The sequence below is a fragment of the Mesorhizobium sp. WSM4832 genome, assembly GCF_055811115.1.
In genome coordinates this window covers 223326-336987 of record NZ_JBVVQH010000003.1, presented here as the reverse complement: position 1 = coordinate 336987, position 113662 = coordinate 223326, and the positions used below count along the sequence as shown (strand labels likewise).

Annotated in this window: 105 protein-coding genes and 2 tRNA genes (1 of these 107 running past the window's edge); 55 read left to right on the top strand and 52 right to left on the bottom strand. The window is 63.1% G+C overall.

What is annotated here, in order from left to right; all coding sequences use genetic code 11:
* From metG to AC0L2L_RS06845, 5 genes are all read right to left on the bottom strand, one after another.
* On the bottom strand, nucleotides 1-611 hold the 5' portion of the coding sequence (metG, locus tag AC0L2L_RS06865; protein WP_473577056.1) for a methionine--tRNA ligase. 934 nt of this gene lie to the left of the window's left edge; only the first 611 of its 1545 coding nucleotides appear in the window; its start codon is at nucleotides 609-611; its stop codon lies beyond the left edge, outside the window.
* Between the two features lie 81 nt (nucleotides 612-692).
* Nucleotides 693-1748, bottom strand: coding sequence for a DNA polymerase III subunit delta' (locus AC0L2L_RS06860; protein ID WP_473577054.1), 1056 nt, complete (start codon nucleotides 1746-1748; stop codon nucleotides 693-695).
* Nucleotides 1745-2419 carry a dTMP kinase gene (gene tmk / locus AC0L2L_RS06855; RefSeq protein ID WP_473577052.1) on the bottom strand — a complete coding sequence of 225 codons (675 nt, stop codon included), beginning with the start codon at nucleotides 2417-2419 and terminating at the stop codon, nucleotides 1745-1747. Before tmk ends, AC0L2L_RS06860 begins: the two co-directional genes overlap by 4 nt.
* Before the next feature lie 72 nt (nucleotides 2420-2491).
* Nucleotides 2492-3670: a D-alanyl-D-alanine carboxypeptidase family protein gene (locus AC0L2L_RS06850; RefSeq protein ID WP_473577050.1), complete on the bottom strand. Its 1179-nt coding sequence runs from the start codon at nucleotides 3668-3670 to the stop codon at nucleotides 2492-2494.
* A gap of 130 nt (nucleotides 3671-3800) precedes the next feature.
* Nucleotides 3801-5063: a septal ring lytic transglycosylase RlpA family protein gene (locus tag AC0L2L_RS06845; protein WP_473577049.1), complete on the bottom strand. Its 1263-nt coding sequence runs from the start codon at nucleotides 5061-5063 to the stop codon at nucleotides 3801-3803.
* Nucleotides 5064-5688: 625 nt separating this feature from the next.
* On the opposite strand from AC0L2L_RS06845, the gene AC0L2L_RS06840 reads away from it, so the two are divergent.
* The 5 genes from AC0L2L_RS06840 to rimO all read left to right on the top strand — a co-directional run bounded on the left by AC0L2L_RS06840 (nucleotide 5689) and on the right by rimO (nucleotide 10142).
* Nucleotides 5689-5776, top strand: a tRNA-Ser gene (locus AC0L2L_RS06840).
* A 959-nt stretch (nucleotides 5777-6735) separates the two neighbouring features.
* Nucleotides 6736-7086: a hypothetical protein gene (locus AC0L2L_RS06835; RefSeq protein ID WP_473577048.1), complete on the top strand. Its 351-nt coding sequence runs from the start codon at nucleotides 6736-6738 to the stop codon at nucleotides 7084-7086.
* Nucleotides 7087-7280: 194 nt separating this feature from the next.
* On the top strand, nucleotides 7281-7688 hold the full coding sequence (locus AC0L2L_RS06830; protein WP_473577047.1) for a DUF930 domain-containing protein: 408 nt from the start codon (nucleotides 7281-7283) through the stop codon (nucleotides 7686-7688).
* A 269-nt stretch (nucleotides 7689-7957) separates the two neighbouring features.
* On the top strand, nucleotides 7958-8644 hold the full coding sequence (locus tag AC0L2L_RS06825) for a TerC family protein (RefSeq protein WP_473577046.1): 687 nt from the start codon (nucleotides 7958-7960) through the stop codon (nucleotides 8642-8644).
* 184 nt (nucleotides 8645-8828) lie between these two features.
* Nucleotides 8829-10142 (top strand): 30S ribosomal protein S12 methylthiotransferase RimO, encoded by a 1314-nt coding sequence (gene rimO / locus AC0L2L_RS06820; protein ID WP_473577044.1) that lies wholly within the window; start codon nucleotides 8829-8831, stop codon nucleotides 10140-10142.
* An 82-nt stretch (nucleotides 10143-10224) separates the two neighbouring features.
* Here the strand turns inward: rimO and AC0L2L_RS06815 are convergent, their stop codons facing one another.
* From AC0L2L_RS06815 to AC0L2L_RS06780, 8 genes are all read right to left on the bottom strand, one after another.
* Complete coding sequence (locus AC0L2L_RS06815) at nucleotides 10225-11292, bottom strand: BMP family ABC transporter substrate-binding protein (protein WP_473577042.1); 1068 nt, start codon at nucleotides 11290-11292, stop codon at nucleotides 10225-10227.
* A gap of 51 nt (nucleotides 11293-11343) precedes the next feature.
* On the bottom strand, nucleotides 11344-12264 hold the full coding sequence (locus AC0L2L_RS06810; protein WP_473577040.1) for an ABC transporter permease: 921 nt from the start codon (nucleotides 12262-12264) through the stop codon (nucleotides 11344-11346).
* Nucleotides 12264-13394, bottom strand: coding sequence for an ABC transporter permease (locus AC0L2L_RS06805; RefSeq protein ID WP_473577039.1), 1131 nt, complete (start codon nucleotides 13392-13394; stop codon nucleotides 12264-12266). The genes AC0L2L_RS06810 and AC0L2L_RS06805 overlap by 1 nt, the downstream gene beginning before the upstream one ends.
* Nucleotides 13391-14968: an ABC transporter ATP-binding protein gene (locus AC0L2L_RS06800; protein ID WP_473577038.1), complete on the bottom strand. Its 1578-nt coding sequence runs from the start codon at nucleotides 14966-14968 to the stop codon at nucleotides 13391-13393. Before AC0L2L_RS06800 ends, AC0L2L_RS06805 begins: the two co-directional genes overlap by 4 nt.
* Before the next feature lie 264 nt (nucleotides 14969-15232).
* Nucleotides 15233-16210, bottom strand: a complete 978-nt coding sequence (locus tag AC0L2L_RS06795; protein WP_473577036.1) for a quinone oxidoreductase family protein — start codon at nucleotides 16208-16210, stop codon at nucleotides 15233-15235.
* A 138-nt stretch (nucleotides 16211-16348) separates the two neighbouring features.
* A complete protein-coding gene (pcsA, locus tag AC0L2L_RS06790) occupies nucleotides 16349-17116 on the bottom strand; it encodes a phosphatidylcholine synthase (protein WP_473577114.1) in 768 nt (255 codons plus the stop codon).
* Between the two features lie 59 nt (nucleotides 17117-17175).
* A complete protein-coding gene (locus AC0L2L_RS06785) occupies nucleotides 17176-17790 on the bottom strand; it encodes a DUF1326 domain-containing protein (RefSeq protein ID WP_473577034.1) in 615 nt (204 codons plus the stop codon).
* A 24-nt stretch (nucleotides 17791-17814) separates the two neighbouring features.
* Nucleotides 17815-18780: a DUF2182 domain-containing protein gene (locus tag AC0L2L_RS06780; RefSeq protein ID WP_473577032.1), complete on the bottom strand. Its 966-nt coding sequence runs from the start codon at nucleotides 18778-18780 to the stop codon at nucleotides 17815-17817.
* Between the two features lie 14 nt (nucleotides 18781-18794).
* On the opposite strand from AC0L2L_RS06780, the gene AC0L2L_RS06775 reads away from it, so the two are divergent.
* Nucleotides 18795-20006: a UbiH/UbiF family hydroxylase gene (locus tag AC0L2L_RS06775; protein ID WP_473577031.1), complete on the top strand. Its 1212-nt coding sequence runs from the start codon at nucleotides 18795-18797 to the stop codon at nucleotides 20004-20006.
* Between the two features lie 211 nt (nucleotides 20007-20217).
* Complete coding sequence (gene hspQ / locus AC0L2L_RS06770) at nucleotides 20218-20541, top strand: heat shock protein HspQ (RefSeq protein WP_027169387.1); 324 nt, start codon at nucleotides 20218-20220, stop codon at nucleotides 20539-20541.
* A gap of 92 nt (nucleotides 20542-20633) precedes the next feature.
* Here the strand turns inward: hspQ and AC0L2L_RS06765 are convergent, their stop codons facing one another.
* On the bottom strand, nucleotides 20634-21254 hold the full coding sequence (locus AC0L2L_RS06765) for an invasion associated locus B family protein (RefSeq protein ID WP_473577030.1): 621 nt from the start codon (nucleotides 21252-21254) through the stop codon (nucleotides 20634-20636).
* A 292-nt stretch (nucleotides 21255-21546) separates the two neighbouring features.
* Here AC0L2L_RS06765 and AC0L2L_RS06760 point away from each other — a divergent pair, with 292 nt between their 5' ends.
* From AC0L2L_RS06760 to mgtE, 5 genes are all read left to right on the top strand, one after another.
* Nucleotides 21547-23367, top strand: coding sequence for an extracellular solute-binding protein (locus tag AC0L2L_RS06760; RefSeq protein WP_473577028.1), 1821 nt, complete (start codon nucleotides 21547-21549; stop codon nucleotides 23365-23367).
* Between the two features lie 100 nt (nucleotides 23368-23467).
* Nucleotides 23468-24145 carry a DsbA family oxidoreductase gene (locus AC0L2L_RS06755; protein WP_473577027.1) on the top strand — a complete coding sequence of 226 codons (678 nt, stop codon included), beginning with the start codon at nucleotides 23468-23470 and terminating at the stop codon, nucleotides 24143-24145.
* Nucleotides 24146-24528: 383 nt separating this feature from the next.
* On the top strand, nucleotides 24529-24930 hold the full coding sequence (locus AC0L2L_RS06750; RefSeq protein WP_473577025.1) for a DUF6252 domain-containing protein: 402 nt from the start codon (nucleotides 24529-24531) through the stop codon (nucleotides 24928-24930).
* 357 nt (nucleotides 24931-25287) lie between these two features.
* Complete coding sequence (locus AC0L2L_RS06745) at nucleotides 25288-27180, top strand: ABC transporter ATP-binding protein/permease (protein ID WP_473577024.1); 1893 nt, start codon at nucleotides 25288-25290, stop codon at nucleotides 27178-27180.
* Between the two features lie 280 nt (nucleotides 27181-27460).
* Entirely contained in the window at nucleotides 27461-28825 is a 1365-nt protein-coding gene (gene mgtE / locus AC0L2L_RS06740; RefSeq protein WP_473577022.1) for a magnesium transporter, read from the top strand.
* Between the two features lie 153 nt (nucleotides 28826-28978).
* Here the strand turns inward: mgtE and gor are convergent, their stop codons facing one another.
* The 3 genes from gor to rpiA all read right to left on the bottom strand — a co-directional run bounded on the left by gor (nucleotide 28979) and on the right by rpiA (nucleotide 31802).
* Complete coding sequence (gor, locus tag AC0L2L_RS06735) at nucleotides 28979-30367, bottom strand: glutathione-disulfide reductase (RefSeq protein ID WP_473577020.1); 1389 nt, start codon at nucleotides 30365-30367, stop codon at nucleotides 28979-28981.
* Between the two features lie 118 nt (nucleotides 30368-30485).
* A complete protein-coding gene (locus AC0L2L_RS06730; RefSeq protein ID WP_473577019.1) occupies nucleotides 30486-31085 on the bottom strand; it encodes a DUF2059 domain-containing protein in 600 nt (199 codons plus the stop codon).
* A gap of 21 nt (nucleotides 31086-31106) precedes the next feature.
* Nucleotides 31107-31802, bottom strand: coding sequence for a ribose-5-phosphate isomerase RpiA (gene rpiA / locus AC0L2L_RS06725; protein WP_473577018.1), 696 nt, complete (start codon nucleotides 31800-31802; stop codon nucleotides 31107-31109).
* A 262-nt stretch (nucleotides 31803-32064) separates the two neighbouring features.
* Between rpiA and AC0L2L_RS06720 the strand changes: the two genes are divergently transcribed.
* The gene (locus AC0L2L_RS06720; protein ID WP_473577016.1) at nucleotides 32065-32745 is read left to right on the top strand and encodes a phosphoglycolate phosphatase; all 681 of its coding nucleotides are present in this window, start codon (nucleotides 32065-32067) and stop codon (nucleotides 32743-32745) included.
* A gap of 66 nt (nucleotides 32746-32811) precedes the next feature.
* Here AC0L2L_RS06720 and AC0L2L_RS06715 read toward each other — a convergent pair.
* From AC0L2L_RS06715 to AC0L2L_RS06700, 4 genes are all read right to left on the bottom strand, one after another.
* A tRNA-Val gene (locus AC0L2L_RS06715) sits at nucleotides 32812-32886 on the bottom strand.
* A 110-nt stretch (nucleotides 32887-32996) separates the two neighbouring features.
* Nucleotides 32997-33167 (bottom strand): hypothetical protein, encoded by a 171-nt coding sequence (locus tag AC0L2L_RS06710; RefSeq protein WP_473577014.1) that lies wholly within the window; start codon nucleotides 33165-33167, stop codon nucleotides 32997-32999.
* Nucleotides 33168-33267: 100 nt separating this feature from the next.
* Nucleotides 33268-34722 (bottom strand): MBL fold metallo-hydrolase, encoded by a 1455-nt coding sequence (locus AC0L2L_RS06705; protein ID WP_473577013.1) that lies wholly within the window; start codon nucleotides 34720-34722, stop codon nucleotides 33268-33270.
* 61 nt (nucleotides 34723-34783) lie between these two features.
* Nucleotides 34784-38452 carry a S8 family serine peptidase gene (locus AC0L2L_RS06700; RefSeq protein WP_473577012.1) on the bottom strand — a complete coding sequence of 1223 codons (3669 nt, stop codon included), beginning with the start codon at nucleotides 38450-38452 and terminating at the stop codon, nucleotides 34784-34786.
* A gap of 467 nt (nucleotides 38453-38919) precedes the next feature.
* Here AC0L2L_RS06700 and AC0L2L_RS06695 point away from each other — a divergent pair, with 467 nt between their 5' ends.
* Nucleotides 38920-39603, top strand: coding sequence for a Crp/Fnr family transcriptional regulator (locus AC0L2L_RS06695; protein ID WP_473577112.1), 684 nt, complete (start codon nucleotides 38920-38922; stop codon nucleotides 39601-39603).
* An 18-nt stretch (nucleotides 39604-39621) separates the two neighbouring features.
* Here AC0L2L_RS06695 and AC0L2L_RS06690 read toward each other — a convergent pair whose 3' ends face one another.
* The gene (locus AC0L2L_RS06690) at nucleotides 39622-43926 is read right to left on the bottom strand and encodes a cytochrome P450 (RefSeq protein WP_473577011.1); all 4305 of its coding nucleotides are present in this window, start codon (nucleotides 43924-43926) and stop codon (nucleotides 39622-39624) included.
* A 119-nt stretch (nucleotides 43927-44045) separates the two neighbouring features.
* Complete coding sequence (locus AC0L2L_RS06685; RefSeq protein WP_473577010.1) at nucleotides 44046-45827, bottom strand: adenylate/guanylate cyclase domain-containing protein; 1782 nt, start codon at nucleotides 45825-45827, stop codon at nucleotides 44046-44048.
* A gap of 415 nt (nucleotides 45828-46242) precedes the next feature.
* On the opposite strand from AC0L2L_RS06685, the gene AC0L2L_RS06680 reads away from it, so the two are divergent.
* Together AC0L2L_RS06680 and AC0L2L_RS06675 are read left to right on the top strand one after the other, a co-directional pair.
* Entirely contained in the window at nucleotides 46243-46500 is a 258-nt protein-coding gene (locus tag AC0L2L_RS06680; protein ID WP_027169371.1) for a PepSY domain-containing protein, read from the top strand.
* Between the two features lie 121 nt (nucleotides 46501-46621).
* Nucleotides 46622-47104 carry a hypothetical protein gene (locus AC0L2L_RS06675; RefSeq protein ID WP_473577009.1) on the top strand — a complete coding sequence of 161 codons (483 nt, stop codon included), beginning with the start codon at nucleotides 46622-46624 and terminating at the stop codon, nucleotides 47102-47104.
* A gap of 35 nt (nucleotides 47105-47139) precedes the next feature.
* On the opposite strand, the gene AC0L2L_RS06670 is transcribed toward AC0L2L_RS06675, so the two are convergent.
* Nucleotides 47140-49035: a L,D-transpeptidase family protein gene (locus AC0L2L_RS06670; protein WP_473577008.1), complete on the bottom strand. Its 1896-nt coding sequence runs from the start codon at nucleotides 49033-49035 to the stop codon at nucleotides 47140-47142.
* A gap of 217 nt (nucleotides 49036-49252) precedes the next feature.
* Nucleotides 49253-49999 carry a 3-oxoacyl-ACP reductase family protein gene (locus AC0L2L_RS06665; RefSeq protein WP_473577006.1) on the bottom strand — a complete coding sequence of 249 codons (747 nt, stop codon included), beginning with the start codon at nucleotides 49997-49999 and terminating at the stop codon, nucleotides 49253-49255.
* Between the two features lie 113 nt (nucleotides 50000-50112).
* On the opposite strand from AC0L2L_RS06665, the gene AC0L2L_RS06660 reads away from it, so the two are divergent.
* The 3 genes from AC0L2L_RS06660 (at nucleotide 50113) to plsY (ending at nucleotide 51894) form a co-directional block, all read left to right on the top strand.
* Nucleotides 50113-50724, top strand: a complete 612-nt coding sequence (locus AC0L2L_RS06660) for a TetR/AcrR family transcriptional regulator (protein WP_473577005.1) — start codon at nucleotides 50113-50115, stop codon at nucleotides 50722-50724.
* A 69-nt stretch (nucleotides 50725-50793) separates the two neighbouring features.
* A complete protein-coding gene (locus AC0L2L_RS06655; protein WP_473577004.1) occupies nucleotides 50794-51195 on the top strand; it encodes a rhodanese-like domain-containing protein in 402 nt (133 codons plus the stop codon).
* A gap of 36 nt (nucleotides 51196-51231) precedes the next feature.
* Nucleotides 51232-51894: a glycerol-3-phosphate 1-O-acyltransferase PlsY gene (gene plsY / locus AC0L2L_RS06650; protein WP_473577003.1), complete on the top strand. Its 663-nt coding sequence runs from the start codon at nucleotides 51232-51234 to the stop codon at nucleotides 51892-51894.
* A gap of 3 nt (nucleotides 51895-51897) precedes the next feature.
* Here plsY and AC0L2L_RS06645 read toward each other — a convergent pair whose 3' ends face one another.
* Nucleotides 51898-52806 (bottom strand): alpha/beta hydrolase, encoded by a 909-nt coding sequence (locus AC0L2L_RS06645; protein WP_473577002.1) that lies wholly within the window; start codon nucleotides 52804-52806, stop codon nucleotides 51898-51900.
* A gap of 47 nt (nucleotides 52807-52853) precedes the next feature.
* On the opposite strand from AC0L2L_RS06645, the gene AC0L2L_RS06640 reads away from it, so the two are divergent.
* A complete protein-coding gene (locus AC0L2L_RS06640) occupies nucleotides 52854-53306 on the top strand; it encodes a MarR family winged helix-turn-helix transcriptional regulator (protein WP_473577001.1) in 453 nt (150 codons plus the stop codon).
* 12 nt (nucleotides 53307-53318) lie between these two features.
* On the opposite strand, the gene AC0L2L_RS06635 is transcribed toward AC0L2L_RS06640, so the two are convergent.
* Nucleotides 53319-53930, bottom strand: a complete 612-nt coding sequence (locus AC0L2L_RS06635; RefSeq protein ID WP_473577000.1) for a pyridoxamine 5'-phosphate oxidase family protein — start codon at nucleotides 53928-53930, stop codon at nucleotides 53319-53321.
* Nucleotides 53931-54023: 93 nt separating this feature from the next.
* Entirely contained in the window at nucleotides 54024-54377 is a 354-nt protein-coding gene (locus AC0L2L_RS06630; RefSeq protein ID WP_473576998.1) for a gamma-butyrobetaine hydroxylase family protein, read from the bottom strand.
* Between the two features lie 198 nt (nucleotides 54378-54575).
* On the opposite strand from AC0L2L_RS06630, the gene moaA reads away from it, so the two are divergent.
* The 12 genes from moaA (at nucleotide 54576) to AC0L2L_RS06570 (ending at nucleotide 63665) form a co-directional block, all read left to right on the top strand.
* Nucleotides 54576-55571, top strand: a complete 996-nt coding sequence (gene moaA, locus AC0L2L_RS06625) for a GTP 3',8-cyclase MoaA (RefSeq protein WP_473576996.1) — start codon at nucleotides 54576-54578, stop codon at nucleotides 55569-55571.
* A 53-nt stretch (nucleotides 55572-55624) separates the two neighbouring features.
* Nucleotides 55625-56116, top strand: a complete 492-nt coding sequence (locus tag AC0L2L_RS06620; protein WP_473576995.1) for a hypothetical protein — start codon at nucleotides 55625-55627, stop codon at nucleotides 56114-56116.
* A 115-nt stretch (nucleotides 56117-56231) separates the two neighbouring features.
* Nucleotides 56232-56588, top strand: a complete 357-nt coding sequence (locus tag AC0L2L_RS06615) for a hypothetical protein (protein WP_473576994.1) — start codon at nucleotides 56232-56234, stop codon at nucleotides 56586-56588.
* A 115-nt stretch (nucleotides 56589-56703) separates the two neighbouring features.
* The gene (locus tag AC0L2L_RS06610) at nucleotides 56704-57624 is read left to right on the top strand and encodes a DMT family transporter (protein ID WP_473576992.1); all 921 of its coding nucleotides are present in this window, start codon (nucleotides 56704-56706) and stop codon (nucleotides 57622-57624) included.
* 5 nt (nucleotides 57625-57629) lie between these two features.
* Nucleotides 57630-58262 carry a molybdenum cofactor guanylyltransferase MobA gene (gene mobA / locus AC0L2L_RS06605; RefSeq protein ID WP_473576991.1) on the top strand — a complete coding sequence of 211 codons (633 nt, stop codon included), beginning with the start codon at nucleotides 57630-57632 and terminating at the stop codon, nucleotides 58260-58262.
* Nucleotides 58259-58774 (top strand): molybdopterin-guanine dinucleotide biosynthesis protein B, encoded by a 516-nt coding sequence (gene mobB, locus AC0L2L_RS06600; protein ID WP_473576990.1) that lies wholly within the window; start codon nucleotides 58259-58261, stop codon nucleotides 58772-58774. The genes mobA and mobB overlap by 4 nt, the downstream gene beginning before the upstream one ends.
* A 152-nt stretch (nucleotides 58775-58926) precedes the next feature.
* Complete coding sequence (locus AC0L2L_RS06595; RefSeq protein ID WP_473576989.1) at nucleotides 58927-59712, top strand: ABC transporter substrate-binding protein; 786 nt, start codon at nucleotides 58927-58929, stop codon at nucleotides 59710-59712.
* 77 nt (nucleotides 59713-59789) lie between these two features.
* Entirely contained in the window at nucleotides 59790-60506 is a 717-nt protein-coding gene (locus AC0L2L_RS06590; protein WP_473576986.1) for an ABC transporter permease, read from the top strand.
* The gene (locus tag AC0L2L_RS06585; protein ID WP_473576985.1) at nucleotides 60503-61327 is read left to right on the top strand and encodes an ABC transporter permease; all 825 of its coding nucleotides are present in this window, start codon (nucleotides 60503-60505) and stop codon (nucleotides 61325-61327) included. The genes AC0L2L_RS06590 and AC0L2L_RS06585 overlap by 4 nt, the downstream gene beginning before the upstream one ends.
* Nucleotides 61328-61544: 217 nt before the next feature.
* Nucleotides 61545-62414 carry an NAD(P)-dependent oxidoreductase gene (locus tag AC0L2L_RS06580; RefSeq protein ID WP_473576984.1) on the top strand — a complete coding sequence of 290 codons (870 nt, stop codon included), beginning with the start codon at nucleotides 61545-61547 and terminating at the stop codon, nucleotides 62412-62414.
* Between the two features lie 8 nt (nucleotides 62415-62422).
* Entirely contained in the window at nucleotides 62423-63127 is a 705-nt protein-coding gene (locus AC0L2L_RS06575) for a DNA alkylation repair protein (protein WP_473576983.1), read from the top strand.
* Nucleotides 63087-63665 carry a GNAT family N-acetyltransferase gene (locus AC0L2L_RS06570; protein WP_473576982.1) on the top strand — a complete coding sequence of 193 codons (579 nt, stop codon included), beginning with the start codon at nucleotides 63087-63089 and terminating at the stop codon, nucleotides 63663-63665. The genes AC0L2L_RS06575 and AC0L2L_RS06570 overlap by 41 nt, the downstream gene beginning before the upstream one ends.
* A 42-nt stretch (nucleotides 63666-63707) precedes the next feature.
* Here the strand turns inward: AC0L2L_RS06570 and AC0L2L_RS06565 are convergent, their stop codons facing one another.
* Nucleotides 63708-64085, bottom strand: coding sequence for a hypothetical protein (locus AC0L2L_RS06565; RefSeq protein ID WP_473576981.1), 378 nt, complete (start codon nucleotides 64083-64085; stop codon nucleotides 63708-63710).
* Nucleotides 64082-65056, bottom strand: coding sequence for a DUF7986 domain-containing protein (locus AC0L2L_RS06560; protein WP_473576980.1), 975 nt, complete (start codon nucleotides 65054-65056; stop codon nucleotides 64082-64084). The genes AC0L2L_RS06565 and AC0L2L_RS06560 overlap by 4 nt, the downstream gene beginning before the upstream one ends.
* A gap of 241 nt (nucleotides 65057-65297) precedes the next feature.
* On the opposite strand from AC0L2L_RS06560, the gene AC0L2L_RS06555 reads away from it, so the two are divergent.
* Nucleotides 65298-65873 (top strand): DUF3299 domain-containing protein, encoded by a 576-nt coding sequence (locus AC0L2L_RS06555; protein WP_473576979.1) that lies wholly within the window; start codon nucleotides 65298-65300, stop codon nucleotides 65871-65873.
* Between the two features lie 76 nt (nucleotides 65874-65949).
* On the opposite strand, the gene AC0L2L_RS06550 is transcribed toward AC0L2L_RS06555, so the two are convergent.
* From AC0L2L_RS06550 to AC0L2L_RS06535, 4 genes are all read right to left on the bottom strand, one after another.
* Nucleotides 65950-66441, bottom strand: a complete 492-nt coding sequence (locus AC0L2L_RS06550) for an Lrp/AsnC family transcriptional regulator (RefSeq protein WP_027169345.1) — start codon at nucleotides 66439-66441, stop codon at nucleotides 65950-65952.
* A gap of 108 nt (nucleotides 66442-66549) precedes the next feature.
* Nucleotides 66550-67167 (bottom strand): uracil-DNA glycosylase family protein, encoded by a 618-nt coding sequence (locus tag AC0L2L_RS06545; protein WP_473576978.1) that lies wholly within the window; start codon nucleotides 67165-67167, stop codon nucleotides 66550-66552.
* A gap of 28 nt (nucleotides 67168-67195) precedes the next feature.
* Nucleotides 67196-67807 carry a glutathione S-transferase gene (locus AC0L2L_RS06540; RefSeq protein ID WP_473576976.1) on the bottom strand — a complete coding sequence of 204 codons (612 nt, stop codon included), beginning with the start codon at nucleotides 67805-67807 and terminating at the stop codon, nucleotides 67196-67198.
* Between the two features lie 62 nt (nucleotides 67808-67869).
* Nucleotides 67870-68493, bottom strand: a complete 624-nt coding sequence (locus tag AC0L2L_RS06535) for a thermonuclease family protein (protein WP_473576975.1) — start codon at nucleotides 68491-68493, stop codon at nucleotides 67870-67872.
* 76 nt (nucleotides 68494-68569) lie between these two features.
* Between AC0L2L_RS06535 and AC0L2L_RS06530 the strand changes: the two genes are divergently transcribed.
* Nucleotides 68570-70093 carry a sensor histidine kinase gene (locus tag AC0L2L_RS06530; protein ID WP_473576973.1) on the top strand — a complete coding sequence of 508 codons (1524 nt, stop codon included), beginning with the start codon at nucleotides 68570-68572 and terminating at the stop codon, nucleotides 70091-70093.
* 17 nt (nucleotides 70094-70110) lie between these two features.
* Here AC0L2L_RS06530 and AC0L2L_RS06525 read toward each other — a convergent pair whose 3' ends face one another.
* Nucleotides 70111-71106: a nicotinate-nucleotide--dimethylbenzimidazole phosphoribosyltransferase gene (locus tag AC0L2L_RS06525; RefSeq protein ID WP_473576971.1), complete on the bottom strand. Its 996-nt coding sequence runs from the start codon at nucleotides 71104-71106 to the stop codon at nucleotides 70111-70113.
* A 164-nt stretch (nucleotides 71107-71270) separates the two neighbouring features.
* Here AC0L2L_RS06525 and AC0L2L_RS06520 point away from each other — a divergent pair, with 164 nt between their 5' ends.
* On the top strand, nucleotides 71271-71501 hold the full coding sequence (locus AC0L2L_RS06520) for a DUF1289 domain-containing protein (RefSeq protein WP_473576969.1): 231 nt from the start codon (nucleotides 71271-71273) through the stop codon (nucleotides 71499-71501).
* Between the two features lie 10 nt (nucleotides 71502-71511).
* On the top strand, nucleotides 71512-72216 hold the full coding sequence (locus AC0L2L_RS06515; protein ID WP_473576968.1) for a TIGR02281 family clan AA aspartic protease: 705 nt from the start codon (nucleotides 71512-71514) through the stop codon (nucleotides 72214-72216).
* A 31-nt stretch (nucleotides 72217-72247) separates the two neighbouring features.
* On the opposite strand, the gene dusA is transcribed toward AC0L2L_RS06515, so the two are convergent.
* On the bottom strand, nucleotides 72248-73261 hold the full coding sequence (gene dusA / locus AC0L2L_RS06510) for a tRNA dihydrouridine(20/20a) synthase DusA (RefSeq protein ID WP_473576967.1): 1014 nt from the start codon (nucleotides 73259-73261) through the stop codon (nucleotides 72248-72250).
* A gap of 222 nt (nucleotides 73262-73483) precedes the next feature.
* Between dusA and AC0L2L_RS06505 the strand changes: the two genes are divergently transcribed.
* The 10 genes from AC0L2L_RS06505 (at nucleotide 73484) to AC0L2L_RS06460 (ending at nucleotide 83506) form a co-directional block, all read left to right on the top strand.
* Nucleotides 73484-74209, top strand: a complete 726-nt coding sequence (locus tag AC0L2L_RS06505) for a class II aldolase/adducin family protein (RefSeq protein ID WP_473576966.1) — start codon at nucleotides 73484-73486, stop codon at nucleotides 74207-74209.
* Nucleotides 74210-74212: 3 nt separating this feature from the next.
* A complete protein-coding gene (locus AC0L2L_RS06500) occupies nucleotides 74213-75157 on the top strand; it encodes an NAD(P)-dependent oxidoreductase (protein WP_473576964.1) in 945 nt (314 codons plus the stop codon).
* Nucleotides 75099-75887: a GntR family transcriptional regulator gene (locus tag AC0L2L_RS06495; RefSeq protein WP_473576962.1), complete on the top strand. Its 789-nt coding sequence runs from the start codon at nucleotides 75099-75101 to the stop codon at nucleotides 75885-75887. Before AC0L2L_RS06500 ends, AC0L2L_RS06495 begins: the two co-directional genes overlap by 59 nt.
* Complete coding sequence (locus AC0L2L_RS06490; protein WP_473576960.1) at nucleotides 75884-77134, top strand: LacI family DNA-binding transcriptional regulator; 1251 nt, start codon at nucleotides 75884-75886, stop codon at nucleotides 77132-77134. Before AC0L2L_RS06495 ends, AC0L2L_RS06490 begins: the two co-directional genes overlap by 4 nt.
* 33 nt (nucleotides 77135-77167) lie before the next feature.
* Nucleotides 77168-78268, top strand: coding sequence for an ABC transporter substrate-binding protein (locus AC0L2L_RS06485; RefSeq protein ID WP_473576958.1), 1101 nt, complete (start codon nucleotides 77168-77170; stop codon nucleotides 78266-78268).
* A 46-nt stretch (nucleotides 78269-78314) separates the two neighbouring features.
* Nucleotides 78315-79154, top strand: coding sequence for an ABC transporter permease (locus AC0L2L_RS06480; RefSeq protein ID WP_473576957.1), 840 nt, complete (start codon nucleotides 78315-78317; stop codon nucleotides 79152-79154).
* Nucleotides 79151-79960, top strand: a complete 810-nt coding sequence (locus AC0L2L_RS06475; protein ID WP_473576955.1) for an ABC transporter permease — start codon at nucleotides 79151-79153, stop codon at nucleotides 79958-79960. Before AC0L2L_RS06480 ends, AC0L2L_RS06475 begins: the two co-directional genes overlap by 4 nt.
* A gap of 39 nt (nucleotides 79961-79999) precedes the next feature.
* Complete coding sequence (locus AC0L2L_RS06470; RefSeq protein WP_473576953.1) at nucleotides 80000-81019, top strand: dimethylarginine dimethylaminohydrolase family protein; 1020 nt, start codon at nucleotides 80000-80002, stop codon at nucleotides 81017-81019.
* Nucleotides 81020-82078 carry an ABC transporter ATP-binding protein gene (locus tag AC0L2L_RS06465; RefSeq protein WP_473576952.1) on the top strand — a complete coding sequence of 353 codons (1059 nt, stop codon included), beginning with the start codon at nucleotides 81020-81022 and terminating at the stop codon, nucleotides 82076-82078.
* A gap of 66 nt (nucleotides 82079-82144) precedes the next feature.
* Nucleotides 82145-83506, top strand: a complete 1362-nt coding sequence (locus tag AC0L2L_RS06460) for a Xaa-Pro aminopeptidase (RefSeq protein WP_473576951.1) — start codon at nucleotides 82145-82147, stop codon at nucleotides 83504-83506.
* An 82-nt stretch (nucleotides 83507-83588) separates the two neighbouring features.
* Here AC0L2L_RS06460 and AC0L2L_RS06455 read toward each other — a convergent pair whose 3' ends face one another.
* Nucleotides 83589-83891, bottom strand: coding sequence for a DUF982 domain-containing protein (locus AC0L2L_RS06455; RefSeq protein ID WP_473576950.1), 303 nt, complete (start codon nucleotides 83889-83891; stop codon nucleotides 83589-83591).
* 308 nt (nucleotides 83892-84199) lie between these two features.
* On the opposite strand from AC0L2L_RS06455, the gene AC0L2L_RS06450 reads away from it, so the two are divergent.
* Complete coding sequence (locus tag AC0L2L_RS06450; RefSeq protein ID WP_473576949.1) at nucleotides 84200-85657, top strand: NCS1 family nucleobase:cation symporter-1; 1458 nt, start codon at nucleotides 84200-84202, stop codon at nucleotides 85655-85657.
* A 45-nt stretch (nucleotides 85658-85702) separates the two neighbouring features.
* Here the strand turns inward: AC0L2L_RS06450 and AC0L2L_RS06445 are convergent, their stop codons facing one another.
* The 5 genes from AC0L2L_RS06445 to tpiA all read right to left on the bottom strand — a co-directional run bounded on the left by AC0L2L_RS06445 (nucleotide 85703) and on the right by tpiA (nucleotide 90814).
* Entirely contained in the window at nucleotides 85703-86248 is a 546-nt protein-coding gene (locus tag AC0L2L_RS06445) for a DUF1697 domain-containing protein (protein WP_473576947.1), read from the bottom strand.
* Nucleotides 86248-87885 (bottom strand): CTP synthase, encoded by a 1638-nt coding sequence (locus AC0L2L_RS06440; protein WP_156913442.1) that lies wholly within the window; start codon nucleotides 87883-87885, stop codon nucleotides 86248-86250. Before AC0L2L_RS06440 ends, AC0L2L_RS06445 begins: the two co-directional genes overlap by 1 nt.
* A gap of 167 nt (nucleotides 87886-88052) precedes the next feature.
* On the bottom strand, nucleotides 88053-89183 hold the full coding sequence (locus AC0L2L_RS06435; protein ID WP_473576946.1) for a L,D-transpeptidase: 1131 nt from the start codon (nucleotides 89181-89183) through the stop codon (nucleotides 88053-88055).
* A 212-nt stretch (nucleotides 89184-89395) separates the two neighbouring features.
* Nucleotides 89396-89899 (bottom strand): preprotein translocase subunit SecG, encoded by a 504-nt coding sequence (gene secG, locus AC0L2L_RS06430; protein ID WP_027166210.1) that lies wholly within the window; start codon nucleotides 89897-89899, stop codon nucleotides 89396-89398.
* A 147-nt stretch (nucleotides 89900-90046) separates the two neighbouring features.
* The gene (gene tpiA, locus AC0L2L_RS06425; RefSeq protein WP_473576945.1) at nucleotides 90047-90814 is read right to left on the bottom strand and encodes a triose-phosphate isomerase; all 768 of its coding nucleotides are present in this window, start codon (nucleotides 90812-90814) and stop codon (nucleotides 90047-90049) included.
* Between the two features lie 143 nt (nucleotides 90815-90957).
* On the opposite strand from tpiA, the gene AC0L2L_RS06420 reads away from it, so the two are divergent.
* The 5 genes from AC0L2L_RS06420 to AC0L2L_RS06400 are packed head-to-tail and all read left to right on the top strand — an operon-like array spanning nucleotide 90958 to nucleotide 96361.
* Entirely contained in the window at nucleotides 90958-92853 is a 1896-nt protein-coding gene (locus tag AC0L2L_RS06420; RefSeq protein ID WP_473576944.1) for a peptidyl-prolyl cis-trans isomerase, read from the top strand.
* Nucleotides 92850-93860 carry an anthranilate phosphoribosyltransferase gene (gene trpD / locus AC0L2L_RS06415; RefSeq protein ID WP_473576943.1) on the top strand — a complete coding sequence of 337 codons (1011 nt, stop codon included), beginning with the start codon at nucleotides 92850-92852 and terminating at the stop codon, nucleotides 93858-93860. Before AC0L2L_RS06420 ends, trpD begins: the two co-directional genes overlap by 4 nt.
* A gap of 4 nt (nucleotides 93861-93864) precedes the next feature.
* Nucleotides 93865-94677, top strand: a complete 813-nt coding sequence (trpC, locus tag AC0L2L_RS06410; protein WP_473576942.1) for an indole-3-glycerol phosphate synthase TrpC — start codon at nucleotides 93865-93867, stop codon at nucleotides 94675-94677.
* Nucleotides 94674-95156, top strand: coding sequence for a cyclic pyranopterin monophosphate synthase MoaC (gene moaC / locus AC0L2L_RS06405; protein WP_473577111.1), 483 nt, complete (start codon nucleotides 94674-94676; stop codon nucleotides 95154-95156). The genes trpC and moaC overlap by 4 nt, the downstream gene beginning before the upstream one ends.
* Nucleotides 95156-96361, top strand: a complete 1206-nt coding sequence (locus AC0L2L_RS06400; protein ID WP_473576941.1) for a molybdopterin molybdotransferase MoeA — start codon at nucleotides 95156-95158, stop codon at nucleotides 96359-96361. The genes moaC and AC0L2L_RS06400 overlap by 1 nt, the downstream gene beginning before the upstream one ends.
* Nucleotides 96362-96430: 69 nt before the next feature.
* Here the strand turns inward: AC0L2L_RS06400 and AC0L2L_RS06395 are convergent, their stop codons facing one another.
* Nucleotides 96431-97261, bottom strand: a complete 831-nt coding sequence (locus AC0L2L_RS06395; protein WP_473576939.1) for an alpha/beta hydrolase — start codon at nucleotides 97259-97261, stop codon at nucleotides 96431-96433.
* Between the two features lie 60 nt (nucleotides 97262-97321).
* On the bottom strand, nucleotides 97322-98569 hold the full coding sequence (kynU, locus tag AC0L2L_RS06390) for a kynureninase (protein ID WP_473576938.1): 1248 nt from the start codon (nucleotides 98567-98569) through the stop codon (nucleotides 97322-97324).
* Between the two features lie 452 nt (nucleotides 98570-99021).
* On the opposite strand from kynU, the gene lexA reads away from it, so the two are divergent.
* On the top strand, nucleotides 99022-99756 hold the full coding sequence (gene lexA, locus AC0L2L_RS06385) for a transcriptional repressor LexA (RefSeq protein ID WP_473576937.1): 735 nt from the start codon (nucleotides 99022-99024) through the stop codon (nucleotides 99754-99756).
* A gap of 3 nt (nucleotides 99757-99759) precedes the next feature.
* Here the strand turns inward: lexA and AC0L2L_RS06380 are convergent, their stop codons facing one another.
* Nucleotides 99760-102234, bottom strand: a complete 2475-nt coding sequence (locus AC0L2L_RS06380; RefSeq protein ID WP_473576936.1) for a ComEC/Rec2 family competence protein — start codon at nucleotides 102232-102234, stop codon at nucleotides 99760-99762.
* 101 nt (nucleotides 102235-102335) lie between these two features.
* Here AC0L2L_RS06380 and gltX point away from each other — a divergent pair, with 101 nt between their 5' ends.
* Nucleotides 102336-103760, top strand: a complete 1425-nt coding sequence (gene gltX / locus AC0L2L_RS06375) for a glutamate--tRNA ligase (protein ID WP_473576934.1) — start codon at nucleotides 102336-102338, stop codon at nucleotides 103758-103760.
* 182 nt (nucleotides 103761-103942) lie between these two features.
* On the top strand, nucleotides 103943-105271 hold the full coding sequence (gltA, locus tag AC0L2L_RS06370) for a citrate synthase (protein ID WP_036258282.1): 1329 nt from the start codon (nucleotides 103943-103945) through the stop codon (nucleotides 105269-105271).
* Nucleotides 105272-105321: 50 nt separating this feature from the next.
* Here the strand turns inward: gltA and lpxB are convergent, their stop codons facing one another.
* The 7 genes from lpxB to rseP form a co-directional block, all read right to left on the bottom strand.
* On the bottom strand, nucleotides 105322-106506 hold the full coding sequence (gene lpxB, locus AC0L2L_RS06365) for a lipid-A-disaccharide synthase (RefSeq protein WP_473576933.1): 1185 nt from the start codon (nucleotides 106504-106506) through the stop codon (nucleotides 105322-105324).
* Nucleotides 106496-107413, bottom strand: coding sequence for an LpxI family protein (locus AC0L2L_RS06360; RefSeq protein ID WP_473576931.1), 918 nt, complete (start codon nucleotides 107411-107413; stop codon nucleotides 106496-106498). The genes lpxB and AC0L2L_RS06360 overlap by 11 nt, the downstream gene beginning before the upstream one ends.
* Nucleotides 107400-108236: an acyl-ACP--UDP-N-acetylglucosamine O-acyltransferase gene (lpxA, locus tag AC0L2L_RS06355; protein ID WP_473576930.1), complete on the bottom strand. Its 837-nt coding sequence runs from the start codon at nucleotides 108234-108236 to the stop codon at nucleotides 107400-107402. Before lpxA ends, AC0L2L_RS06360 begins: the two co-directional genes overlap by 14 nt.
* Before the next feature lie 19 nt (nucleotides 108237-108255).
* Entirely contained in the window at nucleotides 108256-108717 is a 462-nt protein-coding gene (gene fabZ, locus AC0L2L_RS06350) for a 3-hydroxyacyl-ACP dehydratase FabZ (RefSeq protein WP_027166226.1), read from the bottom strand.
* The gene (gene lpxD, locus AC0L2L_RS06345) at nucleotides 108710-109765 is read right to left on the bottom strand and encodes a UDP-3-O-(3-hydroxymyristoyl)glucosamine N-acyltransferase (RefSeq protein ID WP_473576929.1); all 1056 of its coding nucleotides are present in this window, start codon (nucleotides 109763-109765) and stop codon (nucleotides 108710-108712) included. The genes fabZ and lpxD overlap by 8 nt, the downstream gene beginning before the upstream one ends.
* A 79-nt stretch (nucleotides 109766-109844) precedes the next feature.
* Nucleotides 109845-112208, bottom strand: a complete 2364-nt coding sequence (gene bamA / locus AC0L2L_RS06340) for an outer membrane protein assembly factor BamA (RefSeq protein ID WP_473576928.1) — start codon at nucleotides 112206-112208, stop codon at nucleotides 109845-109847.
* Between the two features lie 217 nt (nucleotides 112209-112425).
* Nucleotides 112426-113568: an RIP metalloprotease RseP gene (rseP, locus tag AC0L2L_RS06335; RefSeq protein ID WP_473576927.1), complete on the bottom strand. Its 1143-nt coding sequence runs from the start codon at nucleotides 113566-113568 to the stop codon at nucleotides 112426-112428.
* Nucleotides 113569-113662 lie beyond the last annotated feature (94 nt).

Genomic DNA, 113662 nt, shown 5'->3' with positions numbered 1-113662 from the left:
TTCAGCCCCGATTTAACGAACCTCATCACTTCGTTGCGGCGCTCGGCCGGACCGATGAAATCGGGCTGGCCTTCGTAGAGCGCAATCAGCCTGTCCTGATAGGCCGATAGCCGGAAGAAATAGCTTTCCTCCTCGACCCATTCGACAGGCGTTCCCTGCGGCCCATAGCGCACATTGTCGGCGCGGACCTCGGTCTCTTCCTCGCCGTAATAGGCCTCGTCGCGCACCGAATACCAGCCGGCATAGCCGCCCTTGTAGATGTCGCCATTGGCGGCCATCGCCTTCCAGATCGCCTGCGAGGACGCGTAATGCCGCTCCTCGGTGGTGCGGATGAAATCGTCGTTGGAAGTGTTGAGCGCGGCGGCCATGCGCCTGAACTGGGCCGAGTTGCGGTCGGCGAGCTCGCGCGCCGTAATGCCTTCCTTGCGCGCCGTCTGCAGCATCTTGATGCCGTGCTCGTCGGTGCCGGTCAGGAAGAACACCTGCTTGCCGTCGAGTCGCTGGAAGCGGGCAAGCGCGTCGGTGGCGATCAGCTCATAGGCATGGCCTATATGCGGCTTGCCGTTCGGATACGAAATCGCTGTCGTGATGTAGAATGTGTCGCGTGACATGAATGAACCGTCATGAATGTCTGAATGAGTTGCGGCGGTGGATATCCTATCGGCATGGCGATTGCCATCCCGCAGGGGCCGTCACATTCGCATCACAGAATTCAGGCGGTCGATCATGGTCAGGGCGTGCTGCTTCTTGTCGAGATTGTAGGTTTCGGCCTCAGATATCGTGTTTAGCGCCTCGTGCCAAGCCTCCGACAGGGTTTTGGCCCTGGCGATGTCGCCGGCCAGCGCTGCTTCGCAGGCGGCGGCCGAAAGCAGGTCGAGCGCGCGACGGTTGAAGATATCGAACTGGATCGCCTGGTCGCGTCCCGCCACGGCCTCGGCAAGGCGGTGGGCGCCGGCAATGTCCGGTTTCCTGGCCGCCACCAGCGTGTCGAGCGCGCCGGCGATCTCCAGCCCGCCATATTGGGTGAGCAGGATCGCGTTGCGGGCGCTGCCCCCTGCCCGCTCGGCAAGCGCTGCGCGCGCGGCCGGATCGTCCGGCGGCGGCGGCTCGACATTTTCCAGCACCGCCATCAACTCGTCGGCGGCCAAAGGCGCCAGCCGCACCATCTGGCAGCGAGAGCGGATCGTCGGCAAGAGGCTGCCCGGCGCGTGCACGATCAGGATGAACAGGGTGCGCGCCGGCGGCTCTTCGAGATTCTTGAGCAAGGCATTGGCGGCATTGGTGTTCATGTCGTCGGCCGGATCGACGATGACGACGCGGTAGCTGCCGTCATGCGAGGTCATCGACAGGAAGCGGCTGACCTTGCGGATCTCGTCGACGGTCAGCACCGTCTTGAAGCTCTTGGTCTTGTCGTTGGCCGGACGGGTGAGGTGCAGCACCGAAGGATGCGCGCCTGTGGCAATCTGGCGAGACAGCGAGGAAGCCGGATCGGGAACGGCGAGCTTATCGGGCGCCATCTTGAAATCCGGATTCTTCAGAAGATGGTGCGCCAGATGGAACGCAAGCGTCGCCTTGCCGATGCCGTGCGGCCCTGCAAAAATCAACGCATGCGGCAGCTTGCCTGAGCGATAGGCCGCGGCGAGCATGTTTGCCGTCTGGGCATGACCGATGAGCCGCGGCGTTTCGGAGGGCTCCGGCACGCCGTCCAGCGTGTCGTGCTGTTCTGGGGCGATGCGTTCGAAGATCATGCCGGCGCCGTCTGTTTCCTCGGCGCCGGCATCCGCTCTTCCAGCGCCGTGAAGACGGCGGCGGTGACGACATTCTCCACCGTATCGGGATCGGCGGAAGCGTCGATGACGATGCACCGTTCCGGTTCCGCCTCGGCAATGGCAAGGAAAGCCTCGCGCCGGCGCCGGTGGATGTCCAAGGTCTCCTTCTCGAAACGGTCGGCGGCATCACCGGCGCCGCGCCGCGCGGCGGCCCGCTTCAGGCCTTCAACGGGATCGATGTCGAAGATCAGCGTGATGTCCGGCATCATGCCGTTGATGGCCACCGCTTCCAGCGCCTTCATGAAATCGGCATCGAGACCGCCGGTGACGCCCTGGTAGACACGCGAGGAATCGATGAAACGGTCGCACAGCACGATCGAGCCGTGCTCTACCGCCGGCCGGATAACCTGCTCGACATGGTCCGAGCGCGCGGCGGCGAACAGGATCGCCTCCATCTTCGGGCCGAACGGCTCGGCCGCGCCGGACAGAAGCACATGCCTTACGGCCTCGGCGCCGGGCGACCCACCTGGCTCACGGGTGACCAGGACCTCGTATTTCTTGGCGCGCATGCGCCGCGCCAGCCGCTCGATCTGCGTCGACTTGCCTGCTCCTTCGCCGCCTTCGAAGGTGATGAAAAATCCGCTCGCCAATCGAGACTGCCTCTGCCCGTGCTGGCCGCTGTCATAGCTCCCGTCCGACAAAAGGTCCACGAACTTGCCCGATCACAAATGTTTCTGGCGCAGCCAGCCGACAGCGAGTTCCTTGACTGCGTCGAGCGCACGCTGCGGCAGCGTGCCCACTTTCACCGACTCGGCGGCATAAAGCGGGGTCTTCTGGCTGAGCGTGTCGCCTATCCAAACGCGCAGTTCCCCGACTGGTTGCCCCTCCTCGACCGGTGCCGCCACCGGACCCTGATAGACGATCCTGGCGGTCAGCTTGTCGCGATTGGCTATCGGCAGGAATATGTCCACCGGACCTTTTGCTTTCAAGGCCAGGCCGGACTTGGCGCCGCCGAAGACCTGCGCCTCGCCGACCACCTCGTCCTTGGCGAAGATCTCGGTCTTCTGGAACGAGCGCGAGCCCCAGTCGAGCAGCTTGCGCGCCTCCTCGGAGCGTTCGCGGTCGTTCGCCAGGCCGGCGAGCGCGGCGATCACGCGCGTGCCGTTGTGGCTGACGGTGCCGACCAGGCCGAAGCCCGCCTGCTCGCTGGCGCCGGCGACGAAACCGTCGGCTTCGATGCCCATCGCGATCAGCGGATTGCGATTCCTTTGCGCGATCTTGTTCCAGGTGAAGTCCGGCTGGCCGTAATAGTGGAAGAACTCGGGATAGTCGCGCCACAGATGCAGCGCCAGCATGGTCAGCTCCCGCACCGTCGTCTGCTGGCCGCCGGCCGGCAGGCCGGTCGAATTGACGAAGGTCGATTTCTGAAGGCCGAGCTGGCGGGCGCGATCCGTCATCTGCGCGGCGAAATTCGCCTCCGAGCCCGCCATGCCCTCGGCAAGCACGATACAGCCGTCATTGGCGGCCTGCACGGTGACGCCCTGGATCAGATCCTCGACGCGGACCGCGGATTTGAGCTTGGCGAACATGGTCGAGGTCCCGGACGGCGCACCGCCGGTGCGCCAGGCGTTCTCGCTGACGACAAAAGTGTCGTCGAGCGTCATGCGCTTCGACTTGATGGCGTTGAAGACCATTTCCATCGTCATCAGCTTGGCCATCGATGCCGGCGGGATCGGCTTGTCGGGGTCCTTGGCGAAGAGCACGGTGCCGGTATCGGCATCGATCATGAACGCCTGCGTCGCCTTGGTCTCGAAAAGCTGCGCGCTCGCCGGAACGGCGCAAAACAGTATCAGCGCCAATCCCAGAAGGCTGGCGAAAGGCGGGAAAATGCGCAATTGCATGAAATCTCGACCCAATCTGAGCAACACCGGAAAGTGCCGAGCGGCTTTCCGCCCCGGAGTTGCGCATGACTACCCCGCGGCTAAGCTATCAGGGTTTTTTCGGCCGGATCAACGGGCAGCGCGAATTTGATCAGTTACGCACAGCCAGCGCGTCCGGCGCGCCATGCGACCAGGCCGCCTGGAGCAGGTCGTCGATGCTGCCATGGCCGTCCGGATAGACATTGACCGCGTACCAGTCGTTGCCGTCGAGCTCGGTGCGCTGGATCTCGGTCCGGCCGAACGGCTCGAGCGCCGCGGCCACGCGCTTTGCCTCGGTTGCTTGTTCGAAGGAACCGGCAGCGACGTAGTCGGATCCGGGTGCCTGTTCCTGGCGGTTGGATTTCTTCCACGACTGCAGGATATCGGCCGGCGACATGCCGCCGGTATCGAGCGCGGCAAAGACATCGGCGCGCCGCACCCGTTCATCGGCATAGGACAGCGAAGCCATTGCGAACGGCGAGTTCGGCGGCAGGCCGACGTCCGGCCGTTCCGGCACGATCGGTCCGAAATCAGGCAGCACGACATCGCTGGCGCCCTGCACCGAGAATGCCGCCGGTTGCACGGTCGGCTGATCCGACAGGCCCGGCTGTGCGGCAAAGGCTTGCCCCGAATCGGTCAACTGGCCGGGAAACGGCACGGCAGCCGACGCCGCGCCGACCGGTATGCTCGGCGACGGGCCGTTCATGGCCACCATCACGCCGGTCGGCAGGCCGTCCGACGGATCCGGCCGGTTGTTGCCGGGGTGGTAGGAGGCCACCAGATACTGGTCGTCATCGCCGTCGAGCGGCGCGCGGCCGACATATTCGACTTTGACCTTGGCCGTGCCGACCTTGTCATAGTCGAGCATCTGCGCGGCGCGTTCGGAGACGTCGATGATGCGGCCTTCATGGTAGGGACCGCGGTCGTTGACGCGCACGATCACCGAGCTGCCGGTCTCCAGGTTGGTGACGCGGGCATAGCTCGGCAGAGGCATCGTCGGATGCGCCGCCGTCAGATGCGTCATGTCGTAGACTTCGCCATTGGCGGTCAGACGGCCGTGGAAGGCATCGCCATACCAGGAAGCCAGGCCGACCTTGGCGTAGTTCCTGTCTTCCTTGGGGTAATACCACCTGCCGCGCACCTGGTAGGGCTTGCCGAGCTGGTCGCGGCCGCCGCCACGCCGCATGAAGTCAACGCGCGGGCTCGCCTTCACGCCATATTCGGTTTCGGCGAAATATTCCTTGGAGCGGGCCTTCTTGTGGACCATGCCCTTCGGCTCGGGCTGCGAAGCGCAAGCAGCCAAAAGCAGGCCCGAAAGGGCGCACAAGGCGAAGGCAGAAGCGCGACGAAGACGCGGGCGCGCCGAAGTCTTCATGTTTTCGATTGTCCCCTACCGTGCCGCCGCCTGACGGAGCCAAGCGTCCGTCAAATGCCGACAACACCTTGATCCCCAATCCCTTTTGCACAGGAATTGCTTATCACGATGTTAATCGATTATGGCCGCAACAGGGCGAGATTATGGCGAGAGGCGCCGAAGCTGGGAGGTGCCCACACGAAGTTGGCATTAGCGGCTGGTTTCGACACCATGCGCCGCGAGCCATCGAGGCTCCGTGAGAGGCTCAAGCCTCCAGCTTGTTATTGCGGCACCAGCACCGGCGATGCGGTGGCCACAACGTGCGAAAGCTTCTGGCGCTTCGTCAAAACCGGCTTCTCGTAGATTTTCTTCATAATTTCCCCCTTTGGAACATTGGCAAGTCAAGATTGGCAGGGTCTCGGCGACATTGTCAATGCATCGGACCGGCTTTCTGCCGCTGTCCCGGCTGTCGCAAACAATGATTGAGCCATTCCTTGCGATTGACAGATCTTTGCGCATCGCACTAGAGCATGGGCGCTCTCGATCCTGTCGGCACGGCCTTTGGGCAAACGGGACGGAGCGCCTCGTGAAGGATCACGATGGAGGGATGGCCGAGCGGTTTAAGGCACCGGTCTTGAAAGCTTACGGAAGGGTGGCAGAGTGGTCGATTGCAGCGGTCTTGAAAACCGCCGATGTGCAAGCATCCGTGGGTTCGAATCCCACCCCTTCCGCCAATAAATACAGCCACTTAACCACAGTTCATATATAGGCATTTCTAAATTTGCGGCTAGCGAAGATCAATCTCCTCCACGTGCGCTCTGCGGCGCCGTTGGCCGGTCAGACCGGGTCGCCGGCTTGAAAAGCCACGATAATCTCGTATAGGCCATGAATGAGTGCTTGCTGTAGCCGGCCCAAGGGGAAGCGCGGCGTTCGGGTGATAGAACTTGGTCGGCGTGTAGATTAGCTGTTTCTAAAATGCTATCTTTGATGCGAGGGGCTTCCATGAGGCTTTCGCAAAATCATATAGCATGGATGTGGCTTGCCCTGGGCGGTCATGCGGACGCCCATGATTGGTATACCGGCAGGACCGATCCCGTTCTTCATTATAACTGCTGCGGCAACAAAGATTGTCATCCAATCAACGCTAGCGACGTAAGGGAGACGAAAGACGGCTATTACGTCAGATCGCCTCGCCCCGCCTACATGAATGAGCCACAAGAACCGGAGTGGTTTATCCCGAGAGAGCGCGCCCAGGAGGCGGCCGATGATCGGTATCATATTTGCGAGCGTCTTATGACGTTCTATCGAACGATCACCCCCCATATGAATTTCGAGACCTATCAGAGATATAGGTGGACGTGTTTCTTCGCACCGATGGGTACCGGTTCAATCGCGCGAAGTCGTTAGACGCATTTAAACAAGGGAAGGGTATAAGGCCGGGTACTTTTGTCGAACCCAAAGAAAAATGTGATGTGAAAGCAACAGTTTGGCCACATCTATTCCGCGGCCACTCCCTCCGCATATGCCCTCTATTTAGCGTACGATATCGCCGCCGACTTCCCATTCTTCCGGGTAGCATGGCGAACCGCCGTCATGGTCTTGCGCGGAAGCCGGACTTTTATCTGCTGCAGTGACATCGACCGAAAGGGAGTCTAGGCTAGTAAGCCGTTCCGCCAGCCTGAGCGCGCGTCGCATGCCTCGCTTTCTCGCCGTCTATACCATGAAGCCCGAAGATCTTGCCCGCTTTCGAAACCTGCCCAAATCCGAGCAGGACGCGATCGACGCCATCGGGTTTGAGCAGTGGGCGGATTGGGAGGCCAAGAACGCCGCGTCGTTCCCCGATCGCGGGGGGATGGTCGGCAAGGCGAAGCGGGTGACCAAGGATGGCATCGCCGACGCCGTGAACGCCTTTTGCGGCTACATTGTCGTCGAGGCCGAGACGATAGAGGCTGCAGCTCGCCTCTTCGAGAACCACCCCCATTTCTCGGTCTTTCCAGGAGACGGCATGGACGTCATGCCCTTCCTCACTGAGCCTGCGTCCTAGCGTCTCCGCGTTTCACGGAAACGCGGGACCGCTCGGAGCCGCCCGCATCGCCGCCACCGCCAATCGACTGAGCCAAGATGCGAAGGCGCCGACACCATTGGCGGCTGTGTTCGGTTGGAACTCATATGGCGCCCACGCGGCACTCGCGGTCAACGATCGGTGAAGCAGCGTTTATTTGATTTCTCGGACAAAACATGCTGCTTCTCGCGCCCATGAAAAAACTCAGCCTGATGGTTCTGGCGTCGCTGGTGCTGGTTTGGCCGGCCAAGGCGATGGACAACGCATTGCGCGCCGGCCTGTTGAAACTCGACCCGCAGACTCGCCTTGAGCAGCGGTGTGATGCCGAAGTGCTCGACCGCATCAGTCACGACGATCGCAACTACAAGGCCGACCGCGTCGTGGCCTACGCCTTCGCCACGCCGCAGATGAGCGCCGACGCCATAAAGAGCTCCGGCGCCGCCTTCCGCAGCAAGGGCCAATGGTACCGGCTGAAGTTCAAGTGCGAGACCGGGCCGGACCACATGCAGGTGCTGCAGTTCCGCTACAAGATCGGCGACGAGATCCCGGAATCCGACTGGGCCAGATATAATCTCTACGACTAATGCATGTCGCCCAGAAGTGTGCAGCGGTTCTGAGACAACGACATCATCAAAACAAGGACGTAAAGCGCGTCGCCTGAATCCGTTTCAGCGCGACGCGCTTTAGGTTTTCGGCCTTGCCCCTTGCCGGCAACCACCCGAAATCCTTGGGGCTTGTGCCGGCAGTGTTGTTTTCCGGCGATGTCCAAGCCTGCGTCTTGACGCCGGTGGACCATGCCTTTAGGCCCGTCGGGTAAAGGGCTACGCTCATTTCAGGCAAGGGTTTCTAGTCGATGGAAATATTCACTGCCGCAGGCCTTTCAGCTCTCCTCCAGGTCGTCGCAATCGATCTCGCCCTCGCCGGTGACAACGCGATTGTGATCGGCCTCGCGGCAGCCGGCCTTCCCGCGGATCAGCGCAAGCGCGCCATCCTTGTCGGCATCGCGGCGGCCACCATCCTGCGCATCGGCTTTGCCCTGATCACGCAATGGCTGCTGAGCATCGGCCCGATGCTGCTCATCGCCGGCGGACTGCTGCTTCTGTGGGTGTGCTGGAAGATGTGGCGCGAGCTGCGCGTCAGCCATGAGGATGAGCGCGACGCGACAGAGGCGCTGTCGAACGGCGACTACGATAAGGATGGCAAAATCGCCGGCAAAGCGCGGCGCAAGACCTTCTCTCAGGCGGCCTGGCAGATCGTGATTGCCGACGTCTCGATGTCGCTCGACAATGTGCTCGCCGTCGCGGGTGCCGCCATGAACCATCCGACGGTGCTGGTCATCGGACTGGCTTTGTCGATCGCGTTGATGGGCTTTGCCGCGTCCTTCGTCGCGCGCCTGCTGCACAAATACCGCTGGATCGCCTATGTCGGCCTCGCGATCATCCTCTACGTCGCCGTGAACATGCTTCTGGGAGGCGCCGTGCAGCAGTTTCCCGACCATTTTGCTTTCCTGGCGCCCTGGTTCGGTTCGGGCGGCCACTAGCGTTCTTTCAGGGCGAACGGCTGCCGCATCGCCTCTGCCCTGGCCGACAGGCAGGTTTGCTTCTCTGCCGAAGCATGCTATTGCGCCGCGCGAAACGGCTCAAAGCCGTACCGCAGATCGATCTTCAGAGTCTTAGCGTCTCAATCCTCGATCTCGCTCTCAAATTTTCTTGGAAAACAAGTCTATGTCCGCCCCACGCGTCAGCTTCGTCAGTCTTGGATGCCCGAAAGCGCTCGTCGATTCCGAGCGCATCATCACGCGGCTGCGCGCCGAGGGCTACGAGATCGCGCGCAAGCATGACGGCGCCGACCTTGTCGTGGTCAACACCTGCGGCTTCCTCGATTCCGCGCGTGACGAGTCGCTCAACGCCATCGGCTCGGCCCTTTCGGAGAACGGCCGCGTCATCGTCACCGGCTGCCTCGGCGCCGAGCCGGAGGTCATCCGCGAAAAGCATCCCAATGTGCTGGCGATCACCGGCCCGCAGGCCTATGAGAGCGTGATGGCGGCGGTGCATGAGGCGGCTCCGCCGAGCCATGATCCCTATATCGACCTGCTGCCGCCGCAAGGCGTGAAGCTGACGCCGCGCCACTACGCCTATCTGAAGATCTCCGAGGGCTGCAACAACCGCTGCACCTTCTGCATCATCCCGGCGCTGCGCGGCGATCTCGTGTCGCGGCCGGCGGCGGATGTGCTGCGCGAAGCCGAAAAGCTCGCCAAGGCAGGGGTCAAGGAGATCCTCGTCATCTCGCAGGACACCAGCGCCTACGGCATCGACATCAAGTACCAGACGTCGATGTTCGGCGATCGCGAGGTGCGGGCGAAATTCCTCGACCTCGCCGAGGAGCTCGGCAAGCTCGGCATCTGGATACGCATGCATTATGTGTACCCCTACCCGCATGTCGCCGACGTCATTCCGCTGATGGCCGAAGGCAAGATCCTTCCCTATCTCGACATCCCGTTCCAGCATGCCTCGCCGCAGGTGCTGAAGAACATGCGCCGTCCCGCCCATGGCGAAAAGACGCTGGAGCGCATCCGCGGCTGGCGAGACGTCTGCCCCGATCTTGCCATCCGCTCGACCTTCATCGTCGGCTTCCCCGGCGAGACGGACGGCGATTTCCAGATGCTGCTCGACTGGTTGGACGAGGCGAAAATCGACCGCGCCGGCTGCTTCAAATACGAGCCGGTCAAGGGCGCGCGTTCCAACGATCTCGGGCTCGAGCAGGTGCCGCAGGAAGTCAAGGAAGCGCGCTGGCACCGTTTCATGCAGCGCCAGCAGAAGATTTCTGCTGCGCAGTTGGGCAAAAAAGTCGGCAAACGCTTGCCGGTGCTGATCGACGAGGCGCATGGCACATCGGCCAAGGGCCGGACCAAATATGATGCGCCCGAGATCGACGGCTCGGTGCACATCCAGTCGCGGCGGCCGCTGCGCGCCGGCGAGATCGTGACGGTCAAGATAGACCGCGCCGACGCTTACGATCTCTACGGATCGGCGGTCTGAGCGTTCTCGCGAAGAAAAGCACCGCGAATAAAAAGGGCGCCGCGCGGCGCCCTTTTTGCGTTTTGGTTTCGCGACTTGTCGCTTACTGCGGCAGCTTGTCGTCGATGCCTTTGACGTAGAAATTCATGCCGAGCAGCGTGCCGTCGTCGGCGACCTCGCCGTCCTTCAGCCAAGGCGAGCCGTCCTGCTTGGACACCGGGCCGGTGAAGGGGTTCCAGCCACCGGCGATCTTCTTCTCGGTGGCTTCGGCCATCGCCTTCACGTCGTCGGGCATGTTGGTGAAGGGCGCCAGCTTGACGGCGCCGTCCTTGATGCCAAGCCAGACATTGTCCGGCTTCCAGGTGCCGTCGAGAGCGGCCTGGACGCGGCTGATGTAATACGGGCCCCACTCGTCGGTCAGCGAGGTCAGCTGCGCGTTCGGCGCGAACTTGATCATGTCGGACGACTGGCCGAAGCCATGCAGCTTGCGCTCCTCGGCGACCTGCAGCGCGGCGGTCGAGTCGGTGTGCTGGACGATGATGTCGGCGCCCTGGTCGAACAGCGCCTTGGCCGCGTCGGCTTCCTTGCCCGGATCGAACCAGGAGTTCACCCATACGATCTTCACCTTGAAGTCGGGATTGACCGACTGCGCACCGAGGATGAAGGAGTTGATGCCCATCACCACTTCCGGGATCGGGAAGGAGACGATGTAGCCGGCGAGGCCCTTCTTCGATTCCTTGGCCGCGATCTGGCCGAGCACATAGCGGCCTTCATAGAAACGGGCGTTGTAGATGCCGAGATTGTCGCCGGTCTTGTAGCCGGTGGCATGCTCGAACATCACCTTGGGAAACTTCTTGGCGACCTTCACTTCGGCATCCATGAAGCCGAACGAGGTGCCGAAGATGATCTTGCACTTTTCGCGCGCCAGGCGCTCGAAGGCGCGGTCGGCGTCGGGGCCTTCCGAGACGTTCTCGAGATAAGCGGTCTCGACCTTGTCGCCGAGCGCCTTCTCGACCTCGAGGCGGCCCTGGTCGTGCTGGTAGGAATAGCCGAAGTCGCCGATCGGACCGGTATAGACCCAGCAGGCCTTCAGCTTGTCGGCGGCCTCGGCGGTTGCCGCCAGCGACAGGGCCGCGGCTGTTGTCATCAACGCAATAAGCAGTTTTTTCATTGTGTTACCTCTCTGAGTTAAGCCTTGGAGCTTCCCGTCTTTTTGTTGTCGTCAACGATCCGGAACGAATGGCTGCCCCAACGAAGCCGGCGTGTTCATCATCGTCAGCCGCTTGTTGCGCGAGATTAGAACGAGAACCACGATGGTTGCCAGATAGGGCAGCGAAGAAAGAAACTGCGAAGGCACGGGAATGCCAAAAGCCTGTGCATGAAGCTGGCCGATCCACACTGCGCCGAAGATGTAGGCGCCCGCCAGCACCCGCCACGGGCGCCACGAAGCGAACACCACCAGCGCCAGCGCGATCCAGCCGCGGCCCGCGCTCATATTCTCCACCCATTGCGGCGTGTAGACCAGCGACAGGTGCCCGCCGGCAAGGCCGGCGCAGGCGCCGCCGAAGATCACGGAGAGATAGCGGTAGCGGATGACCTTGATGCCGAGCGCGTGCGCGGACGTGTGGCTGTCGCCGATCGAGCGAAGCGTGAGCCCTGTGCGCGTCTTGAACAGGAACCACATGACCGCCGCGGTCAGCGCGATCGAGATGTAGAAGACCGGATCCTGGCCGAAGATGAGCCTGCCGATCACGGGAATGTCCGTGAGGACCGGAATATAGAGATTCGGCAGTCTCTCGCCGGGTTGGCCGACGAAGCTCGTTCCCATCATGCCGGACAGACCAAGCCCAAGCAGCGTCAGCGACAGGCCGGTCGCCACCTGGTTGGTCGCAAGCGACAGCGTCATGACGGCGAACAGCAGCGAGAACAGCGCGCCGACGATGATCGCCGCAAGCAGGCCGATCCAGGGCGATCCGGTGAGGTAGCCGGCGCCGAAGCCGCCGACGGCGCCCATGATCATCATGCCCTCGACGCCCAGATTGAGCACGCCGGAGCGCTCGACCACCAGTTCGCCGATCGCCGCGATCAGAAGCGGCGTCGCGGCGGTCGCGATGGTCAAAAGGATGTTGACGGTGATGTCCATCAGCGGGCCTCCTCGAGCTTCGGCGCTGCTTCGAGTTTCGCCGCGTCAGTCGGCTTCGTCAGCGCCATGCCGATCAGGCGGATGCGGTATTGGATGAGCGTGTCGCAGCCGAGCACGAAGAACAAAAGCATGCCCTGGAAGACGCGCGCCACCTTGTCGGAGATGCCGAGCGCGCTCTGCACCGCCTCGCCGCCGAGATAGGTCAGCGCCAGCACCAGCCCCGCGGCCACGATCCCCAGCGGGTTGAGCCTGCCGAGGAAGGCGACGATGATGGCGGTGAAGCCATAGCCGGGCGAGATCACCGGCTGCAGCTGGCCGATGGCGCCGGAGACTTCCGAGATGCCCGCCAGGCCAGCCAGCGCCCCGGACAGAAGGAAGGTGAAGAACACCATCCGATTGAAGCCGAAGCCGGCAAAGCGCCCTGCCCTTGGGCTGGAACCCATCACACGCACCTCAAACCCTTTCAGCATGCGGCCCATCATCAGCCAGACCAGCACGGCGGCAACCAGGGCGAAGACGAAACCCCAGTTGGCGCGGCCGGCATCGGGCATCAGTTCCGGCAGCACGGCCGAATCGCCGAACTGGATGGTCTGCGGGAAGCCGTGGCTTTGCGGGTCGCGCCACGGGCCGCGCACCATCCAGTCGAGGAAGAGCTGCGCGACATAGACCAGCATTAGGCTGGTCAGGATTTCATTGGTGCCGAAGCGCGTCTTGAGCAGCGCCGGGATAGACGCATAGAGAGCCCCGCCGACCATGCCGAACAGGAGCATCAGCGGCAGCACCAGCGGGCCTTCGAACCCGGGAAACAGCACCGGGATGATCGAGCCGAAGATAGCGCCGAAAATGAACTGGCCTTCGGCACCGATGTTCCAGATGTTGGCCCTGTAGCAGACCGACAGGCCGACCGCGATCAGGATCAGCGGCGCCGCCTTGATCGCCAGCTCGTGCAGCTGCCAGACCTGGCTGATCGGCTCGACGAAATAGATCTCGAAGGCATTGAGCGGATTGACGCCGAGCAAGGCGAACATGATGGCGCCGGCAATGATCGTCAGCGCGAAGGCGATGAAGGGTGACAGCACCGAGAACAGCACCGAGCGCTGCGGACGTTTGACCAGTTCGATGCGCATCATGCCACCTCCAGGCTGTGTTCGGCGTGGCCGGGCTCGGCGCCGCCCATCAACAGGCCGATCTTCTCGAAAGTCGCCTCGGCGATCGGCAGCGGCGTCGACAGTTCTCCGTTGTGCATGACGGCGATCGCGTCCGACAGTTCGAACAATTCGTCGAGGTCCTGGCTGATGACCAAAACCGCGGAGCCGCTGCGGGCAAGCTCGATCAACGCCTGGCGGATGTGTGCGGCCGCACCGGCGTCGACGCCCCAGGTCGGCTGGTTGACGATCATGACGCTCGGCTTGCGGTCGAGCTCGCGGCCGACGATGAATTTCTGCAGATTGCCGCCCGATAGCGCGGCCGCCTCAGGATCCGACGCGCTCTTGCGCACATCCATGGCGGTGATGATGCGCTGGGCGGCGCTGTAGACGGCGCCGTTCTTGACCATGCCGCCCGAGCCGACGAAAGCGTTGCCGTCGGTGGCGTGGCGGGAAAGCAGCAGGTTCTCCGAAAGCTTCATGCGCGGCGCAGCGCCATGGCCGAGGCGCTCTTCCGGCACGAAGGCGGCTCCCATCAGCCGGCGGCTGGTGATCGACAGGCCTCCGGCGTCCTTGCCGCGAATGCGCACGGAACCGGCATCCTGCTGCAGCACTTCGCCGGAGACGGATTCGAAGAACTCGCCCTGGCCGTTGCCGGCGACGCCGGCGATGCCGATCACCTCGCCGGCGCGAACGGTGAGGTTGATGTTCTTGAGCGGGATGGCGAAGGGCGTTGCCGGCTTGCGGGTAAGGCCGCGGATCTCCAGCAGTGCCGGTGCGGTCTCGATGCCTTCCGCCGGCGCGCGCACGACCGCCTTCACCTCGCTGCCGACCATCATGCGGGCCAGCGATGCGGCGGTCTCCTGGCGCGGATTGCAGTGGCCGACAACCTTGCCGTGGCGCAGCACCGTGGCGCGGTCGCAGATGCGTTTGACCTCTTCCAGACGGTGCGAAATGTAGAGGATCGATTTGCCTTCCGCGCGCAGCCTTTCCAGCGTTTCGAACAGCTTGTCGGCTTCCTGCGGCGTCAGCACCGAGGTCGGCTCGTCGAGGATGATCAGTTGCGGGGTCTGCAACAGGCAGCGGATGATCTCGATGCGCTGGCGTTCGCCGACGGAGAGGTCGCCGACCAGAGAATCCGGATCGAGCGGCAGGCCGTAGCTGAAGGAAAGCGCCCTCGCCTTCGCGGCAATCGTGCTGATCGGCGAACCGTCATTGAGCGAAAGCGCGATGTTCTCTGCCGCCGTCAGCGCCTCGAACAGCGAGAAATGCTGAAACACCATCCCGATGCCAAGCTTCTTGGCGACGCCCGGGCTGGTGATCGTGACCGGTTTGCCGTCCCAGAAGATCTCGCCCGAGTTCGGCTCGAGCGATCCGAACAGCATCTTGACCAGCGTCGATTTACCGGCGCCGTTCTCGCCGAGCAGCGCATGGATTTCGCCTTTTGCGATATTGAGATCGATGTGATCGCACGCCGTCAGCGTGCCAAAAATCTTGGTAAGACCACGAACCTCGAGCAGGTTCGCCCTGTCATGATTTGCACTCACGGTGCCTCCCATCCAGTTGCCCGGACATGTTCTGTGTTCCCGAAAGCATGGTATGCGCGGCCGGCTCCCATCGGAAAGCAGCACCCAACTTGAAAGAGCTTCAAGAATTTCAGCGGAAACTCAAGGGCTAAGATAAGCCTGTTGAGAATGCTGGCAAATCCGGGGCGGTTTTCAGGCAAGCCGTGCCTCCGGGCACGGCAAGTCGCTGAAAAACAAGGCAGCCGGCCAGGGCATGATGCCGAAACCTGTAAAGCGGTTTTCGGGCAACATCATACCCTACGGAATGAGGATGGTCGTTCCCGTCGTCTTGCGGGCTTCGAGATCCGCTTGCGCCTTGCCCGCGTCCTTCAGCGCATAGCGCTGGTTGATCTTGATCTCGACGGCGCCGCTCTCGACCACGTCGAAAAGAGCTTCAGCCGACTTCATCAGATCCTCGCGCCTTGCGTTGTAGACGAAGAGCGTCGGCCGGGTCGTGTAGAGCGAGCCCTTTTGTGCCAGCAGCGACATCGAGAAAGGCGGGATCGGCCCTGATGACTGGCCGAAGCTGACGAACATGCCGAGCGGCCGCAAGCAGTCGAGCGATGCCGGAAAGGTGTCGGCGCCGACGGAATCGTAGACGACATCGCATTTTTTCCCGCCGGTAAGCGCCGCAACGCCAGCGACGAAATCCTGCTCCTTGTAGTTGATGACGTGATCGAAGCCATGCGCCCTGGCGAGTTCGACCTTGTCGGCGGAACTCGCGGTGCCGATCACGGTCGCACCGAGATGCTTTGCCCATTGGCCGAGGATCAGCCCGACGCCGCCGGCGGCGGCGTGGTAGAGGATCGTGTCGCCGGCCTTCACCGGGAAGGTACGGCGCAAGAGATATTCGGCCGTCATGCCCTTCAGCATCATCGCCGCCGCCTGCTCGTCGCTGATGCCGTCCGGCACTTTGACCACACGGTCGGCAGCGATCACCCGTTGCTCGCAATAGGCGCCGACATTGACGGCATAGGCGATGCGGTCGCCGGGCTTCAGCCAGTCGACGCCAGTGCCGAGCGCAAGGACGACGCCCGCCGCCTCGCCGCCTGGGATCAGCGGAAAACCGCCGGGTGGCGGATAAAGCCCCGAACGGTGGTAGACGTCGATGAAATTGAGGCCGATCGCGGTGTGCCGGATCAGGATCTGGCCTTCTCCGGGACGGCCGGGATCGGCGTCCTCGTAAGTCAGGACCTCAGGGCCGCCATGGGCGTGAATGCGGATTGCCTTGGACATCGCTCAACTCTCTGAAGGGTACGGACAGGATCCGGAGCATGATCCCGAAAAGGCAGGACCGATTTTCGGAAAGATCATGGCTCCGGTAGACAGCTAGGTCAGGATGACGATGCAATCAAAAATTATCCTGATCCAGGGTCAGGACTTCTTGGCGCCCAGATTGGGAAACATCTGCATGACTCCCCCGATGCTGGCGAGATAGAGGCCGGTGATCGTGATGCCGATCTTGGTGAAGTCGCTGACCTGCTCGCCGAGCACGCCGATCTTGTCATAGAAGGCGGCAAGCGCCGCCTGCGCCAGCGCCAGCGCGCCGAAGGCGCACCACAAGAGCGTCATGCCGAGATTGAGCGGCCTCAACCTCACGACACGCACCGGATGAATGAAATTGATCGGCAGGAAGGTCAAAATGCCGGCAACAACCACCACGGCGAAAGACACCCATTGCCCCGGCTCGATGACAAAGAGCGTGAACACCACCATGTTCCAGACGACCGGGAATCCCTTGAAGAAGTTCTCCTTCGTCTTCATGCCGGTATCTGCATAATAGATCGCGCTCGACACCACGATGATGGCAGCCGACAGGAACGACAGCCTCTCGCCCATGAAGCCGCGCTGATAGAGCGCGAAGGCCGGGATAAGGACGTAAGTGACGTAGTCGATGATGTTGTCGAGCAACTCGCCCGACCATGTCGGCAGGATCTCCTTGACCTCGAGCTTTCTCGCGATCGGGCCGTCGATGCCGTCGACGAAGAGCGCCAGTCCGAGCCACCAGAACATCGAAGTCCAGCGTTCTTCGCTTGCCGCCACCAGCGACAGGAAGGCGAGGAACGAACCGGACGCAGTCAGCAGATGCACCGAGAACGCGCGCGCCTGCGGCCATGTCACTTTCTTCTTCGGTCGCGGAATCCGCTCTGCGATTTTCTTGGCCGCTTTCCTGGCCGTCTTCCCGGGCGTTGTGTTCTTGCTCACGGTCCGCGCCAGTCCAGCTTGCAGATTTCGGCCGAGCGGCCAGCGAAATTCCAGTTGCGGCCGAAGGCGCGCATCTTGCTCTTGTCGGACTTCGCCACGATGATTTCTGGCGCGATCCAATATTCGGAATTGGTGATCACCGTGTCCTTTTCCCGGTCCTTGCCGGGGATTGGCGTCACCGCGCCGTCGATGATCCGCGGTATCTGGAAGACGCGTGTCTTGTCACGCGTCTCGTAGGTGATCGGCACCTGCTCGACGCCGAGGAATTTTCCGACGAGGATCGACAGCAGCGAGGTGGTGCCACCGGCCTTGCCGGTGAAGATTTTGGTCAGCGCCTTCGCCGCATAGACCGAGGCGCGCTTGTCGATGAACAGGCCGGCCGTCCAGTTGCCGCGGCTCATATAGCCCGGGATTTCCATGATCAGGCCGAGATTGAGGCCTGAAAGGTCGACCTCGCCGAAATGGCCGGCATCGATGCGGAAGCCCGCCCAGGTCTGGCAGTAGCCCTCCGTCGGCGGATGGCTGCCGAGCGATAGCACGCAGGGACAGAAAACCGTGCAATTGCAGGAGAGTACCAGATCTCCTTTCATTGCCCAGCTTTGGTCGGTCATCGAATTCTCCCCCTTACGCCGAAACTAATAGCAGGGCAGCCGCCCACACAAGAGTATCGCACCGGCAACCCGGCTGGCCACCCAGCCGGTGGTCTGTTTTTCGATCAGGGTGAACAGGCCGATCAGAGCCATCCAGAAGACGTTCATCGCGCCGACGGCAAACATCACCAGCATCAGCGCCCAGCAGCAACCGAGACACCAGGCGCCCTGCTCCAGCCCCAAACGGAAGATGCGGCCCGGCTTCGCGCTCCAGTTGGCGAACAGGATTGAGAACGGGTTGCGGCATTTTTCCAGGCATGCCTGTTTCAGGCCGCTGAATTGATAGAGGCCGGCGACGAGCAGCGCGGCGGCGCCGGCAAGGCCAACGGCGGGATCGAGCATCTGTCCGGAATTGGCAAAGGCGTAGATCGCAAGCGTCAACACGGTGAAAGCCGCCGATGCGCCAAGCCATGTGGTGAGGTACCCGCCGACAAGCACCAGCGGGTGAACGGCCGGCTCGCCTTTGATCTTCGCCGTGTCGGCGATTTCGCAATAGGTGCGGATCAACGGCGCCGCCGAAGGCAGCATCGTCGCCACGGCCATCAGAAACCACATCACCACAAGCGCCGGCGCCTGCAGGCCGGCCGGGTCGGAAAGCGGTGCCGGCGCAAGGCAGAGAGCGAAGAACCGGTCCAGAAAATCCGGCAAAGGCGGGCTCGGCAGATTTTTGAGCAGCACGTCGCCGGGTGCCCCGACAAGGCTGCTTTCAGCCCCGCGGATCGCCATCGCGCCGAGAAGGAACCACGCAAGGGCGACGGCAATACAGATCGTGAGCATGACGGCGAGACGCGGGCTGCGCGCCACGCCCGCCGTCGCGCGGCCGGCGCGGTCGAGATGGCTGAAATCGTGCTCCTGGCCGCTCATGGCAATCGAATGGGCTGAATCGCCGCGTTGATCAAGCCGGCTGATCTGACCTATATCCAGATAAAGGCCCGACGGGTCGCCTCCCATTGTGGAAGCCTGGTGTGGAACACAACGACAAAGCCCGCATTCTGGTTGCCGGCAGTGGTCCCGCCGGCCTGATCGCTGCGCTCGGCTTCGCCGAGGCCGGCTTTGACGTGACGCTGGTCGGCCCGGAAGCCAACGGTGCCGACGGCCGTACCACGGCTCTCATGAATCCGGCGCTGAAAGTTCTCGACCGGCTGGGCGTTCTTGGCGAACTGACACCACAGGCCGCGGCGCTCAAGGTGATGCGCATCGTCGACGCTACCCGGCGGCTGATCCGCAGTCCAACCGTGACCTTTCGCGCCAGCGAGATCGGCGAGGAACAGTTCGGGCTCAATCTGCCGAATAAGGTTCTTATCCCTATCCTCGCCCAGGCCGTTTCATCTCATGGCGGCATTCAATGGCTGAAATCGATCGTCGAGTCATGGCGCCTTGACGCCGACCAGGCCCATGCCCGGCTGACCGATGGCAGCGAAATCTCGGCGTGTCTGGCAGTCGCCGCCGACGGACGCCTGTCTCCGGCACGGGAGGCCGCCGGCATTCGCGCCTCCGCCCGGCCCTATCTGCAATCGGCGCTTGTCCTCAATTTCGGCCACCGCAGCGAGCACGGTTTCGTTTCGACCGAGTTCCACACCGAAACAGGACCGTTCACGCAGGTGCCGCTGCCCGGCAGGCGCTCGAGCCTTGTCTGGGTGGTCAAGCCTGAGACGGCAAAAGAGCTTGCGTCACTCGACGACGCAACTCTGTCGGCGCGTATCGAGGAGCAGATGCAATCGATGCTTGGCCGGGTCTCGGTCGAGCCGGGCCGCCAAGTCTATCCTTTGTCGTCGGCCTCGCCCGGCCGCTTTGCGCAAAATCGCGTCGCGCTTGTCGGCGAGGCGGCGCATGTGTTTCCGCCAATCGGCGCCCAAGGCCTCAACCTTGGCATCAGGGACATCGACGATCTGATTGGAATCGCCGGCGAAAACCGCGACGATCCAGGGTCGCGCAGGGCTCTCGCCGCCTATGACATCAGGCGCCGGCCCGACATATGGGCACGCAGCGGAGCGGTGAACCTGCTTAACATGTCGCTGCTGTCCGACATGCTGCCGGCCCAGCTAGCGCGTAGCGCCGGCCTCACCGCGCTGGGCGGCTTCGCGCCGCTGCGCGCCTTCTTCATGCGCGAGGGACTACGGCCCGGCAGCGGTTTTCGCGCGATTGCCGGCGGCCTGCGCAAACAGCCCGGACGTTAATTTTGAGCAACTCCAGGAAAACTGCGCCGCGACGAAACCTTACGCCCAGCCACCCGTAGCTAGCAGCATAGGGCTGCGGCATTGATTTGACGCCGCGTCTGCGCCAAATAGGCAACAGCCGAAAGTCGGGGTCGATTTTTGGCAGCGCAGCGCGTAATTTCAAGATGTTAGGGGCGTTTTGCGTCGAGCAAGGAGCCCGATGGTGAGTGCGATGAAAACGGCCAAGTTCTCGATTGGGCAAGTGGTTCGCCATCGGCTATTTCCGTTCCGCGGCGTGATCTTCGACGTCGATCCCGAGTTCGCCAACACCGAGGAATGGTACGAAGCTATTCCCGCCGACGTTCGCCCGCGCAGGGATCAGCCTTTCTATCATCTTCTGGCGGAGAATTCGGACACCGAATACGTCGCCTATGTGTCCGAGCAGAACCTGCTCGAGGATCGGTCGGGCGAGCCGGTGCGGCATCCGCAGATCGGCGAGATGTTCGACAAGCTGCCGGACGGCCGCTACGAGCCGAAACGCCACTCGAAGCATTGAAGCGCGGAGGCTCGGCAACTTCGCCATACAGTGGCGACAACAAAAAAAGCGGGGCGAATTGCCCCGCTTTTTTTCCGAGAAACGCTCGTCAATCAGTTCGCGGTCTTGGCCTTGTCCTGCTCATCCTTGAGCTTCTTGGCGAAGTCCTGGTTGTTCTTGGCAACGAAGTCCTGCAGCTTCTTCTGCCGGTCCTCGATGTCCGACTGCTGGAGCGGCGGGCCATCATAGGCGCCGCTGAAGCCGGTGAGCGCGATCTTGATCGGGTTCGGCTGGTTCTGGAAGTTGATCGACGTGAGCGTGATCCCCTGCCCCTTCTTGAAGGAGGCGACGAGCTGGTCGCTCAGCGGCACTTCCGCCACGCAGCGGTCGGGGAAGCAGATCACATAGTCGAGCTTCTGCGCCTTGCCGGTATCGATCTGCAGGGCGATGCCCGGAGGAACGAGGCGGCCGGTCGGAACCGTGACCTGGAAGACCTTGCGGTTCACCTTGCCCTTGAGTTCGATCAGGCTGACGCCGGTGACGAGCTGGCCGTTGCCCGCGGTGACGATGTTCTGCACATTGCAGATGTCGACGTCTTCCTGCTTGGTGCAGGCCTTGAACCAGCCCTGTGGGATCTGCGGCTGCTGTTGAGCCGAGGCGGTGAAAAGCCCGGCGCCCAGAACGCCGACCACGCCTGCGGCCAGCACCGAAAGGCGGTACGCGTTGATCGTCATATGGTGCACTTCCTCTCAAATGATCCCGGGGACCGGCTTCTTCGTGCCGTGGTACAGCTACCTGTTGCCCAAATGAGGCAACAGGATGACTTCGGAGCGCGTGTTACACTGCCAGCGGCGTCGAATCCAGCCCGGTTTCCGCGATTTCTCGTGGTTTCGTGCCCCACGGGCGAGCATCGATTGGCCGATGGAGCGGCAGAACCCGATTCCCATCGGCGCGCCGATTCAATCGGGTAACGAAATGCTCTAGGGTGCGTGGCGAATCACAAAACCGCCCGGCAAGGAGACGGTCATGGACCGCATTCTCGTTCGGCTGATCGCCGCGACCTCGTTTCTGGCCTTTACGCTCCTTCCGGCACAGTCGGAGCCGAAGCACGGCATAGCCATGCAAGGCGAGCCGGCGCTGCCGCCCGATTACCAGCATTTCGACTACGTCAATCCGGACGCGCCGAAAGGCGGAAACGTCACCTATTGCGTCGTCGGCTCCTTCGACAACCTCAACCCGTTCATCCTGAAAAGCCTGCGCACCACGGCGCGCGGCATGATCGATACTGTTTACGGCAATCTGGTCTTCGAGCCGCTGATGCAGCGCAATTATAACGAGCCCTTCAGCCTTTACGGACTGCTTGCCGACAGCGCCGACATGGATCCGGAGCGCAAGAGCATCGAGTTCCATCTCAATCCCAAAGCCAAATGGTCGGACGGCCAGCCGGTGACGCCGGAGGACGTGCTGTTCACCTATGACGTTTTCAAGGACAAGGGCCGCCCGCCCTACAGCGATCGCATGAGCATGATCGCCAAGCTGGAGAAGACCGGCGACCACAGCGTGAAATTTACCTTCAACGACAAGGCCAATCGAGAATTCCCGCTGATCGTGGCGCTGACGCCGATCGTCCCCAAGCACGCATTCGACAAGGACACTTTCGACAAGACCACGCTGAAGCCGCTGATCGGCAGCGGCCCCTACACCGTGGACAAGGTGCAGCCCGGGCAGCGCATCGTCTTCAAGCGTAACCCGGACTATTGGGGCAAGGACGTCCCGTCGAAGCGCGGCTTCGATAATTTCGACCGGATCACCATCGAGTATTTTCTCAACGCCAACGCCAGGACGGAAGCGTTCAAGAAGGGCATCTGCGCCCTCGATGACGAGGCCGATCCGGTCAAGCGCGACCGCGATGTCGACTTTCCGGCCTTTCGCAAGGGTGACGTGAAGCAGGAATACTTCGACACCGGCATTCCGCCGGTGGTGACCGGCTTCTTGTTCAACACCAGGCTGCCGAAGTTTTCCAACCCAATCGTGCGGCGCGCGCTAGGCATGCTCTACGACTTCGAGTGGGCGAACAAGAACCTGTTCGCCGGCAAGTTCAACCGCACCGCCAGCTATTGGCAAAATTCCGAGTTGTCCGCGCTCGGCCATCCGGCTGACGATCGCGAAAAGGCGCTGCTGGCCCCCTATCCAGGCCGCGTGCCGCCGGATGTGATGGACGGCACCTGGCGCCCGCCCGTGACCGACGGTTCGGGTCAGGATCGCAAGGTGCTGCGAGCAGCTTTCGAGCTCCTGAGAGGTGCCGGCTATCACGTGGAAGGCGGCCGGATGCTTGATCCCCAGGGCAATCTTTTCGGCTTCGAGATCATGACGTCATCGCAGGACGAGGAGCGGCTTGCGGCCCTCTATCAACGCACACTGGAGAAGCTCGGCATCGATGTCACCATCCGCAGTCTCGACGGCGACCAGATCCAGTCGCGCAAGCAGCGGTTCGACTTCGAGGTCCTGATCGGCACAAGCGGCTTCAACAATTCGCTGTCGCCAGGCAGCGAGCAGGTTGGGCGCTGGGGATCTGCCGCGGCCAGGCATGAAGGTTCGTTCAACCTGGCCGGCGTCGCCGATCCGGCGGTCGACGCGGCGATCGACGCGATGCTGAATGCGCGCGCCAAGGACGACTACGTCGCTGCCGTCCGTGTTCTCGACCGGTTGCTGATCTCAGGCAACTACATCGTGCCGATGCAATACAACACCCAGCAATGGCTCGCTTACTGGAGTTATCTGGAACATCCGCAAAAGACCCCCATATTCGGCTATCAGCTGCCGGCATGGTGGCGAAAGCCCAACTGACGCCAGAGCATGATGCCGAAAAGTGTGAGCGGTTTTCGGACGACATCATGCTCTCTTTGATTGAGAGCCCAACCCGATCGGGACCAGACAGGAGACGAGCATGAGCGCCGAGAACTCCATCACCATCGATGTGGTGTCCGACGTCGTCTGCCCCTGGTGTTTCATCGGCCAGAAGCGGCTGGACAAGGCCATCGCCGCAACCGGCGTCGAAGTCCAGGTCCGTTGGCGGCCATTCCAGCTCGATCCGACCATCCCGCCGGGCGGCATGGATCGCCGCCAATACATGCTCGGCAAGTTCGGCAGCGAGGAACGCATCCAACAGATCCACGCGCGCATCGAACCGCTCGGCGAAGCCGAGGGAATCCATTTTGCGTTCTCCGCCATCAAGATCGCCGCCAACACGCTGGACGCCCATCGCGTCATCCGCTGGGCCGGCGCCGCGGGTGAAGACGTCCAGAACCGGCTGGTCCGCCGCCTGTTCCAGTTGAATTTCGAGGAAGGCGCCAATCTCGGTGACCATGCCGTGCTGGCGAAAGCCGCCGGCGAAGCCGGCATGGATGCATCGGTGGTCGAGACGCTGCTGCCGACCGACGCCGATGTCGACGCCGTCCGCAACGAGATCGCCACCGCCTCGCGCATGGGCATCACCGGCGTGCCCTGCTTCCTGCTTGAGGGCAAATATGCCGTCATGGGCGCGCAGGATGCCGACACGCTTGCCGACGCCATCCGCCAGGTCGCCCAGGCCAAGGCGCGCGGCGAGCTGGAAACCACAGGCTGAGCCGGAGTTACTTCGCGATCGCCCTGGCCGCCCGGCGAATTTCACCCTCGGCGGCAGCGCTGCCAATCCGGTCTGTCCACGCTGGTGAAACACGATCTGGTGAATCGCCTTCGACGCAGCGCTGATCTAGAGCAATTCCAGGAAAAGTGTGAGCGGTTAAGTTCGGCGTCTTCGCTGTAACCTTCCGTCCGGAATTGCGTCAGAACAAAGAGATGGAGCGGTTCGTCGTTTCCGTGAAACGGTGAAACGCTCTAGAGTTGGCAAGGCTGATTTAAGGGCAAGGGCATATGGCAGTCAGGCGTTGCGCATTGCTGCTGCTGTCTTTGCCTTTCGCCCTGGCGCTCCCATTGTCATTGCAACGCGTGTCCGCCGAGGAAGCCGTCATGTCGGCGACCCTCGACGGCAACCCGTGGACGGCGTCTTTCACCTTGGCCCAGACGATGCAAATGGCCGGCAAGCCGGTCTTGAACTTGTCAGGGACCGAGCAGGGCTCGCCGACCGGGACCTTCAATTCGATGCTGGAGCTGAAGGATCCGAACGACCTTTTCGGCAGCTATTCGCTCAAGGCCGGCTCCCTCGCGAACAGCGCCAACTTCAACCTTCTCGATTCCGGCGCCATGGTCGGCCATGTCCGCTTCAGCAGCGGCGAGATCGTCATCGACAAATACGACGCCGACAGCAAGACGATTTCGGGCCATTTCAGCGCCTCCGGAAAAGACGAATCGGGCAAGCCTGAAGCGCTCACGGACGGTAGATTTTCGGGCATTCCGGTCACCGCGCAGTAGCCATTTCCGCTGACCGACACGTCTTTCCCGTTCACAAACCCGTGTTTTCCGCTTCCCCAAGGGAAGCTTTCCGCCGGCTGGCGCAAGCACGTTTAACGGTCTGGAATAAAAGGCGAAATCCGCGCGATCGGCGGTCCCTCCGCACAGGCTTTCTGTTGCTCTCGCGCCACGGCAGGTAACCCTCTTCACATTCACCGGTAGAAAATTAATGGAAAATGATCAATTGGTGTTACTCTATGTAACAAAACTAAAAAAGGTTTGGGCGGGATCGTGATTGGGGTCGGTAGACCGCGACGTACAGTACCGGAGCAAACATCCAACGAGGCAAAGACCTCGTTTCTGACACCGGTATCGTCGATGCGTACATTCTGGGGGCTGATGCGAGCCTACTGGTTGTCCGACCGGTGGAAGGAAGCCTGGACGCTTACCATCGTCATCGCACTGCTGACGGCGTTATCCAGCAAGGCTGGCGTCTGGTTTGCGATGGCGTTGGGCGAGTTGGGCAATTCGATCGCCTTCCTCCATGATGCCGCAAACCCTCACCCGCTGCAGACCATCCTGACCAATGCCGGAATATTGGTGCTGCTGGTGGCGCTCAAAGATGCCGGCTTCACCGGCGTGCGCAATCTCGTTTCAACGACTCTGCACCGCAAGTGGCGGGGCTGGCTGAACGGCCAGTTCAACCAAGCCCTGCTCGATGACAACCACACCCATTTCCATGCCCAGCATGGTTCGCCCGTGGGCGGCATTGTCGCTCCGGACAACATCGACCAGCGCATCCAGGAATCGATCAAGGACATGACCGGCGGCGCCATCGGGCTCGCCATGGGTGTCCTTGGCGTGGCGACTTCGCTCTATTTCATCGGCGAAAACCTGATTGGGTCCTCGGTCGAGGTCAAGGGCCTGGAATTCCTTGGCAGCTACGGCACCGCGGTGCTGGCTTTCCTTGCCGTCGCCGTCTACGTGCCGCTGAACACCTGGATCGCGGTCAAGCTCGGGCGCCTGCTGGAGCGGCTCAATGTCCGCATGCAGCAGGCCGAGGGCAGCTACCGCAGCGAACTGACGACATTCCTGCGCCGCAGCTTCCACGTCGCCGCGTCGCATGGCGAGGGCGTGCAAAAGTCGATGCATGACCGGCTCTATGTCGATATCGACAAAACATGGGGGCGGCTCAATGTCGTCAACACCAGCTACGCGTCGTTCGAGCTGATCTACAATTTCGTCGGCGCCCGTATTGTCGCCTACGCACCGGGCCTCGTGTCGTTCATCCACAACCGCCTCGACTACAAAGGCTACATCACCGGCTCCGAGATGGTCGCCCAGTTGATCAGCCATTGCTCGTGGTTCATACATGTGATGCCGGCGATCGCGACGCTCAGAGCCAACAGCCAGCGCGTGACCGAACTCGCCGACGCCATCGAGAACGTCCAGCACCCGCGGGAATTCTATCAGCAGACCGGCCGCTCCGACTTCGCCTATGCCACGCAGAACCCGGTATTCGGCCTGACCATTCAGAAGCTGGAACTGGCGCACCAGGGCGAGGACGCGACGCCCTTCCTCAGCGCCGCGAACCTGCGCTTCCGCCGTGGCGAATGGACCTTCCTCAAGGGCGAGTCCGGCTGCGGCAAGACCTCGCTGATCAAGGCGATCAACGGCCTGTGGCCTTATGGCCGTGGCACCATCGTATTCCCCGAGGGTGTGACGAATTTCTATGCCGCCCAGGAGGTCAAGCTGCAGCAGGTGTCGCTGAAGCAGCTCGTTTGCCTGCCGGGTTCCGAGAGCGATCACACCGACACGCAAGTCGCTGCCGCGTTGCACAAGGCCGGCCTCGGCGACTTCATCGAACACTTGGGCGACGAGAGCCGCGAAGGCAAGGTCTGGGACCAGGTGCTTTCCGGTGGCCAGAAGCAGAAGCTGGTGGTCGCGCGCATCATCCTGCAGCAGCCGGGACTGCTCTTCCTCGACGAGGCGACCGGCGCGCTCGATCCGGAGGGCAAGATAGCTTTCCACCAGGCGATCAAGGACAATTGTCCGAACGTCACCGTGATCAGCGTCATGCACGAGGCGGTGCCGCCGCGCTCGCTTTCCGGCGAGGAATTCTACCATAGCGTGGTCGCGATCGCCGACGGCGTCGCCACCAAGAAGCCGCTCGCCCCCAGCCTGCCGCGCGAGCTCACCACCATTCTCGCCCAGCCTCAGAGGCCGGTCGAGGACAAATGGCTGCGCTTCCGCCGGCTGAAGCAGAAATAGCAGTCATATCAAGCCTTTGACCGGCCGCGCTGGCTCAGCTCAGGCTGCCCTCGATCACAGTCTCGCGATCCGGCCTTCCCGCATTTGTTTTCAGCTCTCTTCGCGATTGACTCGCAAAAATGCGCGCCTATGTTGCGCCCGCTCGCAGAATTCAAAACTCGAACCCGGCGAGCAGAAAGGTCACCCGCCATGCCTGGCGACAGTCACAGTCGAACGCAACCGCCGTCCGCCCTGACGTGATCTGAAGGCTCACGTCCTGCCGGACGGCAAGGAGTGAGCCATGAACGAATTCGCACCCGTATTGGACGACGAGGCGGTCGCCGTCGCCCGTGTTCTTGCCAACGATCACGTCGCCGACGTCGTCGAGGCCCTCAACCGCGAGCCCCGCGAGACGGCCATCGAGCTGCTCTGCGCCGTGCCGTTCGAGCGGCTGGTCGAGCTTTTCGACCAGCCTGAACTCGAAGCAGCGCCTGAGCTGGCGGAAGCCCTGCCGCGTCCGAAGGCGAGCAAGCTTTTGACCGCCATGTCGGTAGACCGCGCGGCCGACATTCTGCGCGAGCTGGATGAACCGGCCCGCTCGGAGCTGCTCGGCGCGCTGGCCCCGCCGCTGCGCGCGACACTGCTTTCCATCCTGGGATATCCGGAGGGCAGCGCCGCGTCGATCATGACGACGGAATTCGTCAGCGTGCCCTCGGACTGGACCGTCGGGCGCACGCTCGACTACATCCGCAAGGTCGAGCGCACACGCGAAACCGTCTACGCCATCTACATCGTCGATCCGGAGACCCAGCTCCTGCTGCGCGCCACCGGATTGCGCCGGCTGATCACCGGCAATTCGGAAGATTCGATCCTGTCGGTGGCGCCCGATCGCACGCCGGTGACGGTTACGCCGCTCACCGATCGCGAGAACCTGGCGCAGACCATCTCCAAATACGATCTGCTCGCCCTGCCCGTGGTGGACCACGGCAAGATCCTCGGCATCGTCACCATCGATGACATCATCGACACGATGATCGAGGAGACGACCGAGGACGTGCATCGTTTCGGCGGCATGGAGGCGCTCGACGAGCCCTATATGAAGATGAGCTTCCTCGCCATGATCCAGAAACGAGCCGGCTGGCTCTGCGCGCTGTTCCTCAGCGAAATGCTGACGGCCAACGCCATGCAGAGCTACGAAAGCGAGCTGGAGAAGGCGATCGTGCTGACGCTGTTCATCCCGCTGATTATGAGCTCCGGCGGCAATTCCGGCTCGCAGGCGACCTCGCTGGTCATCCGCGCGCTGGCACTGCGCGAGATCGGCCTGCGCGACTGGTGGCGGGTGGCGCTGCGCGAGCTGCCGACCGGCCTGGTGCTGGGCTCGATCCTCGGTGTCGTCGGCATATACCGTATCGCGCTCTGGCAGTATTTCCGCTTTTACGACTACGGCCCGCACTGGATGCTGATCGCGGCAACGGTGGGAGCGGCGCTGGTCGGCATCGTCACCTTCGGCTCGCTGTCTGGATCGATGCTGCCTTTCGCCCTGAAGCGCGTTGGCTTTGACCCGGCGAGCGCCTCGGCGCCGTTTGTCGCCACCCTGGTCGATGTGACCGGGCTGGTCATCTATTTTTCGGTGGCGCTGGTGATCCTGCGCGGCACGCTGCTTTAACCTTGGACACCGTCGCCGGCCTTGCGGCGACGGTGTCCGGTCCACGGCCTAATGCATGTCGACCAGAAGTGTGCAGCGGTTCTGGGACAACGACATGCATCAAAACAAAGACTTAAAAGCGCGTCACCTGAATCCGTTTCAGCGCGACGCGCTTTAGACGCGTTCGCCGTTCTTCACGCGATAAGTCGGCTTGTACATGGTCACCAGTTCCTCGGCCGCCGTCGGGTGCACGGCCATGGTGCGGTCGAAATCGTCCTTGGTCAGTCCCGCCTTCAGCGGGATACCGAGAAGCTGCGCCATCTCGCCGGCGTCAGGCCCGAGGACATGGGCGCCGATTACCTTTCGGCTGGCGCCGTCGACCACCAGTTTTATCAGCATCTTCTCGTCGCGGCCCGACAGCGTGTGCCGCATTGGACGGAAGGATGCGCGATAGATCTCGACATCCGGATAGCGCTTGATCGCGTCGTCCTCCGACAGGCCGACGGTGCCGATCTCCGGCTGCGAGAACACCGCCGTCGGAATGGTGTCGTGATCCGGCGCCGTGGGATTGTCCTTGAAGGCAGTTTCGATGAAGCATATCGCCTCATGGATCGCGACCGGCGTCAGCTGGACGCGATGGGTGACGTCGCCGATCGCCCAGATATTATCGATGTTGGTGCGCGAATATTGATCGACCACGATCGCGCCCGTCTTGCCGAGTTCGATGCCGACGCCTTCGAGTCCCATATTTTCCGTGTTGGGGATGCGACCGATCGCCAGCATCACTTGGTCGGCCGTCAGTGTCTGTCCGGTGTTGAGCTGCACGTCCAGTCTGCCCTCTGCTGTCTTGCGCACAGATTCCGAAACCGCATGGCAGAGAATCCTGATCCCCTTCTTCTCCATCGTTTCGTGCAGAGAGCGGCGCAGATCAATGTCGAAGCGGCTGAGGATCTCCTGGCCGCGATAAACCAGCGTGGTCTCGACGCCCAGGCCATGGAAGATGTTGGCGAACTCGACGGCGATGTAGCCGCCGCCTTCGATCACGATCGCTTTCGGCAGTTCCTTGAGATCGAAAGCCTCGTTGGAGAAGATGCAATATTCATGGCCGCTCAGCGCGGGATGCGGCGCCGGCCGGCCGCCGGTCGCGATCAGGATCTGGTCGGCACTGACGGTGCGGTCTTCGGCAACCAGATAGATGGAATGCCGATCGACCAGCACGGCACGCGAGTGAAAAGTCTCGCCGCCTGAGCCCTCGACGTTCCTCTTGTAGATCGCTTCGAGCCGCGCGATCTCCTTGTCCTTGTTGGCGACCAGCGTCGGCCAGTCGAAGCTCGCCTCGGGCACCGTCCAGCCATAGCCGGCCGCGTCGGCGAAATGCTCGGGAAATTGCGAGGCATAGACATAGAGCTTCTTCGGCACGCAACCGCGGATGACGCAGGTGCCGCCGAAGCGGTATTCTTCTGCGATGGCGACGCGCTTGCCGAGCGCCGCCGCCACCCGGGCCGCCCTCACGCCACCGGAGCCGCCGCCGATGACGAACAGATCATAGTCATAACCGGCCATCGTAGGGGGCTCCTGAGGATGAGAAAGACGGGTCACAGGTAGGCCGCAAAGCGGCAAAAGAAAAGCCCGGGCAAACCCGGGCTTTGTGGTCCAGCGGCCGTCGGCCGATTGATGGAGATCAGTTCTGCGAATCGTCCGCCGGGGCCGAATTGTCGGCCGGTGCGGAACCATCCGCCGGCGCGGCGGCGTTCGGAGCCGGTGCTGCCGGCGCGGCGGCCTTGGCGGCGGCGGCGATCGTTTCGCCGACCTGCTGGGCGAGATCGCGGGCAACGCCATTCTGCCAGATGTCGGCGGCCTTCACGAGATCACGCGTCACCGCGGGGCCGTTGTCCAGCAGCTTCTTGCCGGCCTCCGAGCTGTAGAAAGCGGCGATGTCGTTGAGGTCCTTTTCGGAAAACACCTTGGCGTAGGCCATCGCGGCTTCCTTTTCGAGGTCGGCGCGCCGCGAAGCAAGGCCAATCGCCTTCTCGGACACGGTCTTGCCGATCAGCTCCTGCATATCGGGGTTCTTTTGGATGAGCTGCGCCTCGAGCGCGCCGGCCGCCTGCGGCAGGATGTTGTCGAACGAGTCCGTGGCATGGATCGCCGCGACGGCCGCGCGCGCGGCCTTCAGGTGCGATTCGCTGACATCCTGTGCAAACACCGGCGAGGACAGCGCAAGGACGGCCGAGGCCGCCAGAAGCATCGAAAGGCGGCGAACTCGTTTATGCAACATCATAGTCGGTAGAACTCCCTGGTTTCAGGCTGCATGGACGGTTTCGATACCGTCGCCGCCGGCGATGATGGCCGTTGACGCCAGCCCGATGAATAGACCGTGCTCGACGACGCCTGGAATGGCGAAGAGAGCATTCGATAGCGCTCTTGTATCCGGAATGCGGCCAAAAGATGCATCGAGGATAAAGTGGCCGCCGTCTGTAACAAATGGCTGGCTTCCCGTCATCCTCAATGTAACCGGGCCGGAAAGGCCGAGCTTTGCCACCGCGGCAGCGATCGCGATCTCTGTGGCGCGCAGGCCGAATTTGTTGACCTCGATCGGCAGCGGGAACCGGCCGAGGGTCCCGACCATCTTGGACTTGTCGGCAATGACGATCATGCGATCGGATGCCGCCGCGACGATCTTTTCGCGCAGCAGCGCGCCGCCGCCACCCTTGATCAGGGTCAGGGCCGGATCGACCTCGTCGGCGCCGTCGATGGTGAGGTCGAGCTCGGGTGTCTCGTCGAGCGTCGACAGCGGCACGCCGAGCTCGCGGCAGAGCGCCGCGGTGCGCTCGGAGGTCGGCACGCCGATGACCTTAAGACCGGTCGCGACCTTCTCGGCCAGCAGCCGCACGAATTCTTCCGCCGTGGTGCCGGTGCCGATACCGAGCCGCATGCCACTGCCGACATGGGTAAGCGCTGCCCGCGCGGCTTCGACCTTCAACTGCCTTGCATCCATGGGGAACCCCGATTTCGCCGGTTTCGCGCGCCTCCTAATGCATGTCGCCCAAAAGTGCGCAGCGGTTTTGGGAGAACGACATGCATCAAAACAAGGACCTAAAGCGCGTCGCTTGGATCCGTTTCAACGCGACGCGCTTTAGCATTTTTGCCTGTCCCGTCAAAGGCTCCCATCAAAGGCTCTGTGGACCGATCGAGGCTTCTTGCTTGAACCCGGGCCAGCCTGTATCGGCTGCGGCAACCCAATTGTTGCAGGATCGCCCATGACCCGCCCGATCATTGTCTTCGACCTCGACGGAACGCTGGTCGATACGGCGCCGGACCTGCTCGACAGCCTCAACCACAGCCTTGCGGCAAACGATCTGGCCGCTGTCGACGAGGCCGGCTTCAGGCGCTTCGTCGGCCATGGCGGCCGTGTCATGATCGAGCGCGCGCATGCCGCGCAGAACAAGGCCCTGGTGGCCGAGGAGCACGACCGGCTGCTGAAACTGTTCCTCGACCATTACACGCTGAACATTCCCGGCAAGTCCCGCCCCTACCCCGGGGTCATTGCCGCGCTCGACCGTTTTCAGGCCGCCGGCTATCTGATGGCGGTCTGCACCAACAAATACGAAGCCAACTCCGTGGCGCTGATCGGCGCTCTAGGCATGTCGAACTATTTTGCCGCGATCTGCGGCCAGGACACTTTCGCCTTTCGCAAGCCAGACCCGCGCCATCTCAACGAGACGATTAAACTGGCCGGCGGCGATCCTGACGACGCTCTAATGGTCGGCGATTCGCAGACCGACATCGACACCGCCAAGGCAGCCGGCATTCCGGTGGTCGCGGTCGATTTCGGCTACACCGACCGCCATGTGCGCGAATTCGAACCAACCCTGGTGATCTCGCATTTCGACACGCTGACGCCGGCACTGGCGGAACGGCTGATCGCGGCGGCGCGCTAGGCTTGCAAGCACTAAACAAAATTTGGTGGAACTCGTGAGATCATCCAACCTTTTCAGCAGGTTGGATGGTGGGCGATGCAGGGATTGAACCTGCGACCCCACCCGTGTGAAGGGTGTGCTCTCCCGCTGAGCTAATCGCCCGCTCGTCGCCCGAAGGCCAAGCGAGCCGCGATATAAGGGAGGCAGGCTCTCGAAGTCAAGGCGATCTGCCGACGATCTTCCAAAGCCGCCAAGCCTCGATCACGCGAGAGCTAAATCACCCCTCTGCGCACATTCATGCGCGTCACGGCGGTCACCAGAACAGCGCCTGTCATGAAATAGAGCGTGGCAACGATGTGGCCTTGGTGGAAATGCAGCCCGGCAAACAAAAGGGCCATGACCACGGCAAGGAAGGCGATGACGCGGGAGAATGCATCGGGCATGGGGCGACCTTGTGCAATGTGTTGAGTGGCCGCCCTCATTCAGCCGATCGCTCCATAGATCAGTTTTCGATTTTTCGCAAATCGGCTCGGTGACGAACTCTCAGGCCAGGTCCACCTCCACCCACAGCCCGCCCGGCCCGCGTGCCGCATCACGCGGCACACTGCGCACCGCCTGGATAGAACCGGACGGCGCGGCAAAGGCGGGCTTCCCTTTCTTATCGGCAAGCCACGCATCATCGGCGCGGATGACGCGGCCCTTGGTCTTTGTATCGAGCGCGGTCAGGATGCCGTCATATGGCATCTCGCCCCAATGCACTTTCAACGCGTCGACCTTGTTGGTGGGGATGAAGGCCGACAGGTCGGCGCTGGTCAGCAGATCGAACCCCTGTTTCTGCGGCGTGGCGTTCTGGCTGCCGTGATGGGCGACCTTGAGATAGACGGTGCGCGCCAGGAGATCGGCCGATGTGACGGTGCCCTGCCCCACCGGCCATTTCAGGTCCTTCCAGCTCAGCCAGTTGCCGATCTGGGCGTCACCCGGGAACAGCAGCACCCGGCCCGAGTCGACGAACTCGAAGGCAAGCACCAGGCTGGTGTTGTTGACGCCGCGGTCGAGCCGCAAGGCAAGGTCGGCGGCGATCCCCATCCAGTCGGCATCGACGCGCCGCCAGGACTGGTCGCGGTCTTCCATCGAGGCCGCGGCCGAAACCGGCCCGGAATAATGCTTGCGGACATAGGCTCCGATATCGATGGCCGGGTCGCTGCCCTTGTCGCCGTTCAGCGCCGCGGAAAGCGGCGTGCCGACATTGCTTTCGAACGGGCTGAGCTCGTCGACATAACCGGCGTCGGCTGCCTCGTTCATCCTGAGGCCGCTCGTCAGCGCCCGCGCGAACGGACCGCCGCTGGCCAGCGGGAACATCTCGCTCGCCTTTTCCTCCAGCCGAAGCGCCGCCTTGTCGCGCGGCGGGCCGAGCACATAGATCCGCAAGTTGGGCAATGCATCGATCGACACCGGCGGCCCGCCGGGCTCGAAATAGGTCGGTGACGGTTTTTGCGAAAGCCTGGCCGCCGCGTCGCGGGCCGAGCGCACCCGCTCGCCGGCGGCGCCGAACTGGAAGCCGAGCACCGATTGCAGACCGTCGCGGACGCCGGCCATGTAAGAGCTGAGCTGCTGCATGCCGTCGAGTTTTTGACCCACGCCTTGCAGCGCCGCGAGCGCCTGGCCCTTGAACTTGTCCAGTTCCACGGCCTCGGCGTCGGCGGGATTCTCGGTCCATGCCATCCAGACATCGGCGACGGCAAAGTCCTTGAAAAGGTCCTTTGCCGTCAGAAACCCGGAGACATGGTCCCAGTGTTCGTGGGTGACGACAAGAATGTCGATCTTGCCGCCGGTCTCTTTCTTGAGGTCGGCGACGATGTCGGCGACCAGCGCCGGGCCGCCGGCGATCGACACATGGATACCGCAGTCGATCAGCACGCGGAAAGGCTTTCCATCGGCCTTCTTGAACGTAAGCAGATGGCAATCGCCGATGCCCTGGCAGTAATGCCGAACGGTCACGGCCGATGCCTGTGTCGCCGTGGCAGTCGTTTTTGCCCGCCTTGTCCTCGTCACCGGCTTTCTAGACATGGTCGTCGTCCCCGTCGCTGGCATGCAGCAAGGCAAAGGGCTCCGACACCTCGCCGCCGAAATAGAGCGCTCTCAGCGGTGACAGGTAATTGGCCGCCATCGTCCCGGCCTGGCGCTTCTGCCGGTCGGCGCTGCCGGTGTTCTTGATGATCGAGTAGCGGATCTCCTCAAAGCCCTCGCGGGGGTCGATGATGATCGTGGCGCCGCCGCGGAACCAGAAGAACCCGTCGCCCTTGGCCATGCCCTGCGGCATCGCCGTGCCGTCGAGCGCGACCGGAATGCGCTGCTGGATGACGGCCACGACCTCGACGCGGAACGAGCCGTCCGGCTCGACGCGCCGCGTCGGGCGCACGCTGTAGATGTCGAAGGTCGTCTCGCCTTTCCTGGCCGCGTGCATAATCGTGCCGTCCTCATTGTAGCGCGGCAGATCGGGCAGCAGGCCGAACTGCTTGTAGACGTCCGGATTGGAAGCGAAGGCCTTGTGCATCGCCTTCCACAGCGCATAGCGGTTCCTGTCGTTGAGCGCGAAGATCTCGGCCCGCTTCAGTTTCTGGTTCCAGCCGAGGTCGATCTTGCTGAGCAGCCCCTCCAGCCAGGTCGGCGACGGGTCCTCGGGCGCGCTCCAGGCAAGCGTTTCTTCCGAGATGGTGCGAACATCGCGCGGCAGAAGCTTCCATTTGCGGAACGATTCCAGGAAGGCCAGGCGATAGTGGAGCGGATCGTCGGGGTAGGCGTCGCGATCGGCGGTGATCAGCGCGCGCAGATATTCGCCGAAGGTGATGTCGACCGCCGGGCAATAGTCGAGCGCGCGGATGCACATGGTCAGCATCTGCCTGGCGATCTTGGCGACCTCGTCGGTCAGGCGCTCGATCAGGCTAGGGTGCAAGGTTCCCGCCGGCAGGATGCCGGAGCCGCCGGTCGCAAGCTGGATCAAGTCGTCGGTCCGCCGATCGGTGATCGCGAGGAAGGCCTGGTAGACGGCGAAGACCAGGATCGAGCCGCGGTCATGGGCCTCGAAGGTCTTGTCGTAGTCGAGATCGGCCATGCCGGCGCCGCCATATTCGCGCAACGGCCCGGCCCGGCCGCTGCCTTCGCCGAACTGCTTGGCAACACCGGAAAGCAGCGAGGCGGCCGACAATTCGCCCCTCGCCTTGCCGATTTCGAAGCTGACCAGTTCCTTCAGCGTAAAATGCTGGAACAGCGCGACGATGTCGGCGAAAGCCTCGTGGAACGCCGGCACATCCGGATTGGACGCTTCCTGAAAGCGGCGATGCAGCCCGTCGAGCAGCGCGTGCGACATCTCATGCGCGACGATGTCGCTGGACAGGCACGAGAACACCGTCGTTCCAGGTGTGGTGACGTCGCCCTGGTTGCTGGTCGCCGGGAAATAGCCGAACAGCAGCGCCTTCTTTTCCGGGCTGTAATAGGCATTCTCGGCGCGCAGCGCATGCGGATAAATGCGCAGGCGCGGCACATAATGCGCCTTCACCGCCATGTCGCCGGTCCGGCCGGGAGCCTCGGCGTAGTGCGGCGCCCACAATGCGCGCCGGCCAAGCGCACGCTCGAAATGGCCGATCGTGGTCATGGCGACCGCGTAGACCATCTGCTGGTGGAATTTCGGATTGCCCTCCGAAGGCGGCAGGCCGTCCTGCGCCAGGAGCACTTTGTCGTTCAGGTCGACCGGGTCGTAGACGCGGTCGGACGCGGGGTCGACATCGACCACCTCGAGATATTCGCCGATAGGACCGGGCAGCAGCGGCCTGTCTGTCGCAGGCTCGTCGTCCCATGGCACAGAAAGCGTCGCCTGGTAGACCGAGACCGAATCCAGCCGCTTGGCCACCGACGGATCGAGGGCGTAGATGCGCAAGCGCCGTTGCGGCGGCGGCAGCGGCCGCGGCTTGCGCTTGATGGCAGGCGCAGGCCCAGTGACCGGCGCGGGAACGGCCGCGCTGGCGCCTGGCCGGCCGAGCCAACCTTCCAGAAAGGCCTTGAGCGGCTTTGACGGGTTGCCCTGGTCGAGCGCCGCTTCGAGATAGCGGTTGCGTGCCGCGGCCGAGACCTTGTCCGGATCGCCATCCGGATCAGCGATCGCCTGTTCGATTGCCGCCGTTGCTTGCGCCATCTGCGTCAGTTCCAGCGCAAACATCATTCGCTGCCGAAGTGTCGCCGGCGGCGGCGGAGCCAACGAATTCCCTCCGGTCAAAAGCTCCAGCCAGCTCCACGTGTAGGTGGCGGGCACAAGCTTCGTGAGGCTTGCCGCCGCCGGCGGCGCAAAGTCCAGCGCATCAAGGGCGCGCAACACGCCCTGCCCGATCTTCTCCTTCGTCTGCGCCGCATTCATTTTGGCTGTCGATTTCGAGGCCTTGGCGAACAACGCCTTGCGTACCGCCTCGATGCGCATCCACGGTTGAGGATAGTTCTTCACCACGTCCCAATGCTCGGCCAGCCAGAGAGCGGCGGCGGCAGCGACCTGCGGGGTCGCGGCCGAAGTGCCGCTGCCGTCCATGTCGACGATCTTGCGACAATCGATCTCGGCCCAGGGAACGTTCGGCGTGTAGGCTCCGAGCGCGGTGTCCATCTTCGACGGCGGCCCGTAATTGCCTTGCATGGTGCCGAAATCGAGCCCCGTATAGGCGCGCCCGTCGCCCATCACGCCGCATGCCGCAAGCACCCGGTTGTAGCGCGCGGGATAGACGATGCTGCGCGGCGTGATGGCAAAATTGTTGCCCGCCGCCGTGACCATCACCAGGCCGTGCTCATAGGCAAGGTTGACGGCGTCGACCAGAGCCTGCGAAGTCAGACCGCCCATGCTCATCGACAACACTTGCGCGCCTTGCTGGCGTGCGTAGTCGATCCCTTGCACCATGGTGCCGGTGGTCAGCCGCACCACCCAGTCGGCGATCCGCACCGGCAGGATTTTCGCCAATGGCGCGCCGCCGACGAAATCGGTGAAGCCCGGCCAGTGCGGCGAGCTGCCGTCGAGCTTGTTGCCGGCAAGCAGGCTGAGCGTGCCGGTTCCATGGCCGCGGTTGCTGGTCAGCGTGCCGGCCGGAGCCCGGTCGGTCGCATCGTACGGACGGGTTCGATCGACGAAATTGCGCTGCCCCGCAAGCCCGGACGGAACGGTCTGGTGGCCGGGATCGAAACCAGTGTCGAGATGGGCAATGGTGATATTGGCCTGCTTGGCGCCGACCCTTTCGCGCGCCGCCTTGAACTGGCTGAAGTCCGGCGCGGCATTCCACGCGACCCGACCCGATACAGTTGCCTGCCCACCGCTCGAATCCTGTTCGTCAAAAGTGCATGCCGGAGCTGCGCTCGCCGCCATGCCGCGATCGCCGTCGCTGTCCTTGTAATCCCATTGCTGCACGATATCGGGCTCGACCGCGAGCACTTCCGCGCCCGCGGCTGACAAGGCCGGGTTCCGGGCGATAAGGTCGTGGGCGTGGTCCCAGGGATTGTCCGAATCGGCGGCATCCGCCGCCAACCGCAGCCAGGTGGCGCCGCGATCCCCGGCCGCGGCCGGACTTGCGCTGCCGGCCCCAGGCGGAAGAGTGAGGATCGGTTCGGCTTCGATCCCGCCAATCCGGGGCGGTCCGCCTCGCACCGAAAGCCCGGCGCCGTCGCCGCGAACCTTTACAAGGAGTCCCTTCGCGGCTGCCATGGCGTGCCCCTCACCATTTATCTTTAAATATCAATCGCTCTGCCGGACCAGCATATCTGTGATCGCCTTCACATACGTCAAACTGGGTTCGCGCGCAGATATGGCAACGGCGGCATCAACGGCCTCAGCTGATCCACAGCGTCCGAAGACGGCTTCCGGATTGCAATGTATGCGGTTTCTCACGAAGGAATTTTATCACCTAGCCATTTTCAGATTTGCTGTCTGCGCGCTGGGTACCTCCCACCCAAGCGCGCGGACGGCGTTCTCGAAGGATCGGCTCGCAACCGCCAGTGCGCCCGGTCTCCTTACAGTTTGCCGGCTTATCCAATTTCGACGCGACAGGCGTGACATTCGAACTTCTGTCAGCCACCTGCCGAACTCGGTTAGCCACCACAGAAGGAGACGACACTTTGATCGAGCACGCACTTGTCATACAATTTCCGCTTAACGAGAGGCGGAATCGCATCATGATTGCAAACGGCGCGGACGACAGGAACCTGCCGCGCCTGGCGCGTATTGACCCGCGCCAGTTCGACCTGCTGTTCGGCGGCTGCAAGCTGGAGCGCTATGCCGCCGGCCAGCATTTGTTTGTCCAGGAGGACGCGTCCGACCGCATCTATGGCGTGATGAGCGGCACCGTCGAGATTTCCATCTATTCGCCGGGCGGGCAGAAGCTGGTGGCCAATATCGAGCTGTCGCGCAGCCTTGTCGGCGAGATCGGGGCGCTGGACGGGCGCCCGCGCACGGCAACCGCCATCTGCCTCACGGCATGCGAGCTGGTTTCGCTGAGCCGGACACAACTCTTTGACCGCATTGAGAAAAACCCGCTCCTTGCACGCGCGATGATCGAATTGCTGTGCACCCGGCTGCGCTGGGTCAGCGGCGAACTGGGCGACCAGGCCTTTTTCGGCATCGAGGCCCGGCTGGCGAAGCGGCTGGTGTTCCTGAGCGGCGTCATGGCCGACTCCGCCGGCTGGATTCCGATTTCACAATCGGAGCTAGGCGAGTTCCTCGGCGCAACCCGCGAATCGGTCAACAAGACGCTCAACGAATGGCGCAGCCGGCAGATGATCGCCATCAGGCGCGGCGGGCTGCGCGTCACCAACGCCGCCGCGCTGAACCAGCTCGCCGATTCGCAGGACGACGACTGAGCCACCGCGCGGCCCGGATCAGAGCCGCGAAATCAGGTAGCGCATCGAGGAGCGGCTCGGCATGAAGAAGTAGCCCCCGCCCTTCGTGGTGACGAATTGCGGGACCTCCTTAAGTACAGTGACCTTCTCCCACGAGGGGATGGTGAAGTGGCCGCAACCTTGGCGCGCGCCGATCATCGGGTCCTTCTCACCGACAAGGCCCTCGAACGACGTCGACGAGACCCAGGTCTGCTGAACGAATTCGTACTGACGCTCGATGTCGGCGTTGAGGCACATGAAGAGCATTCCCTTCTCGACCTTCCCGCCGCTGTCCTTCTTCTCATAGGTGCGGCCCACACGCAGCATGCGGTGTCGCTTGCCAATCTGGATCTGTGTTTCGCGATCCTCGCCAAGCGAATCGCGCGGATTGGACCGGCGAATATGCGCGCCGAGCGGACAGGCGTGGCCCTGAGGGTCCTCGGCGCCGAGCGCGAAGTCATTGTCGACGGCACGTCCCGGATGATCGGGATTGCGCACCAGCGAACTGCCGTTCTGCCAGCGGCCGAGCATCTTGGCGGCAACCCACTCTCGTGTGATGGCATCGTTGCCGGTTTCGCTCGCCGCCCGTGCGGCGGCCTCTTCGCAATATTTGTTGAAGAGGCCGACATGCTGTTCGAACTGGCGCACGACAAGAAACGAGCCGTTGCGGCCGAAGTCCCGCGGCGGCGGAGGCAGGCCGGGAATCAGCCGGCTGCGGCGCACCTGCGACAAGATCCTGTTCTGATCGCGTGAAGCGCTCACCGAAGGCGAGGCCGGATAGAAGCCATGCTCGTCGCGATAGCCGAACAGGAACTCGCCGGGCTCGACCAGATGCATGGGCGCGGCAGCCTTGCTGGCGCGCGCCGTCCCCCGCACGATCGGCTGCGATATACCGTCGACAAATCCGAAATGCTCATAAGCCGGCGGGCGCCCTTGCCTGCCGTTGTGCTTGGCGGCCTCGGCTGCCTTTGCTTCGGGTTCGGCCGGTTCGCGCTTCACAATGAGCGGCAGTTCGGCGGCGATGTTCATCCCGGCCTCTGCCGTCATTTTCTTCACGGCGGCGACGTCGCTCTTCAGGATGGCTTGCGTCTTTGCATAGCACACGACAACTGCGTCGACCGGCTTGCGCTGCGAGCCCCACTCCCAGTTGTCGGATCCGTCGCTGCCCATGTCGTCCAGGATTCGCCTACGCTCGGGATTGCCCATGCCGTGGCGGAAGGCGATAGGGAACGTATCCAGCGGATTGTCATCAATGCCCTCGTCGAGCCCCAGCTGCCGCAAACCACCAGGGCCGAAAGCCACTGTCATGGCTCGTTTGACCGGCTTGCCATCGCCGAAACTGGTCTGTTCGATGACGAAGGTCAGCCAAGCCTTGCGTTTGGCTCGAGGAAGGGTTTCCGGCACTTGGATAGCCATCATATGGCCATAGCCAAGCGGGCCGAACGGACCGAAGAAGATGGACTGGATCTCGCCGGTTTCCAGTTGCTGTTCGAGAGGCGGCGGAAAGGCTGAACTGACATTGGCCAGCAGCGAGGTGGTCTTTTGAACCGTGGTTCTTTCCGTCATCGTGCGCGGCAGCGAACCGAACAGGCTCAACCAATCGCGCGCCTCGTTGCCGGTTGCGGAAGCGATGCCGCGCCTGATGCGCGAATTGGTCCGGATGCGAACGGTGTTGAGGTCGCGATAGGCCGAATACCAGAAGAGTGTCGGCACCTGCTGGCGCCGCGCCCAGCGCTTGAAGCGGTCGCCGTCACGCGCGCCATCGAGAAACAGCCAGCGCGTGCGCGGATAGCCCACGGCGTTGCTCCACACGCCAGTCAGCCCCGCAGATGCCTTGGCGATGAAATCCTCCAGGTAGCTTTCCCAGCTCCCGCCATAGTTGGAGAAGAACATCAGCTTGTTGGTGCCGGGCAGCAGTACCCAACGGGCGAAATGGATGGTGTTGATTGTGTTGAGAAAGCCCGGCCTAAACACTTTTTGCGCCGAGATCGAGATCAGGTAAAAAGAGAGCCTGAGCGCCAGCCGCCTCAAGATGCCGGGCTTCATCGTCGAAATCGCGGTCAGATTGTTTTGCGCCCCGTGGTCCTCCCTAGCGAGAATCTCCTTCAGCACGGATATCTGGATCGAGTTAGTCTCCGGCCGGTCACTGTCTTCGAGGCGTCGCAACGCCCAGAAGCAGAGCCCCAGCAGCAAACCTACGGACGACAGAATGCCAAGCGCGCTCAAAATCAGCGAGGCGCCGACGATAAAAATGGTGCGGAAGGTCCACCAGGGCGGGTCACTGAACACCGTCACATAGGTCAGCCAGGTGAAAAAGAGCCAGACCGCCAACACACTCACAAACACGGCCGGCGTGAACAGCGTCGAGGTGAAGGCATACCGCCACTTGCCCGGCGGTTTCTCGAGCAGGCTTTCGGCCGGCTCGAATGCCCAGGCGAATCTTCCCAGCGAACGGACGTGCTCGCGGGCTTCGGCGAGCACCGCCGGAGCGTTGCCGGTACCTTTTCGGGGCCGTTCGACGATACCGCGCACAGCTTCGGCAAGCTCATGCTCGGCGCGGATGCGGCGCACCGAATGTCCCGGCGTACCTGAGAAAACCAGCCCGGCAGTGCTGCCAAAGGACGGCGATATCTCGATGTGGCGCTTCTTCAGGAAGTCCTCCAGCGCGCGGCCATCCGGCAGGCCGCAGACATCCCTGAAGATTGGCTGCAACCGGTGACCGATGGCTTGCACGATGGCCGCAATGACGTCGTCAGCGCTGCCATCACCGGATATTTCGAACACCAGCGCTCCCGTCTCGTTACCCGATTTCTCATCCTTGTCGGTAGCGACGACAGCCAGGCTGGTAAAATGGATGGTGCCAACCTTGTCGAGCGCCTCGCGGAGCTCGCCAATGCACGGATTGCCGAGGCCGGCGACCGTGTGGCGCACGGCATCGAGTGGCACTGTGCGGGTGATCGGACAGACCACCGTAACCATGGACTGACCAACTGTGCGGCAAAGCGGCGACGGTTCGAAATCGACCTTGAGATTTGCCGGATAGGCGCCGACATCGACCATCTTGCCGGCCCTGCCTCGAGCGCGGGCAAGCTTCGGTTTGCTGAACAGGGCGCGAATGCATTCGCCGATCTGGATACGGGCGATCTCGGCGCCGATGCACAGGTGGATGCCGTGGCCGAAAACCATGTAGTCGCGATGCGGACGAGAGATATCGAACTCGTTCGGCCGCTGCACGATCTCGGGATCGAACATGGCTGAAAGCGTCGCCGGCATCACCACCGTTCCGGCCTTGACCAGGCGCTCGCGGCGGGTGCCCTTGCCGATGACCGCGTCGCGCCTGGTGTAGCGCCAGGGCCCGATCCAGATCGGCTTGAAGCGCATGGCTTCCATGATCGCCCGGTCGAGCTTGCCGGTATCGCTGGCAGCGACAGCCTCATCCACGGCCTGCCGCGCATCGGTTCGCGACAGGATCAAGTCCAGGCAATTGCTGCCGGCAAGCACATTGGTCGGCACAAAGCCGGCGATCATGCCGAGCATGATGGAATGAATGTCCGGCAGCGACAGGCGCCCCTGGTCCATCAAAGCGACAAGGCGGGCCAGCGGCCGGTCGTCCTTGCCTGCCCTTTCCCTGGCCGCGGCGATCGAGCGGTCTATGACCTTGATCAGGCGATCGCCGGCGACCACGGCAAGCTGGCGCGTCGCGGGATTTGCCGTCGGATCGGAAAAGAACAGCGCGCTGAGCGCGATCGACCAGTCGGCGAACTCGCTTTCGTCATCGATCTCGAGGCCGAAATAATCGCGGCAGATGCGCACCGGCACGATCTTCATCAATCCGGCGATCGCATCGAAGCCGGGGCTGGCGCGGGTCATGATATCGCGCGAATGGCGCTCCGCGATCGGCCTGACGGCGGCTTCGACTTCCGCCGGCGGGAAGGCGCTCAGAACCGCCGATTTCATCTGCCGGTACGCGGCGCCGTCCTGCATGCCGAGAATGAAATTCGAGCCCCGGGCCAATTCGGCCATTTCCGGCCCGTAGGGCGTCTCGAACTCGTCGCCGCGCTCCAATATGTCGCGAACATCCGCGCCCTTGGTGACGAGCAGGAAATTGCCGAAGCCGAAATTCGGCCAGAAACGGCGCAGCAGCGCCAGCAGCCAGCGCGTATCTCCGAGAAGAAAGCCGGCGATGCGGGAAGCAATGCCACCCTTGGAACGCAGCCGACCGATGTCGAACGGCGGCATCTCTCCAACCGGACGCTGGCTCTTCTGGGCGGCCCGGACAGCGGCGAAGTACTTCAATGTGATCATGCGCGTTCAAGCCCCCCGGCTGTCCACGTCAGTGCGATGCCGGCATCTTACTGGCCTAGGTTTGCATCGGTCCGGCGTATGTGAATTCGTTCACAGTCATATGTTGTCGGTCCCGGCGATCATGCGGCTGACTTGGCCAGGTCGAAATTGGCGATCAGAACATTGTTCTTGGTCGGGTCGACGAACGGTATCCAGCGTATCCGCTGTTCGGAAAAGTCGGGATGCCTAGTCATGAAAATGGCGAGCTCCCGCGCCGCCTCGTCGCGCCTGCCGCTTCTCATCAAGGCGCCGATCTTCAGGAACCTGGCGTAAAAGTAACCTGGCGACAGGTTGAGCGAACGCTCGGCGGTGGCGATTGCGGCCGGCCAGTCCTCGACGAAGCAATAGGCGGCGGCCAGTTCCCCAAGGTTGTGGAAGCGGTAGAGGTCGAACGGGCTCAACCGTTCGGTATCGAGGAAGAACGATATCGCGCTGGTCGCGTCGCCGAGCAGCAGATGCGCGCTGCCCATGGCTGAGCGGGCGAAGGCGAAGCTCGGATTGATGTGGATCGCCTCGGCGAGGTGCTCGGCCGCCAATGCCGGAAGGCCGCGCATGATGTCGGCCGCGCCGAGATAGGCATGCGGGCGCGCATCGAGGCTGTCCATCAGAAGCGCCTTGCGTGCAAGCGTCTCGACTTTCTCCAGGTCGTCGCTGTCGCCGAAACGCAGCCAGGCCCGCCAGAAGTACCACCAGGCGAGCTCGTTCAGCACGGCGCTTGAATTCGGATCGTCGCGGTAGCCCTTGTCGAAGAAATCGAGGGCGATTTCGGTGTCGCGGCGCGTGCGCCTGTTCATGTGCCAGCGGCCGCGTCGGACCAGTTGCCACGTCTCCAGGCTTTCCCACGGCACCTGGAACGTGCGCGCCTGCTCGGCGCGGTCGACCTCCTTGTCGAGGATGGAAACGATCTCGCTGCCGATCTGGTCGCGCAGGCTGAAGATGTCAACGAGGTCGCGGTCGAAGCGCTGCGACCAGACCAGGCGTCCGTTCGACGTGTCGGTCAGCGACGTGTTGAGACGGATCTGCCTGTCGGAGCGCGCCAACGTGCCGCTGACGATATAGCGCGCGCCAAGCGCGTTGCCGATGAGCCTTGTGCCCAGGCTGTCGTCGCGAAACTGGAAGCTGGACCCCTTGGCGATGACCGAGAGCCAGCGCGTGTTGGAAAGACCGTAGATGATGTCCTCGGCAATACCGTCCGCCATATAGCCGACGTCGGGTTCGCTGCCATTGCTCTGGAACGGCAGCACTGCGATTGCCGGGGGCCCCTTTGGGGCGGGCCTGTAATGGCCGGGCGCGGTGGGGATAGAAGCAAAGGATGCCGCCCCGGCGGGCCCGTTGCTGCCGCGGCCGGCGATCAGGACCTGCACCGGCAGGGCGATGTTCTTCAGGCTGAACTCGCCGAGATCGGTGAAGACCGCCGCTGTCTTGTCCTTCACATGGTGCCATGTCGTCGCCGAGATGGCGACGCCGTCATGCGGTGCGAACTCCTGAAGCCGGGCGGCGATGTTGACGTCGTCGCCGTAAAGACGGCCTTCACGGACAATGACATCACCGGTGTTGATCCCGGCGCGAAACGGCATGCGCATGTTTTCGGCGACCGAGGCATTCAGCGCCACGATCCGGGCCTGGAAATCGAAGGCCGCCCGCAAGGCTTCGATCGGATTGCCGAATTCGGCCATGATGCTGTCGCCGGCATCGCCGAAGGTGCGTCCGCCAAATGCGCCGCAACTGCCGGCGATGATGTCGCGCCTCTCCTCGAAGGCAGCGACAGCCAACTCGTCGTCGATACCCATCAACCGAGAGAATCCAACTGCGTCGATTGAAATGATTGTCGCAAGCTGACGGGTATAATTCCGTTCAGCCATGATTGAGCCCCCAGTCCCGCTGCACTCCTGAACGGGCGACCTGCGCTCAAAAAAACGCGTCGCCGTCTGCCGACGGAAATCCTCGGCAGGCCCGGCGCACCGTTGCCACCCTGTTATGTCCGGAATTCTATCAGGGTCTTGCTGAAAGCTCTACCACGAACAGCTAATATGACGAACTCGGCGTCCGGCGCATGGTTAGTCATTCGTTACATCGAGGGACACATTCGTACCACGCTGCTACCCTTTGAAATCACATACTCTTTCGTTTTCGGAAACACTGAATTTCTTGCTGTCCGGTGAAGTTCGGCCGCATCGGGGTGAGCGCATTGAGAGGCGTTTTTTTACGCTGCGGAACCAATCCGCCCGCATACGAGTTTCTCACCGCGTCCATGCCAACGAGATTTGAGGGGCTCTCATGCGCACTGTTCTTCTGGCAACCGGTATCGTGGTCTTCCTTGCCGGCGGAGCGGCCTTCGCGGCAGACGACCAGCCACTGCCGCCGCAAAACGCCAAGAAACTGTCGGAGATCATCGCCAAGGTCGAGCAGCGCAAGGACTTCCGCTATGTGAAGGAGGTCGATTGGGATAGCGACGGCTATACCGTCACCTACTACACGACGGACAAGGCCAAGGTCGAAATCACCTACGATCCTGTGACCGGCGAGCCCAAATAGGCCGCGCGCGGCCTGACGACCCGCACAGCCCAGGGGCGCACCCCTGCGCCTCTGCCCTTGCATCGTCACAACTTTGGTGGCTGACTGCCCGCCATGATTGCGGGCGCGGGGGTGCATGGCAATGATTGGCTACGTCCTGAAGCGTATCCTGATGGTGCTTGTCGGCTATCTGGTCGCGGTGCTTGTAGGGTTGATCGCAGTGGCGGTGATCTACGCGATATTGAGCGCGCTGCCCAATGCGCCGGGTTACTTCGATCTCATGGCAATCACGCCCGTCGCCGTGCTTGCGGTGCCGCCGCTCGGCATGTTCGTCTACTTCCTGACGATCATCTTGACAGGGATGCAGACGCTGATCTTCGCCCTGATCGCCGAGTTCTTTTCGCTGCGAAGCTTTTGGCTGCACATGCTGTTCGGCACTGCTGCGGCGGCCGCCGGTTTCATGCTGATCTGGCCCGACGCCGCCGACGATCCGGAACGCTGGGCCGATATGGGCATCATCGCCGGCGCCGGCCTCGTGGCCGGCCTGGTCTATTGGCTGATCGCCGGGCGCGGCGCCGGCTTCCGCCGGCCGCTACGCGCTTTAGGCTCGGCGGCTTCGCCGTAGCCTTCCGTCCGCAATTGCTTGAAAGCAAACAGCGCTCAGCTTGACGGCGTGCGCACCGCTTCGGTCGCGTCGAGCGCCTGCATCAGCTTGGTATCGCGGTCATAGACGTCGTCGAAATATTCGACCTTGCCGGACATGTCCGGCCAGGCGGTGAAATAGGCGACATAGACCGGGATGACACGCGTGACATTCTCGGTCGAATGCCCGTGCTTCAGCTTCTCGGCGATATCGTCGACAGAGGTGCCGAGCACCGCCGCGGCCATGCCGCGCGGATCCTGCAGCCGGACGCAGCCATGGCTGAGCGCGCGCATGTCGCGCGCGAAGAACGACTTCTGCGGCGTGTCATGCATGTAGATGGCATGCTTGTTGGGGAAAAGTATCTTCAATTCGCCCAGCGCATTGGCCTCGCTCGGCTGCTGGCGCACGCTGAACGGGATGTTGGAGCCATAGGCGCCCCAATTGACCGCCGAGGACGGGACGCGCTTGCCGCGCGAATCCGTCACCTCGTAGCCGGCGCGGTCGAGATAGCCTGGATCGCCGCGCAGCCTCGGCAGCATCTCGTTGACGATGATCGACTGCGGCACGCCCCAATAAGGATGGAAATCGACCTGCTTGATCTGGTTGTAGAAGAAGGCGGTCTGGTTGGCGACCCGGCCGATGACCGCGCGGGTCTTCAGCTTCTCCTCGCCATCGTCGATATAGCTGGCGGTAAAGGCCGGCTGATTGATGAAAACGCGCGGACTGCCGAGATCCGACGGCAGCCAGCGCAACTCCTCGAGCGCGACCTTGACCTTCTCGATCTTGTCGGCCTTCGACGCACCGGCCAGTAAAGCCACGGTGCGCGGGCCGATGACGCCGTCGCCCTTCATGCCTTCCCGTTGCTGCACTGCCTTAATCACCGGCACCAGTTCGGGATCGTAGAGCTCGCTCTTGCCCAGCCTGGCGAGGATCTCACCATAGCTGCCGCCCATCTCGTCATCGAGATTGCGGGAGATAAGCGTCAACAGCTTTGGCAATTCAGGGCTGCTCTCGCCGGGCTTCAGCAGCAGCTTCGGATCGACGACGATCTCGTTTTCCTCGCTCGCCTCGAGCGCTTCCAGCTCAACGCGCAGCGCCTGATACTCGGGATTCTGCGGATGCCGCGATTCGAGATAAGTGCGCACTTCCTGGGTATGCGCCAGCGTCTTGAGCGCGCCTTCCAGGTCGAACGGCTTGGCCGGAAAATCGTAGTAGGCGGTCATGCGGTTGGGCTCGACGCGGCCGCTTTGCGCATCCTGCGCATAGCGCAGCACGCGCGCCGACAGCGCCATTTCGAAGCGGACCAACTCCTTGGTGCGCTCTTGGGGAGTGACCGCGGTCGCAGCCGCCGGGACCTCGACATTGTAGTCGGCCGGTGTCAGCCCGTAGCTTGCCGCTTCGCCCAACACCCGCACCGCATCCTGCGCCCTGCTGTTGGGGACGTTGTCGCTCACCCAGATGAAATCCGGATTGGCCGAATAATAGGCGATCAGCGCCTTGGCAACGTCAGGCTCGGCAAAGAGTTCGTAATCGGTGAGGTCTGCCAGCGCGTCGCGAAAAGCGCCATTGCCGGTTACGGACGGCACATAGGCCGCGTCCTGGGCCGCGGCCGCGACGGGTTGAGGCGCCCGCAGCAGCGACTTGAAGTCGACACGAACAAGCTTGTCGGCCCGGTAGGTGTTGTAGGTCGGGCTGCTGATCCTGACGCTGCCACCATCCTCTCCGGCAGACGCGCCTGGCCGTATCTTGCGTGGCTTCGGCGGCGGCGGAAATTCGCCTTGCGGGTTGTGCCGGATGCCGCCTCCGAACAGCATGTCGAACAGCCCTTGCGCGCTGGCCGGCTGCTGCCCCAAGGCAAGAGTGGCCGCGATCGCGATCGGCATGACAGCCTTTTTGTTCCCGAGGATTTTCATGCTTCACCCGCACCGGTTGTGACCGGTTCCCGTTCCGCGCCGCTGGACGGTCCCGCCTTCCGCATGGCGGATGTATGACGTGACTATACCGATTCATACCGATTTCGTTAAGCTTCCATAAATTTTCGAAGCCGTGTTGCAGAACAGTTTCACATCATTGTGAGACCCGGGCAGCAATTTGCTCCGGGCCTCACGCGCTCGCCAGCGTTGAAAACAATCAGGCGTTGGCGCCGCCGTCTATCGTCAACGAGGCTCCCGTGACGAAGCGGCCTTCCGGGCTCGCCAGCCAGGCTACCATCCCCGCGATCTCCTCGGCCTCGCCGAAGCGCGGTGTCGCCATCTTGCGGCGCTGGTGCTCGGCATGCGGCCCGTTGGCCGGGTTCATGTCGGTGTCGGTGGAACCTGGATGGACGATGTTGGCGGTGATGCCGCGCGGGCCGAGATCGCGCGCCAGGGCTTTCGTCAATCCGACCAGCGCCGCCTTGCTGGTCGAATACGCGCTGAGACCCGGATCCGTCACGCGCTCAGCCAGGTTGCTGCCGATCGAGATGATCCTGCCGCCATCCGCCATATGCCGGGCCGCGGCCTTCGAAGCGACGAAAGGCGCCCGCAAATTGACCTCCATGCTCTCGTCGAAATCGGCGAGCGACAAGGCATCGATCGGCGCCGCGCGCCAGATGCCGGCGCTGTTGACCAGGATGTCGAGCCGTCCGAAAGCATCCATCGCCCCGTCGACGGCGCTCTCGATCGCCTGGGCATCGCGACCGTCGGCCTTGATGGCGATGGCACGCCCGCCGGCCGCCTCGATCTCATCGACGACGATGCGCGCCTGCTCCTCGCCATTCACATAGGTCAGGGCGACGCTCGCGCCGTCACGCGCCAGTCTTTTTGCGATAGCCGCGCCGATACCGCGGCTGCCGCCGGTCACGAATGCGGCCTTGCCGCGCAATTGCCTGGAAGACATCGGTTTTCTCCTTTATGTAACGATCGATACATAAATCCCTGCCAAGCTTGCCGGGTGCCGTCAAGTGAATTATGTATCGATCAACACAGAAAGGATGCCAACTGAAGGACACCATGTCGGAGAGAGGCCGCCCGCGAAGCTTTGATCGAGCGTCCGCCCTGCATCGGGCAATGGAGGTTTTCTGGGCAAAGGGTTATGAAGGCGCGTCGCTCAGCGACTTGACCGCGGCCATGGGCATCAATTCGCCCAGCCTCTACGCCGCCTTCGGCAGCAAGGAGGCGCTTTTCCTCGAAGCGACCGACCTCTACACGCGCAGCGAGGGCACTGGTATCTGGTCGACGCTGGAAGAAGCCCCGACCGCGCGGCTTGCGATCGAGGGATTTTTGGCCCAGACGGCCAAGGCCTATTCACAAGCCGACCGGCCGCAAGGTTGTCTCATCGCACTTGGAGCCCTGCATCAGGACTCGACCCAGGGGCTGATCTGCCAGGATTTGCGCCGTCGCCGCGCCGAAAATCAGACAGCGCTCGAAAGGCGTCTGGAGCGCGCCGTGGCCGAAGGCGAATTGCCCGTGGATTTCGATTGCCGGACCGCGGCCACTTTTTTCGCCACCGTACAGCATGGCATGTCGATCCAGGCGCGTGACGGCGCAACGTATGCCGCCCTCATGGCGACCGTTGCCGGCGCCATGGCGGCCTGGGCGACGATGGCCGGCGTCCACGCCTGACCCCGTGACAAACGCAAGGCTTTGTGATCGAAATTTCAGCGGCCGCAGCAGTGGCCAGGAGGATTTGCCGTGAAGAAAGGTTATCGCCAGCTTCTCGACGAGGCGAATGCCGAGATCGAGGTCGTGTCGCCGGAGGAGGCAGCCGGGCTGCTGGAGCATGACGACACGATCTTCGTGGACCTGCGCGATCCTCGAGAGGTCGAGCGTGACGGCAAGATCCCCGGCGCCAGGCACGTGACGCGCGGCATGCTGGAATTCTGGATCGATCCCGAAAGCCCCTACCACAAGCCGTTCTTCGCCTCGGGCAAGACCTTCGTCTTCTTCTGCGCCGGGGGCTGGCGCTCGGCGCTCGCCACCAAGACGGCGCAGGACATGGGCCTCACGCCGGTCAAGCACATCCTTGGCGGCTACACCGCCTGGAAGGCGGCCGGCCTGCCCGTCGAGCCCGGGCAGAAGAAAAAGGCCGACTGATCACGGTTTTCCGCAACGTGGAATCGATCGACGTCAATGGTTTTCTGGATAGCGAGTGCGGTTGGATTGGCGATCGCGTACCTCCTCGGCTCCACGCCTACCGGCTATCTGGCCGGCAAACTGCTCAAGGGCATCGACATAAGGGAGCACGGCTCCAAATCCACCGGCGCTACGAACGTGCTCAGAACCTTGGGCAAATGGCCCGCGCTGGCGGTGCTGGTGGTCGATGTGCTGAAAGGCGTGGCTGCGATCGTCTTTGCCCGCTGGTTTTATCCCTGGTGCTGCACGCTATCGTCCGCCGCAACGCCGACGGCGCTTGACCTGCAAACCTTGGCGCCTTGGGCCGTTTGCCTTTCCGGACTGGCGGTCTTGCTGGGGCATGGCCGGTCGATCTGGCTGAATTTTACAGGCGGAAAATCCGCAGCGACGGGCCTGGGTGTGCTGCTGGCGATGTCATGGCCGGTAGGGTTGGGCGCCGCGACGACATTTGTCGTCACGCTCGCTCTTTTCCGGATTGTTTCGCTCAGCTCGATGCTGGCGGCGCTGACGGCGGTCGCGCTTGTCTGCGGGCTGGAGCAACCGTTGCCCTATCGGTTGCTGGTTATCGCGGGCAGCCTCTACGTGATTGTGCGCCATCGCGCCAACATCCAGCGACTGCTGGCCGGAACAGAGCCGCGCCTTGGCCGCAGCCTAGGATAGCACCTAGTGCAGGATCGATTCCCGCTGCCCGGTCACGAAACCGACCGCGCGTGCAACGACGTCCCTGTCGGCGAGGATACGGCGATGGCCGAGCCCATCGGCCCAGTGCAGGTGGACATGCTCGCCAGCGCCCGCATAACGCTTGGCATGGTCGGCGTGAACCTCGCGATCGTCCGGCGCATGGATGATCAGTGTCGGCACGGGCGCTGCCGCCAGCTGGCGATCGCCGGTGAATTCGCTGAGCGGCCGGCCCGAAAGGTGTTTCACCCGATCCGCCATGGCGACGCGGGAGCGCGGCCCGACATTCATCATGCGACTGAAGTCGTCGAAGATTGCCGGCAGCGAGCTCGGCGCCGCGATCAGCACCAGCTTTTGCGCTGCCAGCGGCGGCATGCCCTTGACCGATGCCGCGACGGCATTGGCGGCAATCGCGCCGCCGAAGGAGTGGCCGACGACGGCAGCAAACGGACCGAACCATTCGCCGGCGACGCGCGCCGCGTCCACGGCATTCACCATGTTGAGATGGCGGCCGAGCGAATGGCCATGCCCGGGCAGGTCGAGCGAGACGACCTTGTAGCCGGCGCCACGAAAACCTTCGATCAGGGTGCGCATATACTCGGTGCGCGAGCGCCAGCCATGGATGACGAGCACCGTGCCGCGCGGCTCCCTGCCCGGCTCCGGCCGGAATTCATGCACGGCGACGCAATCTCTCTTCGTCTTGAGCCTGTGATGGCGCGCCTCGGCCATGAAAGCTGAGGCACGTTCGACGGCACGGCGTTCGCCATCGCTCAAGGCCTTGGCGTTCGGCGTGCGGCAAAACAATTCGAAGGCGGCGCGGCCGCTGAGGCGCGGCGCAACATGCTCAGCCGCGCCAAAAACGCCCCGGATGACCTTCATTCCAAATGATGCCATATTGGCAGTCCATCCATTCGTTCAAGCATGAACATAATAGTTCAAACATGAACATTAAGCAAGAGCTGCCCTGGGACAACCCGCGCTTCCGCAACTGGGTCGCGGTGGCGCGCGCCTGCCATGCGCTGGAGCGCACGCTGGCGGTGAAGCTTGCCCCGCTCGACCTCAAGCCGGCACAGCTCGACGTGCTGATGAACCTCTACCGGCACCCCGGCATGTCGCAACACGACCTTGCCCGCAAGCTCTTGGTCGGCCGCTCCAACATCACGATGCTGTTGCCGCAGCTCGAAGCGCGCGGCCTGCTGCGCCGCGAGAGCGACGAGAAGGACAAGCGCGTGCTGCGGCTCAACCTCACCGAGGCGGGCGAGGCTCTGCTGATGAAAGCGCTGAAAGTGCACATGGCGCTGATCGAGAAGGCGATGAGCCAGTCGACGCCGGAACAATGCGACATGATCGGCGAGCAGATGCGCAAGATCGCCGACGTGTTGAAAGAAGCCTGAGCCAGGCCTCCATTACCACATGGTTTTCTTCGCCCGCTCCGGCCATTCCTTGTCATAGGTCTCGGCGTCGATGTTCCTGCGGCTGGTGACCTCGAGGATCTGGCCGGGCGTCGGCAGCGACTTTGGGTCGACATGCCTGGCCGGGCTCCAGAGATCGGAGCGGACGATGGCGCGGGCGCATTGGAAATAGACCGTGTCGACATCGATAACGGTGACCGAGCGCGCCGGCTTGCCGTCGACCATGAAGGAGGCGCAAAGCTCGGCATCGGTGGTGATACGGGCGCGGCCGTTGACGCGCAGCGTGGTGCCCGAGCCAGGCACAAGAAAGAGCAGCCCGACGCGCGGATCGCGGATGATGTTCTTCAGCGAATCGGCGCGATTGTTGCCGCGCCGGTCGGGCATCATCAGCGTTTTCTCATCGACGATCCGCACGAAGCCGCCGAGATCGCCGCGCGGCGAGCAGTCGAGACCTTCCGGTCCGCTCGTCGCCAGGGCGACAAAGGGCGAGGCCTCGATGAAAGCGGCATATTCTGGAATCACATGGTCGAGTTCCTTGACGACCGAGGCTTCGCCCGGCAGCCCATAGAGGGCTTCGAGCTGCTCGACGGATGTGATGAGCGACATTTTTTCGCCTCCTGACTTTTTGCCGGCGCTACTCGATATCCATGACGCTTTAACGACAGCCGGCCGACGAGATTGAAACTTCCTGGAACCAGGCTAACGGTCGCGGCTCAGCCCCTTCTCGTGGAGTTCCGCGAGATAGGCGTTCCAGCGCTCGTCTTTTTCGTGGCCGAGCGTATGCAGATAGTTCCAGGTGAAGATGCCGGTGTCGTGGAGATCGTCGAAGGTGATGCGCACCGCGTAGTTGCCGACCGGCTCGATCTTGAGGATCCCGACATTGCGCTTGCCGGGCACCGTCACCCGCTGCTCCGGCGAATGGCCCTGCACCTCGGCCGATGGCGAGGCCACGCGCAGGAACTCGGCCGGCAGCTCGAACGGCTGGTGACCCGGAAAGGTTACGGTCAGCAGCTTGCGGTCCTTCGAGACCCTGAGTTCCTTTGGCGCGGTCATGACTGGTCCTGTCTGGGGTTGCGCCCTTCCCTACGCCGCTTCGCACGATCCGAAAAGATGATTAGGAAGCAGCCGACATTGAATGTCGGTCGGGGAATGTTACCAAAGATCAAGACCTTCTATCTTGAATGCGCGGTTGGATCGTATCACATAGCCATATATAACGACGTCGTTCAGGCCACGGGAAACGCTTTGCAAATGGACATGATCGACCCCTTCGGTCGCACGATCAGCTATCTGCGCGTGTCGGTTACCGACCGCTGCGATTTCCGCTGTACCTATTGCATGGCCGAGGACATGACCTTCTTGCCCAAGAAGGATCTGCTGTCGCTCGAGGAGCTCGACCGGCTCTGCACCGTTTTCATCGAAAAAGGCGTGAAGAAGCTGCGGCTGACCGGCGGCGAGCCGCTGGTGCGCAAGAACATCATGCATCTGGTGCGCCAGCTGTCGCGCCATCTCGAAAGTGGCGCGCTTGAGGAGCTGACGCTGACCACCAACGGCTCGCAGCTATCGCGCTTCGCCGCCGAGCTCGCCGACTGCGGCGTCAAGCGCATCAATGTCTCGCTCGACACGCTCGATGCCGAAAAATTCCACCAGATCACGCGCTGGGGCAATCTCGGCAAGGTGATGGAAGGGATCGATGCCGCGCAGAAGGCCGGGCTGAAGATCAAGCTCAATGCGGTTGCGCTGCGCGACTTCAACGATGCCGAAATCCCTGAGCTGATTCGCTGGGCGCATGGCCGCGGCATGGACCTCACCCTCATCGAGACGATGCCGATGGGCGAGATCGACGCCGACCGCACCGACCAGTATCTGCCGCTGTCGCTGCTGCGTGCCTCCCTGGAGCGCCAGTTCACGCTTTCCGACATCTCCTACAAGACCGGCGGCCCTGCCCGCTATGTCCACGTCGCGGAGACCGGCGGCCGGCTCGGCTTCATCACGCCGATGACGCATAATTTCTGCGAAAGCTGCAACCGTGTCCGGCTGACCTGCACCGGCACGCTCTATATGTGCCTAGGCCAGGAGGACGCGGCCGACCTCCGGGCGCCGTTGCGTGCGTCCGAAGGCAACGAACTGGTCGGCGAGGCGATCGACGAGGCGATCGGCCGCAAGCCCAAGGGCCATGATTTCATCATCGACCGCCGCACCAGCCGCCCCGCGGTGTCGCGGCATATGAGCGTCACCGGCGGCTGATTTTTTCTCTGTGTTGATGCATGATCGGCCCTGGTCAAAACCTGGGGGGCACGATGCTACGTCTTCGCTCTATCGCTGCGTCATTGGCGATCGCTTTGTCCTTGTCGGTGATCGCCACGACAGCCGCAATTGCCAAGCCGTTCACTTACGTGAACGCCCGCTTTGGCCAGTCGTGCACCTTCCCTGACGAGATTTTCAACAACCCGATGCCCGAGCCGGAAAATGGCGACGGACAGCAATGGCTTAGCGCCGATGGCGCCAGCCTGACCTGTTCCGGCATCTACAATGTCGACAATGACACCCCGCAGGGTTTCGTCGCCGCAGAGAAAGCAAGCACCGAGCCGAGCTACAAGGTCACCTACAGCAAGACGGGCAAGAACTGGGCAGTGCTTTCCGGCACCAAGGACGGCAAGATCTTCTACGAACGGCGCCTTTTCGGAAAGGACGACGTCATCCGCACCGTCTGGATCGAATATCCCGCCGCGCTGAAGACGAAATACGATGCGCTAGCCGGGGCCATCGCCAAGAGCCTGCGCGGCCCTTGAGGCAGCCCTGGCTACACTGAAAATAAAGCGCTCGCGCCACCTTCCGTCCGATTTACCGCCAGCCATTTCCAGCCTAGCTTCTGGCTGCGATTTTTCGCTCTTAGGGGGAGTGCACATGCGCACATTCATGCTTTCACTTGCCATGCTTGGGGTTGCCTCGCTACCGGCTGCGGCTCAGTCGATCGGCGGCACCTACACGGTCGCCGGCACCAATTTCGATGGCTCGAAATATGACGGCGAAGCGACCATCACGCTGACCAGCGACACGACCTGCACGATCCACTGGGAAACCGGCGGCTCGACCTCGGACGGCATCTGCATGCGTAACGACGATGCCTTTTCCGCCGGTTATGCGATGGGCAAGGAAATCGGTCTCGTCGTCTACAAGATGGAGAAAGACGGCTCGCTGCACGGGCTGTGGACCATCGCCGGCCAGAACGGCAACGGCACCGAAGTGCTGACGCCGAAGTAAGCCTTCGTAAATCGATCTCATGGGTTGCGCAGAAATTCGTGGCCCATTTCTTTGGCGTTGCTGGTTCCCGGCTGCCTGCTACAGGCTCAGTCCAAAATAGAATCCGGAAACGCCTTTGCCCCTCTCGCCAAATCTGCGCGGCGCGCTGTTCATGATCGTGGCCATGGTCGGCTTCACCTTGAACGACGCGATCACCAAATTCTCTTCCGAATCGATGAACATGGCGCAGGTCATGCTGGTGCGCGGCGCCTTCGCGTCTCTCTTCGTCGGCCTGCTTGCCTGGCGGCGCGGCGCGCTTGCCAATCCGGCCGCCATGCTGCAGCCGATGGTGGCTGCGCGGGTGGCAGGCGAAGCCGGAGCCACGGTGTCGTTCCTGATCGCCCTTGCGCATCTGCCGATCGCCAATGTCTCGGCCGTGCTTCAGGCGCTGCCGCTGGCGGTCACGATGGGCGCGGCATTGGTGTTCGGCGAAGGCGTCGGCTGGCGACGCTGGATTGCCATTGCCGTCGGCTTCGCCGGCGTGCTGATCATCGTGCGGCCGGGTTTCGAAGGGTTCAGCGTCTATTCGCTGCTGGCCTTGACAAGCGTGGTTTGCTGCGCGGTGCGCGACCTCTCCACCAAGCGTATCCCGCAGGCCATCCCGACCATGCTGGTGTCGACGGCGACCGCACTTGCCATGACGGTCCTGGGCGCGCTGCTTTTGTCGCCGATGGGAGGCTGGACGCCGATAAGCGGCCGGGCGACCGCGCTGCTGGCGCTGGCTGCGGTGCTGGTGCTGATCGGCTACCAGTTCATCATCATGGCGATGCGCTCGGGCGACATCTCCTTCATCGCGCCGTTCCGCTACACCGCGCTGCTGTGGTCGATCCTGCTTGGCCTCGTCATCTTCGGCGATATCCCCGATGTGCCGATGATCGTCGGCGCCGCAATCATCATCGGCTCCGGCCTCTATGCACTCTACCGCGAGCGCGTCGTGGGCCGCAGGCAGCCTGCGGCCGAAAGCGCTGGACCCGACATGGCGCCGGACGGCATATAGGTGCGATGGAGCGAAATGCTGCGGGTATCATTCTGGCGGGAGGCCGGTCGCGCCGGATGGGCGGTGGTGACAAGCCGTTGCTTTCGTTGGGTAAAGAGAGGCTGATCGATCACGTCGTCGCGCGCTTGAAGCCTCAGGTCGCGATCTTGGGGCTCAACGCGAATGGCGATCCTGCGCGATTTGTCGCCATGGGCCTGCCGATGATCGAAGATACGGTGCCAGGCTATGCCGGACCGCTGGCCGGCGTCCTCGCCGGTCTCGAATGGGCGGCAACGCAAACAAGCTGCCGGTGGCTGACGAGCGCCGCCGGCGACACGCCGTTCTTCCCCGACGACCTCGTCGAGCGCCTGGTCGCAGCAGCCCGCGACCGGCCAGGCGCGATCGCCGTCGCCAGTTCGGACGGCAGATGGCACCCGACCTTCGCGCTATGGCCGCTCGGCCTGCGCGACGCCTTGCGTCATTTCCTGGTCGACGAGGATTACCGGCGGGTTTCCGACTTTATGCAGCGCCAGGGTTATATCGAGGTAGAGTTCCCCATGATCGAGGCTGGCGACCAAAGGATCGACCCGTTCTTCAACATCAACACGCCGGACGACCTTGCGGCGGCGAGAAGTCTGTTGCAAAGCCTCAGGCCATGAGACGCGTGTTCGGCATCACCGGCTGGAAGAACTCCGGCAAGACGACTTTGACGGAAAAGTTGGTCGCCGAACTGGTGGCGCGCGGCTGGACGGTCTCGACGGTGAAGCACGCTCACCATGACTTCGACATCGACAAGCCGGGCACCGACAGCTTTCGCCACCGGCAGGCGGGCGCGACGGAGGTCGCGATCGTCTCCGGCCGGCGCTGGGCGCTGATGCACGAACTGCGCAACGAGGACGAACCGTCGCTGGACGACATCCTGTCGCGCCTGACGCCCTCGGATATCGTGCTCGTCGAAGGCTACAAGCGCGAAGCGCATAAGAAGATCGAGGCAAGGCGTCTCGAAGCCAAGGACCGGACGCCGCTTTCGACCAGCGATCCCAACATTATCGCGGTCGCCGCCGACTTTCCGGTCGAAGGCGAGAAGCTGCCGGTCTTCGACCTCAACGACACAAAATCGATAGCCGACTTTGTCGAGCGCAGCACAGGTCTCGTGGCTCAAACCAAGTAACGCAGCGGCAGATCGCGATTGTCGTTTGCCGTTGATTTGCGGTTGCTTTTTTCTCGCAAAGAGTGGGAGTATCCACTCTAGCGGGTGGTCAAGAAACGACCGCCCACAAGAGCCGCACGGAACAGCGGCCATGACAATATGAGAGGATTATCATGCGTATTGCACTGCGTATCGCGCTTGCCGCTTCGGCCGCGCTGCTGACACTTGGCGTCGCCCAGGCTCAGGAAAAGACCCTGAGGATCGGCACCGAAGGCGCGTACCCGCCCTTCAACAACCTGACCTCTGACGGCCAGTTGGTCGGCTTCGACATCGATATCGCCAAGGCTCTCTGCGACGAAATGAAGGTGAAGTGCACCTTCGTCGCGCAGGATTGGGACGGCATCATCCCGGCGCTCCAGGCCGGCAAGTTCGACGCCATCGTCGCCTCGATGTCGATCACGCCCGAGCGCCAGGAAAAGGTGGACTTCACCCACAAATACTACAACACGCCCTCGGCGATCGCCGTGCCGAAGGACTCGCCGCTCAAGGGCGTGACCAAGGAAGACCTCGCCGGCAAGAACATCGGCGTCGCCACCACGACCACGCACTACAACTATGCTTCCAAGACCTACACGGACAGCACCATCAAGGGCTATCCGAGCAGCCCCGAGGAACAGGCTGACTTGGCCAACGGCCGTCTCGATGCGATCGAGGACGACATCGTCGTGCTCCAGCAGTGGCTGGATACGCCGGACGGCGCCTGCTGCAAGATCCTCGGCCAGCCTTCGCCGCAGCCGGTCGAGATCTTCGGACCGGGCGCCGGCATTGCCGTGCGCAAGGGCGAAACCGATCTGGTCAACAAGCTGAACACCGCGATCGACACCATCCGCAAGAACGGAAAGTACAAGGAAATCAACGACAAATACTTCAAGTTCGACGTCTACGGCGCCGAATCCTGATCGATAGCCAAGGGCGGCGAGCAACCCCTCGCCGTCCTTAAATCCTTCCGGGATCGCCACGGAGACATCACCCGTCAATGCCGGCCCAAAGCATTTGGACACTTCTCAGCTGGGGACCGGACGGCTGGAGTGACGACATTGCGTCTGGCGTTCTGGTCACCATCGCGCTGGCGCTGGCCACATTGCCGATCGGCCTGATGATCGGCTTTTTCGTCGCCTTCGCCAAGCAGCAAGAAGAGCCCTCGCTTCGGCTCGCGGCCAACATCTACACCACCGTATTTCGCGGCCTGCCCGAACTGGTGACGCTGTTCCTGTTTTTCTTCGGCATGCCGCTGCTGCTGCAACACCTCGTGCGGCTGTTCAATCCGGACGCGACGATCGACGTCAACAGCTTCGTCGCCGGCATGATCGTGCTGTCGCTGATCTTCTCCTCCTATGCCAGCGAGGTCTTCCTCTCCGCCTTTCGGGCCATTCCCAAAGGCCAATATGAGGGCGGCTACGCCATTGGCCTGTCGAAATGGCAGACGATGCGGCTGGTTGTCCTGCCGCAGCTGATACGCATCGCTTTTCCCGGCCTGGAGAATTGCTGGCTGAGCCTGCTCAAGGACACTTCGCTGGTCTCGGTGGTCAATCTCGCGGAGACCTTGCGCCAATCCGGTGTCGCGGCGCGCGTTACCAGGCATTCCTTCCTCTTCTACAGTGTTGCCTCGCTGATTTTCCTGCTGCTGGCCGTTCTGTCGTCGATCGCCACGAGCTACATCCTGCGCCACCTCGGCCGGAGGGAAGCGCGATGACCGTCAGCCAGGCTATCGCCATCGACAAGCCGCCTCCGCAAGCGCGCGGCTGGCCGCGAGCCCGCATCCTCGGCTACGCGCTGGTCGGCATCTGGGTGTTGTTCGGTGCCGGCATCGTTGCCTACCTGGTCTATGCGTGGAACGCCGAGTTCTTCGCCAGATATGCTCCAGCCTATCTGCAGGGCCTGGGAACCACGCTCTCGCTGGTGAGCATTTCAATGGTCCTCGGCGCCATCTTCTCGCTGCCGGTCGCCTATGGCCGCATGTCGGAGAACCGGATCCTGTCGGGGCTTGCCTATTGCTACGTCTATTTCTTCCGCGGCACGCCGCTGCTCGTGCAGACCTATCTGGTCTATTACGGCGTCGGCTCGTTCCGGCCCGAGCTTGAAACGGTCGGGCTGTGGTGGTTCTTCCGCGAGGCCTTTTATTGCGGTGTCTTCGCCTTCTCGCTCAACACCGCCGCCTATCAGGCCGAAATCCTGCGCGGCGCCATCGAAAGCGTGCCGCGCGGCCAATGGGAAGGGGCAGCCTCGCTTGGCCTGCACAACTTGCAGACGTTGCGCAAAGTGGTTCTGCCCCAGGCGATCATCGTCGCGCTCCGGCCCTACGGCAACGAGCTCATCCTGATGATCAAGGCTTCGGCCATCGTCGCCATCATCACCGTCTACGATCTGATGGGCAACGCCAAGCTAGCCTACGCAAAATCCTTCGATATCCAGGCCTATATCTGGGTGGCGATCGTCTATCTGGTGATGGTCGAGATCCTGCGTCATGGCGTCGAATGGATCGAGCGCCGGATCACGATCCACCTGCACCGCTAATGCATGTCGCCCAAAAGTGCGCAGCGGTTTTGGGGGAACGACATGCATCAAACAAAAAACTTAAAGCGCGTCGACTGGATCCGTTTCAGCGCGACGCGCTTCAGAGTGGCGCGCATCGCCCTGCACTAGTCGATGCGGCGCTGCGTGCCTTGACGAATTTTTCGCATGGCCTAGACCTTCCGGCACTGAAATCTCTGTTTTGTTGGAAGGCAGGCTTATGGCATCGGTTGCATTTCTCGGTCTTGGCGTCATGGGCTACCCGATGGCCGGGCATCTCAGGAACAAGGGCGGTCATGACGTCACCGTCTATAACCGCACCAAGGCAAAGGCCGAGCAGTGGGTCGCCCAGCATGGCGGAAAGCTGGCGCTGACGCCGGCGGAAGCGGCAGAGGGCAAGGATTTCGTCTTCTCCTGCGTCGGCAATGACGATGATTTGCGCTCGGTGACAACCGGTGCGAACGGCGCCTTCGCAGCGATGAAGAAGGGCGCAGTCTTCATCGACAACACCACCGCCTCGGCCGAGGTCGCGCGCGAGCTCGACGAGGCCGCGCGCAAAGCCGGCTTCTCCTCCCTCGACGCGCCGGTATCCGGTGGCCAGGCCGGCGCAGAGAACGGCGTGCTGACCGTCATGGTCGGCGGTGAGCAGGCCGCCTTCGACAAGGCCAGGCCGGTCATCGACGCCTACGCCCGCATGGTCGGCCTGATGGGGTCGGCCGGCGCCGGCCAGTTGACGAAGATGATCAACCAGATCGCCATTGCCGGTCTCGTCCAGGGGCTGGCCGAAGGCATCCATTTCGGCAAGAAGGCCGGCCTCGACATCGAAAAGGTGATCGAGGTGATCTCCAAGGGCGCCGCCGGCTCCTGGCAGATGGAAAACCGCCACAAGACGATGAACGCCGGCAAATATGATTTCGGCTTTGCGGTCGACTGGATGCGCAAGGATCTCGGCATCTGCCTGGCGGAAGCCAACCGCAACGGCGCCAAGCTGCCTGTGACGGCGCTGATCGACCAGTTCTACAAGGATGTGCAGGACATGGGCGGCAAGCGCTGGGACACGTCCTCGCTGCTTGCCCGTCTCGAAAAATAGGCGTCGCGATGCCCCTGCCCGATCCGAGCTGGAGCGCCGACGACATCGTGGCTCACTTGCGCGCGATTGGCACCGCGGAAAACCGCGCCGGCATGGCGCGCTTCGGCATCAACACCGCCAAAGCGCTCGGCGTCGGCAATTCCGACCTGCGGCCGCTGGCGCGCAAGCTGAAGAAGAACCACGAGCGATCGCTTCTGCTGTGGGATAGCGGTGTTCGGGAGGCGCGGCTGATGGCGGCCTTCACCGGCGAGCCGAAGAGGGTCGACATCGATCAATGCCGGCGCTGGGCCGCGGATTTCGACAGCTGGGAGATAGTCGACACCGTTGCCGACCTGTTTGCCGAAACACCGTTCTGGCGCGAGCTGATCGACGAGTTCGCCGAAGACGAGCGCGAATTCGTCCGTCGCACCGCCTTTGCCATGCTGGCCTGGAGCGCGGTGCATCTCAAGAAAGAGCCTGACGCGACCTTCCTTGCCTATCTGCCGCTGATCGAAAAACATGCCGGCGATCCGCGCAATTTCGTCCGCAAGGCGGTCAATTGGGCGCTGCGGCAGATCGGCAAGCGGTCGATGAGCTTGCACGCCCCTGCCCTTGCGCTGGCCGAGAAACTGGCGGCATCGTCCGGCAAGACGGCGCGCTGGATCGGCAAGGATGCGGTCAAGGAACTGACGGATGCCAAACAGCTTGAAAGGCTCGCGGCCGCAAGGGCCTGACCTTGCCGGCATCCGCTTCGTCGAGGTGACGCAAAAGACGCGCGCCGATTTCGAGGCGCTGTTCGAGCAGCCCGGCGCGCCGAAATATTGCTGGTGCATGGCCTGGCGCCATTCCAGCCGCGAGCACATCCAGAACGACGAGAAGAAGCGCATGATGATGGCGCTCATCGATGACGGCACGCCGGTCGGCATCGTCGCCGAGTTGGACGGCAGGACAGTTGGCTGGTGCTCGGTCGCACCGCGCGAGACCTATCGAAAACTTTCAAAGCAGCAGGACGACACCGAAACCGGCATATGGTCGATCGTCTGCTTCTATGTCCCAAGGGCCTTGCGCGGCGGCGGGTTGGCCTCCGCCCTGCTTGATGCGGCGATCGAGCATGCTTTCGCCAAGGGAGCGCGCATCGTCGAGGCCTACCCCGTCGACGAGGCCGCACCGAGCTACCGCTTCATGGGGTTTCGCGACATGTTCGCCGCGCGCGGCTTCCATGAGATCGGCACCGCCGGCACGCGCCGGCATGTGATGCGGCTGGACCGTTGATCCCGGTCCGGGTGGATTGTCACGACACGGATACCGAGGTTGCTATCGGCGCAGATCGTGAACGCCGAGTTCCTTCCACATCCACTCGAAGCTGTAGGTCGCCATCGGATGGGTTGGGTCAGGCTGCTTGGCGGTCTGGTTTTCGAGGTATTTCAGCCACTCGGCCACTTTTTGGCGCCCGGCCGCGGTTTTGGCAGCCTGACGCGGTGTCTTGTTGCCGAGCATTTTGACCGGTAGGTCGAGCGTTTCCAGATAGTGCCGGTCCAGGTGCTCGCGGATGCCCTGTTCGGCGATTTCTGGCGGGATGTTCGATCGCGATGTTTCGGCACCTTTACGTGGCCGTTCGGCCTTAATCTGCTCGACTGGGCGAATTTCGGTAAGCGGAGTCCGGACAAGACCGCCGAGGGCCTGCCGGATCAAGGCAGTCCCCTTTTCCGCCCGTGCAGCGGAATTGGGGACAGATGCAGGGAACGGCCCTTCAACTCGACATTGCCAAGCACGAGCGGACCATTATCCATCCTGGTATCAATGGCAGGACCGGCAGCTGCTTTTGCTTTGTTACCGCTTTTCGGGGTCTCCTCCAGCCAGTTCCAGAATTTCGCGTCCGCCTGCGACAAGGCTGGAATATCGTTCAATAGAACAGCGATGTCCTCCTGTTTAGCGCCTGCAGCAAGCGGAAAGCGGACGCTGTGGAATACGATTTCGTCGCCATCGGTGTTTTGCAACCGCGGCCCCGTCACCCTGCCAAGGGTGTCGAACAGCCATGAGAGCGTGAACATGAATGCTGCAGCCTGCAGCTCGTCATTCTTGATGGCCGGTAGCTTTTTCGCGTTTCTTTTGCCGAACAGGTCCCGCAGCCCATCGAACAACTTTTCCGTGGCCCGAGGGGTAAAGGACAAGACACCGCCGGCCATGACGTTTTTTCCCATGACAGGGACGATCCTCGCGGCAAGCTTGTCCCACTGCCTCAAAGTCTTGGTGGCGCTGCCCTCGCTGACGGCGATCGGCTCGCCACCGCGGATAAGGTCGCGCGCCATGAAAGATACTCCCGGAACGACGTCGCTCACCTCATACAAACTCATGACGGAGCTACGCAGCGCCGCCATATAGGCCCTTGCTTGCGCGCTTTCTTTCCAGCCACGGCGCTTCAGATACTCATCGACGATATTGCTGGATTCGCTCTCGAAATCCTGCGTCAGGAAATCCTCGAAAGCGCAGCCCCAAAGAGCGTTCGTCCAATGGTCGCCGAGGACCTCGGCAAGGTCTTCAAAATCCCCTTCGCCGTCGAGGACCGGGCCGAAATGTTCGTTGAAAACTTCCTCGAAGCATTCGCGCCATTCGTCACGAGCAAGAAATTTCATCAGCCCCTTGAGATCATGGCTGGTCGGCATGGAACTTCTCCAGGTACTTGTGCGCTGGGGATCGCGCGACACTGGCTCGCTGCCATCGTATCGTCGGGGTATTTTCGGCGCCTTTCGCATGACGAGGCAAGACGTGGACGACGATTTCCCGCTGTTTCTTCAGCGCAACGTTCCGCCAGAGCGCTTCGGTGGCTGCTGACCATTCCATCGGGCTGGAAAATGCTTCGAGATCACGGCAGTCTTAGTCCCTCGCAATCACGGATCGGCCATAATGCAGCCCATGAACAACCGTCTCGGTACAGGCGCGATCATCGCCGCGGCACTTGGCCTCGCCGTCAGTCACGCTTCAGCGGAAACCGCGCACATCTTCTGGAAGGATCTGCGCCCTGTGACGCAAGCTGTCGCGGAAGACGCCAACCTGCCGATGATCGCGGCAAAACTGCCCGATCACGGCGAGACCTTGTCACTCGGTTTGCAGGACAAGACAATACAATTAGCCGGCTATGCATTGCCGGTCGATCGCGATGGCGATCTCGTCTACCAGTTCCTGCTAGTGCCTTGGACCGGCGCCTGCAGCCACATGCCGACGCCGCCGCCGAACCAGATCGTGCTGGTCACGCCGGCGCATCCCTACAAGATGAAACAGGCCTACGATCCTGTCGCCGTCACCGGCGTGCTGAAGCCCGGCATGGAGAAGAGCCAGCTCTTCATCCTCGACGGCGTGTCGATCGTCCAGTCGGGCTACACCGTGCGCAAGGCCGAGGTGACGCGCGTCGACAGCGTGCCGGACACCGTCACGCTGCCGGTTAACTCGCCGTGGAATTTCCTCAACAAGAAGAAGAACTAATGCATGTCGCCCAAAAACGCGTCGACTGGATCCGTTTCAGCGCGACGCGCTTTAGGGCCGACCGGCGCGACTGGAATCACGCGGCGTTCGCGCCGGATTCCTTGTCCAGCATCATGTAGTCGAGCGGGATCTCCGTCGTGTACTTGATCTGCTCCATGGCGAAGGACGACGACACGTCGCGGATCTCGATCTTGGCGATCAGCCGCTTGTAGAAGGCATCGTAAGCGGCAATGTCGGGCACCACCACGCGCAGCAGGTAATCGACGTCGCCGCTCATGCGGTAGAACTCGACCACCTCCGGGAATTCCTGGATGACCTCGGAGAAGCGCCGCAGCCATTCATGGCTGTGCGAATTGGTGCGGATCGACACGAAGACGGTGACGCGCACATTGACCTTCTCGTGGTCGAGAATGGCAACGCGGCGCTTGATGACGCCCTCTTCCTCGAGCTTCTGGATGCGTCGCCAGCAAGGCGTGGTCGACAGGCCGACTTTCTTGGCGACATCGGCGACCGCGAGCGTCGCGTCCTCCTGCAGGAGGCGGAGAATTTTTCTGTCGAGGCGATCCATAGGGAAGCTCCAGGGGAATAGTTTGGCTATAATCCCTTTTATTGGAGCCTTTCACAAGAAAGAAATTCTGCCGATGACGGCAAAAGCGAGTGATTTCTTGCAAGATGCCTAATCTATGCGAAAGCGGATTTCCGACCTCAGGAAGGGCAGCAATTCCATTTCAAACCAGGGATTCTTCTTCAGCCAGCCGGTGTTTCGCCAGGATGGATGCGGCAGCGGCAGCACTTTCGGCATCGTCGGTCCATCCCATATGGAGCGCCAATTCCTGACTGTCTCGGTCAGCGACGGCAGGCGCGTCGTGCCCATATGCCATGCCTGTGCGTAGCCGCCGATGGTCAGCACCAGGTCGATCCGGGGCATCAGCGCCATCAATTGCGCGCGCCAGGCCGGCGCGCATTCGCGGCGCGGCGGCAGGTCGCCGCCCTTGGCGTCCTGTCCAGGAAAACAAAAGCCCATCGGGACGATGGCGAAGTTTTCTGTATCGTAGAATTCTTGCGCGCTGACGCCGAGCCAGCTTCTCAGCCGATCTCCCGAGGCATCGGTGAACGGCATGCCCGACAGATGCACCTTGGTGCCGGGCGCCTGGCCGGCAAGCAGGATCCGCGCGGTGGAGGACGGCTGCAGCACCGGCCGCGGCTCATGCGGCAGAGGCCGGCCGAGCGGCTGGTCGACGCAGATGCGGCAGGCCCGCACCCTCGCGGTCAGGCGCTCCAATGCTTCGCTCATATCGGGCGGATTGTCCAATTGCTGCCGCTCAGGCCGTCGCGCTCGGCCGGCTTGTAAGCGCCGCATACCAGCGCAGCACGTTCGTGCATTCCTCCGGCACCTTGATGCGGGCTGGTTTCATGAAATCGATGGCGATCATCCCGGTAATATCGGCAACCGAATAGGCATCGCCGGCGGCGAACTCCCGCTCCGCCAGTTCATGGTCCAGGAGGCGCAGGAATTCGATTGCCTTCGGCTTGTTGGCCTCGCCCCATTCCGGAATTTGCGGCACTTCCCACTCCTTCATCGCCGGATGGATATGCCGGAACGCGGCGGTGACACTGCTCATCAGGTTCAGTTCCATGCGTCGCTGCCACATCTCGACCATGGCTTTGCCGAGCGCGCCTTTGCCGAACAACGCTGGTTCAGGATGCAACTCCTCGAAATAGCGGCAGATGGCGATCGATTCGGTGATGACGGTGCCGTCATCGAGCTCGAGCACCGGCAACCGCCGCAGCGGATTGCGCCGCGCCACCTGCTCGCCGCGATGCTCCAGCGCGCCCATGTCGACAGGCACCAGCGGAACCGTCAGCCCCTTCTCGGCAAGGAAGACGCGCACGCGCCTGGGATTGGGCGCGCGACCACCATCGAACAGCTTCATTCCATCCTCCCGGTTTCCATCCTTCCTGCTTCTTGGCCGATCATAGGGCTCGGGTCCGCCCATCACCAGAAGCGAAAAATTTCGCGCACTGCATCGCCGAACGAAGCCAGCATGCCGTGTTTTCGCTCGACCGGCGCATCATGGTGGCTGTCGCGCCAGTCCCGCGGCTCCTCGAAGGTGCCAGCCCAGATGCCGACCTTGGCCGCTCTCGCTACCGCTTCCTCGGTCTCGAAGTCGCCGAAGGCAACCGCCCATCCGGCCTGCACTTGGGCGCGGTTGAGATCGGTGTCGCCTGCCCTGCAATCGCCGAGCAGGCGGCCGTAGCGGTCGCGCTGCCAGCCGCTGCAGGAAACAGGCCTGCCCGCAATCAGGCGCGTCAGCGACTGCCGGGCCAGCTTGCCGCAGGGATAGTCGGCGCCGGCCTTCCGGCAAGTCTGCTGATATTCGGGAGAATCGATACCGCGCATGCGGATGCGCTCGGCCCCCAGCGTGATCGAATCGCCGTCGTTGACGATCGCCGTGCCTTGCTCCTTGCGCGTCGCGAAGCGATCGAGCCGCGCCGCCACCAGGATCAGCAGCCCCAGCAGAACAATGGCCAGTCCGTAGTCCAGCAGCTTGCGCCAGAGGCTTCGCGGCGGGCTTGCCGCATAGCGCCGGCGCGGTCCCCTCGGCCCGAAACGGCTCATATGGCAAACAGTCTCTTAATCATTCGAACGTAGCTTAACGAACTGGAAATCGCTGCGCGCAGAAATTGAAGTCCGTATGCCTTTGCTACGCTCGAACACAGCGGATAAATTCATTGTGGACCGCCGTAAACCGCACCGCAACAGCGATGTGGCGCGCGCGGTGCGCAAGACGCGCGACCGCCTTTCGCAACAGGCCGGCAGCCTCGACTTCGACCGTGAACTCCTGAAACTGCACGCGCGCGCCATGGTGGTCAGCGCGGTCGCGATCCCACTGCTCGTGCTTGCCGTGACGGCCATCGGCCGGCTGGCGGGCTTGGACAACCAAATCACCATCTGGGCCCTGTCGACGCTGCTTTGCTACACGATCGTCGCTTTCATGTCGCGGCGCGTGGAACGAACCGAGGCAGCCGAGCTCGATCCGGTGCAGACGCGTCGCGACTTCCTGATCGGCCATTTCCTGTGCGGCCTTGGCTGGGCGTGGTTCGCATGGATCGGCTGCGACACATGCCAGGTCGACCAGTTCCATGTCGCCAAGGCCATGGTGCTGCTTGTCGCCATGGCGACGACCGCCGTGTTGGCCTCCTCGCTTGGCGGCGCCCTGTTCGCGACCTTTGCCATTCCCGTTGCCGTCTATGCCTATACCGTCGTGCGCCTGTGGACGCCGATCGAAGCCACGATGGCGGCGCTGCTGATCGTGGCACTTCCGTTCTTCGGGTACGTCGCGCGTCATCTCAATCGGGCCTCGTTGATGCTGCTTTCGTTCCGTTCGGAAAAGGACGCGCTGATTGCCGAGCTGGAGACGGCAAAATCGATGTCGGACGAGGCAAGGCGGCGCGCCGAGGACGCCAATCTGGCGAAATCGCGCTTTCTCGCCTCGATGAGCCATGAGCTCAGGACGCCGCTTAACGCCATCCTGGGCTTTTCCGAAGTGATGGCCAATGAAGTCCTGGGGCCGATGAGCAATCCGACCTACCGCGACTATGCCCATGACGTGCATGAGTCCGGCCAGCATCTGCTCGACCTGATCAACGAGATCCTCGACCTGTCGCGCATCGAGGCCGGCCGCTACCAGCTCAACGAGGAGCCGTTGGTGCTGCTGACGATCGTCGAGGACTGCTGCCACATGATGGAGCTGCGCGCCCGCAACAAGGACATCCGCGTCATCCAGGAATTCGAGGAGACCCTGCCGCGCCTCTTCGCCGACGAGCGCGCCGTCAGGCAGATCACGCTCAACCTTCTGTCCAATTCGATCAAGTTCACACCGTCCGGCGGTGAAGTGCGCGTGCGCGTCGGCTGGACTGCTGGCGGCGGGCAATACATTTCGATCAAGGACAACGGCCCAGGCATACCGGAAGACGAAATCCCTGTGGTGCTTTCCGCCTTCGGCCAGGGCTCTATCGCCATCAAGAGCGCCGAACAGGGAACCGGCCTCGGCCTGCCGATCGTGCAGGGCCTGCTCGCCATGCATGGCGGTGAGTTCGAGCTTCATTCCAAGCTGCGGGAAGGCACCGAGGCGATTGCCATCTTCCCGCTGAGCCGGGTGATGGAGGAGTTGCCCGCCCTGCCGACCAAGACGGTCGTCGCGCGTGGTCGCCGCTGAGGCAATTTCTGTCGGCTCTAAAGCCGGACAGCCATAGCCATGCCGGAACTGGTCAGCGCCGCGGCCTTGACGATACCGGCGGCGAGAGCGGCCCCTACCCCTTCGCCATGGCCGATGCCAAAATCGAGCAACGGCCGCAGTCGGAGCTCTTCGGCCGCTTTGGCGTGTCCGGACTCGGGCGACAGGCTGGCAAGCAGACAATGATCGAGCGTGCCCGGGTTGGCCGCATGCAGAACAGCGGCTGCCGTGGTCGCCGCGAAGCCATCGAGCAACACCGGGATCTTCTCCATGCGGGCCGCAAGAATGGCGCCGCAGATCGCCGCGAACTCGCGCCCGCCAACCCGTCGCAAGGCCTCGAGCGGATCGCCGAGGCCGGGGCCGTGGAAGGCCAGCGCCTGGTCGACTACTTCGGCTTTGCGAGCCATCATCGCCGCATCGGCGCCTGCCCCCGGCCCGACCCAGTCCGCTCCCTTGCCGCCGAACAGCGCAGCGCAAAGGGCGGCAGCGATCGTTGAATTGCCGACCCCGAGGTCGCCCAGGCACAGGAGATCGGCGCCGCCTGCGACCGCCTCCATGCCGAAGGCCATGGTCGCGGCGCAGCCGCGCTCGTCGAGCGCGGCCTCTTCGGTGATGTCGCCCGTGGGAATGTCCAATGCAAGGTCGAAGACCTTCAGGCCGAGATCGTTGGCGATGCAGACCTGGTTGATCGCGGCCCCACCGGCGGCGCAGAGCTCGACTTCATTGGCGGTCGCCGCCACCGGCCGCGGCGAAATGCCGTGCCTGACGGCTCCGTGATTGCCGGCGAAGATCGCCACCAGCGGGCGATTGATTGCCGGCGGCGCGCGCCCGCTCCAGGAAGCAAGCCAGGCCGCGATGTCCTCGATCCGTCCCAGCGAGGTCTTCGGCTTTTCCGCTTTGGCAAAAAGCGCACGGACACGGGCGCCCGCGGCGTGATCGGCGGGCGGCAGCGCCGCCAGAAGGCTTCGGAAATCGTCAAAAGGCGTTGCGGTCATTTATGTCGGTCGCGGTTCGTTGCTGAAGTCGCAAGCGGCATAGCCGCCTTCTCCAGCCGGCACAACCGCCTGCGATGCCGCGAAAGCGCTGCCTTTCGGCGCATTGCGAAGGGCTTGCATTGCTCCGGCCGTTGCACCATGTGGAATGAACGCGAGAGAACAGCATGACCGCCATCGAATCCCCCTGCATCCTGGTCTGTTCGATCGATATGAAAACCGGCTTCTGCTTTGGCTGTGGCCGCACGCGCGACGAGATTTCCGGCTGGCTCACGATGACCCCTGAAGTTCGCCGGGCGGTGATGGCCGAACTGCCGGCACGGCTGGAAACGGTCGAGCGCCGGCCGCGCCGGGAAACCCGGCGAACCCGCATCGCGCGCGAACGCGGCGTTTTGTGAGAAAGAACCGATGAACCGGCTGTTCTGGATCGTGATGGCGGTGATCGGCATCGGGGTCGTTCTGCTCATGCTCAACAATTCGGCCGGCCACACTTTCGGCATGGCCAACAATGATTTCGGCCGGCTGATCTGGGTCGGCGTGCTGGTGATGGTCATCGGTGCGAGCCTGCTCCGCTCCGGCCGGCCGATGGGCGACATGGCGCGCAATCTCGGCGTCTGGGCCGCCTTCGTGCTCGTGCTGATCGCCGGCTACCAATATCGCTACGAGCTGCAGGACGTGGCGAGCCGCGTGACCGCGGGCCTTGTCCCGGGCAGTCCGCTGGCGCTCGGGGTGGAGAATGGCCGCCCGACCGTCACGCTCGACAAAGCCGACAACGGCCATTTCGAAGCGCGAATCCTGGTCAACGGCACGCCGGTGCGAGCCGTGGTCGACACCGGCGCGACCAGCACGGTGCTGACGTCCGAGGATGCTCAAGCCGCAGGTTTCAACCCGGCGGCGCTCAGCTACAGCGTGGACGTCTCCACCGCCAACGGCATGGCGCGCGCGGCCACGGTGACGACCAACCAGGTGGCGATCGGCGGCATCGTGCGCAAGGACATGCCGGTGATGGTCGCCGCGCCCGGCATGCTGGACCAAAGCCTGCTCGGCATGAACTTCATCGGCTCATTGTCGGGCTTCGACGTGCGCGGCGACCGCATGATCCTGCGGGACTGACTAATGCGTGTCGCGCAGAAGTGCGCGGCGATCAGGCTGCTTCGGCTTCCGCCGCCGCGAAATCGATTGCCGAAAACGCGGTCTTCAACACCTCCGACCCAGCTCCGGGTTTATTGGCGTCGGTAGAGAGAATCTGGCGGAACCGGCGCGCACCGGGTAGGCCGTGGAACAGCCCGACCATGTGGCGGGTAATGTGCCCGAGCCGCCCGCCTTGCTCGATATGGCGCGCGGCATAGCCGGCCATGGTGTCGATCAGCGCCGCGTAGTCGAAGACGGCAACTGCCTCGCCATAGAAGGCGGCATCAACGCCGGCGAGGATGCCCGGCGTATGATAGGCCGCGCGGCCGAGCATCGCGCCGTCGACATGACCGAGATGCGCCAACGCCTCGCCAAGCGATTGAATGCCGCCGTTGATGCCGATGAATTCATTCGGCTTTCTAGCCTTCAACCGATAGACGCGCGGATAGTCGAGCGGCGGGATATCGCGGTTCTCCTTAGGGCTCAACCCCTCCAGCCAGGCCTTGCGGGCATGCACCCAGAGCGCGTCGGCGCCGGCGGCGAATACGCCGTCGGCTAGCGTGTCGAGAGCAGGCTCCGGGTCTTGGTCGTCGACGCCGATGCGGCATTTGACCGTGACGGGGATTTTCACCGTGGCCTTCATCGCCGACACGCACTCGGCCACCAGAACCGGCGTCTTCATCAGGCAGGCGCCGAACGTTCCCGACTGGACGCGATCGGAGGGACAGCCGACGTTGAGGTTGATCTCGTCATAGCCGAAGGATTCGCCGATGCGCGCCGCTTCGGCGAGCTTTCCGGGATCAGATCCGCCAAGCTGCAGCGCCACCGGATGCTCGACATCGTCGAAACCGAGCAACCGTGCGCGCGCGCCATGGATGACCGCATCCGCTACCACCATCTCGGTGTAAAGCAGCGCGCGGCGCGTCAGCTGACGATGGAAGAACCGGCAATGCCGGTCCGTCCAATCCATCATGGGCGCAATGGCGAGACGGAAGTCCCTGTAATTGCGTGATTTCCCTTTTCTCATGGCAGTTCAGATGGGTTCCATGCTGGACAGTTTCGAGCTCTTGCTGAATTCGGCCCTTTCCGGCGGCCGAAATCTGCAGTGCAGCCATCCACGCTGTAACGCAATCCAGAACGGGATGCCATTCAAGCTGCATTGCAAACCGGGCGACCGCATAAGGGCGAGCGGATGCTTGACCTGTATACAGGAGTTCAGGTATGCCGACTCATACACGAGGGATCTACAATGACTTCATCCACTGAGAAGGCGATGCGCCAGGATCTCGCGGCGGCCTACAGGCTCATCGCCCATTTCGGTATGGACGACCTGATACATACGCATATTTCCGCGAGATTGCCCGACGAGCCGAACCACCTGCTGATCAACCGGTACGGCGACCTGTTCCGCGAAGTTACGCCGGACTCGCTCGCGGTGATCGACCATGAAGGACACCAGGTGCGGGGCACGCAGGTTCCGATCAACACGGCAGGCATCGTCATTCACACGGCGGTCCATTCGGCGCGGCCCGACGCCGTCTGCGTCATGCACACGCATACTGCTTCGGGCGTGGCTGTCAGCTGCCTGGAAGAAGGGCTGCTGCCACTCAACCAGACCGCCCTGCTCTTCTACGACCGTGTCGGATATCACGCGTTCGAGGGGATCGCTCTCGACCGGGACGAGCAGGAGCGCCTGATCGTCGACCTCGGCGACAATCGCGCCATGATCCTTCGCAATCACGGCCTGCTGACGGTTGGCCGTTCCGTCGGCGAGGCGTTTTCCCTGATGTACAATCTCGAGCAGGCCTGCCGCATACAGCTTGCCGTGCTTGGCAGCGGCCGGCCTATGCACATTCCGTCCCGCGACGTATGCGCGCGCACCGCGGCGCAATATGAGGCCGATCCGGACGGTGCCGGCGAACTCGAGTGGCTGGCATTGCGCCGGCTCTCCGGCCTCGTCTTCGCCGGCAGCTGATCCGTGCGGGTCGTGCTCGCCGATCCCCTGGCCTATTCGGAAGCATTCGACACCGCCTTGCGCTCGGCTTGTCCCGGCGTGGAATTCCGCCGCTGGACAGAATGTGCGCCGGACACCGGCTACGACCTGCTGGTGACCTGGGCTTTTCCACCGGACATGGTGACACTGCCTCCTTCGACGCGCGCGGTGCTCTGCCTGGGCGCCGGTACGGATCAACTGACCTCCGATCCACGCCTTCCCGGCGACATGCCGGTCTTGCGCCTGCACGATCCCGCTCAAGCACGGCAAATGCTCGACTACGCCATGCATGCGGCATTTGCCCGGCAGCAGGACGATTTTTCCGTTCGCCGCAACCAGAGCGCTCGCAGGTGGCAGCAGGCTGTTTCCGAGATCCGCGACCGCGGAGCTTTGTCGATCGCGGTGCTTGGCCTGGGCATGATCGGCGGCCATGTCGCGTCGGGGCTTGCGGCAGCGGGTTTCCGGGTTTCGGGCTGGTCGCGCACACCCCGCGTTTGCGTTGGCGTCGCGGCGTTTCATGGCGAAGGCGGACTGGTCCCAACCGTCACGGGGGCCGATCTCCTTGTCAACCTGCTGCCGTCCAATGAGCACACACGCGGTATCCTCGACAGGCGCGTCTTCGACCTGCTGGCGCCGGGTGCCTATGTGGTCAATCTGGGCCGTGGCGACCACCTCGACGAGACCGCGCTGCGGAAGGCACTGGACAGCAACCATATCGCCGGCGCCTGGCTCGACGTTTTCCTTCAGGAGCCGCCGCCGGCCGACCATTGGCTTTGGGAGCATGGAAAGGTTCGCGTCAAGCCCCATTGCAGCGGCCTGCCAACGCCCGCGGGAACTGCCGCCGCTGTAGCGGAGGCGATCGAAGCCCTCCGTGATCCGCGAAAGCCACTCATTTCCGACAAACAACTTCTTGACTCTAAAATCACCTGAATGCCAGTATACAGATATGCTGAACCTGAACGCACCAATCGTGGCCGAGCAGAGCGAGCGTCGGAACACGATCTCCGCCAAAGCCTACAAGGAATTGCGTGAGGCGATCATCACAGCGCGCGTCCTGCCGGGCGCGAGCCTTGCCGAGACCGACGTCGCGCAAGCGATGGGGATCAGCCGAACGCCGGTGCGCGAGGCCTTCACCCGGCTCTTCGACGAGGGGTTGATCGAGATTTCGCCGCAGACCGGCACCCGCGTCTCCCTTATCGACATGACCCGGGTGCGCGAGGCCGTGTTCATCCGCTCGACGCTGGAAAGCGCGGTCATCGCCAACAGCGGCGTCCGCCCCGATCCCGGCACGCTCGACGAAATCGAACTGTCCTTGCGGGCCCAGGAACGCCTGGTCGATGGCGACGACATGGGCGCCCTGCACCGCGCCGACATGGCCTTCCACTCGGGCCTAACAGCCGCCTTCGCGCATCCCCGCGCCTGGGCTGCCTGCCAGCATGTATCGGCGGACCTGATGCGCGTTCAATTCCTGATCGGCATGAAGCCGGATCATATCCGCTCGATCATCGCGGAACACCGCGCGATCCTCGATGAGGTCCGCGCTGGCAAGACTGGCGAGGCCGCGCGCCTTCTCGCCGCGCACATTCGCAATGTCGACTTCGACCAGGCCAACCTCAAGCGCGAGCATCAGGAGTTCTTCCGCGCGGGAAACGTGCTGTGATCGCGCCCATCCCCACCCTCGCGCCCGTCTCTACCGTGGCATTGTCGCGTTCGGTCCCGGCGGGCTCTTTTTTTTGGGCGATCTACGAAACCGGTTTACCGGCCTGGTTCAACATCGTCCTGTCGGGAGGGCTGAAACGTTTGTCGGATCGACTGAAGATCACCATCCGGGATGTCGCGCGGGCAGCGGGTGTCTCAGTAACCTCCGTGTCGCGCCATCTCAACGGCCGCATCAGCCTGCCTGACCCGACGGCGCTTAAGATCGAGCAGGCGGCCGCCCGCCTCGGTTATCGTCCCAACGCCATTGCGCGCCGACTGACGCGCGGCAGTAGCGAGACGCTCGGCTTGATAACCTCGGATATCGCCTATCCGCTGTTTGCCGCCATCGCCAGCGCATCGGAAGCGGAAGCGGCGCGGCATGGTTACAACCTCCTGATGTTCAACAGCCGCAACCTGGTGGAACATGAACTGGCCTTCCTGGCACGGATCGAGGACCATCAGGTGGACGGTATCCTGCTGCTCACCAACCATTCAGACGACGGCCGGCTGGTCAAATGCATCAACCGGAACGGCGGCGTGGTCCTGCTCGACGAGGACGTGCCGGGCGCCCGGGCGCCGCGCCTTTTCGCCAGGAACGCCGACGGCGCCCGCATGGCAACCAGGCACCTGATCGAGAGAGGTCATCGCCGCATCGGCGCGATCGCCGGCCCGCGTGGTCTGCTCAGCACAACCGAGCGGCTCGCCGGCTATGCCCAGGCGCTGGAAGCGGCCGGGATCGAGCGCGACGACCGGCTTGTGGTCCACTGCGACTACGATGAGAGCCGGGCCGTCGGCGCGTTCAAGGAGCTGTTCGAGCAACTGGATCCGCCGACTGCCGTCTTCACCTGCGGCGACATGTTGGCGCTCGGCGCCATGCGCGCGGCGCGTGGCGCGGGCCTGCGCATCCCCGAGGATGTCTCGCTCATCGGGTTCGACGACATCAGCAACGCCGACCTTCTTTCGCCGGCGCTGACGACGGTGCGGCAGTCTCCGGCCGAATTTGGCCGGCGCGGCGTCGCCATGCTGCTGGACCTCATCACAGGCAGAAAAACAGAAGCGGTCACCGAACGCATCGGCGTCGAGCTCGTCGTCCGTGCATCGGTCGCGCCGCCATCAGGCCGCCGGCTTCGGCGGGCTGAGAGCAATATCGGCTCCGAACCGCCAACCGGCGGCTCAGCGCCAGCTTGGGAGGAGGTTACTGAAAACTAGGACTCCACAAGGACATAAAAAAGGGGAACAGCCATGTCCAGCAACCGCTTTGGTCAAGACGCAGCACTAATAGCACTTGAGAAGTTTAAATCCGGTCAGATCGACCGTCGCTCTTTCCTTACCGCCATAGCCGGCCTTGGCCTCGCTGTCGCGATGCGGCCCGGCGCGGCATCGGCGGAAGCCAATGAGATCGTCGTCTGCAACTGGGGTGGCGCCGCGCTCGATGCCTTCCAGAAGGCCTATGGCGAGCCCTTCACCAAGAAGTCGGGCACACCGGTCGTGATCGACGGCGCCGGTCCTGAGACGGGCGCGATCCGCGCGATGGTCGATTCCAAGAATGTAACCTGGGACGCCACCGACGGTGGCATGACCGACGCGCTCGTGCTCGGCAAGGGTGGCTATGTCGAACCGATCGACTACGCCATCGTCGACAAGAGCTTGGTCGGTGACGGCCTCGCCGCCGAATTCGGCATCTGCAACTACACCTATTCCAACGTGCTTGCCTACGATTCCAAGAAGCTGTCGAGCGCGCCCGCCAGTTGGGCCGACTTTTTCGATGTCGAGAAATTCCCCGGCAAGCGCACGATGTGCAAATGGATTCAGGGCCAGCTCGAGGCGGTCCTGCTCGCCGACGGCGTCAAGCCCGAGGATATCTATCCGCTCGACGTGGATCGCGCCTTCAAGAAGCTGGAGCCGCTCCTGCCGAACCTGATTTTCTGGGATTCGGGCGCGCAGAGCCAGCAGCTCTTCCGTGACGGCGAGGTGGTGATGGGCAACATCTGGCATACCCGCGCCAACCTGCTGCGCAAGGAGAACCCCCAGTTCACCTGGACCTGGAACAACAACCTGATGTTTGCCAGCGCATGGTCCGTGCCGAAGGGCAACCCCGCCGGCAAGAAGGTCTTTGACTTCATCAACTCGTCGATGGAGCCGGAAGGCCAGATCACGCTGCTGCGCATCATGGGCAACGGCCCGTCCAATCCGAAGGCGCTGGCTCTCATGACCGAGGAAGACAAGGCGGTCTACTCGCTGGCGCCGGAGAACGCCAAGACGGGCTTGAAGATCTCGGCCCAGTACTACGCCGACAATGAAGCCGCGCTGCAGAACAAGTTCCTCGATTTCATCTCTCGCTGATAAGGGACGGCCACCGGTTTTCCAAGCCGGTGGCCGTATTGTCGCCATGTCGTCTTTCCAGCGTTGGGCCTTCGGCCTGACGGTGCCGGCCGCGCTATTGACGATCTGTCTCTACGTGGTCCCCATCCTTCAGGTGCTGGCGCTCTCATTCACCGAGCCGACCTTCGGCTTCGGCAACTATGTCGAGATGTTCGGCAGCGCCGCGATCGGGCGGGTCGTGCGCACGACGATCATCATTTCGGCGGTGACGACCGTGCTGACGATCGTCATGAGCTATGCGGTCGCCTTCGCGCTGGTCCATATGCGGCCGACCGCGCGCCGCGTCGCGCTGTTCATGGTCATGGTGCCGTTCTGGGTCTCGGTGCTGGTGCGCGCCTTTGCCTGGATCACCATCCTGCGCCGCAACGGCGTGCTCAATTCGGCGCTGGTCGGCAGCGGCGCGATCACCGAACCGCTGGAGATCGTCTACAACCAGTTCGGCGTGATCGTCGGCATGGTCCACTATATGATGCCATTCGCGATCCTGCTGCTCTACGCCAACCTTTCCGAGATCGACCCGCGCATCATCCAGGCGGCTCGGTCGCTCGGGGCCAGGCCCGTTGCGATCTTCGCCCGCGTCTGGCTGCCGCTCAGCATGCCCGGCCTTGCGATCGCCAGCTTGTTCATTGTCATCTTTTCGCTCGGCTTCCTGGTGACGCCGGCCATCCTCGGCGCCGGCCGCGTGCTCATGGTCGCCGAATATATCTCGGTGCAGATCTCCTCGACGCTGCGCTGGGGCGTGGCAACCGCCCTGTCCACGACGCTGCTGCTCGTCGTCGGGGTGCTGATCGCGGTCGCCGTGCGCAGCCCGGCGCTTCGCGCCGCCTTCGAGGGCGGACGCCGATGAGCACGCGTTTACGCCGCATCGGCGAGCGCTGGCTGCCCTGGACGGTGGCATGGCTGCTGCTTGCCTTCCTCTTCGTGCCCGTGCTGGTGGTCGTGCCGGTGGCGCTGACGGCGAAGGACTATCTGTCGTTGCCGACCAGCGGCATCTCGTTCCAGCACTTTGCCTCGCTTGCGGACTGGCGCGCCGGCTGGCTGCCGAGCATCCTGACCAGCCTGGGCATAGCCCTCGCCTCCAGCGTCGTCGCTACGGGCGTGTCGGCGGCTTTCGCCATCGGCGCCTGGGTCTACGCCGGGCGATGGCCGTCGATCCTGCGCATCGTTCTGCTCTCGCCGCTCATCGTGCCGCCGATCATCTACGCCGTCGGCATGGTGCGGCTGTGGTCGAAGCTGTCCCTGCTCGACAGCTGGCTCGGCGTGACCGTCGTTCATGTCATCCTGGCGATGCCGCTTGCGATTCTGGCGATCGGCGCTTCGCTGTCCAATCTCGACCCGCGCCTCGTCCAGGCCGCGCGCTCGCTGGGCGCCCGCCCCGCCACTGTCTTCGGCAAGGTTATCCTGCCCAATATCCTGCCGGGCACGATTGCCGGCGCCATCCTGGCCTTTATCGTCTCCTGGGACGAAATCACGGTGACCCTCTTCATCACCAGCCGCCGGCTGGTGACGCTGCCGCGCAAGATATGGACAAGCATCGCCGACGCCGTCGACCCGGCGCTGGCCGCCATCGCCACCGTCATGCTCGTCGTCACCATCGCCTGCCTCCTGCTGCGCATGACCGTTTGGGAACGTCTCGCGCAGCGCCGGCCATAATCCTCACAAATTCCGAATTTCAGAAAGGAAATCAAAGACATGTCAGCACATACCGCCGCAATGAGTGAACACGAATACCGCGAAGCGAAGTTCTTTCAGACATTCGGATCGGTGCCGACGCCGGCGTTTCACGATCCAGAGGAACAGACGAGGGTCTGGGGGCGCCCGTGGGGCTGCACGAACGATGTGGGCAAGCTGCGCGCGGTGCTGATGCATCGCCCCGGCGAAGAGATCAACGTCGTCGACAAGAACAAGCCGATGCCCGAGATCGGCGGCTTCGGCGATCCGGAGAAGGGTTGGTACTTCATGGGCAAGACCCCGCCGGATCTCGCCGCCATGCAGGCCGCCCACGACGCCTTCACCGCGCTGCTTCGCTCTGAGGGCGTCGATGTGATCCTCACCGAGAAAGCCGCGCCCGGTGCGCTGAAGTCGACCTTCTGCCGTGACAGTGTCATCGGTGTCAAAGGCGGCGCGATCGTCACCCGCCTCGCCCGGCGCGCTCGTCGTGGCGAGGAACTGATGGTCACCCAAGCCCTGGCGAGAGCCGGCTGCCCAATTCTGGGAACGTTGCACGGCGAAGCGGTGTTCGAGGGGGGCGGCTTCGCGCTGATCGACGAAAAGACGGCCGTCTGCTCGCTCTCCGTCGCCTGCAATGAGGAAGGCATCCGCCAGGTCGAGATGATCCTGAACAGCCTCGGCGTCGAGTTGATCAAGGTGCCGATGCCGGGTTATCGAATCCACATCGATGGCAGCTTCATGATGATCGACCACGGGACCGCTATCATCAACATCAACGAGCTGCCCTATTTCTTCATCGACCACCTCAAAAAGCGCGGCATGAAGCTGATCGAGCTGCCGCCCGAGGACAATGCCTTCTCGCTGAACTGCCTGGCCATCGCGCCGGGAAGGGTCGTCATGCACGCCACCCGCACCCCCCGGCTCGCCGAGCGACTGGACAAGGCCGGCATCACGATCCTGACGCTCGACTATGAATGCATCGAACTGAACGGCGGCGGCATCCATTGTTCGACAGGTCCGCTCGCCCGGGATCCGAGCTGAATGGCCTTCCTCGACATCCGCACGCTTCGCAAGGCCTACGGGTCCGCAATCGCGCTCGATGGTGTCGACCTGTCGATCGACGAGGGCGAATTCGTGACCTTGCTCGGCCCATCCGGCTCGGGCAAGACGACCCTGCTGATGTCGATCGCCGGCTTTACCTGGCCGGACTCCGGAGCGATCCTGCTCGACGGCGCCGATATCACCGGCGTTGATCCGGAAGACCGCAACTTCGGCCTGGTTTTCCAGGGCTATGCGCTGTTTCCCCATCTCTCGGTGGCGGACAATATCGCCTTCCCTTTGCGCGTGCGTAAATGGAACAACGCCCGCATTGCCGCGCGCATCGATGAAGTCATGAAGCTGGTCGGCCTCGACACGCTCGCCGCACGCAAGCCGCGCGAACTGTCCGGGGGCCAGCAGCAGCGCGTGGCTATCGGCCGCGCGCTTGCTTTCGGGCCGAAGATCCTGCTGCTCGACGAGCCGCTCTCGGCGCTCGATCGCAAGCTGCGCGACACCATGCAGCGGGAGCTGAAGCGTCTCCACCAGGAAACCGGCGTGACGTTCGTTTTCGTCACGCACGACCAGGAAGAGGCCTACGCCATGTCGGACCGCATTGCCGTTTTCCAGAACGGCAAGATAGTTCAGATCGGCAGTCCGCGCGAATTATACCGGGCGCCGGCCTCGCGCTTCATCGCGGGTTTCCTGGGCGGCAACAACATCCTGTCGGCCAAAGCAGACGGCGCGCAACTCGATCTTTTCGGCATCCGCATGCCGATGCCGGCCGCCTACGACCAGGCGCGCCACGGCGACGGCACGATCACGGTCTGGGTTCGCCCGGAAGACATCACGCTTGGTGACATGGCACCTGGCGCGGTGTCCTTTTCCGTCACGGTCGCGGACGTATCCTTCGTCGGTACGTCGGAGCGCGTCACTGTCATCACGGCCGACGGCCAGGAACTGAGCGTGCTCGCGACCACCGCGGTAGCCCGCGAGTTGGCCCCCGGCGGCACGGCATCCTGCGCTCTCCTGCCGTCGACAATTGGATTTCTGGCGCGTGAATAGCGTGCCTGCCACCCAAGCTGGTCGTCCGTCGCGGGCGCCATCGGCCTAGCATCAACGAGGACAGAAATGACCGTCACCCTGCGCACTGTGGACATCCCGGATTTCGGACTCCCGGTCGAGCGCCCTGCCATCCCGGCCGCGACTTATGAAACGCGCTGTGCTCGCGCCATCAAGAAGTCCGGCGCTGACTGGCTGGTCGTCTATGCCGACCGCGAGCACGCAGCCAACGTCGCCTTCCTGAGCGGCTTCGAGCCTCGCTTCGAGGAGGCTCTGCTGCTTCTGGGCAAGGCGGGCCAGCGCATCATAGTCACCGGCAACGAGAACATCGGTTACACGCCGATCGCCGGCCTGCCCGACATCGTCACGCTGTTGGCCCAATCGCTCAGCCTGATGGGGCAGGATCGCAGCCAGAAACCGGATCTTGTCGCGGTGCTGCGCGAGGCAGGCCTCGGGTCCGGCGATACGATCGGCATTGTCGGCTGGAAGTATCTCGAGAGCGAGGAATGGGATTTGGCGAAGCCGACCTTCTTCGCGCCGGCTTTCATCGTCGACGCCGTCGCCGCCATCGTCGGTCCGTCCGCGGTCGTGGATGCCACCCGCGTGCTGATGCACCCGGTCGAAGGCCTGCGGGCGGTCATCGATGCCGACCAGATCGCCGAGGCTGAATGGGGAGCATCGAGGGCGTCGATGGCGGTCTGGCGGATCGTTACCGGGTTCACCCTGGGCGACAGCGAGCTCGCGGCCGCGTCCCGCATGGGCTATGCCGGCGAACCGATGAGCTGCCATCCTATGTTCGCCTCCAACGACGCGAGCGGCCCCGTCATCGGCCTGCGCAGCCCGACCGCCCGCGTGCCGCGGCGCGGCGAGGGCGTCACGACAGCGGTCGGCTATTGGGGCGGCCTGACGGCCCGCGGCGGCCTGATCGCCGAGGCCGACGCCGCTTTCCTGGAGATGGCCAAGGCCTATTTCGACGGACTGATCGCCTGGTACGAGACGGCCGGAATCGGCGTCGAAGGCGGCGCGATCCACGAGGCGGTGATCTCGACTCTGGCCCGTGGCAAGCTGCGGCCGGCCCTCAATCCCGGCCATCTGGTCGGCCTCGACGAATGGATGCATTCGCCGATACGTCCGGGATCGAGCGAGCGCCTGGTCTCCGGTATGCCATTCCAGGTCGATATCATTCCAGTCCCGATGCCCGACGGTGTGACGCTCAATTGCGAGGACGCGGTGACCCTCGCCGACGCGGGCTTGCGTGCGACGATCGCCGAGCGTTATCCGGCGCTCGCGGCCCGTTTCGCCGCACGCCGGCGCTTCGTTGCCGACGAACTCGGCGTCGAGGTCAAGGAAGACATGCTGCTGCTGTCGGCCATTCCGCTTTGCCTGCCGCCATTCTGGCTGGCGCCCCAAAAGCTGTTGGTGCGGAATTGAAGCGCAGCCGGACCTTGTCGCAAAAAGGGAGTTGCTGCGCCGACATGGGCGCAGTGGCTTCATTTCAGGATTCTGGCTCGGCCTAACGCCTCAGCGCGTAGACATTGTCCACGGGCGCACCACCCAGCGGCAGCGCCATATCGTCGTCGAGCAGGCGAGTGATGCGGGCAAAGCCGACAAAGGCTTTTCTCGCTTCCTCGGCCGACATCTTGCCAGACATAGCCGCCGCGCAGCAGTTGAAAGCGCATTGATAAACCGGGCCGCGTCGTCCCGTTGGCCACTTCCGCAGGAACACCATCGCCTCGGAGACGCTATCGACTTCCTCCACAGGTTGTCCCTGCCCACGCGCAATTCGCACTGGGGTAAAGAAATGTAAGCGATCCATAGTTATCCTCCCGGTTCGACCGCAGCGCAGCCGAACCCCAATAAACGCACGTCTCGCGAATCGGTTCCAAACAAATTTGATTGCTGCCGGAAAAACTTTGAAACCGGCTGTCGGCGCTCGACACACACGAGAGAGATCATGGCGACTCAGCCCGGTGCAGGCTCAGAGCCAGCGGATAAGGGCGATTCTCATTGAATATCTTTAAGGCGAAAGCCGGCAAATGGGTTGCTTGCCGGTTCCCCTGCGTCAGGCTTAACCTCTGTGGTTAACGCGTGAGGGCGCGTTTTGCAAAAAGGGGAATACTTGCAATGACCATTCAAGGCGCATCGCCTGGCCTCTACAATGAGGACCTGGCTCCGGCAACGGTCAGGAACTGGGGACCGTTTTCGATCTTCAACGTCTGGACGTCCGACGTCCACAGCCTCTGGGGCTACTACCTGGCGGCAAGCTTGTTTCTGTTCTGCGGCGGCTTCGTCAACTTCGTCATCGCTATCGGCATCGGCTCGCTGATCATCTACGCGCTGATGAACATGGTCGGCTATGCCGGCGTGAAAACCGGCGTGCCCTACCCGGTGCTTGCCCGTGCCTCCTTCGGCATCTGGGGCGCCAACGTCCCGGCGCTGGTGCGGGCGATCGTCGCCTGCTTCTGGTACGGCGCCCAGACGGCCGCGGCATCGGGCGCCATCGTGGCGCTGCTGACGCGCCTGCAATGGTTCGACGAGTTCAACAAGAGCTCGCATCTTCTGGGACATTCTACCCTGGAGGTGATCTGCTTCGTCATCATCTGGGCGCTGCAGCTTCTGATCATCCAGAAGGGCATGGAAACGGTTCGCCGCTTCCAGGACTGGGCCGGTCCCGCCGTTTGGGTGATGATGCTGATCCTGGCGATCTATCTTTGCGTGAAATCGGGCACTTTCGCTTTTACCAGCGACATCCCGATGGATGTGCTGCTGGATAAGACCAAGGACGCCGGCGTGCCCGGTGAGCCGGGATCGTGGACCGCGCTGTTCGCGGTGGCCGCGATCTGGGTGACCTATTTCTCGGCGCTCTATCTCAACTTCTGCGACTTCGCCCGCTACGCGCCCGACAAGACGGCGCTGCGCAAGGGCAACATCTGGGGCCTGCCGGTCAATCTGATCCTGTTCTCGCTGGTCGCCGGCGTCACCACGATTGCCGCCTACGACGTCTACCACGAGGTCCTGCTCCATCCCGACCAGATCTCGGCCAAGTTCGACAGCTGGTTCCTGGCGGCGCTTGCGGCGCTCACCTTCGCAGTGGCGACGCTCGGCATCAATGTCGTGGCGAATTTCGTCTCGCCGGCGTTCGACTTTTCCAACGTCTTCCCGCGCCAGATCGACTTCAAGAAAGGCGGCTACATCGCGGCACTGATCGCGCTGGTGCTTTATCCCTTCGCGCCGTGGGAAGGCAGTGCTGCTTCCTTCGTCAACATCATCGGCGCAACGATGGGGCCGATCTTCGGCGTGATGATGGTCGACTACTACCTGATCCGCAAAAGCGAGGTCGATGTCGAAGCCCTCTACCGCGAAGACGGCGAGTTCCGCTTCCAGAGCGGCTGGCACGTCAACGCCTTCATCGCCGCCGGCATCGGCGCGGTCTTCTCGTCGATCCTGCCCAACTTCACCAACTGGCTGCCGTCCTGGTGGGGCGTCTATGGCTGGTTCTTCGGCGTGGCGATCGCGGGCGCCGTCTATTACGTGCTGCGCACCATGGCTCTCGGCGCCGGAGCCAAGGTGGCCAAGGCTTGAAACAAGGCAGTAGGCGGTAGGGATTAGGCAATAGAAAAATGCCTCCTACTGCCTACTGCCTACTGCCTCGGCCAGCCTGCGCACCGTGTTCCAGTTGCGTGACGTACCGACGCCAAAGCGCTTGTGATTGGCGGCGGCGAGCAGCAGCGAGCTCGGCCGCTGGCGCGAAAAGACCAGCCAGATGTCGCCGTCGACCAAAAGCACCTTCTCATCGCCAGCGGCGCGGGCCTGAAGTCCCGATAGGGCTTCGTCGGTGACAGGTTGGCGCATCACCCGAACCGCGACCTGGTCGCCGGCTTTCGCCGATTCGGTAGGGAACGGATTGGAAGCCGCAAGCTTCAACCAATCCTCGGCGCGGCGCACAATGATGTCGACATGGCGGCCGAAGGTTTTCTCGAAGACCTTTTCCAGCCGCTGCTCAAGCGTTGAAATTTCACCGGCCCGGGCCTCGAATACCAGATTGCCGGTCGCCACCAGCGTGCGGACGTTCTTAAGCCCCAGATCCTCGGCCATCGCCTTGAGGTCGGCCATGACCACGCGCCGCCCCTCGCCCAGAATGATGCTGTAGAGCAGCGCGACGTAAGTCTGCATCAAACCAGGCGCGACTGATCCACTGCCGCCGATATGAAGCTCGCGAACAACGGATGCGGGTCGAGCGGTCGGCTCTTCAGTTCCGGGTGATACTGCACGCCGATGAACCACGGATGGTCGGGATATTCGACCGTCTCCGGCAGAACGCCGTCGGGCGACATGCCGGCAAAGACCAGGCCGCAATCCTCCAGCCGCTGCTTGTAGTCGACGTTGACTTCGTAGCGGTGCCGATGGCGCTCGGAAATCTGCGTGTCGCCATAGATATCCGCTATTTTCGAGCCCTTGGCGAGTTCGGCCTGGTAGGCGCCGAGCCGCATCGTGCCGCCGAGGTCGCCGGCGGCCCTGCGCTTCTCCAGCATGTTGCCCTTCAGCCATTCGGTCATCAGGCCGACAACCGGCTCATTGGTCGGGCCGAACTCGGTCGACGACGCATGGTCGACACCCGCCAGCGAGCGGGCCGCCTCGATGCAGGCCATCTGCATGCCGAAGCAGATGCCGAAGTAAGGCACCTTGCGCTCGCGCGCGAACTTTGCCGCCAGGATCTTGCCTTCCGAGCCGCGTTCGCCAAAGCCCCCAGGAACGAGAATGCCGTGCACCTTCTCCAGCCACGGCGTCGGGTCTTCCTTCTCGAAAATCTCGCTTTCGATCCAGTCGAGCTTGACCTTGACGCGGTTGGCAAGGCCGCCATGCGACAGCGCCTCGATCAGCGATTTGTAGGCGTCCTTCAGTCCGGTGTATTTGCCGACGACTGCGATCGTCACCTCGCCTTCCGGATTGTGGATGCGGCTGGAGAGCGCCTGCCAGGGCTCCATGCGCGGCTTCGGCGCCGGATCGATGCCGAAGGCGGCCAGCACTTCCGAATCCAGCCCTTCCTTGTGATAGGCCATCGGCACGTCGTAGATGTGCGGTACGTCGAGCGCCTGGATGACGGCGCTTTCGCGCACGTTGCAGAACAGCGACAGCTTGCGGCGCTCTTCCTTCGGGATCGGCCGGTCGGCGCGCACCAGAAGGATGTCGGGCGCGATGCCGATACCGCGCAGTTCCTTGACCGAATGCTGTGTCGGCTTGGTCTTCAGCTCGCCGGCCGTCGGGATGTAGGGCATTAGCGTCAGATGCACATAGACCGCGTTGTTGCGCGGCAGGTCGTTGCCGAGCTGGCGAATCGCTTCGAGGAACGGCATCGCCTCGATGTCGCCGACCGTGCCGCCGATCTCGCACAGCACGAAGTCGTAATCTTCATTGCCGTCCAGCACGAAATGCTTGATCTCGTCGGTGACGTGCGGGATCACCTGCACGGTCGCGCCGAGATAGTCGCCGCGCCGCTCGCGCTCGATGATGTTCTTGTAGATGCGGCCGGTGGTGATGTTGTCCTGCTGGTTTGCCGAACGCCCGGTGAAGCGCTCGTAGTGGCCAAGATCGAGATCGGTCTCGGCCCCATCATCGGTCACGAACACTTCGCCATGTTGGTACGGCGACATCGTTCCGGGGTCGACATTCAGGTAAGGATCGAGCTTTTTGATCCGGGCGCGATAGCCTCGCGCCTGCAGAAGAGCCCCAAGGGCCGCTGCGGCAATGCCTTTTCCAAGTGAGGAAACCACGCCGCCTGTGATGAATACATATCGCGCCATGGGAGTCATCGCTTAACGCGGCCTGATTGATTCCGCCAGAGAAAAAACCGCCGCGAGGGCTTTTTCCCAAATTGGCGCCAATGCCGCGTGGGGCTGCGGCAGTCAAAACAAAAGGGCCGGCGAGGCCGGCCCTTTTGCCAGACTATCGGGGCGCGTCAGATGATGACGACCGGTTGCTATATAATAACAACCTTGGTGCCGACCCTGACGCGGCTGTAGAGGTCCATGACGTGCTCGTTGATCATGCGGAAGCAGCCATTGGAGGCGCTGGTTCCGATCGATTGCGGCGCGATGGTGCCATGGATGCGCAGATGCGTGTCCTTCTTGCCGTCATAGAGGTAGATGGCGCGCGCGCCGAGCGGGTTTTCGCCGCCGCCGGCCATGCCGTCCTTGTACTGGCCGTAGTGCTTCGGCTCGCGCTTCTGCATGTCGAGCGTCGGGATCCAGCGCGGCCATTCCTGCTTGTCGCCGACAGCCACGGTGCCCTTGAACTGCAGGCCTTCGCGGCCGACCGCGATGGCATAGCGGCGCGCCGTGGAAAAGGACTCGACGAGATAGAGGCGACGGGCGCTGGTATCGATGACGATCGTGCCCGGCTCATAGCCGGTGAACGTGACGTCCTGCGGCACGAATTCCGGCTTCACCTTGAAGGGCCGCTTGGTGTCCTTCTTGGCCAACGCCGAATCAAGCGCGCGGGTCTCGGGCAGATAGCTGATCGAAGTCGATCGTCCGCCGCCGCCGAAGAGACCGTCGAACAGACCGCCGCTGCTTGCCTGCTTCTGGCCGGGTTGCTCACTGCGCAACTCGCCGGTATTGCCGGTGGCGGTGACGTTCATGGCCTCAGCCGGGATCGGCTCCTCGGTGTTGAGCGAGGCGATCGGCGCCATTGGCTCCAGCGGCGCGATGATCTTGGTGGTCTTCTTGGCCAGCTTGGCGTCGGCGATTTCAGACGCAGCGTTCCCGCCGCCCTTCTTGGCGAGCCATTCCTGACGCGCGGCATCCGCCTTGGCCTTGGCCGCCTCGCGCATCGCCAGTTTGCGGGCCTCGAGCGCCTTTTCCTTGGCGGCTTCCTTGTCGGCCGCGATCTTGGCCTCGAGCTTGCTGATCTGCGCGAGATCGTCCGAGCTCGGATTTTTCTTCTTCTTGAGAAGCCTCAGCTGCGATGCGTCGCCCTTGGCGGCGACATTGATGGCGTCAGTCTTCTCGAATGACGGTGATGTGGCCAGATTTGCCGGTCCGGCAAGGGCCGCGGAACCCATGCCGAGGACGGCACAGACTCCCAAAATGATGAAGCTGCGAAGCTGCATGGCGAAGATCCGATCGTTCTATACGAGTTGCCCACGGCGTCGCCCGGCGCCCCCCAAGGGCGCCGAAAGTGCCGCGCGCAATCTATAATCGATTAGCCGTCATCGCCTCAAGCTGAGGCAGGCGCTACGCCCGGTTGAATCTTCGTGATCGGGCGGCATTTGCTGCGACTGTGTTCAAAGAACAACAGATCGCGGCCCAGGTGCTTGCCCGGCTACTGGTTCGGAACCTGCGGGGTGACCGGCAAGGTGACGCCGTTGGCTGCCGGTGGCGTGGTTGGATTCGCGGGCGCCGGGGCTGCCGGGGCCGGAGCGGTGGTGCCATTGGCGAGCGGCGTGGTGGTCGTCGTGCCGCCCGACGGAGCAGCGGGGGCCGTGCCGCCGGCCGGAGCCGCGGGCTTGGAGGTGCCCACCGGTCCGTTGGAGCCCGGCAGCTGGTTGAGCACACCGTTGCCCGAGGTCGACGTCGCCGGACGATCGAGAATGTCGATCGGCTTTTCGCCGTAACGGGCAATGATCGACAGCGCCAGCGACGTCACGAAGAACGCGGCCGCCAGGATTGCGGTGGCGCGGGTCAGCGCGTTGGCGGCGCCACGCGCCGTCATGAAACCGGAACCGCCGCCGATGCCCAGGCCGCCGCCTTCGGAGCGCTGCAGCAGCACCACGCCGACAAGGGCGAGCACGACCATGAGGTGGACAACAATCAGTACGGTTTCCATAATTTATCCTGGCGAGGCCCTGCTCGGCCGCGCATACGACCGGTGTTTTGGAGGCGGCTCCTTACAATGCTTTGGTGGCATTTCCAAGCCCGTGGCCGGGAATATGGGAAGCAATGCCGCCATTACAACGATTTATCTGGCGTGAGCCTAAGCGATGTTCATGTAAGCTTCCGCGATCGCGAGGAAGTCGGCCGCCTTCAGGCTGGCGCCGCCGACCAGCGCGCCGTCCACATTCTGGACGCCCAGCAGTTCAACCGCGTTGGACGGCTTGACCGAGCCGCCATAGAGAATGCGCATCCTGGCGGCGGCATCGCCGAGCAATCCGGTGAGCTTGCCGCGGATATGCGCATGCGCCTCGGCGACGTCGGCGGCGGTCGGCGTCAGACCGGTTCCAATGGCCCAGACCGGCTCGTAGGCAATGATGCTGTTGGCGGTGGTGGCACTCGCCGGCACGGAACCGTCGAGCTGACGCGACAGCACATCGAGCGTCGCGCCAGCTTCGCGTTCGGCGCGCGTCTCGCCGATGCAGATGATGGCCACCAGCCCTGCTCGCCAGGCGGCCGATGCCTTGGCATGGACAATCGCATCGTCCTCGCCGAAAAGCTCGCGGCGCTCGGAATGGCCGACGATAACGTGGCTCGCGCCGGCGTCCTTGAGCATCTCTGCCGAAATCTCGCCCGTAAAGGCGCCGCTCTCCTTGGGGTGGCAATCCTCTCCGCCGGCTCGCACCGGCGTCCGCGACAGGATCTCGGCGGCGCGCTGGAGCAACGTCGCCGGCACGCACACCACCGCTTCGGTCTCCGCATCGAGTCCGCTCATGAACCCGTTGCCGATCGACCGCAACTCGTTGAGGGAGGCGCTGGTGCCGTTCATTTTCCAGTTGCCGGCGACAAGCGGACGGATTCCAGGGGTCATGGGGTGCGTTCTCCGAGCGACATTAAGCAGCGCCCTCACTACCAAAATCAGGTCACAAAGCAATCGACAGTGGGCCGGAAGGGCGCTATTGCGCTTGTTTCAGACTCGGCGCATCCGAAAATGCGCATAAATCGGAAGTATGCATGCTTGGTATATTGAGAAGCGCGGCGGGCACCTGGGGCGCGAAGGCGTTGCTGTCCTTGCTGGTGATAAGTTTCGCCGCCTGGGGCATCACCACGCGCATGGTGGGCGGTGCGCTGGGTGGCCATCATGCGGTGATCACGGCCGGCGGCACGGAGGTCTCGATCAACGAGTATCGGCTCGCTTATGATCGCCAGCTCAGCATGCTGTCGCAGCAATATGGCCAGCGCGTCACCCATGAACAGGCCAAGCTGCTCGGTGTCGACAACCAGGTGCTGTCGCAGCTCGTTTCGGGCGCCGTGCTTGACGAACAGGCGCGCAAGCTCGGGCTCGGTCTCTCCAAGGACCGGCTCGCCGAACTGACACGCGAGGATCCGGCCTTCAAGGGCCCGGGCGGTCAGTTCGATCGCCGGACCTTCGAGTATCTCCTGCGCGAGCTCGGCATGCGCCCGGAGGACTATCTCAAGAACCGTTCGCAGGTGGCTGTGCGCCAGCAGATCGTCGAGGCGATTTCCGACGGCCTCAAGGTTCCGCAGACCTTCCTGAAGGCGGTCTCGCTCTATCGCGGCGAGGATCGCACGATCGACTATCTCGTGCTGCCGAAGACGCTGGTGCAGCCGATCGAGGCGCCGTCCGACAGCGCCCTCGACGCCTATTTCGACGCCAACAAGAAGAACTACGCAGCGCCGGAGTATCGCAAGTTCTCCTATGCCCGGCTGGAGCCGCAGGACATAATGGATCCGTCCGCGGTGACCGACAGCCAGGTCAGCGATGACTACAACAAGAACATCGCGCGGTACACGACGCCCGAGATGCGCACCATCGAGCAGTTGGTGTTCAAGACGCCGGATGCGGCCAAGGCGGCTTACGATTCGCTGAAGGCTGGCGCCACTTTCGACAAGCTCATCACCGCTGAGGGCAAGACGCAGGCCGACACGCTGCTCGGTACGCTGGCCAAGGATAAGATCGCCGACAAGGCGGTGGCCGATGCGGCCTTCTCGCTCAATGCCAACGAGGTGAGCCCGGTCGTCCAGGGTGCCTTCGGTCCCGTGCTGTTGCGCGTCACAGAGATCAAGCCGCAGGTCGTCAAACCGCTTTCGGAAGTGTCCGCCCAGATCCGCAAGGACCTGGCGATCGGCGAAGCGAGCCGCATCCTGCTCGATGTGCATGACAGTTATGAGGATACCCGCGCTTCGGGCGCCTCGCTCGCCCAGGCCGCCGAGAAGCTGAAGCTCAAGGTCGTCACCATCGACGCCATCGACCGGACGGGCCAGCGCCCGGACGGAACGATCGTCAACGACCTGCCGGAATCGGCCGAGCTCATCAAGTCGGTTTTCACGGCCGAGCCCAATACCGAGAATGAAGGCCTGACGACCACCGACAACGGCTTCGTGTTCTATGAGGTTCAGTCGGTCACGCCGGCGCGCGACCGCACGCTGGATGAAGTCCGCAAGAAGGTCGCGGCCGACTGGACGGAGGCCGAGACCGACAAGCGGCTCGACGCGAAGGCGCAAGAGCTGGAGAAGCGCCTCAAGGCCGGCACCACGCTCGACGTCATCGCCGGCGAGCTCAAGCTCGATAAACAGACCAAGCGCGGCCTGAAGCGCGAAGCCGACGATGCCGATTTCGGCAAGGAAGGTGCGGCCGCCATGTTCGGTGTCGGCGAAGGCGGCACCGGCTTGATCCCCTCGCCCACCGGCGACGGCCAGATCCTGTTCAAGGTCGCCGAGGTCTTCGAGCCGGCGGGCGCCGACGGCAGCTCGGTGCCGGACGACGCGCAGAAATCCTTCGGCGCCGGCATGTCCGACGACCTGCTCGACCAGCTGGTGGCGCAGTTGCAGTCGCAATATGACGTTCGCATCGATCCGAACGCCGTTTCGCAAGCACAGACACGATGAGCGCGCTGAAGACACACATAGCAAAGGTCGCCGCCGGCACCGCGCTTTCCTTCGAGGAAGCCCGCGAAGCCTTCGACATCATCATGTCGGGCGATGCGACGCCCGGCCAGATCGGCGGCTTCCTGATGGCGCTGCGCGTACGCGGCGAGACAGTGGGCGAGATATCCGGCGCGGTCGCCACGATGCGCGCCAAGATGTTGCGCGTCGAGGCACCGCACGGCGCCATCGACATCGTCGGCACGGGCGGCGACAATTCGCACTCGGTCAACATCTCGACGGCTTCGGCTTTCGTCATCGCCGCCGCCGGCGTGCCGGTCGCCAAGCACGGCAATCGCGGCCTGTCCTCGCTGACCGGCTCGGCCGATGTGTTGACGGCGCTGGGCGTTAGAATAGACATCTCGCCAGAAATGATCGGCCGCTGCATCCACGAGGCCGGCGTCGGCTTCATGTTCGCACCGGCGCATCATCCGGCGATGAAGCATGTCGGGCCGACTCGCGTCGAGCTCGGCACGCGCACCATCTTCAACCTGCTCGGACCGCTGTCGAACCCCGCCGGCGTCAGCCGCCAGATGGTGGGCGTCTTCCTGCCGGAGTGGATCATGCCGGTGGCCGAGACGCTGAAGGCGCTGGGCGCCGATCACGCCTGGGTCGTCCATGGCGATGGCTATGACGAGATCACCACGACGGGCGAGACCCAGGTGGCGGAGCTTGTCGGCGGCGAGATCCGCAGCTTCACCTTGACGCCGGAATCCTTTGGATTGAAGCGGCACGCCAAGGAAGAGCTGCGCGGCGGCGATGCGGCCTACAACGCCAAGGAACTCCGCGATATGCTGGGCGGAGCGGCAGGTGCCTATCGCGACACGGTGCTGATGAATGCCGGCGCCGGGCTGGTCGTGGCCGGCAAGGCGACGACGCTTGCCGACGGTATTGTCGCGGCGGCGCAAGCGATCGACAGCGGCCGAGCGCTTGCGGTGCTGGACAAGCTTGTCGAGATTTCGAACGGATAAGGCCTTGTCGGACATCCTGCGCAAGATCGAAGCCTATAAGCGCGATGAGATCGCGTCGGCGAAGCTCGCCGTGCCGTTCGCCGAGATCAAGGCACGGGCGAAGGACGCCGACGCGCCGCGCGGCTTTCTCGCGGCGCTTGAGACAAAGTGCAGATCGGGCAGCTTCGCCCTGATCGCCGAGATCAAGAAGGCCAGCCCCTCCCGGGGGCTGATCCGCGCTGATTTCGACCCGCCCTCGCTCGCAAAAGCCTATCAGCAAGGCGGCGCGGCCTGCCTTTCGGTGCTGACCGACGCGCCGTCTTTCCAGGGCGCTCCGGAATTTCTCACCAATGCCCGCAAAGCGGTGTCCCTGCCCGTGTTGCGCAAGGATTTCCTGTTCGATCCCTACCAGGTCTACGAAGCACGCGCCTGGGGCGCCGACGCGATCCTGATCATCATGGCCAGCGTCGACGATGCGCTGGCGAGCGAGCTCGAAGCAGTGGCGTTCGAACTTGGCATGGATGCGCTGATCGAGGTGCATGACGAGGCCGAAACCGAGCGCGCGCTAAAACTGTCGTCGCAGCTGATCGGCATCAACAACCGCAACCTGAGAACGTTCGAGACCAGTCTCAAGACCTCGGAGCGGCTGGCGCTGATGGTTCCGAGCGATCGCTTGCTGGTCAGCGAGAGCGGCATCTTCACCCACGACGATTGCATCAGGATGCAGAAGACCGGCATAGGCACCTTTCTCGTCGGCGAGAGCCTGATGCGGCAGGCGGACGTGGCCGCGGCGACCGAGCTCCTGCTGACGGGCAAGGCAGCGGCCGAGGCCATCTGAGCATGGCTCTGACCCATCTCGGCGCCAAGGGCGAAGCCAATATGGTCGATGTCGGCGACAAGGCCGAGACGACCCGCACGGCAATCGCCGAAGGCTTTGTCTCGATGCGCCCCGAAACGCTGGAAATGATTCTCGCCGGCGACGCCAAGAAGGGCGATGTGCTGGGCACCGCCCGCATCGCAGGGATCATGGCCGCGAAGAAGACACACGAGCTGATCCCGCTTTGCCATCCGCTGCTTCTGACCAAGGTCGCCGTCGAGATCGAGCCGGACCATGCGCTGCCTGGCCTCAAGATCACGGCGCTTGCCCGCGTGACCGGCAAGACCGGCGTGGAGATGGAAGCGCTGACCGCCGCCTCGGTCGCCTGCCTCACCATCTACGACATGGCCAAGGCAGCGGACCGCGGCATGGTGATTTCCGGCATCCGGCTGGTCGAGAAGACCGGCGGCAAGTCCGGCGACTACAAGTCGGGTGCCTGATGGCGCTGGTTCCGGTAGCCGAAGCGCTCGAACGCCTGCTCGACGGCGCGGCGCCATTGCCGGGCGAAATCATTCCGTTAGCGGAAGCGGCCGGGCGTGTCCTGGCGGAGCCGGTCGTGGCTCTGCGCACGCAGCCCCCCTTCAACGCCTCGGCGATGGACGGCTACGCCGCGCGTTCCACCGATGTCGCGTCAGTGCCGGCGCAGCTTGAGGTCGTAGGCGTTGCGCCTGCAGGGCGCGGCTTTTCCGGAACCGTCGCGGAAGGCCAGGCGGTGCGCATCTTCACCGGTGCGCCGGTGCCCGAAGGCGCCGACACCATCGTCATCCAGGAAAACGTCCGCGATCTTGGCAACCGCAAGGTCGAAGTGACGGAGCCGACCGCGGCAGGACGCAACATCCGCCGCGCCGGCCTCGACTTCGGCCAGGGCGACGTGCTGCTCGAAAAGGGTCGCGCGCTCGATGCGGCAGCCCTCTCGCTGGCGGCGTCGGCCAACCACCCTAGCCTGAGCGTCGTGCGGCAACCGCTGGTCGCGATCATCGCCACCGGCGACGAACTGCTGCCGCCGGGCAGCGCGCTTGGCCCCGACCAGATCATTTCATCCAACGCCTATGGCGTCGCCGCCGCCGCCCAGTCGGTCGGCGCGCGAGCCCTCGATCTCGGCATCGCCGCCGACCGCCAGGAGGCGATCGCCGCGCTGGTCAGGAAAGCGGTTGAGGCCAGCGCCGACGTCATCGTCACGCTTGGCGGCGCCTCGGTCGGCGATCACGACCTGATCCATGACGTGCTCACCAGCGAAGGCATGAAGCTCGACTTCTGGAAGATCGCCATGCGCCCCGGCAAACCGCTGATGTTCGGTCGGCTTGGCAATGTCCGCTGCGTCGGCCTGCCCGGCAATCCGGTGGCAAGCATCGTCTGCACGCAACTCTTCCTGAAGCCGCTGCTTGCCCGGCTCGGCGGCCGCGTTTACAGGCAGGACGTGCGAACGGCCCGGCTGGGCGCCGCGATGCAGGCCAACGACCTCAGGCAGGATTATGTTCGCGCCATGGTTCGCGACGATGACGGCACGCTGGTCGCGACCCCCTTCGGCATCCAGGATTCCTCGATGCTGCGGATGCTCGCCGACGCCAACGGCCTGATCGTGCGCGAGCCCTTCGCGCCGGCCGCGGAAGCCGGCGCCGAATGCAGCGTGCTTATGCTGCGGTAATACGTCGGCGCAGCCGATCGTCTAAGCGTCGACGAAGTCGATCGCCTACACGTCGAAGCAGTCGATAATCTATTCGTCGACCAGCGTGCGGGTCAGGGGATGATCCGGATCGGCGAGACCATCGACAACATTGAAATGATGCCGATCCGGCTCGACCACTGAATCGGTAGCGGCGCCGAGCCCGGTCCAGATGTTGGCAAGCAACGCGCTCTGGCGCAGGAATTCCGAGCGCTCGCCGCCGCCGACCCAACAGGTGACGCGGGCCCCCTGCACGGGCCTCAGCAATGCCGGGCTTTCGGTCAACGCTTCCCGCTCGTCGATGTTCAGGGTTTCGTTCAGCGCCGTGAACATCAGCGGCCGAAGGTCGTGCAGGCCTGAAATCGAAACGACATGGCGTAGGCGGCGCGCCACATCGGATGATAGCGGTGAGGTCGCGGTCACCATGCGGCTGGCGAGATGTCCGCCGGCCGAGTGCCCGGCCAGCATCAGCGGACCATCGACCATGGCTGACGCCTTCTCGATCGCAGCCGCGGCTTCACCGACAATGCCGCTGATCCTGATCTCCGGGCAAAGTGTGTAGGAGGGCATGGCTACGGCGAAGCCACGTCCGACCGCGCCTCCTGCCAGATGCGACCAGGAACTCCTGTCCGACTCCATCCAGTAGCCGCCGTGGACGAACACAACGAGCCCCTTTGGCGCGGCAGGCGGGAGAAACAGATCGAGCCGGCTGCGCGGCGCTTCGCCATAGACGATATCGAGCCGCGCCCTGCCCTGCGCTAGCAGCTTTTCGCGAAATGCCTGAGCCGGGCCATCCCAGGCCGCCGGCCAACGGTCGCCGCCGGCGATATTGGCGCCGTTTGCATAGGCGTTGTCCCAGTCGACAATGCGGTGTCCCAGCACCAGTCCCTCCGCGGTCAGGTCAATATTGAATGGCTTTTGATTGCATCGCCGATTTCAAAGTCAGGTAACAGCTGTTTTGACGGCGAAGCGTGCTTCTCGCCAGGCGCCGGTGCGCAAGATGTCTTCCAGCACGTCGACGGCATCCCAGACATCCCGGTAGCCGATATAAAGCGGCGTGAAGCCGAAACGAACGGTCGACGGCGCGCGGAAATCGCCGATCACGCCGCGCTCGATCAAGGCGCGCATCACCTGGTAGCCATGCGGATGGGCAAACGACACCTGGCTGCCGCGCTCGGCGCCGCGGCGCGGGCTTTCCAGTTCGAGACCGAAGGCGCCGCATTTGGCTTCGACAAGCCGAATGAACAGGTCCGTCAGCGCGATGCTTTTCTCGCGCACAGCCGTCATCTCGACTTCGTCCCAGAGATCCAGCGCTCCTTTCAGCGCCCGCATCGACAGCACCGGCTGCGTTCCGCACAGGAACCGCCGGATGCCCGCGCCGGCGGCATAGCCCTGCTCGAACGCGAACGGCCTGGCATGGCCCCACCAGCCACTGAGCGGCTGGCGAATGTCGCCATGGTGGCGGTTCGCGGCGTAGATGAAGGCCGGCGCTCCCGGTCCGCCATTAAGATATTTGTACGTGCAGCCTATGGCGAAATCGGCATTCGAGCCGTCGAGATCCACCGGCAGGGCACCGGCCGTGTGGCAGAGATCCCAGACAATCAGCGCACCGGCCTCATGGGCCTTGCGCGTCAGCGCCGCCATGTCGCGCAGCCGGCCGGACTTGTAGTTGACGTGGTTTACCAGGATGACTGCGACACGATCGTCGACCAGTTCCTCGATCGTCGCGGCATCGACACCTTCGAGCCGCAGCACCGTGCCGGGCCGCGTCGAGGCCACCCCTTCGGCCATGTAGAGGTCGGTCGGGAAGCTGTCGCCCTCGGCAACGATCACCGAGCGCTCGGGACGCATTGCGAGTGCCGCATGCAGGACCTTGTAGATGTTGATCGAGGTCGTGTCGCACACCACGCTCTGGCCCGGCGCGGCGCCGATCAGACGCCCGAGCCGGTCGCCGAGCTCCACAGGCATGTCGAACCAACCAGCGGTGTTCCAGGCGCGGATGAGGTCTCGCGCCCATTCCTGCTTCGTGGCCGTCTCGATCTCGCTGAAGACGTTGATCGAAGCAGCGCCCAGAGAATTGCCGTCGAGGTATATAACGCCCTCAGGCAAGACGAAGCGACCGCGCATGGCGCGCAGCGGATCCGCGGCATCCATCGCCTCGACGTCAGCGAGATCGGGAATTCCCATCATTGTGCCACCGCCTCCATTTCGACCCGGCGCCGCTCACGGCCGGCCAAGGGCGGTTGTCTCACCACCGCCGGCGCCAGGGCAAGAACCTTTCGTCCTATGTTAGCTGGTCCATAGACGGCGAAGACCAGGGACCGGAATCATCGCCAGGTTGGCATTTTGGGTTCGTTTCGTTCACGGTGCAGAACGCGCAACGAGGAGCCGGCGCGACCCCACCCGGCACTTTCGTGATGGTGCCGCCTCTTGTTCCAGCTTAAGGATGGGCCGCAAAATCGAGCGGAATCAATACCGCCGCCCGGCGCGCGGCGGCCACGCCGCCACTGGATGCAACATTGTTTCGGCAACCTTAACAAATTCATTAAACTTTAAACGGTTGCGGAACACAACTGGAACAGATAGTGTTTGTTCTGGGTTTGTTTTTCTGATTCTGGTTTGAGAACCCATGGGGGCCGCCAATGCTGACGCGCAAACAACATGAACTCCTGATGTTCATCCATGAACGTCTGAAGGAGAGCGGGATTCCTCCATCTTTCGACGAGATGAAGGAGGCGCTCGACCTTGCCTCGAAGTCTGGTATCCATCGGCTGATTACGGCGCTGGAGGAACGCGGCTTCATTCGCCGGCTGCCAAACCGGGCGCGCGCGCTTGAAGTGCTGCGGCTGCCCGACTCGATCGCGCCTGGCCTGAATGCCGCGAGGAAGTTTTCGCCGAGCGTCATCCAGGGCGGCCAAGGCAATCTCGGCCGTCAGCTCAAGCCGGCAACCACCTCGCGTACGCCGATGCCCAGCAATGACGACGACGCTGTTTCGGCCGTATCGATTCCGGTGATGGGCCGCATCGCCGCCGGCGTGCCGATAGACGCAATCCAGCACCAGACGCATTCGATCACCGTGCCGCCGGATATGATCATGGGCGGCGAGCATTATGCGTTGGAGGTCAAGGGCGACTCGATGATCGAGGCCGGCATCTTCGACGGCGACACCGTCATCATCCGCAATGCCAACACGGCAAGCCCGGGCGAGATCGTGGTGGCGCTGGTCGACGACGAGGAAGCGACGCTCAAGCGCTTCCGCCGCAAGGGCGCCTCGATCGCGCTCGAGGCCGCCAATCCGGCCTACGAGACCCGCATCTTTGGGCCCGACCGGGTCAAGGTCCAAGGCAAGCTCGTCGGGCTTATCCGCCGCTACTGAAATCTATTGGGCTGGTGGCGAAGACTTCGCTTCCGTCCTCTCGGGTTTTTTGTAAGGCGGCAGGCCCCTCGCCTCGCGGGTGTATTTGCGTTGCTCGTGCCAGGGCCGGTATGGCTTCTCGACCGCGTAGCGAACGTTTGGACGCGCGGTTGCCGATTGCGGGTCGAAGAAGACGGCCGCACTGCCGTCACGCGCCAGCTGGCGCTTGGTGACGACAAGCACACGCGGATCGCGGCAGGGATTGTAGGCTGTGGCGTCGTTGATGACGATGAGGTCGGCAAAGCCGCAGGCCGGACGGGCGCTGTCGCGGTTTTCGACTAGTGCGACGATCGCCCCGGAAGGATGCCGGCCGATGCACAGGTCGCCTGTGCAGTAGAAGGGCGAGCCAGGCGGCAGGTCGACGGGATCGGCGATGTCGAGAGCGTCTTTGGAAAATGTCTCCGGCGGCACAATTGCTTCGGCCTTCAGCGCCCGCTTCCAATTGTCCGTGGTGAACTCATTGGAGCGTGCGCGGTTGACGGCGAGCTCGCCGGCGCCGATCGGCATTGCCACCAGATGCGCATCCTCCGAGATAAGCACGTCCGGCGTTCGGACATGCGGGATGACCATCAGGGCAGCGAGCGCGAACGGCATGGCTGCCAATCTGAGCCAGGTGGTGGCCATGGTAGCGATGACCAGCGCGATCGTCGCCAGCAGCACCGACTGGATCGAGATCAACCCGACGGCATCGACCGGTGAGCGCTCGGAAATCCACGCTGAAATGGCGATCATCGCCGTCAGGCCCTTGCCCATCACATAGAGAAAAGGACCGTCGAAGCCGAAGGGCATCGCCAGCGCGCTCAACACGGCGAACGGCATGACAACCAGCGAGACGATCGGCATGACCGCCAGATTGGCCAGCAGGCTGAGCGGTGACACCCGCTGGAAGTGCCAGATCGCGAACAGCAATGTCGCGCTGCCCGCGATGAGCGATGTTATGGCGGCGGCGCCCACTCCAACCGCCAGTTTCCGCGATATGAACCCGAGGAACGAACGCTTTACCGGCGGCGCGGTCGTTTTGCCGGCGCGATAGTCGGCGAAGCCGGCATAGGCACCGACGAGCGCCGCTGTGGCGGCAAAAGACATCTGGAAGCTCGGACCGACCACCTCGTGCGGCGAGACCAGGATGACGGCGATGGCCGAGATCGCCAGGTTGCGCATCGTCAGCGCCGTGCGGTCGAAGAGCACGGCGACCAGCATGACCGCCAGCATGATAAAACTTCGCTCGGCCGCCACCACGATGCCGGAGATCACCAGGTAAGCGGCGATCGAGATAAGCGCGATTCCAGCGGCATATTTCTTCACCGGCCGGCGCGACGAGAAATCCGGAAACAGCGCGAAGGCGCCGCGCAGCAGGACCATGATCGTGCCGGCGACCAGCGCCATGTGCAGGCCGGAGATCGAGATGATGTGATAGATACCGGTGCGTCGCATCGACTCGTTGATTTCTTCCGGAATGCCGGCGCGCACGCCGACGATCAGTGCTGCTGCAATCTCACTTTCGGAACCGCCGATGGTATCCCTGATGTGGTCGGCGATCCCTTCACGCGCGTTTTCTATGGCCGATGCGATGCGCGCGCCGAACGGCGCCCCTGTTGGCGCAATCGAGGTCGGCGCAATCAGCTTTGGATCGCCCAGGAAAAAGCCGCTGCCGCCGATGCCGGTGAAATAGCTGTCGAAGGAAAAGTCGTAGCTGTCAGGCCGGACCGGGCCCGTCGCCGGCAGCAGCTTGGCGTAGCCGGTCAGCATCGACCCCGCTGTCATGTCGGGCGGGATCTTGCGCGCCGACAACCTGACGCGAGCCGGCGCATAGCGCAGCGTCGGATGTGCCGTGGACATGAGATCGATGGTCAGTCGGACACGGCCATTGGCCATCGCCTCGGCGGTGACAAGGCGGCCCGTCAGCCGCGTCTGGATTTCGGACCCCAGCATCGGCGTCGCCATCCGCCAGGTCTCCACCTTGGCCGCGAGAAAGCCCAGGGCACACAAAAGGGTTGCCATGAAGACAAGGTGCGTTCTCTGCCGGGAACGCGAGATCGCCGCGCAGACAGCCATCAGAGCCACCGCAGCAAGCGGCCTGTAGAGATCGGGCTCGGTGCTCAGCGAGAAGTAGTAGATGACGCCCGCGGCCAGGAACACCGGCACCAGCAGGAAGCCGACGCCGCGGTCGACCTCGGTGGCGGCGGCGACGGCAATGCTTCGATGCAGCGCCGAAAGCGAAGCGCGGCCAAGCTGTTTGCGGATTCGGCCGGCGGTGGCAGTTGGCGAGGCTGGCTCTAGTGCACCGCCGCCGGGCGGCGGAAGCTCGGCTGGTGCACGCGGTTGCGGAAGCTGGAATGGCACCGCCTCCGTGGGCGTGGCATGGGCAAACATCAGGCGTTCGCTGACGCCAGCTGTCGTTGTCTCGCCCTCGTCCGCACCCCAGCCACGTCCAGCCATCGGGTCTGCCCCTTGCGCCCCAGACCGCCTATGCTACATGAACGCCAACTGCGCGAAAGCCCGCGCAAAATATGCCGTTTAAGCGCAAGCCTGAGAGTTCCATGTCCGACAAGGTCGTCACCCGTTTTGCCCCCTCGCCGACAGGCTACCTGCATATCGGCGGCGCGCGCACAGCGCTGTTCAACTGGCTTTATGCCAAGCACACCGGCGGCACGATGCTGCTGCGCATCGAGGACACCGATCGTGAGCGCTCCACCGAGGCCGCAACCGCCGCCATTCTCGACGGGCTGACCTGGCTTGGCCTCTCCTGGGATGGCGAAGCCGTCTCGCAGTTCGAGCGCGCGCCGCGTCACCGCGAAGTGGCCGAAGAGCTCGTGCGTATGGGCAAGGCCTATTACAGCTATGAGACGCCGGCAGAGCTCGAGGCAATGCGCGAGGCAGCTAGGGCCAAGGGCCTGCCCCCGCGCTACAACGGCCAGTGGCGCGACCGCGATCCCTCCGAGGCGCCCGCGGGCGTCAAGGGCGCGATCCGCATCAAGGCGCCGACCGAGGGCGAGACGGTCGTGCACGATCGCGTGCAGGGCGAGGTGCGCTTTCCCAACAAGGATCTCGACGACTTCATCATCCTGCGCTCGGACGGCAACCCGACCTACATGCATGCCGTCGTCGTCGACGACCACGACATGGGCGTCACCCACATCATCCGCGGCGACGACCACCTGACCAACGCTGCCCGCCAGACGGTGATCTACAACGCCATGGGCTGGGACGTGCCGTCGATGTCGCATATCCCGCTGATCCATGGCGCCGACGGCGCCAAGCTGTCGAAGCGGCATGGCGCGCTCGGCGTCGAGGCCTATCGCGCCATGGGCTATCTGCCGGAGGCGCTGCTCAACTATCTGGCCAGGCTCGGCTGGAGCCATGGCGACGACGAGGTGATGTCGATCAAGGATATGATCGCCTGGTTCGACATCGGCGACGTCAACAAGGGCGCGGCCCGCTTCGACTTCGCCAAGCTCGAGGCGCTGAACGGCGTCCATATGCGCAAGATGGACGATCAGGCGCTGTTCGATATCTTCGTCGCCACCTTGCCCTATCTCGAAGGCGGCCCCTTACTTGCGGCAAAGCTCGATGATAGGCGCAAGGCGCAGTTGCTTGCGGCCATGCCCGGCCTCAAGGAGCGGGCCAAGACTCTTGTGGAACTGGTCGACGGCGCGGCTTTCCTGTTCGCCGAGCGGCCATTGCCGCTGGACGAGAAGGCGGCGGGCTTGCTCAACGCGGATGCGCGCGCGATTTTGCGCGGCGTGCATGGCGCATTGTCTTCTGTCCAGGGCGAGTGGAGCGCCGCTTCGGCGGAGGCTTCGATCCGCGAGTTTGCCGAGGCCGGTGGGCACAAGCTTGGCGCCGTGGCCCAACCGCTGAGAGCCGCGCTGACCGGCCGCAGCACCTCGCCCGGCGTGTTCGACGTGCTTGCCGTGCTGGGCCGTCAGGAAAGCCTGGCGCGCATTGCAGATCAAATCGATTAGGAGCGAACTGGCCCAAGAAGATTGGCATTGAAAGGTGCGTTTCGCAGTGCAACATTAGGTCTTGGCCCAATCTGGCACGCACCTCCTAAAAATGCAGTGGCGAGTTCGCGCATTCCGGTGACTTCGACGTGTCGTTTGCAGGAATTGCCTTGCCGGCATGAGGATACAAAAGGAGTTTGAGAATGAGCGAAGCTGCGACAAAATTGGAACCGGGCAGCAAAACGCGTGAGTCGACCGCCAGGCTCGAACTCGCCGGCAAGACGCATGAATTGAAGGTGCGAAGCGGGACGGTCGGGCCCGACGTCATCGACATCGGTTCGCTTTACAGCACCACCGGCGCCTTCACTTATGATCCGGGCTTCACCTCGACTGCCAGCTGCGAGTCCGGGATCACCTTCATCGACGGCGACGCCGGCATCCTGCTGCATCGCGGCTTCCCGATCGATCAGCTCGCCGAGCACGGCGACTTCCTCGAGGTCTGCTATCTCCTGCTCTACGGCGAGCTGCCGACCAAGGCGCAGAAGGACGACTTCGATTATCGCGTGACCCGCCACACGATGGTGCATGAGCAGATGTCGCGCTTCTTCACCGGCTTCCGCCGCGACGCGCATCCGATGGCGGTCATGTGCGGCGTGGTCGGCGCGCTGTCGGCCTTCTATCACGACTCGACCGATATCTCCGACCCCTACCAGCGCATGGTCGCCTCGATGCGCCTGATCGCCAAGATGCCGACGATCGCGGCGATGGCCTACAAGTACCATATCGGCCAGCCCTTCATTTACCCGAAGAACGATCTCGGCTTCGCGGCCAACTTCCTGCACATGTGCTTTGCCGTCCCGTGCGAGGAGTACAAGATCAATCCGGTGCTGGCGCGCGCCATGGACCGCATCTTCATCCTGCACGCCGACCACGAGCAGAACGCTTCGACCTCGACCGTTCGCCTTGCGGGCTCTTCTGGAGCCAACCCCTTCGCCTGCATCGCCGCCGGCATCGCCTGCCTGTGGGGTCCGGCGCATGGCGGCGCCAACGAGGCGGCGCTGAACATGCTGGGCGAGATCGGCCATGTCGATCACATCCCCGAATTCATTGCCCGCGCCAAGGACAAGAACGACCCGTTCCGCCTGATGGGCTTCGGCCACCGCGTCTACAAGAACTACGATCCGCGCGCCAAGATCATGCAGAAGACCGCGCATGAGGTGCTGGGCGAGCTCGGCATCAAGGACGACCCGCTGCTCGACATCGCGATGGAGCTGGAGAAGATCGCGCTCACCGACGAGTATTTCATCGAAAAGAAGCTCTACCCGAACGTCGACTTCTATTCCGGCATCACGCTGAAGGCGCTGGGCTTCCCCACCACCATGTTCACAGTCCTCTTCGCGGTCGCGCGCACCGTGGGCTGGATCGCCCAGTGGAAGGAAATGATCGAGGATCCGCACCAGAAGATCGGCCGCCCGCGCCAGCTCTATACCGGCGCCACGGAACGCGACTACGTGCCGATTGCAAAGAGATAGTGAAGTAGTGAGTAGGCAATAGGCAGGGTGAGACAGAGAGCTCCTACTGCCTACTGCCTACTGCCTACTGCCTTCCTCACGCACCCAATCACCACCTCCGCAGCGATCTCGCCTGAAGGCCTTTCGGTCGCCATGCGGGTCGCCACTTCGGCAAAGCCGTCCTTTTGCCAGGCGCGATAGGCGGTGTCGGCAAACAGCGCCTCGAGCTGCCTCGCCAGATAGTGCGGCCGCACATATTGGTTGTAGCTTTCCGGCACGACAGGCCGATCGGCGATGAGATTCGGCAAGGCGGCGCTCCATACCGTGATCAGGCGCTGGGCCATCTGCATGACCGGATCGAATTTGTAGCACGAGATCATTGGCACGCCCGAAAGCGCCAGCTCGAGCGACACGGTTCCCGATGCGATCAACGCCGCATCGGCCTTGCCGAAGGCCTGCCATTTGCGCTCGGATTCGACGATGATCTCCGGCTTTTCATCCCAGCGTGCAACCGAGGTCCTGACCAGATCGACGACATGCGGCACCGTCGGCAAAAGCAAGCGCAACCGGTGTCCGCGCGCGCGCAGGACCGATACCGTATCGCCGAACGGAACGACAAGCCGGCTTACCTCGCCGCGGCGCGAGCCGGGCAGCACCAGCACCGTCTTGACGCGGTCTTCGGAGAGGTCGCGCGGCTGGCTCTGCGCCTTGGCGGCGCCAAGCACGCCCGGATCCTGCGTCAACCGGTGACCGACATAGGTGCCCGGCGGTCCGCCAAGGCGAGCAAGCGCCTTCACCTCGAATGGCAGGATACACAGAATGTGGTCGACATAGGGTTTCATCGCCACCGCCCTGCCCGGCCGCCAGGCCCATACGCTCGGGCAGACATAGTGGACGATCGGGATGGCCGGTGCTGTTGCGCGAACCTTCTTCGCCACGCGCAGCGAAAAGTCGGGGCTATCGATGGTAACCAGGCAATCGGGCCGCTCGGCCGCGATCATCGCCGCCGTCTGGCTGATACGGCGCATCAGTCGCGGCAGGTCGCGCAGCACCGCGCTGAAGCCCATCAGCGCAATCTCGCTGCCGTCGAACAGCGGAGCCAGCCCCAGCTGCTGCAGGTGCCGCCCGCCGATGCCGACGAGCTGAACCTTGCGGCCGGTCGTGCGCTCGAGCGCCCGCACGATGTCGGCGCCGAGCAGATCGCCGGACTCCTCGCCGGCGACGATCGCGAGCTTGAGCGGCTTGTCAGCGACCATGAGCCGGCTTCCCATTGGCCAGCTCCGTTGCTGGCAGACCGACGATGAAAAGGCCAAGCGCGTTCGCGCGCGCAAGTGTGGTCGGGCCTTCCAGAATGAGCGAGCGGCCGGCCTCGACAGCTACCCCGGCAAGGCCAGCCGCATGCGCGGCCTCGATCGTCTGCGGGCCTATGGTTGGCAAGTCGGCGCGCAATTCCTGGCCCGGCTTGGCGCATTTGACCAGCACGCCGCGCGCCTTGCCGGCCAGCCTGCCGTGGCCGCGCAATTCCCGCATCCTGTCGAGCAGGCCGGCAGTGCCTTCAATGCCTTCCAGCGCGACGGCCCGACCTCCGATCGCAATCGCCGCCTGGCCGATATCGAGCGCGCCAATGGCCTTGGCCGCCTTTCGGGCCGCCTCGATGTCGCGCCAGTCAGACTGATTTGGTCCGGCCGTCGTCAACGGACCTTCGCCGGCCGTCAGTTCCGGAACGACTTCGTGCGCGCCGACGACCTTGATGCCGCGCGTTTCGAAGCTTCGGGTCAACATCTTCAGCAGACCATCGTCGCCGCGTCTCAATCCTCTAACCACCAAGGGAATTATCGCCAGCAGACCAAGTGTGGGCCTTATCTTGCTCAGCCGCGGCCTGCGCTTGATCTCGCCGGCAAGAACAAGATGCGTGATGCCCTTGCGTCTCAACAATGGAAACAGCAACCCGATGTCTTCGAGCGCGAGTTTTTCCTGATCGTAGGCGGCAAAATCCGCCTCTCGGTCGACCTCGCCCGCGGCGATGATGATGAAGGGCGCAAAACCGTGCTTGACCAGGCCATCGGCGACTTCGACAGGCAGGCTGCCGCCGCCGGCAATGATGCCGACCCTGGAGCCCGGCGCGAGTGCAAGCCCTGCTTCGGCGGGCTTAGCCCTCGTCATCGCCATTGTCATCGTCGCCGCCACCCGTGAGCGATGGGACGGCAAAGTGCCGCTTGCCGCGACTGGCGATGAAATCGATGATCTTCATGGCAGTTGGCGAAGCGGCGAATTCGGCCTTGGCGAGTTCCACATTCTCGCCGACGGTTCGGGAGCGATCGAAAATCGTCCGATAAGCTTTGCGCAGCAGATAGATTTCGGAACGCGGCACGCCGGAGCGCTTGAGGCCAATGATGTTCAAGCCGCGCAGGCTGGCTCGGTTGCCGACCGCGATGGCGTAGGGAATGACATCCCCAACAAAAGCCGAGCACCCGCCAAGAAAGGCGTTGTCGCCGACGCGCACGAATTGATGAACGGCGCTCAGGCCGCCGATATAGACGTTGTCGCCTATCTCGCAATGGCCGCCGAGCGTCGCGCCATTGGCGAAAGTGGCGTTCTTGCCGACCACGCAATCATGGGCGATATGGGCGTAGGCGAGGAAATTGCCATTGTCGCCGACGGTGGTCTCGCCACGGCTGGAATCCGTGCCGACATGCATGGTGACGCCTTCGCGCAGCGTGCAGTTCTCACCGATGACCAGGGTGGTGCGCCCACCTTTGTGCTTGGTGTTCTGCGGCGGCGCGCCGAGCGTCGCCATCGGATAGACCTTTGTCCCGGTCCCGATGGTTGTTGCGCCCATCACTGACACATGGCTGACCAGCTCGACACGGTCGCCGATGATTGAATCGGCGCTGATATGGCAGAAGGGTCCGATGCGGACGCCTTCGCCGATCTGGGCTCCTTCTTCGACGACCGAGGAAGGATGGATGGATGTCTCGACTTTCATGAGCATTTCGAACCGTCAGTCAGCCGGTAACCATCATGGCCGAAACCTCGGCTTCGGCGGCTTTCGCGCCGTCAACCATCGCCTCGCAGGCGAATTTCAGCAGGTTGCCGCGTTTCTTGATCTTTTTGACATGGATCCTGAGCTGATCGCCCGGAACCACCGGTTTGCGGAATTTCGCGTTGTCGATGGTCATGAAATAAACCAGCGAGGGCTTTTCCGTGTTGAGGCTGCGAATGCAGATCGCGCCGGCGGTCTGGGCCATGGCCTCGATGATCAACACTCCGGGCATCACCGGCTGCTGGGGAAAATGGCCCTGGAAATGCGGCTCGTTAATGGTCACGTTCTTGATGCCGACAGCGGATTCGTCGCCGTCGATGTCGATAATGCGATCGATCAGCAGGAACGGATAGCGGTGCGGCAGGAGCTTCATCAGCCCCATGATGTCGACCGCCTCTAGTGTCGTTGCCACCATGTCAGCCATTTCCGTCGCCTTGCTTGCGCGTCCTGGCCATCCTGCGCAGCATTGCTATCTCGCGCATAGCCTCGGCCATCGGCTGTGCCGGATAACCTCCCCATATCTCGCCTGCCGGCACGTTGTTCATGAATCCACTTCTCGCAGCAAGCTTGGCTCCCGGCCCGATGGTCAGATGATCGGCGAGGCCGACACCGCCGCCCATGGTGACGTTGTCACCGACGACGACGGAACCGGAAATACCCGAAAGCCCTGCTATAATGCAATTGCGGCCGATGCGAACATTGTGGGCGATCTGCACCAGATTGTCGATCTTGGTGCCCTGGCCGATGATGGTATCGGACATCGCGCCGCGGTCGACGGTCGAATTGGAGCCGACCTCGACATCGTCCTGAATGATGACGCGGCCGATCTGCGGCACGCGTTCAGGTCCCTTGGCGCCGCCCACGAAGCCGAAACCGTCCTGGCCGATCCTGGCGCCGCCATGGATGATGACGCGGTTGCCGATAAGCGCATATTGGATGCTGGTGCCGGGACCTATGAAGCCGTCACGGCCGATCTGGCAGGAACGGCCGACAACGGCGTGGGGCGCAATGACCGTGCCGCTGCCGATAGCCACACCGGGACCGATCACGGCACCCGCCTCGACAATCGCCCCTTCCTCGACATGCGCGGATGGATCGACAAACGCATGCGCCGAGATGCCGGTTTCCCCGGTCATCGGCCCCGGGGTCGCGGCGTGCGGAAACAACAGGCGCCCGACCATTGCGAAAGCCTGTTGCGGGCGCGGATGCATCAGCACCGCAATACCTGGCGGCGCCTTGCTGGCAAAATCGGCGGGACACAGGACCGCGGCCGCCCTGAGCGACGGCATGAGTGCGAAATTGCGCTTGCCGTCGACAAAGACGAGCGCGCCGTCGCCACCCTCATTGGCGGGAGCCAGCGCCTCGATGGCAATTTCGGCCTGAGCGGAATCGAACAGGCTGGCGCCGGTCAGATTCGCGACCTCGCTAGCCGTATACCGGCGTGAAGGCGCAAAGAACACCGGATCGGTCATTCCAGAAGCAATATCCAGCTGGGTCGGATCAGTCTAGTCCGGGCCGTCATGCGGCCCGGAAAATGTCGCGACCGCAAGATTAGAAGCGGGTCGCGATACCGAAGTTGAATTCCTGCACATCGTCGGTCGACTCTTTCTTGACCGGGATCGCGTAGTCGATGCGGATCGGGCCGAACGGCGAAGCCCACATCAGGCCGATACCAACCGAGGCGCGCAGCTTCATGTCGGCCGAGGCCGAATCGACACCGACAAGCTTGTTGCCATAAAGCGTCGCCGCATCCGCAAAGACCGCGCCACGCAGACCGAAGCTCTCCGGAATAACTGGAAGCGGGAACTGAGCTTCTGCGGAGGCATTGAAATAGGTCGTACCTCCAAGGTGATCACCGCTGCCGTCATTGGCCACAGGACCAATGCCGCCATACTCAAAGCCGCGGATCATGCGATCATTGCTCTGGAAGTTATCGAAAATCCGCAGGTCGCCACTGCCGTAGCCCGCGAGGTAGCCTGCACCACCCGAAACCAAGCCGACGATATCAAGCTGTTCGGACAAAGTCTGGTAGACGCTCGCACGTCCAGTAATTTTGACCCACTTGGCGTCACCACCCAAACCAGCGAACTCGGTCGCGCCGGTGATATAAAGCCCCTCATGCGGGTTCTTCATATCGTCGATGGTATTGTAGACCAGACCGAGGCTGACCGATGACTTGAGCCAAGGGCTTTCTGCAACGCCATCTCGAATCGCCTGGGAGATGGTGCACTTGGCTGGATCATAGATCCCGTTGGTCGTGCAATTGTCCGCAAGTGAGTACTTCTCTTGCGAGATGTTATAGGCCAGCTGCGTCGAAATGCTGTCCGTGATCGGCAGGCCGAAGCGAACGGTCGCGCCGGTGGTGTCTGTGTCGTAGTGATCGTACTCGCGGGTCGACTTGTAGATATCGAACCCGGCCGCGATGCGCCTGCCGAGGAAATAAGGCTCGGTGAAGGAAAGGGCGTAGTCGCGCGAATTCTTGCCGCCGCCGGCCGACACCTTGATGTACTGGCCGCGACCGAGGAAGTTGCGTTCGGTGATCGAGCCTTCGATCGACGGTCCGGGCGTGTCGCCGCCGGTCGAATAGCCGGCGCCGACCGAGAATTCGCCGGTCGACTTCTCAACCACGGTGACCACGAGCACGACCTGGTCGGGAGCCGAGCCCGGAACTGTCGAGATGTCGACAGACTGGAAGTAATCAAGGCTTTCCAGCCGCTTCTTCGCGCGCTGGATGAGGACCTGGTTGAAGGCATCGCCTTCACTGACATCGAACTCGCGCCGGATGACATAGTCGCGTGTGCGGTCGTTGCCGCGGATTTCGATGCGCTCGACATAGGCCTTGGTGCCCTGGTCGATGGTGTAGACGACCGAAATGGTGTGGTTCTCGAAATTGCGGTCGCCGCGCGGCGTCACCTGGGCGAAGGCATAGCCCGAGCCCGCGACCTTCTCGGTCAAACCGACGATCGAATCCTCGACGTCCTTGGCGTTGTAGACGTCGCCCTTGTGGGTTTCGACCGTGGATTCCAGCGCCTTCGAGTCGACCTCGGGGATGGTGCTTTCCACGCTTACGTCGCCGAATGTGTAGCGGTCGCCTTCCTGCACGGTGATGGTGACCGTGTATTTGTTGGTCGTGTCGTCGAGCTCGCCGACGGCCGAGACGACCTGGAAATCGGCATAGCCGTGATTGTAGTAGAAGCGGCGCAGCAGCTCCTGGTCGGCGCGCAGCTTATCCTCGTCATAGACGTCGTCACGCAGCACGAAGGACAGCCAGGACGAGCGCTTGGTGTTGATGACATCCGACAGGCGGCGGCTGGAATAAGCGTGGTTGCCGACGAAATTGATTGCCGCGATCTGGGTGCGTCCGCCTTCGTTGATGTTGAAGACCACGTTCACGCGGTTGTCGCCGAGATCCATGATCTGCGTGGTCACGGCGGCGTCGTCACGGCCAATGCGCTTGTAGGCAGCCTTTACCGCCTCGACGTCGGCGTCGAGCGCCTGTTGCGAGAAGGTGGCGCGCGGCTTCAGCTGGATAGCGGCCTGGAGCGCGTTGTCCTTCAGCTTCTTGTTGCCCTGGAACAGGACCTGGTTGACGACCTTGTATTCGGAAACCTTGACCACCAGGCTCGAACCGACCTGGTTGATCTGAACGTCCGAGAACAGGCCGGTGCCGAACAGCGCCTTGACGGCGTCGTCGATATCGGAGCTGGAGAAGGGCTTGCCCGGCTTGATTGCGATGTAATTGCGGATGGTCTCCGCATCGACCCGCTGGTTGCCGCTGACCTCGACACGCGAAATGACCGCGGCCCCGGCCGCCGACGTCGCAGCGAACTGCACTGCGAGCGCGCCTGGCACGACCAGAGCGGCCGACAAAGCCGCCGCGGAAACGGCGCTCAGAAACTTGGATGCTGCCTTCATCGGGCTTTTGTACCTTTTTCTCGTAGTCCCCACGGCGAGAAAACCGGACGTGCGGTATTTCTCTTACCGTATTAACCGGATTTTCCCTACACGCAAGGCTCCCGGTTAATTTGTATTTACTTAACCGTACCGCGTGGCTTTCGCGTCACGCATATCCCCACGCATGGTAAACAGCATCTCAATGCGCCCGGGGCTGAAGCCGAATTTCTTCATGATTTCAGCACCCAAACAGATCGTTCCAAAAAACGAAGCCCATGAATCCGAGCACCAGGAACAGCCCGGTCCGATAAGCCATCTCCATCGTCCGCTCCGAAACGGGCCGCCTTATGACGGCCTCCACGCCGTAGAACAACAGGTGGCCGCCGTCGAGAGGGGGAATCGGCAGAAGATTGAGAAATCCTATTCCGACTGACAGAAATGCAACAAGCTGCACCAGCCATTCGAAGCCGAGCTTGGCCGCCTGCCCCGACATCTTCGCGATCTTGATCGGACCGCCCAGCTGGCATTTATCCTCCCGCCCAAGCGCAAAGCGCTGCAGGAACTGGCCGGTGCGCTGGATCACGTGCCCGGTTTCCTCGACCGCCGCCACCACGGCGCCCGCCGGCGTATAGGAGATCAAGCGCGGCTGGCCGAGCTCGGCGTTGTTGACGACACCGATAACCGCCACCTTGACCTTGTTGCCCAGCGCATCCTGCTGCTCCATGGGCTCCGGCGTCGCGGTGACGGCGATTTCCTTGCCGTCGCGCAGCATGGTGAAGGTGATGGCGTCGCCTGCCCGGCCTGAAACCAGCCGCTGCACGTCGGCGAAGGTCTCCACCTTGCTGCCGTCGACTTTGACGAATCGGTCGCCTGGCTGGATTCCGGCTTTCTCCGCCGGGCTGCCCGCGGTGACTTCGGCCACCGTCGGCTCCAGGACCGGACGGCCATAGAGGGAAAACAACACCGCGAACACGGCAATGGTCAGCAGGAAATTGAACAGCGGCCCCGCAACGACGGTAGCGGCGCGTTTCCAGATCGGCTGCGTGTGGAAGGCGACCTCGCGCTCGGCTTCAGTCAGTGATTCGATCTCATCGGTGCTCGGCTGGCTCGACGTCGCATTCATGTCGCCGACGAATTTGACATAGCCTCCAAGCGGAATGGCGCAAAGTTTCCAGCGCGTCCCGCGGCGGTCGTAAAAGCCGAATATCTCGGGGCCGAAGCCGATCGAAAAGGCCTTGACGCCGATGCCGCACCAGCGGCCGACGAGATAGTGGCCCATCTCGTGGACGAACACGACCACGGTCAGCACGAACAGGAACGGCACGAGCGTGCCAAGGACGAAGCCTTGTGTGCTGAAGACCGTGTGAAAGATGTCGTTCAAGTCATGCCCTCAAATTCGCCCGCGCGACACTCCGCCGCGACTGTGGCATCAATCCGGGCGAATCCGTGGCGCGCGCCGTTTTTCGCCTTGCCGC

Coding starts and splice junctions, on each gene's coding strand:
- AC0L2L_RS06860 (WP_473577054.1), bottom strand. CDS start 1,748: ATGATCTTCGAACGCATCGCCCCAGAACAGCACGACACGCTGGACGGC.
- AC0L2L_RS06850 (WP_473577050.1), bottom strand. CDS start 3,670: ATGCAATTGCGCATTTTCCCGCCTTTCGCCAGCCTTCTGGGATTGGCG.
- AC0L2L_RS06845 (WP_473577049.1), bottom strand. CDS start 5,063: ATGAAGACTTCGGCGCGCCCGCGTCTTCGTCGCGCTTCTGCCTTCGCC.
- AC0L2L_RS06835 (WP_473577048.1), top strand. CDS start 6,736: ATGCCTCGCTTTCTCGCCGTCTATACCATGAAGCCCGAAGATCTTGCC.
- AC0L2L_RS06830 (WP_473577047.1), top strand. CDS start 7,281: ATGCTGCTTCTCGCGCCCATGAAAAAACTCAGCCTGATGGTTCTGGCG.
- AC0L2L_RS06825 (WP_473577046.1), top strand. CDS start 7,958: ATGGAAATATTCACTGCCGCAGGCCTTTCAGCTCTCCTCCAGGTCGTC.
- rimO (WP_473577044.1), top strand. CDS start 8,829: ATGTCCGCCCCACGCGTCAGCTTCGTCAGTCTTGGATGCCCGAAAGCG.
- AC0L2L_RS06815 (WP_473577042.1), bottom strand. CDS start 11,292: ATGAAAAAACTGCTTATTGCGTTGATGACAACAGCCGCGGCCCTGTCG.
- AC0L2L_RS06810 (WP_473577040.1), bottom strand. CDS start 12,264: ATGGACATCACCGTCAACATCCTTTTGACCATCGCGACCGCCGCGACG.
- AC0L2L_RS06805 (WP_473577039.1), bottom strand. CDS start 13,394: ATGATGCGCATCGAACTGGTCAAACGTCCGCAGCGCTCGGTGCTGTTC.
- AC0L2L_RS06800 (WP_473577038.1), bottom strand. CDS start 14,968: ATGGGAGGCACCGTGAGTGCAAATCATGACAGGGCGAACCTGCTCGAG.
- AC0L2L_RS06795 (WP_473577036.1), bottom strand. CDS start 16,210: ATGTCCAAGGCAATCCGCATTCACGCCCATGGCGGCCCTGAGGTCCTG.
- AC0L2L_RS06785 (WP_473577034.1), bottom strand. CDS start 17,790: ATGACCGACCAAAGCTGGGCAATGAAAGGAGATCTGGTACTCTCCTGC.
- AC0L2L_RS06780 (WP_473577032.1), bottom strand. CDS start 18,780: ATGGGAGGCGACCCGTCGGGCCTTTATCTGGATATAGGTCAGATCAGC.
- hspQ (WP_027169387.1), top strand. CDS start 20,218: ATGAAAACGGCCAAGTTCTCGATTGGGCAAGTGGTTCGCCATCGGCTA.
- AC0L2L_RS06765 (WP_473577030.1), bottom strand. CDS start 21,254: ATGACGATCAACGCGTACCGCCTTTCGGTGCTGGCCGCAGGCGTGGTC.
- AC0L2L_RS06760 (WP_473577028.1), top strand. CDS start 21,547: ATGGACCGCATTCTCGTTCGGCTGATCGCCGCGACCTCGTTTCTGGCC.
- AC0L2L_RS06755 (WP_473577027.1), top strand. CDS start 23,468: ATGAGCGCCGAGAACTCCATCACCATCGATGTGGTGTCCGACGTCGTC.
- AC0L2L_RS06750 (WP_473577025.1), top strand. CDS start 24,529: ATGTCGGCGACCCTCGACGGCAACCCGTGGACGGCGTCTTTCACCTTG.
- AC0L2L_RS06745 (WP_473577024.1), top strand. CDS start 25,288: ATGCGTACATTCTGGGGGCTGATGCGAGCCTACTGGTTGTCCGACCGG.
- mgtE (WP_473577022.1), top strand. CDS start 27,461: ATGAACGAATTCGCACCCGTATTGGACGACGAGGCGGTCGCCGTCGCC.
- gor (WP_473577020.1), bottom strand. CDS start 30,367: ATGGCCGGTTATGACTATGATCTGTTCGTCATCGGCGGCGGCTCCGGT.
- AC0L2L_RS06730 (WP_473577019.1), bottom strand. CDS start 31,085: ATGATGTTGCATAAACGAGTTCGCCGCCTTTCGATGCTTCTGGCGGCC.
- rpiA (WP_473577018.1), bottom strand. CDS start 31,802: ATGGATGCAAGGCAGTTGAAGGTCGAAGCCGCGCGGGCAGCGCTTACC.
- AC0L2L_RS06720 (WP_473577016.1), top strand. CDS start 32,065: ATGACCCGCCCGATCATTGTCTTCGACCTCGACGGAACGCTGGTCGAT.
- AC0L2L_RS06710 (WP_473577014.1), bottom strand. CDS start 33,167: ATGCCCGATGCATTCTCCCGCGTCATCGCCTTCCTTGCCGTGGTCATG.
- AC0L2L_RS06700 (WP_473577012.1), bottom strand. CDS start 38,452: ATGGCAGCCGCGAAGGGACTCCTTGTAAAGGTTCGCGGCGACGGCGCC.
- AC0L2L_RS06695 (WP_473577112.1), top strand. CDS start 38,920: ATGATTGCAAACGGCGCGGACGACAGGAACCTGCCGCGCCTGGCGCGT.
- AC0L2L_RS06690 (WP_473577011.1), bottom strand. CDS start 43,926: ATGATCACATTGAAGTACTTCGCCGCTGTCCGGGCCGCCCAGAAGAGC.
- AC0L2L_RS06685 (WP_473577010.1), bottom strand. CDS start 45,827: ATGGCTGAACGGAATTATACCCGTCAGCTTGCGACAATCATTTCAATC.
- AC0L2L_RS06680 (WP_027169371.1), top strand. CDS start 46,243: ATGCGCACTGTTCTTCTGGCAACCGGTATCGTGGTCTTCCTTGCCGGC.
- AC0L2L_RS06675 (WP_473577009.1), top strand. CDS start 46,622: ATGATTGGCTACGTCCTGAAGCGTATCCTGATGGTGCTTGTCGGCTAT.
- AC0L2L_RS06670 (WP_473577008.1), bottom strand. CDS start 49,035: ATGAAAATCCTCGGGAACAAAAAGGCTGTCATGCCGATCGCGATCGCG.
- AC0L2L_RS06665 (WP_473577006.1), bottom strand. CDS start 49,999: ATGTCTTCCAGGCAATTGCGCGGCAAGGCCGCATTCGTGACCGGCGGC.
- AC0L2L_RS06660 (WP_473577005.1), top strand. CDS start 50,113: ATGTCGGAGAGAGGCCGCCCGCGAAGCTTTGATCGAGCGTCCGCCCTG.
- plsY (WP_473577003.1), top strand. CDS start 51,232: ATGGTTTTCTGGATAGCGAGTGCGGTTGGATTGGCGATCGCGTACCTC.
- AC0L2L_RS06645 (WP_473577002.1), bottom strand. CDS start 52,806: ATGGCATCATTTGGAATGAAGGTCATCCGGGGCGTTTTTGGCGCGGCT.
- AC0L2L_RS06640 (WP_473577001.1), top strand. CDS start 52,854: ATGAACATTAAGCAAGAGCTGCCCTGGGACAACCCGCGCTTCCGCAAC.
- AC0L2L_RS06635 (WP_473577000.1), bottom strand. CDS start 53,930: ATGTCGCTCATCACATCCGTCGAGCAGCTCGAAGCCCTCTATGGGCTG.
- AC0L2L_RS06630 (WP_473576998.1), bottom strand. CDS start 54,377: ATGACCGCGCCAAAGGAACTCAGGGTCTCGAAGGACCGCAAGCTGCTG.
- moaA (WP_473576996.1), top strand. CDS start 54,576: ATGGACATGATCGACCCCTTCGGTCGCACGATCAGCTATCTGCGCGTG.
- AC0L2L_RS06620 (WP_473576995.1), top strand. CDS start 55,625: ATGCTACGTCTTCGCTCTATCGCTGCGTCATTGGCGATCGCTTTGTCC.
- AC0L2L_RS06615 (WP_473576994.1), top strand. CDS start 56,232: ATGCGCACATTCATGCTTTCACTTGCCATGCTTGGGGTTGCCTCGCTA.
- mobA (WP_473576991.1), top strand. CDS start 57,630: ATGGAGCGAAATGCTGCGGGTATCATTCTGGCGGGAGGCCGGTCGCGC.
- mobB (WP_473576990.1), top strand. CDS start 58,259: ATGAGACGCGTGTTCGGCATCACCGGCTGGAAGAACTCCGGCAAGACG.
- AC0L2L_RS06595 (WP_473576989.1), top strand. CDS start 58,927: ATGCGTATTGCACTGCGTATCGCGCTTGCCGCTTCGGCCGCGCTGCTG.
- AC0L2L_RS06590 (WP_473576986.1), top strand. CDS start 59,790: ATGCCGGCCCAAAGCATTTGGACACTTCTCAGCTGGGGACCGGACGGC.
- AC0L2L_RS06585 (WP_473576985.1), top strand. CDS start 60,503: ATGACCGTCAGCCAGGCTATCGCCATCGACAAGCCGCCTCCGCAAGCG.
- AC0L2L_RS06580 (WP_473576984.1), top strand. CDS start 61,545: ATGGCATCGGTTGCATTTCTCGGTCTTGGCGTCATGGGCTACCCGATG.
- AC0L2L_RS06575 (WP_473576983.1), top strand. CDS start 62,423: ATGCCCCTGCCCGATCCGAGCTGGAGCGCCGACGACATCGTGGCTCAC.
- AC0L2L_RS06570 (WP_473576982.1), top strand. CDS start 63,087: ATGCCAAACAGCTTGAAAGGCTCGCGGCCGCAAGGGCCTGACCTTGCC.
- AC0L2L_RS06560 (WP_473576980.1), bottom strand. CDS start 65,056: ATGCCGACCAGCCATGATCTCAAGGGGCTGATGAAATTTCTTGCTCGT.
- AC0L2L_RS06555 (WP_473576979.1), top strand. CDS start 65,298: ATGCAGCCCATGAACAACCGTCTCGGTACAGGCGCGATCATCGCCGCG.
- AC0L2L_RS06550 (WP_027169345.1), bottom strand. CDS start 66,441: ATGGATCGCCTCGACAGAAAAATTCTCCGCCTCCTGCAGGAGGACGCG.
- AC0L2L_RS06545 (WP_473576978.1), bottom strand. CDS start 67,167: ATGAGCGAAGCATTGGAGCGCCTGACCGCGAGGGTGCGGGCCTGCCGC.
- AC0L2L_RS06540 (WP_473576976.1), bottom strand. CDS start 67,807: ATGAAGCTGTTCGATGGTGGTCGCGCGCCCAATCCCAGGCGCGTGCGC.
- AC0L2L_RS06535 (WP_473576975.1), bottom strand. CDS start 68,493: ATGAGCCGTTTCGGGCCGAGGGGACCGCGCCGGCGCTATGCGGCAAGC.
- AC0L2L_RS06530 (WP_473576973.1), top strand. CDS start 68,570: ATGCCTTTGCTACGCTCGAACACAGCGGATAAATTCATTGTGGACCGC.
- AC0L2L_RS06525 (WP_473576971.1), bottom strand. CDS start 71,106: ATGACCGCAACGCCTTTTGACGATTTCCGAAGCCTTCTGGCGGCGCTG.
- AC0L2L_RS06520 (WP_473576969.1), top strand. CDS start 71,271: ATGACCGCCATCGAATCCCCCTGCATCCTGGTCTGTTCGATCGATATG.
- AC0L2L_RS06515 (WP_473576968.1), top strand. CDS start 71,512: ATGAACCGGCTGTTCTGGATCGTGATGGCGGTGATCGGCATCGGGGTC.
- dusA (WP_473576967.1), bottom strand. CDS start 73,261: ATGAGAAAAGGGAAATCACGCAATTACAGGGACTTCCGTCTCGCCATT.
- AC0L2L_RS06505 (WP_473576966.1), top strand. CDS start 73,484: ATGACTTCATCCACTGAGAAGGCGATGCGCCAGGATCTCGCGGCGGCC.
- AC0L2L_RS06485 (WP_473576958.1), top strand. CDS start 77,168: ATGTCCAGCAACCGCTTTGGTCAAGACGCAGCACTAATAGCACTTGAG.
- AC0L2L_RS06480 (WP_473576957.1), top strand. CDS start 78,315: ATGTCGTCTTTCCAGCGTTGGGCCTTCGGCCTGACGGTGCCGGCCGCG.
- AC0L2L_RS06475 (WP_473576955.1), top strand. CDS start 79,151: ATGAGCACGCGTTTACGCCGCATCGGCGAGCGCTGGCTGCCCTGGACG.
- AC0L2L_RS06470 (WP_473576953.1), top strand. CDS start 80,000: ATGTCAGCACATACCGCCGCAATGAGTGAACACGAATACCGCGAAGCG.
- AC0L2L_RS06465 (WP_473576952.1), top strand. CDS start 81,020: ATGGCCTTCCTCGACATCCGCACGCTTCGCAAGGCCTACGGGTCCGCA.
- AC0L2L_RS06460 (WP_473576951.1), top strand. CDS start 82,145: ATGACCGTCACCCTGCGCACTGTGGACATCCCGGATTTCGGACTCCCG.
- AC0L2L_RS06455 (WP_473576950.1), bottom strand. CDS start 83,891: ATGGATCGCTTACATTTCTTTACCCCAGTGCGAATTGCGCGTGGGCAG.
- AC0L2L_RS06450 (WP_473576949.1), top strand. CDS start 84,200: ATGACCATTCAAGGCGCATCGCCTGGCCTCTACAATGAGGACCTGGCT.
- AC0L2L_RS06445 (WP_473576947.1), bottom strand. CDS start 86,248: ATGCAGACTTACGTCGCGCTGCTCTACAGCATCATTCTGGGCGAGGGG.
- AC0L2L_RS06440 (WP_156913442.1), bottom strand. CDS start 87,885: ATGACTCCCATGGCGCGATATGTATTCATCACAGGCGGCGTGGTTTCC.
- AC0L2L_RS06435 (WP_473576946.1), bottom strand. CDS start 89,183: ATGCAGCTTCGCAGCTTCATCATTTTGGGAGTCTGTGCCGTCCTCGGC.
- secG (WP_027166210.1), bottom strand. CDS start 89,899: ATGGAAACCGTACTGATTGTTGTCCACCTCATGGTCGTGCTCGCCCTT.
- tpiA (WP_473576945.1), bottom strand. CDS start 90,814: ATGACCCCTGGAATCCGTCCGCTTGTCGCCGGCAACTGGAAAATGAAC.
- AC0L2L_RS06420 (WP_473576944.1), top strand. CDS start 90,958: ATGCTTGGTATATTGAGAAGCGCGGCGGGCACCTGGGGCGCGAAGGCG.
- trpD (WP_473576943.1), top strand. CDS start 92,850: ATGAGCGCGCTGAAGACACACATAGCAAAGGTCGCCGCCGGCACCGCG.
- AC0L2L_RS06400 (WP_473576941.1), top strand. CDS start 95,156: ATGGCGCTGGTTCCGGTAGCCGAAGCGCTCGAACGCCTGCTCGACGGC.
- kynU (WP_473576938.1), bottom strand. CDS start 98,569: ATGATGGGAATTCCCGATCTCGCTGACGTCGAGGCGATGGATGCCGCG.
- lexA (WP_473576937.1), top strand. CDS start 99,022: ATGCTGACGCGCAAACAACATGAACTCCTGATGTTCATCCATGAACGT.
- AC0L2L_RS06380 (WP_473576936.1), bottom strand. CDS start 102,234: ATGGCTGGACGTGGCTGGGGTGCGGACGAGGGCGAGACAACGACAGCT.
- gltX (WP_473576934.1), top strand. CDS start 102,336: ATGTCCGACAAGGTCGTCACCCGTTTTGCCCCCTCGCCGACAGGCTAC.
- gltA (WP_036258282.1), top strand. CDS start 103,943: ATGAGCGAAGCTGCGACAAAATTGGAACCGGGCAGCAAAACGCGTGAG.
- lpxB (WP_473576933.1), bottom strand. CDS start 106,506: ATGGTCGCTGACAAGCCGCTCAAGCTCGCGATCGTCGCCGGCGAGGAG.
- AC0L2L_RS06360 (WP_473576931.1), bottom strand. CDS start 107,413: ATGACGAGGGCTAAGCCCGCCGAAGCAGGGCTTGCACTCGCGCCGGGC.
- lpxA (WP_473576930.1), bottom strand. CDS start 108,236: ATGAAAGTCGAGACATCCATCCATCCTTCCTCGGTCGTCGAAGAAGGA.
- fabZ (WP_027166226.1), bottom strand. CDS start 108,717: ATGGCTGACATGGTGGCAACGACACTAGAGGCGGTCGACATCATGGGG.
- lpxD (WP_473576929.1), bottom strand. CDS start 109,765: ATGACCGATCCGGTGTTCTTTGCGCCTTCACGCCGGTATACGGCTAGC.
- bamA (WP_473576928.1), bottom strand. CDS start 112,208: ATGAAGGCAGCATCCAAGTTTCTGAGCGCCGTTTCCGCGGCGGCTTTG.